Annotated in this window: 102 protein-coding genes and 3 tRNA genes (2 of these 105 cut by a window edge); 63 read left to right on the top strand and 42 right to left on the bottom strand. The window is 34.1% G+C overall.

The window, feature by feature from the left end; all coding sequences use genetic code 11:
* A protein-coding gene (gene rlmN / locus FLAVO9AF_RS14805) for a 23S rRNA (adenine(2503)-C(2))-methyltransferase RlmN (RefSeq protein ID WP_159690587.1) crosses the window boundary here: on the bottom strand, window positions 1-648 show its 5' portion. It extends 396 nt beyond the left edge of the window; the window shows 648 of its 1044 coding nt (coding positions 1-648); its start codon is at window positions 646-648; its stop codon lies off the left edge, out of view.
* A gap of 444 nt (window positions 649-1092) precedes the next feature.
* On the opposite strand from rlmN, the gene FLAVO9AF_RS14800 reads away from it, so the two are divergent.
* From FLAVO9AF_RS14800 to FLAVO9AF_RS14770, 7 genes are all read left to right on the top strand, one after another.
* Entirely contained in the window at window positions 1093-1659 is a 567-nt protein-coding gene (locus FLAVO9AF_RS14800; protein WP_159690584.1) for a YceI family protein, read from the top strand.
* 12 nt (window positions 1660-1671) lie between these two features.
* Window positions 1672-3036 (top strand): hypothetical protein, encoded by a 1365-nt coding sequence (locus tag FLAVO9AF_RS14795; protein ID WP_159690581.1) that lies wholly within the window; start codon window positions 1672-1674, stop codon window positions 3034-3036.
* A gap of 6 nt (window positions 3037-3042) precedes the next feature.
* A complete protein-coding gene (locus tag FLAVO9AF_RS14790) occupies window positions 3043-3594 on the top strand; it encodes a hypothetical protein (RefSeq protein ID WP_159690578.1) in 552 nt (183 codons plus the stop codon).
* 174 nt (window positions 3595-3768) lie between these two features.
* Window positions 3769-4521: a LamG domain-containing protein gene (locus FLAVO9AF_RS14785; protein WP_159690575.1), complete on the top strand. Its 753-nt coding sequence runs from the start codon at window positions 3769-3771 to the stop codon at window positions 4519-4521.
* 164 nt (window positions 4522-4685) lie between these two features.
* On the top strand, window positions 4686-5078 hold the full coding sequence (locus FLAVO9AF_RS14780; protein WP_236552331.1) for a hypothetical protein: 393 nt from the start codon (window positions 4686-4688) through the stop codon (window positions 5076-5078).
* Between the two features lie 3 nt (window positions 5079-5081).
* A complete protein-coding gene (locus FLAVO9AF_RS14775; protein WP_159690572.1) occupies window positions 5082-5642 on the top strand; it encodes a YceI family protein in 561 nt (186 codons plus the stop codon).
* 58 nt (window positions 5643-5700) lie between these two features.
* Window positions 5701-6342, top strand: a complete 642-nt coding sequence (locus FLAVO9AF_RS14770) for an O-methyltransferase (RefSeq protein ID WP_159690570.1) — start codon at window positions 5701-5703, stop codon at window positions 6340-6342.
* 173 nt (window positions 6343-6515) lie between these two features.
* On the opposite strand, the gene FLAVO9AF_RS14765 is transcribed toward FLAVO9AF_RS14770, so the two are convergent.
* The 3 genes from FLAVO9AF_RS14765 to FLAVO9AF_RS14755 form a co-directional block, all read right to left on the bottom strand.
* Window positions 6516-7085 (bottom strand): phosphatase PAP2 family protein, encoded by a 570-nt coding sequence (locus FLAVO9AF_RS14765; RefSeq protein ID WP_159690567.1) that lies wholly within the window; start codon window positions 7083-7085, stop codon window positions 6516-6518.
* Window positions 7085-7489 carry a twin-arginine translocase TatA/TatE family subunit gene (locus tag FLAVO9AF_RS14760; RefSeq protein ID WP_159690564.1) on the bottom strand — a complete coding sequence of 135 codons (405 nt, stop codon included), beginning with the start codon at window positions 7487-7489 and terminating at the stop codon, window positions 7085-7087. The genes FLAVO9AF_RS14765 and FLAVO9AF_RS14760 overlap by 1 nt, the downstream gene beginning before the upstream one ends.
* A 143-nt stretch (window positions 7490-7632) precedes the next feature.
* On the bottom strand, window positions 7633-8916 hold the full coding sequence (locus tag FLAVO9AF_RS14755; protein ID WP_159690562.1) for an acetyl-CoA hydrolase/transferase family protein: 1284 nt from the start codon (window positions 8914-8916) through the stop codon (window positions 7633-7635).
* A 198-nt stretch (window positions 8917-9114) separates the two neighbouring features.
* On the opposite strand from FLAVO9AF_RS14755, the gene FLAVO9AF_RS14750 reads away from it, so the two are divergent.
* The 9 genes from FLAVO9AF_RS14750 (at window position 9115) to FLAVO9AF_RS14710 (ending at window position 21131) form a co-directional block, all read left to right on the top strand.
* The gene (locus FLAVO9AF_RS14750) at window positions 9115-9759 is read left to right on the top strand and encodes a leucine-rich repeat domain-containing protein (protein WP_159690559.1); all 645 of its coding nucleotides are present in this window, start codon (window positions 9115-9117) and stop codon (window positions 9757-9759) included.
* 14 nt (window positions 9760-9773) lie between these two features.
* Entirely contained in the window at window positions 9774-10562 is a 789-nt protein-coding gene (locus FLAVO9AF_RS14745; protein ID WP_159690557.1) for a DUF2490 domain-containing protein, read from the top strand.
* Window positions 10563-10568: 6 nt separating this feature from the next.
* Window positions 10569-11246: a TetR/AcrR family transcriptional regulator gene (locus FLAVO9AF_RS14740; RefSeq protein WP_159690554.1), complete on the top strand. Its 678-nt coding sequence runs from the start codon at window positions 10569-10571 to the stop codon at window positions 11244-11246.
* Window positions 11246-12904: a peptidase domain-containing ABC transporter gene (locus FLAVO9AF_RS14735; protein ID WP_159690551.1), complete on the top strand. Its 1659-nt coding sequence runs from the start codon at window positions 11246-11248 to the stop codon at window positions 12902-12904. Before FLAVO9AF_RS14740 ends, FLAVO9AF_RS14735 begins: the two co-directional genes overlap by 1 nt.
* A 4-nt stretch (window positions 12905-12908) precedes the next feature.
* Complete coding sequence (locus FLAVO9AF_RS14730; protein ID WP_159690548.1) at window positions 12909-14267, top strand: HlyD family secretion protein; 1359 nt, start codon at window positions 12909-12911, stop codon at window positions 14265-14267.
* Window positions 14267-15667 carry a TolC family protein gene (locus tag FLAVO9AF_RS14725; RefSeq protein ID WP_159690545.1) on the top strand — a complete coding sequence of 467 codons (1401 nt, stop codon included), beginning with the start codon at window positions 14267-14269 and terminating at the stop codon, window positions 15665-15667. The genes FLAVO9AF_RS14730 and FLAVO9AF_RS14725 overlap by 1 nt, the downstream gene beginning before the upstream one ends.
* Window positions 15668-16334: 667 nt before the next feature.
* A complete protein-coding gene (gene map / locus FLAVO9AF_RS14720; RefSeq protein WP_159691153.1) occupies window positions 16335-17153 on the top strand; it encodes a type I methionyl aminopeptidase in 819 nt (272 codons plus the stop codon).
* Window positions 17154-17298: 145 nt separating this feature from the next.
* Window positions 17299-18132 carry a class I SAM-dependent methyltransferase gene (locus FLAVO9AF_RS14715; RefSeq protein WP_159690542.1) on the top strand — a complete coding sequence of 278 codons (834 nt, stop codon included), beginning with the start codon at window positions 17299-17301 and terminating at the stop codon, window positions 18130-18132.
* Window positions 18133-18224: 92 nt separating this feature from the next.
* Complete coding sequence (locus FLAVO9AF_RS14710; protein WP_159690539.1) at window positions 18225-21131, top strand: DEAD/DEAH box helicase; 2907 nt, start codon at window positions 18225-18227, stop codon at window positions 21129-21131.
* A 58-nt stretch (window positions 21132-21189) separates the two neighbouring features.
* Here FLAVO9AF_RS14710 and FLAVO9AF_RS14705 read toward each other — a convergent pair whose 3' ends face one another.
* Window positions 21190-24003: a pitrilysin family protein gene (locus tag FLAVO9AF_RS14705; protein ID WP_159690536.1), complete on the bottom strand. Its 2814-nt coding sequence runs from the start codon at window positions 24001-24003 to the stop codon at window positions 21190-21192.
* Window positions 24004-24173: 170 nt separating this feature from the next.
* Here FLAVO9AF_RS14705 and FLAVO9AF_RS14700 point away from each other — a divergent pair, with 170 nt between their 5' ends.
* From FLAVO9AF_RS14700 to pruA, 3 genes are all read left to right on the top strand, one after another.
* Complete coding sequence (locus FLAVO9AF_RS14700; protein WP_159690533.1) at window positions 24174-25436, top strand: DUF5103 domain-containing protein; 1263 nt, start codon at window positions 24174-24176, stop codon at window positions 25434-25436.
* A 67-nt stretch (window positions 25437-25503) separates the two neighbouring features.
* Window positions 25504-25890: a Co2+/Mg2+ efflux protein ApaG gene (apaG, locus tag FLAVO9AF_RS14695; protein ID WP_159690530.1), complete on the top strand. Its 387-nt coding sequence runs from the start codon at window positions 25504-25506 to the stop codon at window positions 25888-25890.
* Window positions 25891-26010: 120 nt separating this feature from the next.
* Window positions 26011-27639, top strand: coding sequence for an L-glutamate gamma-semialdehyde dehydrogenase (gene pruA, locus FLAVO9AF_RS14690; RefSeq protein WP_159690527.1), 1629 nt, complete (start codon window positions 26011-26013; stop codon window positions 27637-27639).
* A gap of 65 nt (window positions 27640-27704) precedes the next feature.
* Here the strand turns inward: pruA and FLAVO9AF_RS14685 are convergent, their stop codons facing one another.
* Entirely contained in the window at window positions 27705-28826 is a 1122-nt protein-coding gene (locus tag FLAVO9AF_RS14685; RefSeq protein WP_159690524.1) for a Gfo/Idh/MocA family protein, read from the bottom strand.
* A gap of 267 nt (window positions 28827-29093) precedes the next feature.
* Window positions 29094-29723 carry a 16S rRNA (guanine(527)-N(7))-methyltransferase RsmG gene (rsmG, locus tag FLAVO9AF_RS14680; RefSeq protein WP_159690521.1) on the bottom strand — a complete coding sequence of 210 codons (630 nt, stop codon included), beginning with the start codon at window positions 29721-29723 and terminating at the stop codon, window positions 29094-29096.
* Window positions 29724-29832: 109 nt separating this feature from the next.
* Here rsmG and FLAVO9AF_RS14675 point away from each other — a divergent pair, with 109 nt between their 5' ends.
* The 3 genes from FLAVO9AF_RS14675 (at window position 29833) to FLAVO9AF_RS14665 (ending at window position 34226) form a co-directional block, all read left to right on the top strand.
* On the top strand, window positions 29833-30927 hold the full coding sequence (locus tag FLAVO9AF_RS14675) for an acyl-CoA desaturase (RefSeq protein ID WP_159690519.1): 1095 nt from the start codon (window positions 29833-29835) through the stop codon (window positions 30925-30927).
* 50 nt (window positions 30928-30977) lie between these two features.
* Window positions 30978-32165, top strand: a complete 1188-nt coding sequence (locus FLAVO9AF_RS14670; protein WP_159690516.1) for a pyridoxal phosphate-dependent aminotransferase — start codon at window positions 30978-30980, stop codon at window positions 32163-32165.
* A gap of 186 nt (window positions 32166-32351) precedes the next feature.
* Window positions 32352-34226: a U32 family peptidase gene (locus FLAVO9AF_RS14665; protein WP_159690514.1), complete on the top strand. Its 1875-nt coding sequence runs from the start codon at window positions 32352-32354 to the stop codon at window positions 34224-34226.
* A 131-nt stretch (window positions 34227-34357) separates the two neighbouring features.
* On the opposite strand, the gene FLAVO9AF_RS14660 is transcribed toward FLAVO9AF_RS14665, so the two are convergent.
* Window positions 34358-35221 (bottom strand): AraC family transcriptional regulator, encoded by an 864-nt coding sequence (locus FLAVO9AF_RS14660; RefSeq protein ID WP_159690511.1) that lies wholly within the window; start codon window positions 35219-35221, stop codon window positions 34358-34360.
* Between the two features lie 88 nt (window positions 35222-35309).
* Between FLAVO9AF_RS14660 and FLAVO9AF_RS14655 the strand changes: the two genes are divergently transcribed.
* The 10 genes from FLAVO9AF_RS14655 to FLAVO9AF_RS14610 all read left to right on the top strand — a co-directional run bounded on the left by FLAVO9AF_RS14655 (window position 35310) and on the right by FLAVO9AF_RS14610 (window position 39955).
* Window positions 35310-35672, top strand: a complete 363-nt coding sequence (locus FLAVO9AF_RS14655; RefSeq protein ID WP_159690509.1) for a DUF983 domain-containing protein — start codon at window positions 35310-35312, stop codon at window positions 35670-35672.
* A gap of 55 nt (window positions 35673-35727) precedes the next feature.
* Complete coding sequence (locus FLAVO9AF_RS14650; RefSeq protein ID WP_159690506.1) at window positions 35728-36048, top strand: DUF6370 family protein; 321 nt, start codon at window positions 35728-35730, stop codon at window positions 36046-36048.
* Window positions 36049-36624, top strand: coding sequence for a Crp/Fnr family transcriptional regulator (locus tag FLAVO9AF_RS14645; protein WP_064716405.1), 576 nt, complete (start codon window positions 36049-36051; stop codon window positions 36622-36624).
* 137 nt (window positions 36625-36761) lie between these two features.
* Window positions 36762-37478, top strand: coding sequence for a pirin family protein (locus tag FLAVO9AF_RS14640; protein ID WP_159690504.1), 717 nt, complete (start codon window positions 36762-36764; stop codon window positions 37476-37478).
* A gap of 49 nt (window positions 37479-37527) precedes the next feature.
* Entirely contained in the window at window positions 37528-37809 is a 282-nt protein-coding gene (locus FLAVO9AF_RS14635) for a GNAT family N-acetyltransferase (RefSeq protein WP_159690501.1), read from the top strand.
* Complete coding sequence (locus FLAVO9AF_RS14630; protein WP_159690499.1) at window positions 37810-38217, top strand: OsmC family protein; 408 nt, start codon at window positions 37810-37812, stop codon at window positions 38215-38217.
* 5 nt (window positions 38218-38222) lie between these two features.
* Complete coding sequence (locus FLAVO9AF_RS14625; protein ID WP_159690496.1) at window positions 38223-38450, top strand: (4Fe-4S)-binding protein; 228 nt, start codon at window positions 38223-38225, stop codon at window positions 38448-38450.
* A 225-nt stretch (window positions 38451-38675) separates the two neighbouring features.
* The gene (locus tag FLAVO9AF_RS14620) at window positions 38676-39200 is read left to right on the top strand and encodes an NADPH-dependent FMN reductase (protein WP_159690493.1); all 525 of its coding nucleotides are present in this window, start codon (window positions 38676-38678) and stop codon (window positions 39198-39200) included.
* Between the two features lie 100 nt (window positions 39201-39300).
* On the top strand, window positions 39301-39639 hold the full coding sequence (locus FLAVO9AF_RS14615) for a type II toxin-antitoxin system RelE/ParE family toxin (protein WP_159690490.1): 339 nt from the start codon (window positions 39301-39303) through the stop codon (window positions 39637-39639).
* 4 nt (window positions 39640-39643) lie between these two features.
* Complete coding sequence (locus FLAVO9AF_RS14610; RefSeq protein WP_159690487.1) at window positions 39644-39955, top strand: helix-turn-helix domain-containing protein; 312 nt, start codon at window positions 39644-39646, stop codon at window positions 39953-39955.
* Window positions 39956-39964: 9 nt separating this feature from the next.
* Here the strand turns inward: FLAVO9AF_RS14610 and FLAVO9AF_RS14605 are convergent, their stop codons facing one another.
* The 3 genes from FLAVO9AF_RS14605 to FLAVO9AF_RS14595 form a co-directional block, all read right to left on the bottom strand.
* Entirely contained in the window at window positions 39965-40522 is a 558-nt protein-coding gene (locus tag FLAVO9AF_RS14605) for a hypothetical protein (protein ID WP_236552330.1), read from the bottom strand.
* A gap of 170 nt (window positions 40523-40692) precedes the next feature.
* Window positions 40693-41244 (bottom strand): sugar O-acetyltransferase, encoded by a 552-nt coding sequence (locus FLAVO9AF_RS14600; RefSeq protein WP_159690484.1) that lies wholly within the window; start codon window positions 41242-41244, stop codon window positions 40693-40695.
* Between the two features lie 41 nt (window positions 41245-41285).
* Complete coding sequence (locus tag FLAVO9AF_RS14595; protein ID WP_159690481.1) at window positions 41286-42917, bottom strand: hypothetical protein; 1632 nt, start codon at window positions 42915-42917, stop codon at window positions 41286-41288.
* Between the two features lie 145 nt (window positions 42918-43062).
* Here FLAVO9AF_RS14595 and fabD point away from each other — a divergent pair, with 145 nt between their 5' ends.
* Window positions 43063-43935, top strand: coding sequence for an ACP S-malonyltransferase (gene fabD, locus FLAVO9AF_RS14590; RefSeq protein WP_159690478.1), 873 nt, complete (start codon window positions 43063-43065; stop codon window positions 43933-43935).
* Between the two features lie 134 nt (window positions 43936-44069).
* The gene (locus FLAVO9AF_RS14585) at window positions 44070-44321 is read left to right on the top strand and encodes a hypothetical protein (RefSeq protein WP_159690475.1); all 252 of its coding nucleotides are present in this window, start codon (window positions 44070-44072) and stop codon (window positions 44319-44321) included.
* A 101-nt stretch (window positions 44322-44422) separates the two neighbouring features.
* On the opposite strand, the gene galE is transcribed toward FLAVO9AF_RS14585, so the two are convergent.
* Together galE and FLAVO9AF_RS14575 are read right to left on the bottom strand one after the other, a co-directional pair.
* The gene (gene galE, locus FLAVO9AF_RS14580) at window positions 44423-45436 is read right to left on the bottom strand and encodes a UDP-glucose 4-epimerase GalE (protein WP_159690472.1); all 1014 of its coding nucleotides are present in this window, start codon (window positions 45434-45436) and stop codon (window positions 44423-44425) included.
* 99 nt (window positions 45437-45535) lie between these two features.
* Window positions 45536-46666 (bottom strand): DegT/DnrJ/EryC1/StrS aminotransferase family protein, encoded by a 1131-nt coding sequence (locus tag FLAVO9AF_RS14575; RefSeq protein WP_159690469.1) that lies wholly within the window; start codon window positions 46664-46666, stop codon window positions 45536-45538.
* Window positions 46667-46808: 142 nt separating this feature from the next.
* Here FLAVO9AF_RS14575 and FLAVO9AF_RS14570 point away from each other — a divergent pair, with 142 nt between their 5' ends.
* The 4 genes from FLAVO9AF_RS14570 (at window position 46809) to FLAVO9AF_RS14555 (ending at window position 51048) form a co-directional block, all read left to right on the top strand.
* Window positions 46809-48041, top strand: coding sequence for a 3-deoxy-D-manno-octulosonic acid transferase (locus FLAVO9AF_RS14570; RefSeq protein ID WP_159690466.1), 1233 nt, complete (start codon window positions 46809-46811; stop codon window positions 48039-48041).
* On the top strand, window positions 48038-48481 hold the full coding sequence (locus FLAVO9AF_RS14565) for an N-acetyltransferase (protein WP_159690463.1): 444 nt from the start codon (window positions 48038-48040) through the stop codon (window positions 48479-48481). The genes FLAVO9AF_RS14570 and FLAVO9AF_RS14565 overlap by 4 nt, the downstream gene beginning before the upstream one ends.
* A gap of 30 nt (window positions 48482-48511) precedes the next feature.
* Window positions 48512-50668 carry a S46 family peptidase gene (locus FLAVO9AF_RS14560; RefSeq protein WP_159690460.1) on the top strand — a complete coding sequence of 719 codons (2157 nt, stop codon included), beginning with the start codon at window positions 48512-48514 and terminating at the stop codon, window positions 50666-50668.
* Window positions 50669-50838: 170 nt separating this feature from the next.
* A complete protein-coding gene (locus FLAVO9AF_RS14555; RefSeq protein WP_159690457.1) occupies window positions 50839-51048 on the top strand; it encodes a hypothetical protein in 210 nt (69 codons plus the stop codon).
* Between the two features lie 112 nt (window positions 51049-51160).
* On the opposite strand, the gene FLAVO9AF_RS14550 is transcribed toward FLAVO9AF_RS14555, so the two are convergent.
* The 4 genes from FLAVO9AF_RS14550 to mutS form a co-directional block, all read right to left on the bottom strand.
* Window positions 51161-51508, bottom strand: a complete 348-nt coding sequence (locus FLAVO9AF_RS14550) for a YegP family protein (protein ID WP_159690454.1) — start codon at window positions 51506-51508, stop codon at window positions 51161-51163.
* Between the two features lie 113 nt (window positions 51509-51621).
* Window positions 51622-51707, bottom strand: a tRNA-Leu gene (locus FLAVO9AF_RS14545).
* A 14-nt stretch (window positions 51708-51721) separates the two neighbouring features.
* Window positions 51722-51794, bottom strand: a tRNA-Gly gene (locus FLAVO9AF_RS14540).
* A gap of 143 nt (window positions 51795-51937) precedes the next feature.
* A complete protein-coding gene (mutS, locus tag FLAVO9AF_RS14535) occupies window positions 51938-54544 on the bottom strand; it encodes a DNA mismatch repair protein MutS (protein ID WP_201296300.1) in 2607 nt (868 codons plus the stop codon).
* A gap of 149 nt (window positions 54545-54693) precedes the next feature.
* Between mutS and FLAVO9AF_RS14530 the strand changes: the two genes are divergently transcribed.
* The 3 genes from FLAVO9AF_RS14530 (at window position 54694) to FLAVO9AF_RS14520 (ending at window position 57989) form a co-directional block, all read left to right on the top strand.
* Window positions 54694-55134: a DUF1573 domain-containing protein gene (locus tag FLAVO9AF_RS14530; RefSeq protein ID WP_159690451.1), complete on the top strand. Its 441-nt coding sequence runs from the start codon at window positions 54694-54696 to the stop codon at window positions 55132-55134.
* 67 nt (window positions 55135-55201) lie between these two features.
* Window positions 55202-55732 (top strand): RNA methyltransferase, encoded by a 531-nt coding sequence (locus FLAVO9AF_RS14525; protein WP_159690448.1) that lies wholly within the window; start codon window positions 55202-55204, stop codon window positions 55730-55732.
* 97 nt (window positions 55733-55829) lie between these two features.
* Window positions 55830-57989: a T9SS type B sorting domain-containing protein gene (locus FLAVO9AF_RS14520; protein ID WP_159690445.1), complete on the top strand. Its 2160-nt coding sequence runs from the start codon at window positions 55830-55832 to the stop codon at window positions 57987-57989.
* A gap of 152 nt (window positions 57990-58141) precedes the next feature.
* Here FLAVO9AF_RS14520 and folK read toward each other — a convergent pair whose 3' ends face one another.
* A complete protein-coding gene (folK, locus tag FLAVO9AF_RS14515; RefSeq protein ID WP_159690442.1) occupies window positions 58142-59284 on the bottom strand; it encodes a 2-amino-4-hydroxy-6-hydroxymethyldihydropteridine diphosphokinase in 1143 nt (380 codons plus the stop codon).
* Window positions 59285-59420: 136 nt separating this feature from the next.
* On the opposite strand from folK, the gene sppA reads away from it, so the two are divergent.
* The gene (sppA, locus tag FLAVO9AF_RS14510) at window positions 59421-61181 is read left to right on the top strand and encodes a signal peptide peptidase SppA (RefSeq protein WP_159690439.1); all 1761 of its coding nucleotides are present in this window, start codon (window positions 59421-59423) and stop codon (window positions 61179-61181) included.
* A 238-nt stretch (window positions 61182-61419) separates the two neighbouring features.
* On the opposite strand, the gene FLAVO9AF_RS14505 is transcribed toward sppA, so the two are convergent.
* Window positions 61420-62217: a DUF2797 domain-containing protein gene (locus tag FLAVO9AF_RS14505; protein WP_159690436.1), complete on the bottom strand. Its 798-nt coding sequence runs from the start codon at window positions 62215-62217 to the stop codon at window positions 61420-61422.
* 175 nt (window positions 62218-62392) lie between these two features.
* Here FLAVO9AF_RS14505 and FLAVO9AF_RS14500 point away from each other — a divergent pair, with 175 nt between their 5' ends.
* Together FLAVO9AF_RS14500 and FLAVO9AF_RS14495 are read left to right on the top strand one after the other, a co-directional pair.
* Entirely contained in the window at window positions 62393-63907 is a 1515-nt protein-coding gene (locus FLAVO9AF_RS14500) for a GH3 auxin-responsive promoter family protein (RefSeq protein WP_159690433.1), read from the top strand.
* Window positions 63908-64278: 371 nt separating this feature from the next.
* A complete protein-coding gene (locus FLAVO9AF_RS14495) occupies window positions 64279-66501 on the top strand; it encodes a TonB-dependent receptor domain-containing protein (RefSeq protein ID WP_159690413.1) in 2223 nt (740 codons plus the stop codon).
* Window positions 66502-66586: 85 nt separating this feature from the next.
* Here the strand turns inward: FLAVO9AF_RS14495 and FLAVO9AF_RS14490 are convergent, their stop codons facing one another.
* Entirely contained in the window at window positions 66587-67024 is a 438-nt protein-coding gene (locus FLAVO9AF_RS14490) for a VOC family protein (protein WP_159690411.1), read from the bottom strand.
* Window positions 67025-67032: 8 nt separating this feature from the next.
* A complete protein-coding gene (locus tag FLAVO9AF_RS14485; protein WP_159690408.1) occupies window positions 67033-67473 on the bottom strand; it encodes an SRPBCC domain-containing protein in 441 nt (146 codons plus the stop codon).
* A 123-nt stretch (window positions 67474-67596) separates the two neighbouring features.
* Between FLAVO9AF_RS14485 and FLAVO9AF_RS14480 the strand changes: the two genes are divergently transcribed.
* Window positions 67597-67670, top strand: a tRNA-Pro gene (locus FLAVO9AF_RS14480).
* A gap of 198 nt (window positions 67671-67868) precedes the next feature.
* Here FLAVO9AF_RS14480 and FLAVO9AF_RS14475 read toward each other — a convergent pair.
* Window positions 67869-69272, bottom strand: coding sequence for a hypothetical protein (locus FLAVO9AF_RS14475; RefSeq protein ID WP_159690406.1), 1404 nt, complete (start codon window positions 69270-69272; stop codon window positions 67869-67871).
* A gap of 367 nt (window positions 69273-69639) precedes the next feature.
* Window positions 69640-69903: a helix-turn-helix domain-containing protein gene (locus tag FLAVO9AF_RS14470; RefSeq protein ID WP_236552329.1), complete on the bottom strand. Its 264-nt coding sequence runs from the start codon at window positions 69901-69903 to the stop codon at window positions 69640-69642.
* A gap of 179 nt (window positions 69904-70082) precedes the next feature.
* On the opposite strand from FLAVO9AF_RS14470, the gene FLAVO9AF_RS14465 reads away from it, so the two are divergent.
* The 8 genes from FLAVO9AF_RS14465 (at window position 70083) to FLAVO9AF_RS14430 (ending at window position 83309) form a co-directional block, all read left to right on the top strand.
* A complete protein-coding gene (locus FLAVO9AF_RS14465; protein WP_159690401.1) occupies window positions 70083-73253 on the top strand; it encodes a DEAD/DEAH box helicase in 3171 nt (1056 codons plus the stop codon).
* 3 nt (window positions 73254-73256) lie between these two features.
* Window positions 73257-74024, top strand: coding sequence for a DUF4391 domain-containing protein (locus tag FLAVO9AF_RS14460; RefSeq protein WP_159690398.1), 768 nt, complete (start codon window positions 73257-73259; stop codon window positions 74022-74024).
* Window positions 74021-75886: a site-specific DNA-methyltransferase gene (locus FLAVO9AF_RS14455; protein ID WP_159690394.1), complete on the top strand. Its 1866-nt coding sequence runs from the start codon at window positions 74021-74023 to the stop codon at window positions 75884-75886. The genes FLAVO9AF_RS14460 and FLAVO9AF_RS14455 overlap by 4 nt, the downstream gene beginning before the upstream one ends.
* Window positions 75887-75995: 109 nt before the next feature.
* On the top strand, window positions 75996-77456 hold the full coding sequence (locus FLAVO9AF_RS14450) for an ATP-binding protein (RefSeq protein WP_159690391.1): 1461 nt from the start codon (window positions 75996-75998) through the stop codon (window positions 77454-77456).
* 164 nt (window positions 77457-77620) lie between these two features.
* On the top strand, window positions 77621-80650 hold the full coding sequence (locus FLAVO9AF_RS14445) for a type III restriction-modification system endonuclease (RefSeq protein WP_159690387.1): 3030 nt from the start codon (window positions 77621-77623) through the stop codon (window positions 80648-80650).
* 3 nt (window positions 80651-80653) lie between these two features.
* Window positions 80654-81535: an SIR2 family protein gene (locus FLAVO9AF_RS14440; RefSeq protein ID WP_159690382.1), complete on the top strand. Its 882-nt coding sequence runs from the start codon at window positions 80654-80656 to the stop codon at window positions 81533-81535.
* A gap of 52 nt (window positions 81536-81587) precedes the next feature.
* Window positions 81588-82850 carry a DUF2130 domain-containing protein gene (locus FLAVO9AF_RS14435; RefSeq protein ID WP_159690378.1) on the top strand — a complete coding sequence of 421 codons (1263 nt, stop codon included), beginning with the start codon at window positions 81588-81590 and terminating at the stop codon, window positions 82848-82850.
* A gap of 27 nt (window positions 82851-82877) precedes the next feature.
* Window positions 82878-83309: a hypothetical protein gene (locus FLAVO9AF_RS14430; RefSeq protein ID WP_159690373.1), complete on the top strand. Its 432-nt coding sequence runs from the start codon at window positions 82878-82880 to the stop codon at window positions 83307-83309.
* Between the two features lie 42 nt (window positions 83310-83351).
* Here the strand turns inward: FLAVO9AF_RS14430 and FLAVO9AF_RS14425 are convergent, their stop codons facing one another.
* Both FLAVO9AF_RS14425 and FLAVO9AF_RS14420 read right to left on the bottom strand, forming a co-directional pair.
* Window positions 83352-83744: a hypothetical protein gene (locus FLAVO9AF_RS14425; RefSeq protein ID WP_159690370.1), complete on the bottom strand. Its 393-nt coding sequence runs from the start codon at window positions 83742-83744 to the stop codon at window positions 83352-83354.
* Window positions 83745-83783: 39 nt separating this feature from the next.
* The gene (locus FLAVO9AF_RS14420; protein WP_159690367.1) at window positions 83784-84062 is read right to left on the bottom strand and encodes a helix-turn-helix domain-containing protein; all 279 of its coding nucleotides are present in this window, start codon (window positions 84060-84062) and stop codon (window positions 83784-83786) included.
* 143 nt (window positions 84063-84205) lie between these two features.
* Here FLAVO9AF_RS14420 and FLAVO9AF_RS14415 point away from each other — a divergent pair, with 143 nt between their 5' ends.
* Window positions 84206-84496, top strand: coding sequence for a hypothetical protein (locus FLAVO9AF_RS14415; protein WP_159690363.1), 291 nt, complete (start codon window positions 84206-84208; stop codon window positions 84494-84496).
* A 148-nt stretch (window positions 84497-84644) separates the two neighbouring features.
* Window positions 84645-85280: a recombinase family protein gene (locus FLAVO9AF_RS14410; RefSeq protein WP_159690359.1), complete on the top strand. Its 636-nt coding sequence runs from the start codon at window positions 84645-84647 to the stop codon at window positions 85278-85280.
* A gap of 358 nt (window positions 85281-85638) precedes the next feature.
* On the opposite strand, the gene FLAVO9AF_RS14405 is transcribed toward FLAVO9AF_RS14410, so the two are convergent.
* The 16 genes from FLAVO9AF_RS14405 to FLAVO9AF_RS14325 all read right to left on the bottom strand — a co-directional run bounded on the left by FLAVO9AF_RS14405 (window position 85639) and on the right by FLAVO9AF_RS14325 (window position 105698).
* Entirely contained in the window at window positions 85639-87465 is a 1827-nt protein-coding gene (locus FLAVO9AF_RS14405; RefSeq protein WP_159690355.1) for a hypothetical protein, read from the bottom strand.
* A 529-nt stretch (window positions 87466-87994) separates the two neighbouring features.
* Window positions 87995-89086 carry an SPFH domain-containing protein gene (locus tag FLAVO9AF_RS14400; protein ID WP_159690352.1) on the bottom strand — a complete coding sequence of 364 codons (1092 nt, stop codon included), beginning with the start codon at window positions 89084-89086 and terminating at the stop codon, window positions 87995-87997.
* A 709-nt stretch (window positions 89087-89795) separates the two neighbouring features.
* On the bottom strand, window positions 89796-90374 hold the full coding sequence (locus tag FLAVO9AF_RS14390) for a hypothetical protein (protein ID WP_159690349.1): 579 nt from the start codon (window positions 90372-90374) through the stop codon (window positions 89796-89798).
* A 103-nt stretch (window positions 90375-90477) separates the two neighbouring features.
* On the bottom strand, window positions 90478-93489 hold the full coding sequence (locus tag FLAVO9AF_RS14385) for a histidine kinase (RefSeq protein ID WP_159690347.1): 3012 nt from the start codon (window positions 93487-93489) through the stop codon (window positions 90478-90480).
* The gene (locus FLAVO9AF_RS14380; RefSeq protein ID WP_159690343.1) at window positions 93467-94222 is read right to left on the bottom strand and encodes a LytTR family DNA-binding domain-containing protein; all 756 of its coding nucleotides are present in this window, start codon (window positions 94220-94222) and stop codon (window positions 93467-93469) included. The genes FLAVO9AF_RS14385 and FLAVO9AF_RS14380 overlap by 23 nt, the downstream gene beginning before the upstream one ends.
* Before the next feature lie 292 nt (window positions 94223-94514).
* On the bottom strand, window positions 94515-94964 hold the full coding sequence (locus FLAVO9AF_RS14375; protein ID WP_159690338.1) for a MerR family transcriptional regulator: 450 nt from the start codon (window positions 94962-94964) through the stop codon (window positions 94515-94517).
* A 1-nt stretch (window position 94965) separates the two neighbouring features.
* Entirely contained in the window at window positions 94966-96225 is a 1260-nt protein-coding gene (locus FLAVO9AF_RS14370; protein WP_159690335.1) for a tyrosine-type recombinase/integrase, read from the bottom strand.
* 341 nt (window positions 96226-96566) lie between these two features.
* Window positions 96567-97802 carry a phosphoserine phosphatase SerB gene (gene serB / locus FLAVO9AF_RS14365; protein WP_159690333.1) on the bottom strand — a complete coding sequence of 412 codons (1236 nt, stop codon included), beginning with the start codon at window positions 97800-97802 and terminating at the stop codon, window positions 96567-96569.
* Window positions 97803-98020: 218 nt separating this feature from the next.
* Window positions 98021-99253 carry an ATP-dependent Clp protease ATP-binding subunit ClpX gene (gene clpX, locus FLAVO9AF_RS14360; RefSeq protein ID WP_159690330.1) on the bottom strand — a complete coding sequence of 411 codons (1233 nt, stop codon included), beginning with the start codon at window positions 99251-99253 and terminating at the stop codon, window positions 98021-98023.
* A gap of 87 nt (window positions 99254-99340) precedes the next feature.
* Window positions 99341-100012 (bottom strand): ATP-dependent Clp endopeptidase proteolytic subunit ClpP, encoded by a 672-nt coding sequence (clpP, locus tag FLAVO9AF_RS14355; RefSeq protein WP_159690328.1) that lies wholly within the window; start codon window positions 100010-100012, stop codon window positions 99341-99343.
* Window positions 100013-100221: 209 nt separating this feature from the next.
* The gene (locus FLAVO9AF_RS14350; RefSeq protein ID WP_159690326.1) at window positions 100222-101547 is read right to left on the bottom strand and encodes a trigger factor; all 1326 of its coding nucleotides are present in this window, start codon (window positions 101545-101547) and stop codon (window positions 100222-100224) included.
* Window positions 101548-101764: 217 nt separating this feature from the next.
* Complete coding sequence (locus FLAVO9AF_RS14345) at window positions 101765-102481, bottom strand: hypothetical protein (protein WP_159690324.1); 717 nt, start codon at window positions 102479-102481, stop codon at window positions 101765-101767.
* A 172-nt stretch (window positions 102482-102653) separates the two neighbouring features.
* Window positions 102654-103466: an MOSC domain-containing protein gene (locus FLAVO9AF_RS14340; protein ID WP_159690321.1), complete on the bottom strand. Its 813-nt coding sequence runs from the start codon at window positions 103464-103466 to the stop codon at window positions 102654-102656.
* Between the two features lie 235 nt (window positions 103467-103701).
* Window positions 103702-104043, bottom strand: a complete 342-nt coding sequence (locus FLAVO9AF_RS14335) for a phage holin family protein (RefSeq protein WP_159690319.1) — start codon at window positions 104041-104043, stop codon at window positions 103702-103704.
* A 165-nt stretch (window positions 104044-104208) separates the two neighbouring features.
* Window positions 104209-104973: an alpha/beta fold hydrolase gene (locus tag FLAVO9AF_RS14330; protein WP_159690317.1), complete on the bottom strand. Its 765-nt coding sequence runs from the start codon at window positions 104971-104973 to the stop codon at window positions 104209-104211.
* A gap of 11 nt (window positions 104974-104984) precedes the next feature.
* Window positions 104985-105698: a pyridoxine 5'-phosphate synthase gene (locus tag FLAVO9AF_RS14325; protein WP_159690314.1), complete on the bottom strand. Its 714-nt coding sequence runs from the start codon at window positions 105696-105698 to the stop codon at window positions 104985-104987.
* 114 nt (window positions 105699-105812) lie between these two features.
* Between FLAVO9AF_RS14325 and FLAVO9AF_RS14320 the strand changes: the two genes are divergently transcribed.
* The 8 genes from FLAVO9AF_RS14320 to murI all read left to right on the top strand — a co-directional run bounded on the left by FLAVO9AF_RS14320 (window position 105813) and on the right by murI (window position 114141).
* Window positions 105813-106472 carry a CBS domain-containing protein gene (locus tag FLAVO9AF_RS14320; protein ID WP_159690312.1) on the top strand — a complete coding sequence of 220 codons (660 nt, stop codon included), beginning with the start codon at window positions 105813-105815 and terminating at the stop codon, window positions 106470-106472.
* A gap of 34 nt (window positions 106473-106506) precedes the next feature.
* Window positions 106507-107391 carry an NAD kinase gene (locus FLAVO9AF_RS14315; RefSeq protein WP_159690309.1) on the top strand — a complete coding sequence of 295 codons (885 nt, stop codon included), beginning with the start codon at window positions 106507-106509 and terminating at the stop codon, window positions 107389-107391.
* Between the two features lie 168 nt (window positions 107392-107559).
* Window positions 107560-108246, top strand: coding sequence for a DUF6089 family protein (locus tag FLAVO9AF_RS14310; protein WP_159690307.1), 687 nt, complete (start codon window positions 107560-107562; stop codon window positions 108244-108246).
* 1 nt (window position 108247) lies between these two features.
* On the top strand, window positions 108248-108988 hold the full coding sequence (locus FLAVO9AF_RS14305) for an isoprenyl transferase (RefSeq protein WP_159690302.1): 741 nt from the start codon (window positions 108248-108250) through the stop codon (window positions 108986-108988).
* On the top strand, window positions 108921-111677 hold the full coding sequence (locus FLAVO9AF_RS14300; RefSeq protein ID WP_159690299.1) for an outer membrane protein assembly factor: 2757 nt from the start codon (window positions 108921-108923) through the stop codon (window positions 111675-111677). The genes FLAVO9AF_RS14305 and FLAVO9AF_RS14300 overlap by 68 nt, the downstream gene beginning before the upstream one ends.
* Before the next feature lie 37 nt (window positions 111678-111714).
* Window positions 111715-112755 carry an OmpH family outer membrane protein gene (locus FLAVO9AF_RS14295; protein WP_159690297.1) on the top strand — a complete coding sequence of 347 codons (1041 nt, stop codon included), beginning with the start codon at window positions 111715-111717 and terminating at the stop codon, window positions 112753-112755.
* 20 nt (window positions 112756-112775) lie between these two features.
* Entirely contained in the window at window positions 112776-113273 is a 498-nt protein-coding gene (locus tag FLAVO9AF_RS14290; protein ID WP_159690294.1) for an OmpH family outer membrane protein, read from the top strand.
* A 91-nt stretch (window positions 113274-113364) separates the two neighbouring features.
* The gene (murI, locus tag FLAVO9AF_RS14285; RefSeq protein WP_159690291.1) at window positions 113365-114141 is read left to right on the top strand and encodes a glutamate racemase; all 777 of its coding nucleotides are present in this window, start codon (window positions 113365-113367) and stop codon (window positions 114139-114141) included.
* Here murI and FLAVO9AF_RS14280 read toward each other — a convergent pair.
* Window positions 114138-115343, bottom strand: the 3' portion of a protein-coding gene (locus tag FLAVO9AF_RS14280; RefSeq protein ID WP_159690289.1) for an aromatic hydrocarbon degradation protein. It continues 30 nt past the right edge of the window; 1206 of the gene's 1236 nt are visible here — the last part of the coding sequence; the start codon falls outside the window, past its right edge — the gene reads right to left on this strand; its stop codon occupies window positions 114138-114140. The genes murI and FLAVO9AF_RS14280 overlap by 4 nt on opposite strands.

Genomic DNA, 115343 nt, shown 5'->3' with positions numbered 1-115343 from the left:
TTTGAATTTCACCTCATCATCGGCTAATTTCTTAATCATTTTTGGAATACCAGAAGTAGAAACCATTATTCGCTTTGGAGACATTCCTAAACCTTCTGGAGAAGTAATCATTTCTATTGCTTTCAACACATTGTTATAATTCATCAACGGCTCGCCCATTCCCATAAAAACAATATTAGACAAGGGATGATTATAATAGAGTCTACTCTCTTTATCAATAGCAATTACTTGGTCGTAAATTTCTGCTGGTTCTAAATTACGCATTCTTTTTAATCGTGCTGTCGCACAAAAATTACAATCCAAACTACAGCCTACTTGACTTGAAACACAAGCGGTAGTTCTAGTTTCGGTAGGAATTAAAACCGATTCGACGACCAATCCATCATGTAAACGAACGGCGTTTTTGACTGTGCCATCTTCACTGCGTTGCATAGTATCAACTTTGATATGATTAATGACAAAGTGTGCTTCTAAAATAGCTCTCGTAGCTTTAGACACATTTGTCATGTCCTCGAAACTATGCGCTCCTTTGGTCCATAACCATTCATATACTTGATTACCACGAAAAGCTTTGTCGCCATTATTTACAAAAAAGGTGCGCAATTCCTCTTTAGACAAAGCTCTAATATCTTTTTTCTCGATTTCCATGCTGCAAATTTATTCAATTTTTAATGTTTTGAATTCAATTTCACTTATTAATAGAATTTATTCTAGCAAAAGCAAGAAAATGAATTTCAAAAGAAATCGAATGAAAACAACTTTTTTTTGAGAATACAATTAAAATCATAAAAAAAACGACTGATTTTTTGAATAAAAAAAGAAAAAAATGAAACAAACAAAATACGGTAATTCTGATTAATTTAAAGAGTTTTTAGTTCTTATTGAAACTACTTCTAAATAAAAAACCAACGAAATCGATGTAAAAATGTTAAAAAAATCTTAAAATTTATAAGTATGACTTTTATCATATTCCAGTAAGCACATTGTAGCGAAATTTGCTATATAAATAATACAAAAAGGATATCGCTGTAAAAAAACACAATAAATCCTAGTATTATTAAGAATACATCAATAATCTTTAAATATAGAACAATGAAACCAACTACAATTAAAGTCATTTTTTTAACATTTGCTTTAGCTTTGATTAATATCACTGCCTTTGCACAAAAGAGTTACACACTAGATAACAAGACTAATTTTTCAGTTCTTGGGACTTCAACATTACATGACTGGGAAATGACTTCGTCTTCCAAAACAGGTAATGCAAATCTTACCGTAACAGATTCAAAAGTTGTTGAAATCAATTCCATCACTATTGATTTAGCAGTAGAAACTATTAAAAGTGGAAAAAGTGGAATGGATAAAATAGCTTACGAAACACTAAATGTTAAAAAATTCAAAACCATTAAATATGTTTTAAAAACTGCTACAAAAGTTAACGAAACTACATGGAACTTAACAGGAACCTACACCATTGCAGGAGTTAGCAAAGACTTAAAAACTCAAATAAAAGTAGCCGTAGTAAATGGAGTAGTTAACATTCAGGGTTCAAACAAAATCACTTTTGACGAATTTGGAATGAAAGCACCAACTGCCTTATTAGGTACTATCAAAACAGGAAAAGAACTAACAATAAAATTCAATCTTAATTACAAATAAAACTAACAACAAATGAGAGTAATTTATTTTTTAGCAGCCGCTTTATTAAGCTTAACTGCTGCGCAAGCACAAGACCGATTTGGACAAATACAAAACTTAATTCCAAGAGACAAAACAGGTATCAATCAATTTGATGTTAAAAAAGATACTGTTGAATTCAAAGGTTTAAGTATCGATTTAGGAGCTGCATTTGCTTTGCAATTTCAAGGGGTAAAATCGTTCAACGACCATAATTATGCACCAGGTCAATACCGATTGAATAACCTAGAGAACAACTTTAACTTACCAACAGCTAATATGACTATTGGTGCTCAATTGTATGATGGGGTACGTGTAAACTTAGATTTGTACTTAGCTGCAAGACACCACAACGAAACTTGGGTAAAAGGAGGTTATTTACAAATTGACAAATTAGACTTTATCCAAAAAGACTTCTTGAAAGATTTCATGAAATATGCAACTATCAAAATTGGTCAAATGGAAAACAATTATGGTGATGCTCACTTTAGAAGATCTGATAATGGAAATGCTTTAATGAATCCATTTGTAGGAAATAATATTATGGATGCATTTACGACTGAAATGGGTGCTGAACTCTACTATAACAGAAATGGTTGGGTAAGTATGATTGGAGTTACCAACTCTAAGTTGAACCAAAATGTTAAAGAAATTGTCCCAGCTGCACCTGGCAGAAACACTACTATTAGCCCAACTATAATAGCTAAATTAGGTTATGACAAACAATTGAACGACGATTTGAGAGTACGTTTAACAGGGTCTGTTTCACATGTAGCGAACTCAAGTGGTAACTTATACTCTTCTGACAGAGCTGGAAGCCGTTTTTATGGTGTGATGACACATGCAACTAGTAATTTTCCAGTAAACGGAAATAACGTTGCAATTGCTGACAACTTCGACCCAACTTCAAACTACACAACAGGCCGTTTCAATCCTGCATTTGGAAACTGGGCTACTTCGTATATGATTAACCCTTTTGTAAAATATAAAGGTCTTGAAGTATTTGGTACTATTGAAATTGCATCTGGTGGAAATAAACAAGGTGACGAAACAAAACGTACTGTAAATCAATATGTAGGTGATGTTGTATACCGTTTTGGTACTAACGAAAAATTCTATGTAGGAGCTAAATACAACTTAGTATCAGGTAAATTAGCTAACGCTGATATTGAAAAAATTAACATCAACCGTTTTGAAGCAGCAGCAGGTTGGTTTATGACTAAAAACATTCTAGCAAAAGTAGAATACGTAAATCAAAACTACAAAAACTTCTCTGAATTCAATGCAAACGGAACTCCTAATGACTTTTATGGTGGAAAATTCAACGGTGTAATGTTTGAGGCTGTTATCACTTTCTAATACAAAATGAATAACAAGATAATATTAGGATTATTGGGTGTAGTACTTCTCTTTACATTGGGAAGTGCTGCACCCAATTTTCATTCTTATGATTCTTCTATTATCATAAATAAAATTGAAATCAATATAACTGGAATGTCCACGGTAGGCAAATACAATTGTAGTACGACTTTTTTCAAAAAGGACACTATTGTACTTAATGTTGCCAACAAAAATTGTATAAAAGCCGAAATTCCAATGGTCAAATTTGATTGTGGAAACAGAATTATGACCAAAGATTTACAATCTACTGTAAAAACTACACAATTCCCTTCTAGCCTCGTAACCATTACCGACATAAAGCCCTATGGTAATTATTACAAATGCAACCTCACTTTTTTGATTACCAACAAAACATTGAGATACAAAGATATTGTTATGACAAAAGACAATAACAAAATTCAAGGAGTGATTGCACTAAACTTCTCTGATGTTGGGCTTATTCCACCAGTTAAAATGGGGGGACTTATAAAAGTAAAAGACCAAATTGCTGTCAATTTTAGTCTCTATAAATTTTAGCAAAACAAAAAACAAATAGTAATAGCAAGTAACCACTTATTAAAGGTGGTTTTTTCATTTTATAAAAAGAAACTAGTCGTTGAACGAGTTTTAAAACCGTTTAACGTAAAAGTTTTAAATCTGAAAAAAAAGAGTTTAGTTTTGGTTAACTACTTTTCATTTAAGACTTTAGCTATGAAAAAGACAATACTATATACTTTACTCTTATCCTCCACGCTTAATTTCTCCCAAACTCCCATTCACGACTTTAGTTTTGACGGCACTTTAGTAAATGCTGAAAAAACAACTACATTTATGGGTAATGCAAAATTCACCAAAGATCGTTCAGGAGTAGACAAGAAAGCAATTCGACTTACCAACGAAGGTTTGGCAGCAAACATTGGTAATTTACCACAAACCAATTCACCTAGAACAATTACCATTTGGATAAAATTCAATGATATTACGAACTCAAATTACATTTGGGGTTATGGTTCGGGTACAAATAATCAATTTTGTGGACTTATTCATCAAGGAACTACTACCGACGAATCATTGTTGAACATAGCTGCATGGGGTTATAAAAATGATTTTATAACAACTATTCCTTTATTCAAAGATGTTTGGTACAACTATACCTATGTTTATGATGGAAAATATGCCAGCATATATCGAAATGGTGTTTTGATTGAAAGTTTCAGTGCTCCAAACAGAAACACTTTAGGATCTGTTTTTAAACTTGGGAACATAAATTCTTTAGTTAGTATCAATGCAGATATTGATGAATTAAAGATTTTCAATGTAGCTCTTACTCCAGACGAGATTGTGAACCAATACCATATTGGTGCATCTTTAATAATAGTCGAAGCTGCTCCAGTAATCAAAAAAGGGAAAGGAACATCAAAAAGCAAACCTTCCAATACAAAAGCTCTTGCTTTGAACAAGTAATTCATTACTAAACCACTCTGTACTGAAAGTGCAGAGGTTTGTTTTACGAGGGACTGAAAGTCCCTCACTTATTGGTCTCATTTTAAGGTTTTAAACCCTAAACTGCGGCCAATAAAGACACAGGACGTTTCAACCCAGGATTTGGTAACTGGGCAACATCTTATATGTTTAACCCTTTCATCAAGTATAAAGGATTTGAGTTCTTTGGAACATTAGAATTTGCTTCTGGTGGAGATGGTAGAGGTGTTGACACAAAAAGAACGGTTAATCAGTATGTGGGAGATATAGTGTATCGTTTTGGAAGTGAAGAAAAATTCTATGTTGGCGCCCGTTACAATGTGGTTGATGGAAAACTAAAAAATGCTGATGCCAACAATATTTCAATAAATCGATTCGAAACTGCAGCTGGATGGTTTATGACTAAAAATATTTTAGCTAAATTTGTATATGTAAGTCAAAATTATAAAGATTTCTCTCAATTTGTGGGTGGCAATCCGAATGACTTATATGGTGGAAAATTTAACGGAATATTGTTCGAAGCAGTAATCACCTTCTAATAAATGCAACAAAAAATATCTTTATTTTTAATTGGTTTGGCACTTATCTTATTAACGGTAAGTGCCAAACCTTTTTATTTTTATCAAAAACTACCAAAAGTAATTCATAAGATAGAGATTAAAATTAAAGGAAATTCTACCGTTGGAAAATATACTTGTGCGACTATTTTATACAAAAAAGATACCCTAAACACAGAAGCCTTAGAAAAAAACATCATTAAAGCTTCCATCCCAATGACCAGCATTGATTGTGGCCATAGAATAATGACCAAAGATTTACAAAGCACCGTAAAAGTCAAAACGTTCCCGAATAGTTATGTAACCATTAGCAATCTAAAATTTACAACCAATAACACTTACAAATGCACTTTGGTTTTTACTTTAACCAATAAAACACTGACTTACAAAGATTTTGTTTTGACCTATTCCAAATCAACTCAGCAAGCAACTGGTATATTGCCACTTACATTCTCTGATTTAGGTTTAAGTCCGCCTGTAAAAATGGGTGGAATCATAAAAGTTAAAAATGAGATTGAAGTAAACTTTGATTTGTTTTTTAAATAACGAATCAAATTAGCTGGTGAATTAATACCTTTGCAGCTAGAAACAAAAACCACTTCGAATGCATTTTTTATCTCAAGATTTAGAGGACTACATTGAGCAACATTCAGAAAAAGAGCCTGCACATCTAGCGGCCTTGAACAAAGAAACCTACCAAAAAATTTTATTGCCTAGAATGCTAAGCGGTCATTTTCAGGGAAGAGTTTTGAGTATGCTTTCTAAACTGATTCGTCCAAAGAATATTCTTGAAATTGGAACTTACACTGGCTACTCGGCTTTGTGTTTGTGCGAAGGAATGCAAGAAAATGGACAACTACACACGATAGACATCAAAGAAGAATTGGTTGATTTTCAGCGAAAACATTTTGACAAATCGGCTTGGGGCCATCAAATTGTACAGCATTTAGGAGAAGGAACTGATATTATCCCAACAATTGATTTGACATTTGACTTGGTTTTTATTGATGCCGACAAAGAAAACTACTTGAACTATTTTGAACTTATTGTTCCGAAAATGAACAAAGGCGGCATTATATTATCAGACAATGTTTTGTGGAGCGGTAAAGTTGTAGAGCCTTTGCAAAAAAATGATTTGAGTACCAAAGTCTTATTAGAATACAATCAACTCTTAGCCAACGACCCAAGAGTGGAAACCGTTTTGCTTCCTATTCGAGATGGATTGACGGTGAGCAGAGTGCTTTAAATCCCTATACGTCTTATCAAAATACGGTTCCTAGCCCAGATGGGAATGAAAATCCTTTTGGGTTGAACGGTATTTTTTCTTGACTAAAAAAAGCGACTGGAAGAAGCTCTTTTTTGGTCTTAGAAAAAACGGTTTCAAGCCAAAAGATTGTAATGTACAGCTGGATGATGCTCCTAATTAGTAATTGGAAAATACTTTTTTTGAAGAATTTGATACCCTTTATAGGTTAGAAAACCAAAGGTGAAACCACAAAAATATCCTGTAAGAATGTCTATTGGATAGTGCAAGCCTAGGTAAATTCGGCTATAGGCAAAAATCAAAGGCCATAAGAAGAGCAGCCCGAAATACTGAAACTTTTTTCGCAACACCAAAAACAAGAAGCTAGCCACCGCCATAGAATTGGCCGCGTGACCTGAGAAAAAACTAAAAGAATTTCTGGATTGCACGACGCGAATTATGGTATTGATGTCGGTATTATTGCAAGGACGCAAGCGTTGAAACGTATTTTTGACCAAATTGGTTGTCTGGTCTGTAAATGCGATTAAAGCTGCAACAAAGAGTAATAAAAAGAGTGTTTGCTTGGCTCCTACTTTTTTGTAAATGATGTATAAAAGCAACAAAAATAAGGGAGTCCAATTGACTTGTTTGGTGATAAACAACCACAAACCATCGAAGGTCTCAGAACCTAAACCATTTAAAAAAACAAACAACTGAATGTCTAATGCTTCTAGCTTTTCTAACATTACATTTGTCGTTTTATTGGTCCTTCAGCTTCCTTGCTTTCTTCAGTAGTAGGCGTTTCGGTTGCAGAAGGTTTTCCTTCTACGGCATTTGATGCATTGGTAATTTCGGAAGTAAAATTAGTAGCAAAACTAGTAATCGAATTGGCAGAATCGCCTAATAGATTTTGTTTGGCTTTATCTATTTCGGAATTGATTCCTCCCGTTAAATCGGTTAATGTTTTTTGGTCCAATCCGTTGGCCTCTGCTCCTTTTTGAATTTCGTTTTTAATATCGTTTGTAGCGTGTTTTAGCTGTGCCATCGCTTTGCCCATAGTACGAGCAATTTCTGGCACTTTATCAGAACCAAACAACATCAAAACGATGAACATAATAAAAATTAATTCTCCTCCTCCTATTCCAAACATAAGGTTGATTTTTTTGTTGCGACAAATATATTAATTTTAATACAGTTGCTTTTTAAATATTTCATAAAAAAGAGGCGTTCTGACAATTGACACAACACCACTTTCTGTAATACAACTTAATTGTTGTTCATTTTATGCAACTACTAAAATCGTCTTCCTGTATTTAGCAAATCAAAATAGGCTTTATCAATCCATTCTTGATGATTGGGATGTGCAATTTTTATCATTTCCATTGCTCTATCTTTAAGTGTTTTGCCATACAAATCTGCGATTCCGTTTTCGGTGATGATGTATTGCACGTGCGAACGGGTTGAAACAACTCCAGCTCCTTGTTTCAAAAAAGGCACTATCCTACTCGCTCCATTTTTGGTTACCGAAGGCAAAGCGATAATTGCTTTTCCGCCTTCGCTTAAAGAGGCGCCACGAACAAAATCCATTTGACCACCTACGCCAGAATACATACTTCCGCCAATTGAATCTGCACAAACTTGTCCAGTAATGTCTACTTCTATAGCCGAATTAATAGCGACCATTCTTGGATTTCGTCTGATTTTGGCTGTATCATTTACATAGGATGATTCTCTTAACTCAATAAATGGGTTATCATTTACAAAATCATACAATCGCTTTGAACCCAACATAAAGGTTGAAAGCACACGTCCGCGAGTCACTCCTTTATAATTGCAATTGATGACATCTTTTAAGATTAAATCAATTACACCATCGGAAAACATTTCGGTGTGGAGTCCCAAATCTTTATGATTCATCAAATTAGCCAAAGCCGCATTTGGAATCGAACCAATTCCTAGTTGTAGCGTACTTTTATCGTCGATTAATGAGGCAATATGTGCGCCTATTTTGGCTTCGAGAGGCGTTATTGCTTCTTCTTCTTTTTCGTGTATTGGACAATCTACATCGACTAAAAAATCTATTTCGGATACGTGCAGGATTCCGTCACCAAAAGTTCTTGGCATATTTGGATTTACTTGTGCAATAACCGTTTTGGCACTTTCTATAGCTGCGACTGTTGCCTCTACAGAAACCCCTAAGGAACAATAGCCGTGATTGTCTGGTGGTGAAACGTGTATAAAAACGACATCCAACGGAACTACTTTTTTTCGGAACAAACGCGGCAATTCACTTAAAAAAACTGGTGTGTAAGAACCATTTCCTGCTGTTAGTGTGTGTCGAACATTTTTTGCAATAAAAAAAGAATTCACGTGAAAGCTTTCTGCCAATTCTGGATTGGCGTATGGTGCAGGACCTTCGGTATGTAAATGACAAATTTCTACATTTCTCAATTCAGAAGCTCTATCCGTCAACGCTTTTGTAAGTACATTGGGTGTAGCTCCAGCGGCGTGAATGTAGACTCTTTCATTTGATTGCACCACTTTTACTGCTTCGGGTGCGGTAACGTATTTACCCATAATTATTGTGATTTATGCTCATAAAGATAGCTTTTATATCTTTTAATTGAAAAAAATCAAAGGAAAACAATTGCTTTTTTAGAATTAATCAAAACACAATAAAAAGTTAAAACTTTTATCAATTAAAAGTAATACTATTACTTTTGTAATCAAAATAACTTTTTTGTAATACAGTTACTCATTAAAAAAATAATTACTATGAAAACATTGGTTGGTTATGTATTGGTTTTGGTATTTGGATTACAACTGAGTTGGGGGCAACAATTAGACACCCTACAAACAAAAAAAACATATACCAATTGGGAACAGGCTGTTAAAGACCCTGAAAAAGTATATCGCTTGAATTTAAGCAATCAGTCTTTGCAGCTAGACTCTCCATTGTGGTCTAAATTCAAAAACTTAGAATATTTAAATTTAAGTAATGACCATCTCAAAACATTGCCAAAGGGGATTACAAATTTAAAGAAATTAAAAGTTTTAGAAATTAGCGGTAATGATTTTACTAAAGTTCCTGAAGAAATTAGCAAAATAGAAAGCCTTGAAGAAGTTTATCTGAATGAATTCAAAAACATCAATTTACCTAAGTCTATCGAAGCCTTGGCAAAACTTCCTAAACTTACGATGCTTCACTTAGAAAACAATAATTTGGAACGCTTACCTAGTGAAATCGCTTTGTTGAAAAACTTAGCACAATTGTATTTAAATCAAAATCGTTTTAAAGAATTTCCAAAAGAAGTAAGAGGACTAAAGCATTTAGAACAATTGGATATCAAAAATAACGCTGTTCCAATTCCTATGAATCCACAGGAAAATATGAATTTTGGATTTAGAATTAATTTTTAATGAAAACCATTTGGATGAAAAATAAATTATTCCTGCTTTTTTTAGCCATAAGCCAGCTAACTTTTGCTCAAAGTACTCGAATTACAGATAACAATTCGATTGGATGGCTAAACTATATGGGAACTTTCAAACTAGATTCAAAAATAAGTCTTCACACAGAATTCCAATGGCGAAGAGACGAATGGATTAAAGACAAACAACAAAACTTGCTTCGTCTTGGTATTAATTATCAAATAGACCCCAAAGTACAATTGCGCGTTGGCTATGCATTAGCAGAAACCTATCCGTATGGCGATATTCCAATCAACGGATTTGGGAAAGATTTTACGGAACACCGAATGTATGAAATGGTAACACTTACCGACAAAATAAAAATGGTAGAACTGTCACATCGCTTTATGCTAGAACAGCGTTGGGTAGGAAGATATTCTACTGCCAATCTTACCAAAGAAGACGATTACTTATTCTCAAACCGCTTCCGTTATATGTTCCGAGCACAAGTTCCATTAAAAGGAGAAACCATTGGTAATCAAACGCCTTATCTGGCGATTTACGATGAAATTCTGATTGGATTTGGTAATAATGTTAACGAAAACATCTTCGACCAAAATCGTTTTGGATTGCTTTTGGGATACAAATTCAACAATACTTTTAGGCTAGAAGCGGGATACATCAATCAAATTTTACAATTGGGTCGCGAGGTAAACGGACGAAACGTAATACAACACAATAACGGATTTATCATTAACACCATATTTAACTTTGATTTACAAAACAAATCTAAAATAATATCGAAATCATAATTGCAAATGGATAGTATTTTAAACAACCTAAAAATCCAAGTAAACAGCAAAATCTATGTAAAAGACCCTGAAACTTCTACTTTGGGAAAAAAAATCATTGAGCATAGCATTTTATTAATCAACGAAATTGGTTTTGAAGAGTTTACCTTCAAAAAACTGGGCGAGTTAATTGGTTCAAACGAAAGTTCTATTTACCGCTATTTCGAGAACAAACACAAATTATTAGTATATTTATCTTCCTGGTATTGGAGTTGGATGGAGTACCGGTTGGTCTTTTCGACCAATAACATTACCAACCCTCTTGAAAAGCTAGTTAAAGCCATACAAATTGTAACTGAAAAAGTTGAAGACGACCAAGCAACAACTCACATCAATGAGAGCATTTTAAACAAAATCATTATCCAAGAGTTTACAAAAACCCTGCATACAAAGGATGTAGATGAAGAAAACAGAGATGGTTTCTTTTTGATTTATAAGCGAGTGATTAATAGAATTGTACAAATGGTTCACGAAGTCAATCCTGAATATCCTTTTGCCAAAAGCTTGATTTCATCGATTATGGAAGGAGCTTCACATCAACATTTTTTAATGAATCATCTAAAAACCATCACCAATTGTAACGATGAGGTCAGCCCATCTGATTTTTATACGCATTTAATAACGACTCTTTTAAAACAAAAATAATGACACCATTACAACGCTATTTCAAATTATTGTTACTAGACAAAAAAGATGTCTATCAAATTATATTTTACGCCATTTTTGCTGGTTTGGTGAGTTTATCACTTCCTTTAGGCATACAAGCTATTATCAATTTTATTCAATCAGGGCGCGTTACGGTTTCTTGGGTTGTTTTGGTAATTTTTGTGGTTATCGGAGTGGCTTTAGTTGGAATTTTATCATTAATGCAACTTCGAATCACCGAAAATTTACAGCAAAAAATCTTTGTTCGTTCTTCTTTTGAATTTGCTGCACGTTTACCTAGAATCAAATTTGAAGAATTATACGATTCTTATCCTCCTGAATTAGCCAATCGTTTCTTTGATACAATGACTATTCAAAAAGGGACTTCAAAATTATTGATTGATTTTTCGGCTGCCTTACTACAAATTTTATTTGGTATCATCTTGCTGTCATTCTATCATCCTTACTTTATTATGCTGGGCTTTTTATTGCTGGTATTACTGTATTTAATCTTTAAATATTCGTATTTCATAGGATTAGAAAACAGTTTAAAAGTTTCTAAATACAAGTATAAAGTAGCGGGCTGGTTGCAAGAAATGGCGCGCAATAATTATAGTTTTAGAAAAGAACGCAACTATGATTTTGCCTTGCAAAAAAATGACAAATTCGCCAGTGAATACCTCAATTACAGAGAATCCCTTTTTAATGTTTTAAAAAGACAATTCAGTCATTTGATTGTTTTTAAAATCATTATCACCGCTAGTTTACTTTCAATTGGAGGGTATTTGGTAATTTCTCAGGAAATGAATATTGGTCAGTTTGTGGCTGCCGAAATCATTATTTTATTAGTAATCAATTCTGTAGAAAAAATCATTCTAGGATTAGAAACGCTTTATGATGTATTGACTGCTGTTGAAAAAATAGGACTAGTAACAGACTTGACAATGGAGGAAGACACCAACTATGAAGCCAACAAATGTTTTCACGCCATAACACTTACTACAGAAAGTTTAAGCATTCAATTTCCTGGTTCTGCTAAGAAAATTTTAGACAATATCAATCTAAAAATAAACCAAGGAGAACGCGTTTTTATAGAAGGAAAAAATGGCTCTGGAAAAACGACGCTGATTCGCATTCTGTCTGGTTTGCTGCAATCTTCAGAAGGTGCTTTCTATATTAATGACGATACGTTCAGAAAAATTAATCTTAAGCAATACCGCTCTCAAATTGGCAATATTATTCATAGTGAAACTCCTTTTGAAGGGACTATCTTGGATAACATTATCTTCAACAACCCAGATTGTTCCGATGAAGATTTGAAATGGGCTTTGGATGGAGTACAACTTACCCCTTACATCAAATCATTACCAAAAGGACTAGAAACACAGATTTTCCCTGAAGGACAACAACTATCATCATCGAATGCACAAAAGATTCTGTTAGCAAGAAGTATTATTAACAAACCAAAAGTGCTGTTTTATGAAGACCCAACGGATGCTATGGATGAAAAAGTAGCCAATGAAATCATTGATTTCATTACATCAGATATAAATAAATGGACGATAATAGTTTCATCTAAAAATCCGTATTGGAAGACAAAATGCAACAGATTCCTCACTATGGAAAAAGGTCAAATCATTTCAGATATAAAAAAATAACATTATGTTGAATATTTCAGAAGGCAACAAAACCAGCTTAGAATCCTTACAACGCTATAAAACCGTTAAGAATTTAAGTAACAGACCGCATTATAAAATATTAAACCGAATCATTTGGACAGTTTCGATTTTGGCGGTTATCGCACTATTTTTACCTTGGACACAAAACATTTCGGGCTCTGGAGCCGTAACTACATTAAAACCCAACCAAAGACCACAATCTATTCAGAGTGTGATTTCTGGACGAATTGAGAAATGGTATGTACAAGAAGGAGATTATGTAGAGAAAGGTGACACTATTATGTTCATTTCAGAGATTAAAGAAGATTATATGGACCCGAATTTGGTAGCCAATACCAAAAATCAAGTCAATGCCAAGAAACAGGCTTTGCAATCTTATGGTTCAAAAGTAACCACACTTTCTTCTCAAATACAAAACATAGAAAACGAAAGAAAACTCAAATTAGAACAAGCCCAAAACAAAATCAAACAAGGTTTGTTGAAAATAAAAAGCGATTCGACAGATTTAGAAGCGGTAAAAACCCAACTCAAAATCGCCAACACACAATTTAATCGTGCATTACAATTAAACAAAGAAGGTTTAAAACCCCTAACTGACGTGGAGGAAAAAAGGCTAAAACAACAAGAAGTTGAGGCTAAAATCATTACCCAAGAAAACAAACTTTTGACCAGTAAAAATGAGTTTATAAATGCAAAGGTTGAATTAGGAAGAATTAATGCAGAATATGGCGAAAAGGTTTCTAAGGCACAAAGCGACCAATTTACCGCATTGAGCAATCAGTTTGACACTGAGGCGCAAGTAAACAAATTAGAAAACCAATATGCCAATTACAGCATCCGAAACGGAATGTATTACATCAAAGCGGTGCAAAGTGGTTACATCAACCGTGCGATTCAAGCGGGAATTGGAGAAACCATCAAAGAAGGAACACCAATTGTTACCATTATGCCTGCAAAATATGACATTGCGGTTGAAACTTTTGTAAATCCTGTTGATTTGCCTTTAATCAAAAAAGGAGAAAAAATCAGAGTTTGGTTTGATGGATGGCCAACTATTGTCTTCTCTGGATGGCCTGATATGTCTTATGGAACGTTTGGAGGTCAAATTGTTGCCATCGAAAATTTCATTAGTGAAAACGGAAAATTCAGAGTATTGATTGCTCCTGACCCCAACGAATCTCCTTGGCCTAAACAACTGAGAGTGGGCTCTGGCGCTGAGACTATTGCGTTGTTAAACACCGTTCCTGTTTGGTTTGAAATCTGGAGAACCTTAAACGGATTCCCTCCTGATTACTATAAGACAACAAAAAATGACAAACAACCCATTAACGCAAAAAAATAATGAAACAGTTCCTGATTGTTTTCTTACTATACGGTACTTTTTTACAAGCACAAAACACTACTGCTGTTAGCCCAAATAACGAATTCAGCTATAATGAGTTTTTGGGCTATGTAAAAAAATACCATCCTTTAGTAAAAAATGCCGATTTAGAAATCACGCGTGCACAAGCCAATTTGATGATGGCCAGAGGTGGATTTGACCCAAAGATAGAAGTCGATTTTGACAAAAAGCAGTTCAAGGATAAAGAGTATTACTCTATTTTGAATAGCAGTTTTAAAATTCCTACTTGGTATGGAATAGAGGTTAAAGCGGGTTTTGATAACAACGAAGGAATTTACTTGAACCCTCAAAATACGGTTCCAAATCAAGGGTTAACCTCTTTCGGGATTAGTGTGCCGTTGGGTCAAGGTCTTTTGATTAACCAACGAATGGCAGATGTTCGCAAGGCTAAAATGCAAGTACAATTGAGTCAAGCCGAAAGAAAACTTGAAGCCATTGCGGTTTTGTATGATGCCTCGATTGCTTACTTCAATTGGAAAAGAAACTATGATGAAGTTCAGTTATACAAAGTCTATCAAAAAAATGCTCAAATACGTTTTAAAGGTATCGAAAGCTTAATCCAACAAGGAGACAAACCTGCAATTGATAGCGTGGAAGCTGGAATTATTGTAAAAAACAGAACGCTAAGTTTGGAGGATTCTGAATTGAAATTAGCCAAAGCCAAATTGGAGCTTTCCAACTATTTGTGGTTGGACAACAGTATTCCGCTAGAACTTTCGGATGCGTTGATTCCAGAAAGTAAATTGGCCACTACGATTCAGGAAACCTTACGCACGAATGATTTACAAAATCAAGATTTTTCGATAACAAACCATCCAAAAATCAATGCGTTGGAACGCAAAATAGATATGCTCAATGTAGACCGAAAACTCAAAGCGAATGCCTTATTACCTAAAATCGATTTGAGTTATTCGTATTTATCGGAACCCAGTTATATCGACAATTATCAATTTAATGATTATAAGATTGGAGTGAATTTTGCCTTTCCTTTATTTTTAAGAAAAGAACGAGGAGGCTTGAAATTGGCACAATTTAAAGTACAAGAAACGCAATATGCTTTGAGCTTAGAAAGAGTACAATTGACCAACAAAATTACGGCTCAAAAAACAGAAATCACTTCGCTTACTAAACAACGCAGTTTGATTGAGGGCTTGGTTAAAAATAATGAAACAATGCTGCAATCTGAGGAACGATTGTTCTCGTTTGGAGAAAGTTCTTTGTTCTTGATTAACACCCGTGAGAACAATTTGGTTTCGGCTCAACTGGCGTCGATTGCTTTGGAAAATCGGTTTTTGATTTCGAACTCGGAGTTGTTTAAGATTATGGCAAATCCTGATTGATTTTTTGGGGGTTAAAAAACATATAAGTCATAGAAGTTTTGGAGTAAAACTATGGTTGTTTTTTGAACCATATAAGAAATTGAAGAACATATAAGGTTGATTAAAATCCGTTAAATCTGTGTAATCTGTGGCTAAATTTAACCGCAAAGGTCGCAAGGGTTTACGCAAGGGACGCAAAGACTAAAGCAACTTACTTTTAAACATTTAAGCCATAGAAGTTTTGGTTAAAATTATGGGTGTTTTTTGAACCATATAAGAAATTGAAGGGCATATAAGATTTAGCAAAAATCCGTTAAATCTGTGTAATCCGTGGCTAAATTTAACCGAAAAGTATTCACAAAGAAAAACTTCAATGACCTTATATGCCTTATATGGTTGAAAAAAGTAACGCAAAGACTAAACAATTAATTGATTAAATAGTTAAACGATTAAACATAAAAAACACTAATGCTGGCTCTTTAGCCCCGATTGAAGTGGAAATCCTTTTTTTCTACCTGCTCTTTAGGTAGAAAAAAAGATTGTAGCGGAAAGCGGGAACCTTGCTGCCTGAAAATGCCTATTGTTTCGCTCCTAATTTTTCTGATGGAATTTGTTGTGCTTCTGTAAAAAAAGAAGCGATACAATTATTTTAAAAGTCGTACTTTTGCCCACTGAAAATTTAGCTGCTATGATTATTGTAAAATCAAGAGAAGAAATTGAATTGATGCGCGAAAGTGCTTTGATTGTTTCCAAAACTTTAGGAATGATTGCCTCCGAAATCAAAGAAGGAGTGACTACTTTATATTTAGACAAATTGGCCGAAGCATTTATTCGCGATCACGGTGCAGTACCGAGTTTCTTGGGATTGTACGGTTTTCCGAATTCATTGTGTATGAGCCCAAACTCTCAGGTCGTACACGGTATCCCGAACAACAAACCGCTAGAGAGTGGGGATGTGATTTCGGTGGATTGTGGGGCTTTCAAAAATGGATTTCACGGTGATCACGCGTACTCTTTTGAGATTGGCGAAGTGGCACCTGAAACGAAAAAATTATTACAGGTTACGAAGGAATCGTTGTATGTTGGAATTCGCGAATTCAAATTAGGAAATCGCGTGGAAGACGTAGGAAATGCGATTCAAAAATATACTGAAGCCCACGGTTATGGTGTGGTTCGTGAATTAGTAGGTCACGGTTTAGGACAAAAAATGCACGAAGACCCAGAAATGCCAAACTACGGCAAAAGAGGTCGAGGTAAACTTTTTGTTGAAGGGATGGTTGTAGCCATCGAACCGATGATTAATATGGGAACCAAAAACATCAAACAACACAAAGACGGCTGGACCATCACTACTGCCGATGGAAAACCAAGTGCTCACTTTGAACACGATGTAGCCATCATTGACGGAAAACCGGAAATTTTATCGACTTTCAAATACATTTACAAAGCACTTGGCATTGAAAGCGATGAAGAAGAAGAGTTTAGAAAAATGCCTTTGGTGGTTTAAACACGAATTGCACGAATTTGAATTAAGACAATATCTACTGGGATTGCTAATCAATTATAATTCAAAAATTTCAAAAAATAATATAAAACGATTCATAAACACCGCTAGAGAATTCTAAATCTTTGTGAATCTTAGTGTAACAACTATGAAAAGACTTTTCAAAACCGTACTCAATACCATTCCGCGTCCCTTATTAATTCGTTTGAGTTATGTGGCGCGACCAATCATTGCTTTTACCTTAAAAGGTGACAAATTTACGGACCCAATTGATGGCAAAAGCTTTAAATCGATGTTGCCTTACGGATACGAAACGCAACGCAACAACGTGCTTTCTCCAAGTACGCTTTCGCTAGAAAGACACCGCTTGTTGTGGTTGTACCTCAACGAGCAAACGGACTTTTTTAAATCTGAACTTGATTCAGATTCTTTAGTTACAAACACTAAAAGAATTAAATTGAGAGATGCTGAAACAAATTCAGCATTAAAAGTCTTGCATTTTGCTCCTGAACAAGCTTTTTATAAATTGTTTCGCAAACAAAAAAACTTGGACTACACTACTACCGATTTGTTTTCGCCATTGGCAGATGTAAAAGCAGACATTTGTAATTTGCCTTTTGAAGACAATCAGTACGATGTGATTTTGTGCAACCACGTTTTGGAGCACATCCCAGACGATACCAAAGCGATGCAGGAATTGTACCGCGTGTTGAAACCTGGCGGAATGGCCATTTTACAGATTCCGCAGGACTTAAATCGTGACGTGACGTTTGCCGATGACTCAATTACCGACCAAAAAGAACGCGCGAAAATATTTGGACAATACGACCACGTGCGCATTTACGGCCGTGATTATTTTGACAAATTAAGAAGCATTGGTTTTACCGTAATCGAAGAGGATTATACCCGCAAAATTGCACCTGAATTGGTAGAAAAATACTGTTTGGCCAAAGGCGAAATAATCCCGGTTTGTTTTAAATAAACTTTGACAATCAATACGAATGTCACGAATTAGCAGGAATTGTTTTCGTATAATTTGAATTAGTTTACCATCAATCATTCATTAATTACCTTTTGGAACCCGAAAATTATTTCCAGTTTTGCTTTGATGTTAGTTTCGAAGCGAGACTCAATTACTATATTCCCACTGCCTATGTAGTTGGGCATACGGATACCATTACCTATTTAGAAAAAAAAGCTAGTCCTGAAGTCCTTCAAAGTATGGGGATAACGCTTGAGAACTTAAATACTGCTACACAAAAAATAGTGTCGATTTGTGAAGTACTCCAACCTGAAGCCCTGTTTAAGAAATACCGAACTAAAAGCAAATCGGCCAAAAATATTGAAGATTTACTTAAAGATGAAAAGTTAAAATTCGGCATTGAGCAGTTTATAAAAATAAGCTTAGCGCAATTTTATTCTTTAGTAAAAGAGAACGATTTCCCGCTCTCATTAAACTTGGGAAAAGAAAAAGATTTTCGCATCAGCCGTATCGCTACTCAAAATCCAGCCTTAGCGACCGAACTGCATTTTGACAAACACGACAACGGAATTTCGTACACCCTTTTGCTAAAAGACGAGACTACCTCATTTTATCCCTCCAATACCAAGGTCACCTTGCTTTTGGATGAACCGGGATGGTTGGTTGCCTATCATAAATTGTATCAACTAAAAGACATTAATTCGAAAAAAATCACCCCTTTTTTGACCAAAAAAGTGGTGGAAATCCCCTCGAAATTAGTGCCTGATTATTTTGAAAAATTCATCAAAGACATTGCCAAAAAAGTAGACATATCGGCCAGTGGATTTAAAGTGGTTACCCGAAGCGCCATAGTTTCTTGTAACCTTCAATTGGTGTATGACTTTTTCAAAAACAGCTATTATATTGGGCTTTTATTTGATTACGATGGCTTTGTATTTGATGCCACTAAACCCAAAAACACCCATTCAGAAATTGACCTAAAGGATTTGAACAACATCCAATTGATGCAATTCAAACGAACGGATGCCGAACTCACCTATAATGAGGCGTTATTGGATTTGGGACTAAGTAAAAACGAGAATAATCTGTTTTGGTTGAACCAAAACACATCAAATCAAGACGCTTTCGGAACCATTCAATGGGCAATCGAAAATAAAGAGAAACTAGCATCCTTAGGTTTTTCTTTAGAAAATTTAAAAATAGACGGGAAGAAAATCGATAGCAATACCGTAACGATTGCTTTCTCCAACACCATTCAAAACGACTGGTTTGACATCAAAATGACTGTGGTTTGTGATGATTTTGAATTTAATTTCAGCGAGTTAATTCCGAATATAAAAAACAAAAATCGTCTGTTTTCCTTGCCTAACGGAAATTACTTTTTGATTCCATCAGAATGGATGACGCGCTACAGTGCGATGGCAAAATTGGCTAAAATCAAAAATGGAAATCTTGCGGTTCTCAAAAGTAATTTTGCTGTTTTTGAAGACATTCCGCAGTTGAAACAGGCCTTGCACGTGAAGGAATCTGTTCAATACCAACCTTCGCCTTTGGTTAAAGCCACCTTGCGACCGTATCAAATAGAAGGTGTGCAATGGCTCTTGGAACATTACAACAACGGTTTAGGCGCTTGCTTGGCCGATGATATGGGATTGGGAAAAACATTGCAAACCTTATCCACGCTGGTTGCCGTACAAGAAAAACTAGAATTTGAAAAAGCCGAAAATACCCAACTCGATTTGTTTGGCAACGAAATCCCCGTAGCCAAAGAATACTTAAAAGCCTTAATTGTGCTTCCCTCCTCTTTGGTGTTCAACTGGTATAACGAAGCTAGAAAATTTACGCCTCACTTTCGAAGAATTCAATATGTAGGACAAGACCGAAAACTATTGTCTAAAAAATTAGCAAAGTACGACTTGATTTTCACCAGTTATGCGGTGGTAGCGAGAGACCTTTCGATTTTAGAAAAATACCAATTTCATTATTTGATTTTGGATGAAAGCCAATACATCAAAAACAAAAATTCGAAAATCTTTAAAGCCATTAATCAACTGCAAACCACTCATAAAATCTCGTTGAGCGGCACGCCGATTGAAAATTCTTTAGACGATTTGTGGTCGCAAATGCAATTTATCAATCCGAATATTTTGGGGAGTTATGCTTTTTTTACTGAGCATTACAAATTCCCGATTGAGAAAAAACAAGACGAAAACAGTCTCGCAGAACTCAAAACCTTAGTCAGTCCTTTTATTTTAAGACGTACCAAAGAGCAAGTTTTAAAAGACTTACCAGAACTCTCCGAGCAAGTCTTCTATTGCGAGATGGAACCCGAACAAGAGAAATTATACGAAGAAGAAAAGTCGAAAGCGAGAAACGCACTTTTAAAAACCGATGGTTATGGCATTGACAAAATCAATATTATCAATACGTTGATGCGTTTGAGACAATTGAGCAATCACCCAAAAATGGTCGATGCCAAGTCCGAAATGGATTCTGGAAAATATATGGCGGTGACGCGTTATTTGGAAACCTTGGTGCAGTCCAATCAAAAAACGATAGTATTCAGTTCGTTTGTATCGAATTTGGAATTTTATAAAAAATGGAGCCTCGAGAACAAGATTGATTTTTGCGAACTCACTGGCGCTACCCCACAAAAAGAGCGCGCCTATCAAGTCCAGATATTCCAAGAGCAAGAGCGCTCAAAATTGTTTTTTATTTCCTTAAAAGCGGGTGGCGTGGGACTCAATATTACCAAAGCGTCTTATGTTTTGTTTTTGGACCCTTGGTGGAATCCTTTTGCCGAAAAGCAAGGTATTGGTCGTGCCCATCGTATTGGACAGCTGAACAAAGTGAATGTAATTCGATTCATCACTAAAAATACGGTGGAGGAAAAAATCATTCGTTTGCAGGAAAACAAAAAACTGCTTTCGGATGCGTTGCTTGATGAACAGCACATCAGCCCAGAACTTGAAGAAAATTTAGATTTTATTTTAACCTAAAAAAAACCTGCTACTTCATTGAAATAGCAGGTTTTGGTTTTGTGTTCTCTTTTGTGATTTATGATTTGCTTTCAGGCATCAACATCCCAATTACTTTGTCTTTGGTTAAATACTTTTTAGCCACTTCTTGAATGTCTTTTGCGGTTATAGCATTCACTTCGGCTTCGTATTTCAAGGTGTTTTCAGGATTGCTTCCATTTAAGAAAGATCTAGTGAAATTAGTCAACCAAAAACGGTTTTCTTTACTGTCTTTTCTATAATCAGCTAATTCTCCTTCTTTGTATTTGGCTACATCTTTTTCCTCTGGACCATTGGTAATAATCTTTTGTAACTCGTTCAATGCCGATGCCGTAAGCTTCTCTGCATTATCCGGACCACAAGGGAAATTAATAGTAAAATTATATGCCCCATAAGGCACTTTGTTCATACTACCACGAGCTGAAACCCCATATACCCCACTTTCAGATTCACGCAACTGCTCAATCAATTTGATACTCAACACTTCACCTAAAGCTTCCAAAGCCAAGGCTTCTTTTGGAGAATATTTGGCCTCACCATAAAACATGATATTCACATTACTTTTAGGATCGGTTCCTTTGTTTACCACTTTCTTCAAATCACCTTTTAGCATTCGGTAACCTAAGTCTACTGTTTTTTCCTTGGTTGCTGTTGCAGGTAAAGATGCCAAATATTTAGTAGCCAAAGCTTCAATGGTTTTATCATCTACATTTCCTACGAAGAAAAATTCAAAATCGGCTGCATTGGCAAAACGCTCTTTATATTTGTCATACGCTAGTTTGTAATCTGTTTCGTCCCATGATTTATCTGTTGGTAAAATTCCGTTAAATCTTGGATTTTCTTTATTCAAATAGGCATAAAACTCTTGTTGGAAGTAATATTGTGGTTGCGAAGCCATATTTTTGAAGAAACTTGATTGTTTTTGTTTAAAGCCTTCAAATGCCTCTTGATCAAAATTCAAATCAGTGAAATAAGCGTTCACCATTTGAAACAAATATTCTAAATCTTTTGGTGTGGCATTCCCTCTTAATCCTTCTGTTGTTTGACCAATGTATGGATTGACACGCGCAATTTTCCCTGTCATGAATTTGTTGATATCATTCAATTTCAATCCAGAAAAACCTGCTTCTGCAAGAGCGCCATTTGCGAATTGCACTTTTTTCATTTCTTCATTAGAATACAAATTACTTCCTCCTAAACTTACAGCTTCAAAAAGCACTTCGTCATTTTTAAAATCGGTCGTTTTGTATACAACTTTTACTCCATTAGACAATACTAACGTTTTGGTGCCTAAAGCAGCATTAGCTTCTCTTTTTACTACAGTTCCTGCTCTTACCTCTTTTCTAAGTAAACTTGCCGCTACTGCCTTATCTTCATATGGTTTCAAATCCGCTTCATTGACTTTTAGAGTTTCTAACACCTCTTGTTCCGTAACTTTTTTCAAGTTGTCTTTTTGAGGTCCCATAAAAACAACCACACGATTATCTTCTTTGATGTAATTTTTAATAAAACCATTCACATCTGCTAAAGTAATAGAAGGCATTAATTTTTTCATCGTTTCGAAAGTCCATTCTATACCGGGTAATGGCTCTTTTTCAAGGAAATTCAATTGCATTTCTTCAACAAAATTCTCAGAATCTGTTTTAGCTCTGTCGTTATAATTCTTTTCAATTTGTGCTAAGAAATCGGCTTTGGCTCTATCCAATTCTCCAGAAGTAAAACCAAATTTTTTGGTTCTTTCATTCTCTGTAACCAACACTTTCAAAGCGCTTAATTGCTTATCTTCAGCCATCATAGCAACAGATTGATACGCTTTTTTATTTCTAGCATAGGTTCCTCCATAATAGGAATATCCAAAAGTAAATGGTGGTGTTGCAGAGTTAGTCAATTCCTCCAAACGATTGTTCAACGAGGTATTAAACAAGCCTTCTACTATGTAATTTCTAAAATCTCCAACTGTTGTAATTGTTTTTGGCGCATCATAATCTTTATAGACCAACTGCACTTGTGTATTTGAAGCTTCTTTGTCACTTTCTACAGCAACAAAAGTTTCTTTATGATTAGGCACTTCAAAAACGTTTCTCACTTTTTCGTTGGCTGGGTTTTTATAGACTGAGAAATGTTCTTTAATTTTCTTTTCCATTTCGGCCACATCAATATCTCCTACCACAATAACACTCATCAAATTAGGACGGTACCAATCTTTGTAAAAACGCGTTAAGGTTTCATATTTGAATTTTTCCAAAATCTCTTTTTTACCAATAGGTAAACGAGACGCATATTTAGAATTGTGCATCATTTTCGGAAGATAACGACTCATCATTCTTTTTTGAGCGCCTAATCCTAAACGATATTCTTCTAGAACTACGCCGCGTTCTTTATCAATTTCTTCGGGTGTCAATACGGTATTGAATGCCCAATCTTCTAAAATTTGAAATCCTTTTTCTAATTTTTCTGGATTATCAGAAGGAATCGGAAGAAAATAAACAGTTTCATCAAAGCTAGTGTAAGCGTTTAAATGCTGTCCGAACTTAACTCCAATACTTTGCAAATAATCTACTAATTGATTCTTAGGAAAGCGTTTGGTTCCGTTAAAACACATGTGCTCCATAAAGTGAGCCAAGCCTTGTTGGTCATCGTCTTCCAGAATTGAACCTGCGTTTACGACCAACCTAAGATCTACTTTCTTTTCTGGTTTGGCATTCTTTTTAATGTAGTAGGTCAACCCATTATCGAGTTTACCAGTTTTGACATTCGGATCAAATGGAATAGCTTGTCCATAATCCATAGTTTGGGCTAATATTGTTACAGGAAACAATAATACCCCCAATGCGAATTGGTTGAATTTTTTCATAAAAAATGTTTTGTTGATAGAGTAAAACTATAGATTTAACGTCAAATCAAAATCTTTATTATAATAAAATTAACAGAAATTACTTCCAAAAAAAACATATCAACGATTTAACTACAAAAAAACGGGATAAATAAAGGGGTTTAGTATATTTACATTACAAAATAATCAAAATGCGGAACCTTTTTTTAAAAATCATCTTTGGATTATTAAGCTTTTTACACTTCAATAGCCTTGAAGCTCAGTCACTCCAAGAAATAATCCCTCCTTACAACATTAAGACCATTTCCTTTATGAATAATGGTCAAAATGTAATTCCGGTCTTTAAATTAGGAGAATCTTTTGAGCTTAACTTTGATGATTTATTTGGGAATGAAGCCAATTATTACTACGAAATTATTCATTGTGACTACAACTGGGTGCCTTCAGATATTCCCAAGCAAGAATACCTAAAAGGTCTTGATAATCAAAGAATTATTGATTATTCGAATTCTTTCAACTGTCTTCAATTGTATTCACATTACCAGCTTAACATTCCCAACCAATTTACTCAATTGGCTTTGAGCGGTAACTATATAATCAAAATTTTAAATGAAGACAGAGACGTTGTTTTTTCAAGAAAGTTCATCATTTATGAAGACATTGCTAACGTACGATTACAAGTTAAAAGAGGAAGAAATATAAGCACTATTGAAAGCAAACAAAACCTAGATTTTTCTATAACGTCAAAGAGCCTTACATTTCAAAATCCATTGCAAAATGTCAAAATTTTGCTATTACAAAATCGCCAATTTACTACTGGAATTAAAAATATCGCACCGCAATACACCATCGGTAATGAACTCGTTTACAAGTATGATTCAGAAACACAATTTTGGGGAGGTAATGAATTTCGTTTTTTTGATAATAAAGAAATTAGAAACGCCGCGAATAATGTCGCAAAAATAAGTTCTAATGGTGCCATTTATAACAGTTTTCTTTTTACCGACGAAGCAAGAGCCAACCTACCTTATAGCTTTACACTAGACGCTAATGGAAATTTTGTTGTTCGGAATTTAAACGCTGCCAATAATAAAATTGAAGCCGATTATGCTTGGGTCTATTTCAGTTTATCTGCTCCTAGCTTTCGATTGGACAAAGACATCTACATTAATGGAATGTTCAACAATTATGCACTGACTCCAGAAAATAAAATGGAGTACAACGAGAAAAAAAACCTTTATGAAAAAGCATTGCTAATCAAACAAGGTTTTACAAATTATCAATATGTAGTTGCGGACACTAAAGGTAAAATTGACCAAGAAAACAGTATTGATGGAAACTTTTTTCAAACAGAAAATGAATATGAAATAATCGTTTACTACAGAGAAAACACTCAAAGATACGATCGCGTAATCGGGTTTGTAGCAATAAATTCTGTTAGTATAACCAACTAAATAAAAAAATATTTTTCAATAGATTTTTTTGTAATTTTGTCATTATTAAGCAGCTACTTTCCACAATATGGTTTCACAAATAACAAGAGGCATAAAAATATCGGTTTTGACTAGTTTTGAAGGGACTTACTTCAAAAACTACAAAATACACTTTGCCTTTAGTTACCAAATAACAATTGAGAATCACAGCAAAGATTCTGTTCAACTTACCTCTCGCCACTGGGAAATCTACGATTCACTCAACTACAATGAAGTGGTAGATGGTGAAGGAGTAATAGGTAAAAAACCGGTTTTGAAACCAGGAGAACAACATACCTATAGTTCTGGTTGCTTATTATCCTCGCCTTATGGCGCTATGAAAGGATATTTCAATATGATTAATTTTACTACTACTAAAAATTTCAAAGTATTTGTGCCTAATTTTAGATTATGCGCTTCATTTGCTTTGAATTAATTTGACTTTTATTCTGTGATTTAGAATAAAAATTTCATTTTAACTTTGTACTTTTGCATCAAATTATTGGCAATAGCCAAATCATCATTATTTTCTGTTCAATTATTTAATATAAAAAATATGCTAAAAGGATTTTTTAACGTACCCAAAGCGGTTAACGAACCTGTAAAAGGTTACGCCCCTAACTCCCCAGAAAAAGCAGCAGTTCTTGCAGCATACAAAGCCATGTGGAATTCAAAAATTGATGTTCCTTTATACATTGGTAGCGAAGAAATCAAAACGGGTAATACTAGAAATATGACCGCGCCACACGATCATCAACATGTGGTAGGAACGTATCATTTAGCCGAAAAAGCACATATTGAAAAAGCCATTGCGAGTGCTCTTGAAGCCAGAACAGCATGGGCAAATATGGCATGGGAACAACGTGCAGCTATCTTCTTAAAAGCTGCCGAGTTGATTGCTGGACCATACAGAGCTAAAATCAATGCTGCAACGATGATTGCGCAATCTAAAAATATTCACCAAGCCGAAATTGATGCATCATGTGAGTTGATTGACTTTTTACGTTTTAACGTAGAGTTCATGACTCAAATCTATGCTGACCAACCTAAATCGACTTCTGATATGTGGAACCGATTAGAATACCGTCCGTTAGAAGGATTCGTATACGCAATCACTCCATTCAACTTTACTGCTATCGCTGCCAATCTTCCTGCAAGTGCTGCTATGATGGGTAACGTAGTAATTTGGAAACCAAGTGACAGCCAAGTATTCTCTGCAAAAATTATCATCGATGTATTCAAAGAAGCGGGAGTTCCAGATGGCGTAATCAATGTGGTTTTTGGAGATGCTTTAATGGTTACCGATACGGTTCTAGCAAGTCGTGATTTCGCAGGAGTTCACTTTACAGGTTCAACACATGTATTCAAAGACATTTGGGCAAAAATTGGAACCAACATTCACCATTACAAAACCTACCCAAGAATTGTAGGAGAAACCGGTGGTAAAGATTTCGTGGTAGCTCATCCAAGTGCTAATGTAAAACAAGTAGCTACTGGAATTGTTCGTGGCGCTTTCGAATTTCAAGGACAAAAATGTTCTGCCGCTTCAAGAGCTTATGTTCCTCAAAGTATGTGGCCAGCCTTGAAAGAACAATTGATTACAGATACTAAATCAATGAAAATGGGGTCTCCAGAAGATTTTGGAAACTTCATTACTGCAGTAATTCACGAAGGATCATTTGACAAATTAGCTAGCTATATTGATCAAGCGAAAAAAGATGCTGATGCAGAAATTATTGTTGGTGGAAATTATGATAAATCCGTTGGGTATTTTATCGAACCTACCATTATTGTAACAAGCAATCCAAAGTACACGACTATGGAAACCGAATTATTCGGTCCTGTAATCACAATCTATGTTTACGAAGATGCGAATTGGGCAGAAACATTAAAATTGGTAGACACCACTTCTGAGTACGCTTTAACAGGAGCTATCTTCAGTCAAGACCGTTACGCCATCGAAGAAGCGACAGTTGCTCTTCAAAATGCAGCTGGTAATTTCTACATCAATGACAAACCAACAGGTGCTGTAGTAGGTATGCAACCATTTGGTGGAGCGAGAGCTTCAGGAACCAACGACAAAGCTGGGTCTGCGTTGAACTTATTGCGTTGGGTTTCTCCAAGAACTATCAAAGAAACTTTTGTAACGCCAGAAGATTACAGATATCCATTTTTAGGAGAATAATTTTCTAAACACAACTATTTAAAAACCCCACATAAATCAACATTGATTTTTGTGGGGTTTGTTTTTTAAACCAAAGAAACTTTTTTACCCGTTTTTGCCGCCTCATAAATAGCCTCCAAAATCTTTACATCCTTCAGTCCTTCGGCTCCGGTAATATGACTTGGTAATTTTTTATTTTCTAGTAAAATTTTACCTATGGCATCCATTTGGGTTTGTTGCTGATTGATTTCAGGAAAATTCATTTCTCCGTTGCTTGTCCTACCTCTAAACGGTCCATAACTGATGGCTGGACTTAACTCAAAAAATCCTTCATCCGCTGACGCAAATAATCTATCTACCCCACAACTATAGGAAGTAGAAGAATTACTAACCGCTCCACTTGGAAAATTCAACTGCCATGTAATGGATTCTTCTACTTCTGCAAATTTAACTTTATTGGTTATTGGACCAAATTGAGCCGTTACTGAAATAGGTTCTTCACCTAACAAATAGCGACTAGCCTGTACACAATAAATTCCCAAATTAACCAATGGGCCACCACCAGATAAACTACGCTTTAAATGCCAATCGATGGTATCACCTGTATTATAGCCTAAAGAAGTTTCGACTAAACGAACTTGGCCAAAAACTTTTTCTTGCCCTAAACGCATCATTTCTAAATTATAGGGCTCAAAATGCAATCTATAACCAACTGCAAGTTGCACTCCCGCTTTTTCACAAGCAGCAATCATTTCTTCACAATCACTTGCCGTTACAGCCATCGGTTTCTCAACAATCACATGCTTTCCTGCTTTTGCAGCTCTTATTACAAACTCTTTATGCATGGCATTGGGCAAAACCACATAAACTAAATCAATATCTTTATTATGAATAATTTCATCAAAATTCTGATAATTGTACCTGTTTTTTTCAGGGATGCTATACTTTTTACCCCAATCTAAGGCTTTTGATGGCGTACCTGTTACAATTCCAGCTAACCTACAGTATTTTGAAACTTCTAAACCTTTAGCTAAGTAATCTGCATAACGACCTAAACCGCAAAGAGCAATATTTAATTTTACCCCATCATAGGTTTCACTCGGATTTTCTGGTAAGGCTATAAATGATGGAAGCGATGCCATTACCGAGGTTGCCCCAACTCCAACACCAAAATTGTGGATAAAAGTACGTCTAGAAATTTTTCTCATTTTAGTTAAGTTTTAGAATCCATAAATGAATAAGACATTATAATAATTCAAAAGTTACAAAAATGCTATAAAAAGAAACCCCAACAAAAAACTAGGCTCTTTGTTGGGGCATATTTATTTCTATCTTTTAGCAACAGCATCAAAAGGCATTTTAGCCAGCAAAGTCCCGCTGTCCGTATATCTTGCTTGCCGAACCCCGTCAAGCAAGGATGCCGCTACCATCGGGGTTAAAAGGATAAATGGGTGTGTTTTTGTGAGCAATAGAAGCTACACTACAAACTTCAACGGCAAGTGCACCACTTTTTTGGTTTCGAAAAATTCGTCTTCAAAAATGTCGGACAAATTATATTCTGTAGCCTTCGGAAAATCCTTTAACTCTTCGGTCAAATCGCCTCCTTTTAAATACAAAATACCATTTTTCAATTCGTGTTTGTGTTGCTTTTTGATTTTAGTTTTCACCCAAGAAACAAAGTCTGGCATATTAGTGACCGCACGACTAACAATAAAATCAAAATCGCCTTTTACATTTTCAGCACGAATTTGCTCTGCTTTTACGTTTTTTAATTCTAAAGCTTCCGCAACCGCTTTGACCACTTTTATTTTTTTGGCGATTACATCAATCAAATAAAAACGCGTTTCGGGAAACAAAATCGCCAAAGGTATTCCAGGGAAACCACCGCCAGTACCCACATCCAAAACATAAGTTCCAGGTTCGAATTTATTTATTTTGGCAATTCCTAGCGAATGCAAAACGTGTTTAGTGTACAAAGCATCAATATCTTTTCTCGAAATAACATTTATTTTTTCATTCCAATCGTGGTATAAAAAATCCAACTTTGCAAACTGCTCTTTCTGCACATCCGTTAGATTAGGAAAATACTTTAGAATTTCATCCATGGCATTAAATTTTTAACAAAAGTACTTATTTTACAGCGGAAATTTTTAACTCAATAATGTATATTCGAAAATTTATAATAGTTACATTTGCAATTATTTAAAAATTCCTATGAATACTACTGCACCTACTTTTTCAAAGCAAGACAATTTAAAATTTTTTAGAACACTTAACTCACGGGTTAACAGTTACTTTAAAGAAAACAACATACAAAAAACAGGAAACTGGAAATTGCATTTAAAAACAATCATCTTATTTACTGTTTTTTTAGCTCCTTATTTTATTATTCTAACGCTTGACCTTCCGTTTTGGGCTTATTTATTGCTCACAATCGTTATCGGAATTGGAATGGCTGGAGTAGGAATGAACGTAATGCACGATGGAAATCACGGTTCGTATTCCACAAAAAGTTGGGTCAACAAATTTATGGGAGGTTCTATTTACATCCTAGCCGGAAATGTATACAACTGGCAAGTGCAACACAATGTTTTACACCACACTTACACGAATATCCCTGGTCACGATGAAGACTTAGACGCGGGAAGAATTATTCGTTTTACGAAAGAAGCCAAATGGCAAAAATTCCACCGTTTTCAACACTACTACTCTATCTTTTTGTACGGTTTATTGACCTTCAATTGGGCCATCACTACCGATTTCAAACAAATGAAAAGTTATTTGAAACGTAAATTATCGTATGGTGAACCTAAAAGCCCAAAAATCCTTTGGACAACTTTAATCATCACAAAAATGATTTATGTATCAATTTGGATTGTTTTACCAATAGTTATTGGTATCACTTGGTGGAAAGTTTTGATTGGCTTTTTTGTAATGCATTATACTGCAGGACTTATCCTAAGTGTTGTTTTCCAACTAGCTCACGTGGTAGAAGAAACAACCAATCCGTTACCAAATGAAAACGGAGAAATCGAAAACACTTGGGCCATTCACCAATTATTTACTACAACCAATTTTGCTCCAAAAAACGCCATTGTTAATTGGTATACTGGAGGATTAAATCACCAAATCGAACACCACATTTTCCCAAATATCAGTCATATTCACTACGGAAAAATTGCAAAAATTGTGAAAGAAACCGCTCAAGAATGCAACCTTCCTTACTACGAATACAAAACGATGCGTAGTGCTGTAATTGCACATTTCAAACACTTGAAAGAATTGGGAATGAAACCAGAATTAGCCTAAACTTACTACTGCTAAATTCAACACGAACTAATTACTATTTACTATATAAAATGAATCCACTTTCAGACAGAATTAACAACCTTGCCACTTCGCAAACTTTAGCGATGGCAGCATTAGCAAGAGAATTAAAAGCACAAGGAAAAGATATTATCAGCTTGAGTTTGGGAGAACCTGACTTTAATACGCCTGACTTTATTAAAGAAGCCGCTAAAAAAGCAATCGACGACAACTACAGTACCTATTCTCCAGTTGACGGATACCAAGATTTAAAAGAAGCCATTTGCAGAAAATTCAAAAGAGATAATGATTTAGATTATAAACCTTCTCAAATTGTAGTTTCTACAGGTGCAAAACAATCGTTGTACAACATTGCTCAAGTAATGTTAAACGATGGTGACGAAGTTATTTTACCAGCACCTTACTGGGTTTCTTATTACGAGATTGTAAAATTATCAGGTGGTGTTCCTGTAGAAGTTCCTACTTCTGTAGAAACCGATTTCAAAATCACACCAGAACAATTAGAAGCAGCCATCACTCCTAAAACAAAAATGATGTGGTTCTCTTCTCCTTGTAACCCATCAGGTTCAGTGTACAACAGAGAAGAATTGACTGCTTTAGCTAAAGTATTAGAAAAGTATCCAAATATTTATGTGGTAGCTGACGAAATCTACGAGCACATCAATTTTTCAGGAACTTTTTGCAGTATTGGGTCTATTCCAGGTATGTTAGAAAAAACCATTACAGTAAACGGTGTTGCAAAAGCATTTGCAATGACAGGTTACCGAATTGGATATATTGGAGCGCCTGAATTTATCGCAAAAGCGTGTACAAAAATTCAAGGGCAAGTAACTTCGGGAGCTAACTCTGTAGCACAAAGAGCTACTATTACCGCTGTTGATGCAGACCCAAGCGTATTGAATCATATGGTTCAGGCTTTCCACAGCCGTAGAGATTTAGTAGTAGGATTATTAAAAGAAATCCCTGGTATCAAAATCAACGTTCCAGAAGGTGCTTTCTACGTTTTTCCAGACGTTTCTTCTTTCTTCGGAAAAACATTAAAAGGAACCGAAATTAAAGATGCTAACGACGTTTCTATGTATCTTTTGGCAGAAGCTTGTGTGGCTACTGTTACAGGTGATGCTTTTGGAAATCCAAATTGCATTCGTTTCTCTTACGCTACTAGCGAAGCTTTATTAACCGAAGCTTTAAAAAGAATCAAAGACGCTTTGGCAGGATAAACCAAAGTTTTATTGTTATAGCAAGCCTCAAGGATTATTTCTTGAGGCTTTTTTTTATTTCATATAAATTGAATTGTCCTTGTATTAGTTTTTAAAAAAAATCCTCTTGAATTAGAAATCTTAAATATTTTATCAGACCTTTGCAGACTTTTTTTCGCGAACACTGGAAAAGCTAAAGTTGTAATAATGAAGAAGAAAATAGAAATACTAGCGCCCGCCAAAGATTTAATTCACGGTATGGCAGCTATCAATGCAGGTGCCGATGCGGTTTATATTGGTGCTCCTCAGTTTGGTGCCCGTTCTAATGCTCATAATTCTCTTGAAGATGTGGCTGCTTTGGTGCAATATGCCCATTTGTATTATGCCCAAGTTTTTGTGGTTATCAATACGATTTTGTACGACAACGAATTGGAAACCTGTCGTCAAATGATTTGGGAATTGTATGAAATTGGCGTTGATGCCTTAATCGTACAAGATATGGCCATTATGGAAATGGACTTACCTCCTATCGTTTTACACGCAAGTACACAAGCGAATAATCGCGACCCACACAAAATTAAATTCTTAAAAGATGCGGGAATGAAACGCGTGGTTTTGGCTCGTGAATTGAATTTACACCAAATCAAAGAAATCGCCGAAACATCAGATGTTGAACTAGAATTTTTCGTGACTGGAGCACTTTGTGTGTCTTTCAGCGGAAACTGTTATATGAGTGTGGCCAATGGAGAACGTTCTGCCAATCGTGGTTCGTGTGCTCAAAACTGCCGTTTACCCTACAACCTCATCGATGGTAATGGCGAGACTTTAATCAAAAATAGTCACTTACTTTCGATTAAGGATTTTGACGTTTCGGACCAAATACCAAATTTAGTGGAAGCTGGAATTTGTTCTTTCAAAATCGAAGGACGATTGAAAGATATTGTTTATGTAAAAAATAACGTTTCTTATTTACGTCAAAAATTAGACGCTTTCTTAGAAGGAGATGGCTATGAAAAATACACCAAAGCTTCTTCTGGAACCTGTACTTATACTTTTGATTCCGCTTTGAACAAAACCTTCAACCGTGGATATACCGATTATTTTGTCAACGAAAGACATCAATCCATTGGTTCTTGGGAAAGTCCAAAATCGAAAGGACAATACATTGGCAAACTCGTTAAAACCATTGGAAATGCCTACGAAATCGAAAACGGCGAATTCCTAAACAACGGAGATGGACTTTGCTTCATCAACGAAAACAACGAAGCCGACGGAATCTATGTCAACAAAGTTGAAAATGGCTTGGCTTATCCAAATGTGTTGAAAGACATCAAACCAGGAACCTTCATTTATCGTAATAATGATGCCGCTTTCATCAAAGTTGTGGAACGAGAAGACAGTGCCGTTCGAAAAATCAGCACTACTTTATTGCTGACCGAAAACGAAAACGGATTCGAATTAATCGCTACAGACGAAGATGGAAATGTGAGTACAGTTCAATTGGCACATCCAAAAGAAAGAACCAAAAACAACGAATCCATCGAGGCCACTTTCAAAACGAATTTAGCCAAAACAGGATTCACACCTTACAAAGCAGACGAAATCACTATCTTATTTTCAGAAAATTGGTTCTTACCTATTTCCAAAATCAACGAGATGAGAAGAACCGTTTACGAACAACTGTCTGAAATTCGATTGAAAAATTACCATCGCGAAGAGCATCAATTGGTTAAAACAGACCATCCTTTCCCTGAAACCAAGCTAGATTTTATGTACAATGTTTCGAACAAACTAGCCCGTAAATTCTACGGACGTCACGGCGTTACCGAAATTGAAAAAGCCTTTGAATTGCAATGGGACCCTGGAAAATCACGTGTAATGACCACCAAATATTGCATCAAATATGAGTTAGAACGCTGTCCAAAATACCATCGAGAAAATATGGACAAAAAGGTAAAAGAACCTTTGGTACTGAAACAAGGCGAATTAGAATACAAACTCAAATTCAATTGTAAACCCTGCGAAATGGAGATTTGGGAAAAAGACGCCGAATTCGAAATCGAAGAAGATTATTTTCATTAGAATTTAACCGCAAAATGCGCAAAAGATAACGTAAGGTTCGCAAAGAGTTTATTATAAAACCTTTGCGAGCCTTTTTTATTGCAATTACATCTTTTTTTTTATCCGGAAAACAATAGAATTATTGAAGCAAATTATATTCTCGAAAGCCTAAAATTTGTAGGACTTTTGCCAACTTGCTTTTTAAACAATCTGGAAAAATAAGAATAATCATCGTAGCCTAGAGCAACTGCAATCTCATTTACAGTTAAGCGTTTATCTGTTAACATACGCTTAGCTTCTAAAATCACTCTTTGAATAATAACACTTGTGGTGGTCATTTGAAGAATTTCTTGACAAATTCGATTCAAATGTTTTAGACTAATATGCAATTCAGACGCATAAAAAGAAGGAGCCTTTTGAGTTCTAAAGTGCCTTTCAATGAGTGCTTCCAAATCTTTAATCTTTCTATTATAAAGATGTGTCTCAACAATGTGAATAGCATTGTATTTCCTTGCTATCTGAATATGAATGATATCCAATACATTTAAAATTACATCTTGTCGCCACTCTTTATCGTCTTTTACTTCTTCGACAATTGCCTCAAAATAAGGGATGAGTTTTTTAGATTCAGTAGCATCAAAAAGTAGTTCAGGTCGACTATTTAAGGAAGTGTAAAAAGCATAATCCTTGATTTGCTTTTGTCTAAAATACAGATTAAACATTTCCTCAGAATAAAAGATGACAAAACCGTCTATATCTTCGCTCAAACTCCAATGATGGATTTGTCCTGGCTTCAAAAAAAAGACGCTCCCATTTTGAATAGTAAATGTAGAGAAATCAATTTCGTGTGTCCCTGAACCTTGAGTAAAAAAAACCAACACATACGAATTATGTCTATGTGGTTCTTCTACAAAACGGTGTTTTTTTAGGTGGTCTTTAAACGTATTTACATATAAATCCTTATCGATTTGAGACGATAAAAATTTTCGTATTGGATAAATAGGATATTTTCCCATATGCTAAAAATGTCTTTTTTGTGCTATAAGTTGCGAATATAAAGAAAAGTAACAACGGAAGTAAAAATTACCTTTGAAAAAAAAATCCATGCCACATTCTATTTATCACATCCTAAATAACGATTGCCCTCAATGCCGAAAAGGCAAAATATTTGACGAAAGAAACATTTTTTTCAACTTGCATTTTCCTAAAATGCATACCCATTGTTCGAATTGTAATTATAAATTTGAGAAAGAACCTGGATATTTCTTTGGAGCAATGTATGTGAATTATGGAATAAGTGTTGCGCAAGGCATTCTAACTTATCTCATAGCCCATTTGTTTTTCACTGAAAGATTTGACTTAAGAATGATTCCTATAATCGCAGTTGTTCTTATATCTTTATCGCCTTTCAACATTCGTTTGTCAAGAATATTATGGATTTATCTATTTAAAAATTATGCCACCTAAGCCGTAATCCTTCAAAAAACTACTAACTTGCACTTATAATTTTTTTAAATCAAAAATGAGAAAAATAATATTTGCTCTGTTATTAGTCATTTCTGCAAGTAGTAATGCCCAAGAAAAAAAAGAAACGCCTAAGAAACAAATTGTAGAAGCTTCTTGCGGGCAATGCCAATTTGGTATGGAAGGAAAAGAGTGCGATTTAGCCGTTCGCATCAACGGAAAATCTTATTTCGTAGACGGTACACATATCGACCAACATGGAGATGCGCACGCCAAAGACGGTTTTTGTGCAGCCGTTAGAAAAGCTGAAGTAATTGGCGAAATCGTAGACAATCGCTTTAAAGTGACGTACTTCAAATTGTTACCTGAAAAAAAGTAAATGGCTTTAATTCTTCAAAATATTGCCAAACATGTGGCCTTAACCCCTGAGGAAGAGGCCTTATTTTTATCCAAAACAACGACACAAAAACACAAAGCCAAATCAGTTTTGTTGCACGCTGGTAAAGTGGCCGATAGTACTTATTTTGTCAACTCAGGGATTTTGAGAAGCTTCAATATCAACGACAACATTATCGAACACGTGTTGCATTTTGCCTGTGAAGGCTGGTGGATGGGCGATATGTACAGTTACATTTCTGGAAAACCCGGCAATCTTTTTATCGAAGTCCTAGAAGATGCTGAAATAGTTACCATTACCAAAGAAAACCATCAAGAACTCTATAAAGCCATTCCAAAATTGGAACGCTTTTTCAGAATACTCGCAGAGAATTCTTTAGTAACTCACCAAGAACGCTTAATGGATAATTTGAGCTTGACCGCCGAAGAACGCTATGAAAAGTTCTGCAAAAAATACCCCACTTTAATTCATAAACTCCCCCAAAAACACATTGCTTCTTATATTGGCGTAACACCTGAATTCTTTAGCAAAATGAAGAGTAGGTTATTGAAGAAGTAATGGCTATCCATTTCAAGCAAGAACTGGCTCACTATTTCACGCTTGTGTTAAAACACTCTTTCTTAATCTAGGTTAAGTGACTTTTGCTCACAACGAGCATACCTTTGTATCCTAGTAATCACTAAATTTATACGAAGATGAAAAAATCAGTTTTACATACCGCAGATTCAAGAGGACACGCTAACCACGGATGGTTGAATGCTTATCACAGTTTTAGCTTTGCTAGTTGGTACAACCCCGATAGAGTGCAGTTTGGTATGCTACGCGTTTTGAACGATGATACTGTTGCTGCAGGAATGGGCTTTGGTACGCATCCACACGACAATATGGAAATCATCACCATTCCGCTAGAAGGCGATTTGGCGCACAAAGACAGTATGGGCAATGCCGCAACTATCAAAACGGGTGATGTACAAGTAATGAGTGCGGGAACGGGTATTCAGCACAGTGAATTCAATCCGAATGCGGACCAACAAACCAAGCTATTCCAAATTTGGTTGTTCCCAAAATACCGCAATGTAGAACCTCGCTACCAACAAATCACTTTGGACGTTACCGAACAAAAAAACAATTTTGCTCAAATTCTATCTCCAAATCCTGACGATGCTGGGGTGTGGATTCATCAAGATGCTTGGTTTTATTTGTCTGATTTTGATGCCGATTTCTCTAAAAAATTAGCCTTACAAAAAGAAGGTAACGGTTTTTACATTATGACTATTGAGGGCGAAATAGAAGTCAACGGAGAACAACTAAGCAAAAGAGATGCACTTGGAATTTGGGATACTCCAGAAATTGACATCAAAGCAACAACAGCTGCTAAATTTTTGGTGATGGAAATCCCGATGGAACAATAAAAAAAGTAGTCAGTCGTCAGCAGATAGTATTCAATAAAAAAGGTAAGCTATGAACGAAGTACAAGTAAAAATGAACGATAAAAAAGGGAGTTTTTTTATTGAAATTGAAGGCAAACAAGAAGCAGAAATGACGTTTGTTTTTGCTGGGGAAGACAAAATCATTATTGACCACACGGGTGTAAATCCAGGCAATGAAGGAAAAGGTTTGGGCAAACAAATGGTCGCTCAAGCGGTAACTTATGCACGAGAAAACAACATAAAAATCATTCCGCTTTGTCCGTTTGCCAAAAAAATATTCGACAAAACTCCAGAATTTAGAGACGTACTGTAAATGGAAAACTTACTAGAAAAAGACGTTCAAGGAAGTATTGGTGCACAAAAATACTTGTGCACCATTTCTTGGCGTAACGGCGAATTACTAATGGATGAACCCGAAACTATTGGAGGGCAAGATTTGGGTCATGACCCCTACTCTACTTTATTGGCTTCGCTGGCGGGTTGCACACTTTCTACCTTGCGAATGTACATCGACCGCAAAGGTTGGAACATTCCCGAAATTCAGATTGCGTTGAATCTATCACAAAATAACGAATCCGAATTAGAGACCACCATTTCGAGAACCATCACTTTTTCTGAAATCATTACCGAAGCACAAAAAGAACGCTTACTTTTGATAGCCGAAAAATGTCCCGTTTCGAAACTATTAAAAAACAAAGTCAGTATTAACACTCAACTATAAATACTATGGATGCCAAAGATTTAACCAAAGAGTACAGCAATGGCGAGGTAACCATTGTTTGGAAAAACAGCTTATGCAAACACGCTGCCGAATGTGTAAAGAACAATCCCGACGTATTTAAACCCAAAGAAAAACCGTGGATAGTTCCCGAAAATTCGACTACCGAAGCCATTATCAGTACAGTAAAAAAATGTCCTTCGGGAGCATTGACGTACTATATAAATAAAGAATAAGAATAAAAACAACACGTTGGGAGTAGTTCAGTTTAAATAAAAAACAAACCACATAGATTCATAGATAAAAAGAAATTAGAAAAGGAATCAATAGAAATAGCACTATTTTTCACATAGATTGACTATGTGAAAAGTGAAACATCTGTAAAATTCTTTTCAAACAACATAAATTCTATGATTCTATGTGGTAAAAAATAATTACACCAGCGGTTAAAAACATCTATAATGAAAAAAATACTAGCCTTTGGCGCATCCTCTAGCGCGACTTCTATCAACAAACAGTTGGCAACCTATGCCGCACATCAATTCGCCAACGCAACAGTTGAAGTTTTGGATTTGAACGACTACGAAATGCCTATTTTCTCAATAGACAAAGAAACCAAAACCGGAATTCCGCAATTAGCGCACGATTTTTTTGCCAAACTAGGCAGTACAGACCTTATTGTCATTTCTTTTGCAGAACACAATGGCGCCTATTCAACTGCTTTCAAAAATATTTTGGATTGGGCTTCCCGCATCAACGGTAAAACCTTTCAAGAAAAACCAACGCTTTTGCTCGCTACGTCACCCGGACCACGAGGAGGTGCTTCGGTTTTGGAAATGGCCAAAAACAGATTCCCTTTCCAAGGGGCCGATGTTAAAGGTGCTTTTTCGTTACCGAGTTTTGCCACCAATTTTGATGCAGAAAAAGGAATCACCAACGAAGAATTAAAAGCACAATTGCTAGAAATTATTGAGGCGATAGAATAAGGTAATAGATTGGTGGTCAAAAAACAAAACGATGAGCTTGAAAAAATTGTTTCTTAAAAAGGAAACTTATATCTTTACAAAAAATTATGCTTAGTAAACAATGGATTATAAATTTAAAGTTGAATTTCTTGAACCAGTCATAACATTTTTGGAAAGTCTAGAGCCGAAATCTAGAGAAAAAATACTTTATAATATCTGGAAATCAAGAAGCGTAAACGATAATGAATTATTCAAAAAACTTGATGGCGAAATTTGGGAGTTTAGAACTTTATATAACAAACAATATTTTAGATTGTTTGCCTTTTGGGATAAATCAGACAAAAAGGACACAATTGTAATTTCTACCCACGGCATAATAAAGAAAACCGATAAAACTCCCAAACTAGAAATTGAGAGAGCAGAATCACTAAGAGTAAAATATTTTAACGAAAAGAAATAAGAGTATGAAAACGTACAGTTTAGATGAAGTAACAGATAAATTCGTTGGAAAAAAAGGCACTCCAAATAGAGATAATTTTGAAAACGAATTGAAAATTGATTTGATTGGACAAACCATTAAACAAATTCGCAAAGAAAGAAACTTGACTCAAGAACAATTAGGTGCATTAGTCGGTGTAAAAAAAGCTCAAATTTCTAAAATTGAAAACAGCGTAACTGATGCAAGATTCGATACAATAATTAAAGTTTTTCGAGCTTTGAATGCAAAAGTCAATTTTAATGTAGAATTATTACATCAAGAAATAGCTGCACATTAAATCTTCCACCTACAAAACCCTCTCAATAGCGTCAATGGCTTTGTAAAAATCAATGGGTTTTACTTCTTCAAAAAAGTCGATTTCGTGGGTATGAGGCAAGAAATCCGAAATAATACGGACGATAAAATCCTGTGGTTGCTTGAGATACATAAAAGTATAATCTTCCATATTCACCACGGTGCGTTCGGCCAAATTAGTTGTTTTGACAAATTTATCCGAAGTTAACGAAGACAAACAAAGCAGGTTGGTTTTGGGTTCCGTCAATATCGGTTTGCCGTTTTCGAACAATTGCCCTTCGTAACCATAAAGTGAAGCGTTAGTGATTTCAATAGGCATTCCTAATTGTAATTCGGCTGGAAGATTTTCAGGTTTTCCTACGATGGCAGCAAAGCCAATTAATACACACAAATCGTGCGTAGGCAAATGCATCATCGCTTTGGCGGTGGTTTCTCTCCCCACTCCAGAGATAACGATTTGGTAGTCATTTTGTAAAGACGGAAAGCGTTGCAAGGCATTTTGCACTTTCTCGGCTTCGATTTCCATTGGGGTAAGTAGGATAACTTTCATTTTTTGTGTTTTATTTTCGGGATGTTGGCTAATCAAGCCCTTTCTTGTCTGCTAGCCCCGGTAGTAGCCGCATCCTTTGTGGTCTCGTTTTTGAAACGAGATAGCAAAGATACAGCGGATGACGGGATTTTGCCTATAAATAAGCCGCTTCTTTCTGCTCCTAAAAAGGATTACTGCAATTTTCGAATAACGCGCGCGGGATTGCCTACAGCCAGTGAATGCGGCGGAATCATTTTGGTCACCACCGAGCCAGCGCCAATGGTGCAACCGTCGCCAATGGTCACTCCGGGGCAAATCACGGTATTGCCGCCAATCCAGCAATCATCGCCTATTGTGACGGGTTTAGATACCTCGAAAGTGCGTCGCTCTAAAATATTTAAGGGATGCGAGGCGGTGTAAATATGTACGCCTGGGCCAAAAAACACGTTGTTGCCAATGGTGATTTTCATCGTATCGAGCACCACACAATTGAGGTTAAAATAGACATTCTCGCCCGTGTGAATGTTGTACCCATAATCACAATGAAACGGCGGTTCTATATACAAACGCTTGTGGGCATTGGGCAGTAATTGCTTGAAAAGTCCGCGTGTTTTGCCGTTTACGATATACTCGGCATTGATTTGTTGGAGCATTTTCTTGGCCCATAATCGCTCTTGCACCAACTGTTTGTCGTTGCTGAGATAGGATTCGCCAGCGAGCATTTTTTCTTTTTCAGAAGGCATTGTCTTTATGTTTTAGCTACAAAAATAAATAAAACGATGCTTTACTTCTTGCTTAATGTTAGATTTTGAAAGCTAGAAATATCTACTACTTTTTCAAGGTCTAAATCATAGGTGATTTTGATAGAATCTCCCACAACCGTAACCGGTAATTCACTCGAAATTTGTGAAGAACCTACATAAATAGTGGGTGACTTTCGCAGGGTGAAGTAATAAAAACTATTGCCGTTTTTGACGTCGTTTTGAATTCTTGTCACTACCGATTGAATGATTTTTTTATTGGCTACCGAATTGGGATTAATCTTATTGTCGGCCATATTATACACATTTTTGTATGCCGTAAGGGTCTCACGCATCGTATTGCCTACACCCACAATCGTATAGTCAGAAATGGCAACCATAGCAAACATTTTGACCAATCCCCCCTTGTCTTTTAAAGTCATTACGTAGGTAGGAATGGAATTGATGTTATATGGAATTGGCATAGAAGCAGTATATTCTTTTTCTTGAACTTTACCTTGGGCTGAACTTTGAGCCGCAAATTCGGTAGCGCCGCCTTGTTTGTAAAAAGTGGTTTCTTTGGTACGAGTATCAACCAATACAAAGCCCACGGCAGATTCGTCTTTGCCGGTTGAAGTGATGCCTGTATACCAATACGATTTATTGTCTTTTCCATACACCAGCGTCATCCCTTCGGTGATTTGCAATTTGTCTTCATTTGAAAAATTAAAATACCCGTGAATTAGCGTTCCCCAATCGTCTAATTGGTCTTCGACAAAATCTATAGGTTGTATGCGGTCTACCCATTTTGGAGTGTTGGCAATCGAATACTCTTGAATGGCTCCATTTTGTGCATCGACTACCAAAACTCCGGTAGCATTATTTCCAGAGAAGCCAATGGTTTTGTCATAGGTTGTAATCACCCAAAACGGTTTTCCTTCGTCGTTGATTTCAAAAGTAAAGTCGGTTAAGCCAATGGTTGAGTATCCGTTAAGATACGCGTGGCGATGAATTTCGGACTGAAAATAAGCAGACGGTTGGTATTTTATTTTTAGAGGTTTCCCGTCAATTTGTTGCACCAATTTTACATCACGTTCATTGGTAGCCGAAACCATAACATAACCCGCCGTTCCTTCGGAATTATTAATCCATTTGAAAAACCCAGAATGCAACAATGGAGCTACCCAGTACAATTCGTTTTGTACTTTTTGAATGCAAAAATGTCCCAACTCTACTTGACTTCCCAAAGCTGGTTGCGAGCCTAATATTTTTTCGCCTAATAAATAAGCTAATTCTTCATCAACTACTCGGATTTTGTCTATGGCGATAGGTGCAATATGTTGGGTGATTTTTTCGCCTTTATGCACTTTGCCAAGCAATTGTTGGTACGCTTCGCTTCTGAACATTTTTACCGTAGTAAATAATGGGACAATGGTTACATAAAAAAGTAAGACCAATATACTATAATAAAATACCTTGTGAGGTGCCTTCAAAACTGTTGTTTTGTGAGTTTTTGGGTCTACTTTTAGTTTAATAAAAAATAAACTCACTACTCCAATTAACAATAATAGAAAGAAAGGCAATTTGAAAAAGCCATAATTAAGTACCGGCAAACCAAAATAAATCAAAAGGAATGCGATAAAAACTGTAAAAAATACTAAGATTACTTTTTTCATAATATGAAGATATTTCCCTATTAGTCTTTTAATTTTTTAAACGTTACAACCAACAAAAAGAAAAGGTAGGAGCGTTTTTTTTTACATTCCATAAAAATAGTACTTTTGCGACTACTAAAATTATTTACGACATAAACATACTATTATGAAAGCATACGTTTTTCCAGGTCAAGGCGCACAGTTCACAGGAATGGGCAAAGACTTATATGAGAACTCTCCATTAGCCAAAGAATTATTCGAAAAAGCCAACGAAATTTTAGGTTTCCGCATTACCGATATTATGTTTGAAGGTACTGCAGAACAACTAAAAGAAACCAAAGTAACACAACCTGCGGTATTTTTGCACTCGGTTATTTTGGCTAAAACTTTAGAAGATTTCAAACCTGAAATGGTGGCTGGACATTCTTTGGGTGAATTTTCTGCCTTGGTAGCCAATGGTGCTTTGTCTTTTGAAGACGGATTAAAATTAGTTTCTCAAAGAGCTTTGGCAATGCAAAAAGCTTGCGAAATCACCCCTTCGACGATGGCAGCCGTTTTGAACCTAGACGACAAAATAGTAGAAGACATTTGCGCTTCTATTGATGGTGTTGTAGTTGCCGCAAATTACAACTGTCCTGGTCAATTGGTGATTTCTGGGGAATACAAAGCCGTAGAGTTGGCTTGCGAAAAAATGAAAGAAGCAGGCGCCAAAAGAGCCTTGATTTTGCCTGTTGGTGGTGCGTTTCACTCTCCAATGATGGAGCCAGCTAGAGAAGAATTAGCCGCAGCTATCGAAGCGACTACTTTTGCAACTCCGATTTGTCCTGTGTACCAAAATGTAACAGCAAGCGCGGTTTCTGACCCTAACGAAATCAAGAAAAACTTAATCATTCAGTTAACTGCTCCTGTAAAATGGACACAATCCGTACAACAAATGATTGCCGATGGAGCCACATTATTTACCGAAGTAGGTCCAGGAAAAGTATTAACCGGATTAATTGGAAAAATCAATAAAGAAGCGGCTACGGCAAATGCTTAAAAACTTAAGATTGCAGATTGCAGCATTTAAATAGCTATTCTTATCAACAGAATCCTCATAAACGTAAAGTTTGTGGGGATTTTTTATTTATCTTTAGTTTTCAAAAAAATAACAACCCATAAAACCCATTAACTATGAGAAAAATAATTTTAGGATTGGCATTTTTAGCTTTAGTAACCGTTTCTTGCAAGGAAGAAACCAAAGAAAAATTGGATGAAGCCAAAGAGGCAGTAACCTCAGAAGTAGAAGAAAAAATAGATACCGCCACCGTAAAAGTAGAAAAAGCCGTAGATACTTTACAGGCCAAAACGAGTAAAGTACTCGAAAAAGGCGCTGAAAAACTAGACAAAGCCGCTGATAAAATGAAAGAAGCTGCTAAAAAGTAACAAAAAAGCCTAAGTTGACAATTAACAACTTAGGCTTTCAGTAAATTTTTTTTATATAGAATACCGAACAGTAATCCCTAAAATTTGGGACTGAGCACTGATTACTTTCTAATCTTTTGTTCCCATTTCCAAGCACTTGCCATTGCTTCGTCAAGTGTTGACTCGGCTTTCCAACCCAAAACGGTGTTGGCTTTGTGCGTATTAGCATAGGCTTCGGTAACGTCGCCTTCTCTTCGAGGTACGATTTTATAAGGTAGTTTTTGGCCACTTACTCGCTCAAAACTCTGTATCACTTCGAGTACTGAACTTCCTGTTCCTGTTCCTAAGTTAAAAGTCTCAACTTTGTCGCTGTTTTTCTTTTCTAACAATCGTTCTAGCGCAATAACGTGTGCTTTGGCTAAATCCACCACGTGAATATAATCACGAACCGCTGTACCATCTTGCGTTGGATAATCATCTCCAAAAACCGATAATTCTTGGCGCAATCCAATTGCGGTTTGAGTGATAAAAGGCACTAAATTTTGTGGCACACCAATAGGCAATTCTCCAATTGCGGCACTTGGATGTGCTCCAATAGGATTGAAATAACGTAATAAAATCGCATTGATAGACGATGCTTTTGCGGTATCTCTGATGATTTCTTCCCCTACTTTTTTGGTATTCCCGTAAGGCGACATCGGTTGTTGTACCGGAGCATCTTCGGTAATGGGCATTTTTTCGGCCTGACCGTAAACCGTACAAGAGGAACTAAATATAAAGGAAGCCGCATCTTTTTGCTGCAATTCTTGCAAAAGATACACTAAGGCAGCAATGTTATTTTCGTAATACAATAAGGGATTCTGAACACTTTCCCCCACAGCTTTGGAGGCTGCAAAATGAATGACTCCAGCAATATCGGAATATTCTTTGAAGAGTGCTTGTACCGATGTTTTGTCGCGCATATCAATATTTTTGAAATGCGGCGCAATTCCTGAAATGCTTTCGATTCCTTTTAGAACATCGATAGACGAATTGTACAAGTTATCGACGATTAGGACTTCGAATCCTTTGTTTTGTAATTCCACTACGGTGTGAGAACCGATGAAGCCTAAGCCTCCTGTAACCAATATTTTCATAATTGTGTGGTTTGGGTTAGCCCTGATGGAAGCGGCATCCTTGCTTGGAGGGGTTCGCCAAGCAAGATATAGCGTACAGCAGGAAATAGCTCCTAAAAACTATCCTAAAAATTCTAAAACACTATCGGTAATAAATTTAATTTGCTCGTCATCAAGCTCAGTGTGCATAGGTAAAGATAACACTTCTTGTACCAACTGATTCGTAACTGGAAAATCTTCTTCTTTATATCTTGTATCCAAATAGGCTTTTTGTGCGTGCAATGGAATTGGATAATAAATAGCACATGGAATACCTTTATCTAACAAATGCTGCATTAATCCATTGCGATCCGCATTGATGATCCGCAAGGTATATTGATGAAAAACATGACAATCGCAGATATTGCAAATACTTGGCGCAATGATATTGGCGTGATCTTGAAAAGCCAAGGTATATTTGCGAGCAGCATCTTGACGCGCTTTATTGTATTGATCTAACAAGGGTAATTTTGCATTCAGAACTGCTGCTTGAATACTATCCAACCGCGAATTTACACCCACCACATCGTGATGGTATCTTTCGTACATTCCGTGGTTTACAATACCGCGAAGGGTGTGTGCCAAAGCATCGTCGTTAGTAAAAATAGCACCACCATCGCCATAACATCCTAAGTTCTTAGAAGGGAAAAAGGAAGTCGCTCCTACATGACCGATAGTTCCAGCTTTCTTTTTGGTACCATCTGAAAATTTGCAATTGGCACCAATAGCCTGTGCATTATCTTCGATTACATATAAATTATGCTCATTAGCCAAAGCCATAATCGCTTCCATATTAGCAGCACGACCAAACAAGTGTACGGGTACAATCGCTTTGGTTTTTGGAGTAATGGCTTTTTTGATAGCTTCTAGAGAAATGTTCATGTTGTACATATCAACATCTACCAAAACGGGAGTCAGTTGCAATAATGCAATCACTTCTACGGTTGCTGCAAACGTAAAATCGGCAGTGATTACTTCGTCTCCGGGCTGTAAACCCAATCCCATCATCGCAATTTGTAGCGCATCGGTACCATTGGCACAAGGAATGACGTGTTTTACGTCCAAATAGGTTTCTAATTCTTTCTGGAAAGTATGTACTTCTGGACCGTTGATGTAAGTATTCGTATCTAAAACGTTTTGAATTGAGGTATTTACAACGTCTTTTATTTTATCATATTGACTTTTTAAGTCAACCATTTGGATTTTTTTCATTGAAAAATAATTTAAAGTTTGAAAACAAAGTAGGTCAACCCAAAATGTTTTCGCAAAAAAGAACAACAAAAATAGTTATTTAATCCCTCTTAGACAATGAAAAAACCATAAAGAAACTGTATTTTAGCCAAAATTTATACTCATGTTTTTTCTGTATAATCAAATCGTTTTTACAGCAGGTTTTTTATTGAAAATCGCTGCCCTTTTTAGCCCAAAAATGGCTCTTTTTGTAAAGGGTCGAAAGGATGTTTTTAAGACTTTAGAAGAAAAAATTCAACCCAACGACAAATCCATCTGGTTTCACGCCGCATCCTTAGGCGAATACGAACAAGGACTTCCTGTAATTGAAAAAATAAAAGAAAAATTCCCTTCCCATAAAATTATAGTCACCTTTTTTTCTCCTTCAGGTTACGAGGTGCGAAAGAACAATACAGTGGCTGATTGCACGGTTTATTTACCATTGGATACTCAAAAAAATGCCAAACAATTCATCGAGTTAGCCAAGCCCGAACTGGTTTTCTTTATCAAATACGAGTATTGGCCGAATTACTTAAACGAACTCAAAAAACGAAACATCAAAACCTATTTGATTTCTGGAATTCTGAGAGAAAATCAAGCCTTTTTTCAATGGTACGGCGGTTTTTACAGAAAAGCCCTGAACGCTTTTGATTTCTTTTTTGTGCAAAACGAATCTTCGAAACAACTCTTGCAAAGCCTTGGCTACCAAAATGTTTTGGTTTCTGGAGATACGCGTTTTGACCGTGTAAGTACCATTTTAGAGAAAGACAACACTCTTGATTTCATAGCCGAATTCAAGAATAACAAAATTACTATTGTTGTAGGCAGTTCTTGGCCAAAAGACGAAGAAATTATCGCTCAATACATTAATGAATACAGCAATGAAAACGTAAAATTTATTATTGCTCCGCATAATATCAAAGCGGAACAAATCGCAAACTTAAGAGCACTAATTACCAAACCTACGGTCTTATTTTCTGAAAAAGAACATCAATCCCTATCCGACCAACAAGTTTTTATTATTGACACCATTGGGATTTTAACCAAAATCTACAGTTATGCCGACATAGCTTATGTAGGCGGTGGCTATGGAAATCCTGGAGTTCATAATATTTTAGAACCAGCCACTTTTGGAATTCCTATCGTAATTGGACCAAATTATTCGCATTTTGCAGAAGCCACAGCTTTAGTTAAACTTGAAGGATGTGTTAGCATTGAAAACAATAAAGATTTACTCGAAACTTTTGACGATTTGATTTACAAACCAGAAATTAGATTTCAAAAAGGAGCTATTTGCCGCCAATTTGTACAGCAAAATAAAGGCGCTACCGCTATCATTCTAAATCATCTTCAATGATACAATTTCAACCACTCGAAAAAAAGGATATCGATACCGTTACCTCTTTGATGAGCGAATTTTACGCTATTGACAACTACCCTTTTGACACAACAATCGCAAAGAATTTGTTTAAAGAATTTTTAACAAACGATAATCTTGGCAAATGCTGGTTATTAGTCTGGAATCAAGAAATTGTAGGGTATTTGATTCTGACTTTTGTTTTTAGCTTTGAATACCAAGGTAAGATTGCTTTTTTAGATGAATTATACATTCAACCCAAAGCACAAGGCCAAGGAATTGGGAAAAGTGCCGTTGCTTTTGCCAAAACACAAAGCGAAGAACTAAGCTTAAGATTACTTTATTTAGAAGTCGAAGAACACAATCTTTCGGCTCAGCAATTGTATCTCAAAAGCGGCTTTACTATTCACCCGAGAAAATTGATGAAACACAAATTATAATTTTATTACCTTTTAAATACCATTACTCCTATGAAATTCTTAAAACTATTCTTATTGCTTTTTGTGATTCAAACACAAGCCCAACAAGGCGGTATGTGGATACCTTCTCTCTTGGAAGGAATGAACGAAAAAGAAATGAAAAGTCTGGGCATGAAAATGACTGCCAAAGACATTTACGACACCAACAAATCCAGCTTAAAAGACGCTGTGCCTCAATTTAACGGAGGTTGTACTTCGGAAGTTATTTCACCTAAAGGACTTTTGCTAACCAATCACCATTGTGGTTACGGACAAATTCAATCGCATTCTAGCACCGAGCACGACTATTTAGCCAATGGTTTTTGGGCCTACAAAATGGAAGATGAATTACCCAATAAAGATTTGGTCGTGACTTTTATTGTCAAAATAGAAGACGTGACCAAACAAGTCTTGGAAGGAGTGAATACGCTATCAAATGAAGCCGATAAGCAAAAGAAAATTCAAGAAAACATTAGCGCTTTAAGCAATTCATTTCCCAAAGAAGCTTGGCAAGAAAACAAAATCCGAACGTTCTATGACGGCAATCAATACTTACTTTTTGTTACCGAAACCTTCAAAGACGTTCGTTTAGTAGGTGCGCCACCAACTTCGATAGGAAAATTTGGTTCGGATACCGACAATTGGGTTTGGCCTAGACATACTGGAGATTTTTCACTTTTCAGAATTTATGCTGACAAAAACAATCGTCCAGCCGCCTATTCAAAAGACAATGTTCCTTATACTCCAAAACACTTTTTACCAGTTTCTTTAGACGGTATTGCCGAAGATGATTTTACTTTAGTTTTTGGGTATCCAGGAAGAACCAACGAATACTTACCTGCTGTTGCCATCAACCAAATTGCAAACGAACTGAATCCTGCAAAAATCGAAATCAGAGAACAAGCTCTTAAAGTAGCTGATGGTTTTATGAGAAAAGATAATGCTATCAAAATCCAATATGCTTCAAAATATGCAGGAACGGCCAATTATTGGAAAAAATGGCAAGGTGAAACTTTAGGCATCAAGAAATCAAATGCGATTGCCGTAAAAAAAGAAGCCGAAAAGAAGTTTCAAGAAAAGGTTAGCAAAGCCAAAAAAGAAAAAGAATACGGCAGTCTTTTGAGTGATTTCGAAAAAAACTACACTGAAATCGCGCCTTACGCTTTGGCAAGAGATTATTTTAACGAAACCGTACAAAGAAATACGGAACTACTTACTGTTGCTTACAAATTCTATCAATTAGAGCAACTTTACAACTCCAAAGGAGAACAGGCTTTTACTGACAGAAAAAACAACCTGTACAACGGATTGGGCGATTTTTATAAAGATTTCAGCGCTAAAGTTGACGAAAAAGTATTCGAGCAACTTATTGCATTATATGCTACAAAAGTACCAAAGCAATTCTTACCGAACACACTCAACAACATTGACGTTAACCAACTCACAAAGAGCATTTATTCTGACTCCAAACTCACTTCCTATTCTGGCTCAAAAGAACTACTAACTGGCGATACAAAAACGGTATTAGAAAACATCAACCGTGACCCTGCTTTTGTTCTAGTAAAAAGTATGGCCGATATGTATCTAAAAGAAGTGAATCCTACTTACGAGGCTTTAAATTTGAAAATAACGGAATTGCAGCGCAATTATATGAAAGCACAACTGGAACTGAGCGAAAATTCAAGAATTTTTCCAGATGCTAATAGTACTTTGAGGGTGACTTATGGAAAAGTAAAAGGATACGAACCAAAGGACGGCGTATATTACAACCCTATCACTTACCTAAACGGTGTAATGGAAAAATACATTCCTGGTGACTACGAATTTGATGTTTCTCCAAAATTGATTGATTTGTATAAAAACAAAGATTTTGGAAATTATGGCGAAAACGGAAAAATGCCCGTATGCTTTATTGGTACCAATCATACTACAGGCGGAAATTCAGGAAGTCCAGCGCTAGACGCCAAAGGAAATTTAATTGGATTGAACTTTGACCGTGTTTGGGAAGGTACGATGAGCGACATCTATTACGACCCTAGCATCTGCAGAAACATAATGGTCGACATTCGCTATGTACTTTTCATTATGGACAAATACGCAGGAGCAAAAAACTTGATTGAAGAATTACAATTGGTACATCCTAAAAAAAACCAAAAAGGGAAACGTTAGTAACTAACAGCTACTATTTTAGCACACCCCCTACATTGGCATACTATTTGATATTTAAACCCACGTGAACAGAGAATATAATTTAAAAAAAATACAAAAAAATATATTGCGTATTAATTTTTTTATATCTTTGCCACGAATTAATAATTAACCTTTATAATAAAATTAAGATGAAAAAAGTATTTTTAAGTTTAGCTGCTGTTGCTGTATTAACTGTTGTATCTTGTAAAAAAGCTGACGCTGCTGCTGAAGGAGCTGAAGTTGCTGTTGATTCTGCTGCTACTGTAGTTGATTCTGCTGCTGCACCTGCTGTTGATTCTGCTGCTACTGTAGTTGATTCTGCTGCTGCTCCAGCTGCTGAAGCTCCAGCTGCTAAGTAATTTTTAAATTACAGAAAAAATCAAGCCATCCATGTGATGGCTTTTTTTATACCCAAAAAACAAAAGCTCAAGAATCATCTTGAGCTTTTGTTTATCAAACTATATCATAGATTCAATCTGGAAAAACAAAGGTGTTTTCAGAGAAATCTAAAATCTCAGACACCGCAGCAGATTTTTTTATCTCCTCTATTCCTTTGAGCAATCGCAACTCTGTAGTATACTTTCTGCTGGTTGCCAAATGGCGCTCTCCAAGCAACAATCTAAAATAATACTTCCCAGCCGCTGATTTTAATTTAATAAAAACCAACGCATCAATCGACTGCTGTATCAAGACAATATCCTCCTCCCCTTCAAACTTCAATTCATAGCTTTGACTGGTAAAAATCACCTTCCCTTTACGTGATGTAAAAACAAACTTATAAGTATCATTAAACCGTTTACTAATCACAAAAGCACCCATACAATAATTTATACGTTAAAGATTTTAAAATCAAATTACTCCATCCTCATCAGGCCGATGTTAGGATTTGTCATAAATAAAAAAAGCTCCAAACATAGTTTGAAGCTTTCTTGTACTCAGAGCGGGACTTGAACCCGCACGAACATTGCTGTTCACTGGATTTTAAGTCCAGCGTGTCTACCAATTTCACCATCCGAGCATTATGTGGTGTTGAGCGAAAAACGGGGCTCGAACCCGCGACCTCGACCTTGGCAAGGTCGCGCTCTACCAACTGAGCTATTTTCGCGTTTCAAATTCTCAAAAGAACTGCAGTACTTGTTTCGTATTGCGGTGGCAAATTTAGCACAAATATTCAATAAAACAAGCCTTTTTCAGAAAAAAAATTCAATAAAAATATAACCTTCTGATAACCTATTCTTTATACTGCAATTATTTTCGACTGAGCATTCGTTTTATCTCATTCAGCTTCATCAAAGCCTCCATTGGCGTTATCGAATTAATATCTAATTGTAAAATTTCTTCTTTAATTTCCTCCAACAAGGGGTCATCTAAGTTAAAAAAACTCATTTGCATCTCATCTTTTGCTGCTTTGATTCCATTTAAAGCATCTCCTGAATGGTCTTTTTCTAATTTTTTTAATATTTTCTGCGCTTTCAAAATCACTAACTGTGGCATTCCAGCCATTTTGGCTACGTGAATCCCAAAACTATGAGCAGAGCCTCCTTTTATTAGTTTTCGAATAAAAAGCACGTTATCTTTTAATTCTTTTACAGCGACATTATAATTTTGTATGCGAACTAATGATTCACTCATTTCATTCAATTCGTGATAATGCGTAGCAAAAAGGGTTTTAGGTTGCGATGGATGCTCGTGCAAAAACTCAGCAATTGCCCACGCAATAGAAATTCCATCATAAGTACTTGTTCCTCGACCTATCTCATCCAACAGCACCAAACTTCTATCTGAAATATTATTCAAAATAGAAGCCGTCTCGTTCATTTCAACCATAAAAGTAGATTCACCCATCGAAATATTATCTGAAGCTCCTACCCGGGTAAAAATTTTATCCACGATACCCATTCTAACGCTATCTGCTGGAACAAAACTTCCCATTTGAGCCAAGAGTACAATCAGAGCCGTTTGTCTCAAAATAGCCGACTTACCCGACATATTGGGCCCCGTAATCATAATCAACTGTTGTGTGTCTCTATCAAGGAAAACATCATTGGCGATGTAAGACACACCAACAGGCAATTGTTTTTCAATTACTGGATGACGACCGTTTTTGATATCCAATTCAAAGGTTTCATCCAATTCAGGACAAACATATTGGTTTTCGATAGCCAATTGTGTAAACGAACACAAACAATCCAACTGTGCTACCAAATTGGCATTCATTTGAACTGGTTTTATATACGTTGAAATCCATTGAACCAATTGTTCAAAAATCTCTCCTTCGATTTTATGGATTTTTTCCTCGGCTCCTAAAATTTTGGTTTCGTATTCTTTCAACTCTTCAGTAATGTAGCGCTCCGCATTCACTAAGGTTTGCTTGCGAATCCACTCACTTGGCACTTTATCTTTATGCGTATTACGAACTTCGATATAATATCCAAAAACATTATTAAAAGAAATTTTCAAAGAAGAAATCCCTGTACGCTCTGATTCACGTTTCTCGATTCCTTCTAAAAATTCTTTTCCAGAAGTAGAAATCGCACGTAACTCATCCAATTCAGAATGTACCCCAACTGCAATCGCATTTCCTTTGGCGATGGCCACTGGTGCATCTTGATTTAACGTCGTTTTTATTTTCTCTCGAAGCAAATCACAACTATGCAAACTATCACCAATTACTTTTACGGCTTCTTGCGGACTTTGCAAAGCTATCGTTTTGATCGGCAAGATTGCATCTAAAGATTCTTTCAAATACACCACTTCACGAGGTGATACTTTGCCTGCTGCGATTTTTGAAATCAAACGTTCCAAATCAGAAATCTGCTTGATTTGATATTGTATTTGTTTTAAAACTTCTTGATTTTCTTTTAAATAAGCTACTACTTGATGACGACTCTGAATTTTAGCAGCATCCTTCAAAGGCAAAGCCAACCAACGCTTCAATAATCGTCCACCCATAGGCGATAGCGTTCGATCGATTACATCTAGCAACGTCACCGCATTAGGATTATAACTGTGATACAACTCTAGATTACGAATCGTAAAACGATCCATCCAAACATAAGCATCTTCAGCAATACGTTGTATGGCCGTAATATGCTGCACCCTATTATGCTGTGTTTCGGACAAATAATACAAAATAGCGCCTGAAGCCACGATTCCTTCTTTCAATTCTTCAACACCAAAACCTTTTAAAGAAGTGGTTTGAAAATGCTTCGTTAAGCTTTCAAACGCATAATCCTCTTTGTAAATCCAATCTTCGAGATAAAAACTATGGTAATCGTCTCCGAATGTTTCTCGGAACGTATTTTTGTTGTTTTTTGGCACTAAGACCTCACTAGGATTGAAATTTTGCAACAACTTATCGATGTATTCTGCATTTCCTTGTGCGGTTAGAAATTCTCCAGTAGAAACATCTAAAAATGAAATTCCAATATTTTTATTGGTAAAATATACCGAAGCCAAAAAATTATTGGTTTTGGATTGCAACACCTCATCGTTCATAGAAACCCCAGGAGTAACCAATTCGGTAACGCCACGTTTCACAATCGTTTTGGTCATTTTGGGATCTTCTAGCTGATCACAAATGGCTACACGAAGTCCAGCTTTAACTAACTTGGGTAAATATGTATTGATAGAATGATGGGGAAAACCTGCCAATGCAGTCTCCGTCTCAGACCCAGCACCTCTTTTGGTCAAGGTAATACCTAGTATTTTGGATGCGCGAATAGCATCTTCGCCAAACGTTTCATAAAAATCACCTACACGAAACAACAAACAAGCATCAGGATACTTCCTTTTGATTTCATTATATTGTTTCATCAATGGCGTTTCTTTCACGCCTTTTTCTTTTGCTGCCAAATTAGTGGGAATTAAATTCTGTAAATATGACAGCGAATTTATAGATTTTAAAGCAATAATGAAGGGTTCAAAAATTAAAATTTTAAGTCAATTTTAAGCGCTGATTTGTATTTTTTGCATAGATTTGCGTGTACTAAAAATTAAATCTTATGAAAAAAATACTTACTCTACTTTTCGTTTTGAGCTTAGGAATAACTACAGCTACAGCACAAGAAACTTCAAAAAAAGCTAAAAAAGCAAAAGCAACTGTTGCGAAAGTTGAAGGAGCTGGAATGATATTCGTTAATGAAACTATTGATTACGGAACAATCGCTCGTAACTCTGACGGGAAACGTGAATTTGTTTTCACCAACAACGGAAATGCACCATTAATCATTACCAATGCTCAAGGATCTTGTGGTTGCACAGTACCAAGTAGCCCTAAAGAACCAATTATGCCAGGTGCAAAAGGTGTTATTGGTGTAAAATATGCTACAGATAGAGTTGGTCCTTTTACAAAAACAGTTACTATTACTTCAAATGCGGCTGGTCAACCAACAAAAACTTTGACTATAAAAGGAAACGTTTTACCTGACGAAGTAAAAAGCTAAAAAACATAAATATTACATAAAAAGCTTCCTTCCTTTAGGAAGCTTTTTTTATTAAATTGACATTGCAATGAGAAAATTAGAGAATAGCGAACTCGAAAGAAAGTCGGTTGAAGGATTCAAACAATCTAAAAAAACACCTCTAGTTCTGGTTCTTGATGATGTGAGAAGTCTTCATAATATTGGATCTGTATTTAGAACTGCTGATGCTTTTTTGGTAGAAAAAATTATACTCTGTGGAATTACTGCGACACCTCCTAACAAAGAGATACATAAAACTGCTTTGGGCGCAACAGAAACAGTAGCTTGGGAACATTATGAAAATGTTTTGGATGCCATAACTGCTCTAAAAAAAGACAATGTTATTACTTTAGCGATTGAACAAGTTGAAAGCTCTATTTTTTTACAAGATTTCAAAGTTGATGTTTCAAAAAAATATGCATTAGTTTTTGGTAATGAAGTCCACGGGGTAGCACAAGAAGCGGTAGCCCTTTGTGATGGTTGTATCGAAATTCCTCAACTGGGCACCAAACATTCCTTGAATATATCGGTAAGTGCTGGTATCGTTGTTTGGGATTTATTCAAACAATATCACTATTGATTTCTTTATTGTTTATTTTCTCATATTCTACAAAGATTCGACCTTAAATTCTTTCTTTTGATTAGTAAACAATTGAATTTAATCTTATTTTTATAGAATGAAACGCCCCATACTACTACCTATATTTTTTGTCTTTTGCTTTTTTCAATTTGGTTTTGCCCATTCAGAAATTTCACCAACTGAAAAAAAACAAAAAATAGCTATAACAAAAGTAGCTACCACTAAAAAAGCTGTAGCTAATATTGCTCCAACAATTACCGCAACTGGCAATCAATCCTATTGCCCACTTTCCAACATTAATATTGTAACCAATATTAGTATCACCGATCCAGATGACACTAGCACTGAAGCTATTTATATTCAGATCTCCTCTGGCTATAATTTGGGGCAAGATGTTCTTTTTTTAAGTAATGCTTCTTCACATCCAACCATCAAAAGTAGTTGGAATGCCACCGAAGGAAAACTAACATTGAATAGTCCGACAGGAGTCCCTGTAAGTTATACCGATTTTGTTAACGCCATCAAAGATGTGCAATTTTTCAACTCATCTGCAACCGCAACGGGTACAAGAAATTTTTCCATAAGTATCAGTCAAGCCAATTATTTACCAAGAAATGGACATTATTATGAATATGTTCCTAACATTGGAATTACCTGGACAAGTGCTAAAGCCGCGGCTGAGCTTCGAACATATTTCGGACTAAAAGGCTACCTAGCAACACTGACCGCTGCTGACGAAGCACAATTAGCAGGAAAACAAGCCCCAGGAGCAGGATGGATTGGAGGAAGTGATTCCGAAACAGAAGGCGTATGGAAATGGGTAACTGGCCCGGAAGCTGGAACCATCTTCTGGAATGGAAACGCTAATGGAAGCACTCCTAATTATGCTTTTTGGAATAATAACGAACCAAACCAATCAGGTGATGAAGATTATGCACACATTACCGCACCAGGAATAGGAATAGCGGGTTCTTGGAATGATTTGTCCAACACAGGTTCCACTAGTGGTGATTATCAACCTAAAGGATATATTGTGGAATATGGTGGAATGCCGGGCGACCCTATTTTGCAACTCTCTGCCAGTACGTCAATTACCATCCCATCAATCCTAAGCACAACACCTGCTACAAAATGTGACCCTGGTAGTTTGACCTTACAGGCTACTGCTTCTATCGGCACCATCAATTGGTACAACCAAAGCTCAGGCGGAAATTTAGTTGGTAGTGGCACTAGTTTTACCACTCCGATTATAAACGCTACTACCACTTACTATGTAGGGATAACTTCTGGAGGATGTACTACTAATAGAACAGCTGTTGTTGCAACCATCAATTTAATTCCAACCATAACAGCTACCAATTCTCCCGTGAGCAATTGCGGACCATCTGTAGTAACATTAACAGCAACACCCTCTTCGGGAACAGTTAATTGGTATGCAGATGCTACGAGTACAACTACATTAGGAACAGGAACCACTTATGTTACTCCATTTTTGAATGCGAGCACTACCTTCTATGCCGAGGCCGTCAATTCGAATTGCACCAACGGAACTAGAGTTCCTGTAGAAGTGAAGATTTATCCTCTTCCTGCTGTTAGCGACGAAGAAAAAATCATTTGCCAATCGAATCCTGTAACGCTAGATGCCGGCTTGAGTGGTATGTCTTATTTGTGGTCGACAGGAGCAACTACGGCAACAATTCAGGTGAACGATATTGGCAATTTTTATGTTGATATTACTAGCCCAGCACCTGAGAATTGCACGAGCAGAAAAAACTTTACAGTGATTCGTCAAATTGTACCTGAAATAAAAGTAGTAACGGTAAAAGAAACCACCGTAACCATAGAAGTAACGAATACCGCACCTTATTTTGAATACTCTCTTGACAACATTAGTTATCAAAGTTCAAATATCTTTACGAATGCGCCTGCTGGAATTCAGACGGCTTATGTGAGAGATACCAACTTTTGCAACTCGGACCAAGAGCAATTCATCGTAATTACTCCACCTAAATTTTTTACCCCAAATAATGATGGTTATAATGACGTTTGGTATGTGAAAGATTTTGAGGTTTACCCGAAAGCGACCATTTCAATTTTTGACCAATACGGGAAATTAGTAAGCCAATTATCCGCAACCAATGTGTCTTGGGATGGCACTTTAAATAAAAACCCTTTGCCTTCAACCGATTATTGGTATGTATTGAAACTAGATGATTCTGGAGTTGAGAAAAGAGGTCATTTTTCTTTAAAAAGATAGTATTCATTTGATTCTCTTACTTTTAAGCCAAATGCTAGCTTTTAGCCCCGACCGCAGCGGCATCCTTTGTGTATGCGCTAGCTTACACAAAGATATAGCGGAGAGCGGGAAACCATAATCACTGAAAAGCCTTTTTGACGCGCTCCTAAAAATCAGGAAGTGTGATGTATTTTCTTTTTGATTTCATTTAAAACAAAAAGATAATCTGACTGGTTTTTGACAAAGTCAAGGTCTGAAACATCGATGATTAACACGTTCAAATCTTTTTGTGATTTGATATAATCGAGATACCCAATGTTGATTTTTTCTAGGTATTCTTCCTGAATATCTTGTTCGTAACTTCGACCTCTTTTCTTTATGTTTTGCAATAAACGCTGGGTGTTTTGATACAGATAAATGTACAAATCCGGCTTGGGCATTTCTTTATAAATGATAGAAAAAAGAGTATGGTACAAACGGTACTCGTCTTCTGCCAAAGTGATTTTGGCAAAAATTAGGGATTTGAAAATATGATAATCGGCTACGACAAAATCTTTGAACAAGTCGAATTGCGCCAAATCATCGGACAGCTGTTGATATCTGTCGGCAAGAAAAGACATTTCGAGAGGAAAAGCGTAACGGTTTTGGTCTTTGTAAAACTTTGGCAAAAAGGGATTGTCCGCAAAACGTTCCAATACTGTTTTGGCATTAAAATCTTCGGCAATTTTGCTAGTCAAGGTTGTTTTTCCTGCTCCAATATTACCTTCAAAGGCGATGTAATTGAATTTTTCAAGAGGAATGCTGCTCAATGGCGCAGGGATTGCAGCTACGACTTGGCATCTGCTTTTATCGGTTGTTTCGGCAATTAATTCGGTGACAGATTTTTTAAAAATTGCGTGTATCCAATCCAATTGTAAGTCACGAAATGGCAATAAAACAAAATTGCGGTCTTGTAGTAATGGATGAGGCAATTTTAACTTTTCGGTATCCACTACCAATTCATCATAAGCAATGATGTCAATATCGATACTTCTAGCAGCATAGCCAACTGTAGCCGTCCGAACGCGACCTAAACGCTTTTCTATTTTAAGGATTTTGCTTAAAACTTGGGAAGGAGAAGCGGTAGTATGTAAAACTAAGGCGCAGTTGTAAAAAGGTGTACTTTCAAAACCCCAAGCAGGAGATTCGTAAACTGGGGAGATTTTTAAAACCGTACCTACCTCAAGATGCAATACATCAATACATTGGATAATGGTTTCTAACCTTTGCCCCTGATTACTACCTAACGACAATACGACTTGATGCTGTGACTTCATAATAGGTACAAATTAAGGAAAAGAAAATTAAAATCACTACTGATATAGAAGCAGATTATTTTGAAAAAAGAAATTTAAATCTACTTTTGTAACAATACAATTAGGTTATAGACTTATTGATAAAAAATAACTAACTATGAGATTTTTAGGAAATGTTTTGGCTACCGTTATTGGTATTTTTGTTTTTATGATGCTTTCTTTCTTTGGAATTATCCTTATTGGAGTCATTTTTGGAGGCGATTCTGAAACTGTTGAAGTTGAAAACAATTCAGTTATAGAACTAAATTTATCTGATATTTCTGATGACTATGCTGGAAAATACTCAGACCCTTGGGTAACGGCTTTTTCTGAAAGAAAAAAAATTGGATTGACTGATGTTATCAATGCTATAGAAGTAGCAGAAACAGATGATGCCATTAAGGGAATTTCTATCCTAAATACAGATTCTAGTCTAGGAATGGCGCAAAGTAAAGAACTCCGTGACGCTTTGAACCGTTTTAAAAAATCTGGAAAATTTATTTATTCTTATGCTAATAGTTATTCTCAAAAAGAATATTATTTAAACTCTGTTGCCACTTCAATCTACATCAACCCAATTGGAGAATTAGATTTCAAAGGATTGTCGACTGAGGTGATGTTTTTTAAAGATTTTCAAGAAAAGTCTGGCTTAAAGATGGAAGTGATTCGTCACGGAAAATATAAAAGCGCTGTTGAACCTTTTCTAGAAAACAAAATGAGTGATGCAAATAAGGAACAAACTATGGCATTACTAAACGGAATTTGGACAAACATAGTAGAAGACATTTCGAAAAGTAGAAATATTCCAGTAGAAAAATTAAATACAATTGCAAACGGTCTTTTGGCTAGAACCCCAGAAATGGCCAAATCGCAAAATCTTATTGACTACATTGCTTATGAAGATGTCTACCATAACGCCATAAAAAAGGTGTTAAAAGTAGACAAAGACGAAGATTATAATACGGTCTCTATTGCCGATTACACCCAAAAAACAACTACTACTTCTGTGAATATGGATTCCAATGATGCTATTGCTATCGTATATGCACAAGGAGAAATTGGTAGCGGCGAAGGTGATGTTAACGAAATTGGAGAAGGCTCGATGAGAAGGTCACTTCAAGAAGCTAGAAAAGATGACGACATCAAAGCAATTGTTTTGCGTATTAACAGCCCTGGTGGAAGTGCCTTAACCTCTGACTTAATCTGGAGAGAAATAGAATTGACAAAAAGAGTAAAACCTGTTGTAGTGTCTATGGGTAATTATGCCGCTTCAGGTGGATATTACATTGCTTGTAACGCCAATACTATCTTTGCTGAAAAAAATACGATTACAGGCTCAATTGGCGTATTTGGAACGCTACCTAACTTCTCTGTTGCTGCGAACCGCTACGGCATCAATACTGAACAAGTTAGAACTCACGAAAACGCATCGAATTATAGTCCGTTTGTACCAATGGATGAAAAGTTTAAAGCTATAACGCTAGAAGGTGTTGAAAATATCTATGCGACCTTTATTGGCCACGTTGCAGAAGGCCGTAAAATGACTACTGCCCAAGTTGATGCTATTGGTCAAGGTCGTGTTTGGACAGGGTCTGAGGCAGTAAAAATTGGACTAGTAGATAAAATTGGCGGCTTGAGAGAAGCACTAGCCGAAGCAGCAAAGTTGGCCAAAATTAAATCGTATAGCACGGTGAACTACCCAGAATATGAGAAAAGTTTTGAAGATATTTTTGATAATTTCCCGTTTGCAAAATCAAAAACAGCTTTTATAAAAGAAGAAATTGGCGAAGAAAACTATCGTTTACTTGAAGAAGTTAAGCGTATAAAACAACGCAAAGGAATACAGGCTATACTTCCGATGGAATTAAAAATAGATTAAGATTCAACTACTAAAAAAACCGTTTAAGCATTTACTTAAACGGTTTTCTTTTTTTAAACAGTTTGTTTGCTAAACGACACTATGTGTCCTTTTAGCCCCGATGGGAGGGAAAATCCTTTTTTTAAAACATCCCTTCTCAATTAGTATTTATGTTGGGGATGTTTTAAAAAAAGATTGGAAGGACAGCGGGACTTTGCATCCAAAAAACCCCAAATCATTCCGCTTCTAAAATTCAAGATTATTGCACTTCTATTTTTACCACATAGCCTTCGTAACTGCGAACATTAAAAACGGTTCCGTCGGCAAACAACAAATATTGGCCTTTCACTCCAATGAGTTGCCCTTGATAAAAAGGCGTTTTATCTAAATTCAAGCTATTCACTTTGGCAGGATAAGCTGCTACTGGATAATGCATAGCAATAATTTCATTTTTATCTAAACTATAAAATTCGCGAACTTCATCTGGAAGCCAAGCCTGTACTTTTGCCTTTTCTTGAACCAAATCTACGGCGTCATAAGTATTGGTCAACATTTTTCGCCAATTGGTTTTGTCTGCAAAATGATTTTTTAGCGCGACCTCTGTAATTCCTGCTAAATATCGATTGGGAACTTCAACAATCACTATCGCTTCTTCGGCGCCTTGGTCAATCCAGCGCGTGGGCATTTGAGTTTTGCGTGTGACTCCCACTTTGACCTCGCTCGACAAAGCCAAATAAACAATATGTGGTTGTAATTGCACTTTTTGTTCGTAGGCCAAATCTCTATCTTCTATGCCTAAATGTGCGGTACTCAACTCCGGTTTCATAATCCAATCTCCCACTGCGGGGCTTGAATAAAAACAGTCGTAACAAAATCCTTGACGAAATATTTTTTTCTTTTTCCCGCAATTCAAACATTGATATCCTAGAAATTGAATGCTTATTTCTTTATTCAAAAGTTGATTGATATTTAAAAAACTGGATTCAAAAACTAAATAATATTGAATAGGATTGCCTATTTCGGTTGGCATTTTGGAGAGTACACCTTCGTAAGTCATATAAATTGGTTCCCTAACTCCTAAAGACAGAATTAGATTTGCGGAAATATTAAGATTATTAAAAAAAATGTTATTTTTGATAAAATTACAAATTAGAAATTGGAATCCAATTTTTATAAATATTATTTCATCCCCTAATTTGCTTAAAGAATTAGGGAGCTAATCCTACTCTTTCATGCCATTATCTATCATCAACTCTATTGCTTCTTGGTTTTTAAAACAACGCATCCATCAAATTGAATTGTTTTTAAAATACCCTAATGAAGTTCAAGAAGAATTGTTAATGAATTTACTCCGCTCTGCAGAAAACACAACAGTCGGAAAACAATATGATTATGGCTCCATAAAATCGTATGCTCAATTTGTAGAACGCGTTCCTATTTCGAGTTATGAAGACCTAGAACCACTAATAGAACGAACACGTCAAGGAGAACAGAATGTACTTTGGGAAACTCCTATAAAATGGTTTGCAAAATCCAGCGGTACTACCAATGCTAAGAGTAAGTTTATCCCAGTAAGTAATGAAGCCTTAGAAGATTGCCACTACAAAGGCAGTAAAGATTTGCTTTGTTTGTACCTAAACAACAATGAAGATTCAGAAATGTTTTTAGGGAAAAGCCTTCGACTTGGAGGAAGCTCACAAATTTACGAGAACAACAATACCTTCTTTGGTGATTTATCCGCCATATTGATAGAAAATATGCCTATTTGGGCTGAATTTAGTAGCACTCCAAGTAACAAAGTTTCTTTGATGAGTGAATGGGAAACAAAAATGAGTGCCATCATTAACGAAACAATCACTGAGAATGTTACCAGTTTTGCTGGTGTCCCTTCTTGGATGTTAGTGTTAATGAACAAAGTTTTAGAACAAACTGGAAAAAATCACCTAATGGAAGTTTGGCCAGACCTTGAAGTATATTTTCACGGAGGCGTAAGTTTTGACCCTTACCGAGAACAATACCAAAAAATTTTACCGAAGAACAACTTCAAATATTACGAGATATACAATGCTTCTGAGGGATTTTTTGCCATTCAAGATTTGAATTATTCAAGTGATTTATTATTGATGCTCGATTACGGGATTTTTTATGAGTTTATCCCAATGGACACTTTTGGTGCACCGAATCAAAAAGTAGTGCGCTTATCGCAAGTAGAATTATTTAAAAATTATGCGATGGTTATCACTACTAACGGTGGTTTATGGCGCTATTTGATAGGCGATACCGTTCGATTCACCTCACTGAGCCCTTATCGAATCCGAGTTACGGGAAGAACAAAACATCATATCAATGTTTTTGGTGAAGAACTAATGGTCGAAAACACAGACCAAGCTTTGGCGAAAGCCTGCCAAGAGACACAATCTGAAATTGTAGATTATACTGTAGCCCCTATTTTTATGGAAGGCAAGCAAAAAGGGGCTCACGAATGGATGATTGAGTTTAAAACACCGCCAAAAGACCTAACCCTTTTTCATAAAATATTAGACACTACGCTACAATCCTTAAATTCTGATTACGAAGCCAAACGCTACAATAATATGACACTAAATCCTTTAGTCATCAATGTAGCAAGAGAAAATCTGTTTTATGATTGGCTTAAACAAAGAAATAAAGTGGGCGGGCAAAACAAAATCCCACGTCTTTCAAACCAAAGAGACTATTTGGAACAATTGAAAGCGCTACAATCTTAACGCTGCTTAATAAATGAAAAAACTATTACTCTTTGGGCTCATTATTTGCTTCACTTCTTGCGCTACTCCTGGTCGCGTTTGTGGTGGTAGTGGCAGTAAACGCTGTGTACAACTTTTTCAATCCTATCCACAACACTCTTTTTTTTCTAAAATTTTATGTTGAATTGTAACAATTGATAATGATTGCCGTCTTATGTGTAATCAATCATCAATCTAATCACTAATCAATATGAAAACCCGCAGTACCTTCCACAAATTCAAAGCCCTTTTTTAGGCTGAATTTATCTTCCCTTTAATTTTTTTTATGCTATTCAAAATTTCTTTTTGAAGGGAATTGTTGTGACTGTATTTTTTCATCAAATTCAATTATTATGAAAATAATTTTATCTTTTCTGAGTCTATTTGTTGCCTCAGTTGCCTTGGCTCAGGACGTCAAAACCCAACAAGACTCCATCGCTAGCGCAAAAAAAGCAGAAGAATTAAAAGAAGTAACCGTTTTTGGCAACAAAAAGCAATTTCTAAAAGTGGAATCCGACAAGACGATTGTTAGCGTAAAAGATAACGGAATGCTAAATAGCGGTAACAGTCTTGAAGCTATCAAAAGACTGCCCGGTGTGATTACATCTCCAACGGGTGGATTAACGCTTAATGGCAAAGGAGTTACCGTTTACATTGATGGTTCACCCAGTACATTAAATGGAACCGATTTACAAAATTATCTTTCGAGCCTTCCGGCAAATGCCATCGAAAAGGTAGAACTCATCTATAATCCCGGAGCCGCATATGATGCCAATGCTAGTGGCTCTATCATAAACATCATCACAAGTTCCAAAAGGCTTAAAGGTGTCAATGCAAACTTTAACATCAATTATAATTTTAATAAATATCAAAAACCAAGTCCTCAAATTTTATTGAACGGAAAAGAGAAAAATTTCAGTTGGCAGACTATGTTAGGCTACAACTATATTGATAGCGAAAACCGTTCTAAAAACAGCCAAACATTTACCTCTTTCGCTCCTGATAAAAACTTATTTCAAGAGAATTTTACGGTAAACACCAATAGAAACCTGTACTTCAGACTGGGAACAAATTACAAATTGAGTTCAAAATCTAATTTGCTTTTCAATTACAATGGAAACTTTGCCAATGACCGTTCTGTTTTCAACTCTAGTGCTTTTGGTGAAAACATAGATTATAATGACGAAGGCTTTTCTAAAAATAAAAACTATAACAATGAACTGAGTCTTCAATACAAAACGAAGCTCGATACTCTTGGAAGAACCCTTGATGTAACTGCTTTTTTGAACACTTTTGACAAAACACCTATCAATCAATCAAGCGGATTGAATTCGGGCAACATTCCTTCCTACAATAACGGAATCATCGATTTTAATTTGACCAATTACTATTTGAAATACGATTTTGCCATTCCTTTCAACAAACTTGACTTTACAATCAATACTGGTGGAAAATACAATTCCATTAAAGTTAATAACTTTGGACAATACAATATCAACAGTAGCACGAATACTATTTTTGATTCGAATAACTATGCAGAAAGCATCGACTTTAATTACAACGAATCGAATTTAGCGTTCTACGTTGAAGCCAGAAAAAAGATAAAAAAATTCAACTTTACTGTTGGTCTTCGTTTGGAAGATTTTGATGTAAAAAGAGAAGCCAGTACCATTGCAGACAAAATTGAGTACAGAAACACTAACCTTTTTCCAAACATAAGCGCGCTATACGAAATAAGCCCTCAAGTAAATTTTAGCAGTTCATATTCAAGAAAAATTGCGCAACCTAATTACAATACTATTGACCCTAACAATAGTTCCAACTTTAATCAGTACAATACCACAACAGGAAATTTAGGTTTGCAACCTGTGTTTTACGATAATTTTGAAGTGAAGTTAACCGCTTTACAATTTGTTCAATTGGGAGCAAACTACACCATTGCAAAAGACGACAACCGATTTATCTTTAGTGCAAAACCTGGGGAATTAGTCAGCAATCAAACCTTTCAACAATTTGATAAAATCAAAACATTTAGTGCTTTTGCTTCCTTTCCAATTCCTTTAGATTATTTCTTCAAAGGCAAAGCAGAGTTTCAAAAACGTATGAATACTATTGACAAGATGAATTACATCTACCTCAACATCAATTATGTAAAATCTACTATTGATGGCTATAGTTTTCCATTTGATAACAAAGCGATTGTAAACTATGGTGCACAAGCACAAATTATATTGCCTTGGCAAATCACCAATACACTTTCTTATTTTATTTTACCAAAAGGAACCTGGGAGATTTACCAAATCGAAAAGCCTATTCAGCAATTTGATATTTCTTTCAACAAAGATTTTATGAATAAAAAATTAAAAGTAGGATTGCATTGCTTTGATGTTTTCAACAAAAATGAAGTTAACGCTTTGATTGTAGGAGAAAATTTGGACACTCGTTTTTACCAAAAACAAGATTCAAGAACTTTCCGTGTATCGTTGACCTATAATTTTGGAAACCTAAAACTAGAACAAGAAAATATCAATATCGATACGGAGAAAGTAAAACAAGGAGGAGGAATTATAAAATAATTTTTGTTTTGATTTAGTAACAAAGCCCTGAGACTACCTCCTAATCTCAGGGCTTTACTATTTTAACTTAGTGCTGGTTTTTTATCTATTCTTCTTTGACTTCGTCATAATTCACCATCCAATTCACGCCAAATTTATCAGTACACATTCCGAAATACGCTCCCCAAAAAGTATCGGTCATAGGCATCACTATATTTCCGTTTGCTGATAAACCATTGAAAAAACTATCGGCTTCTTCACGGCTTACCGTATTGATAGAAACCGACATATTTTGCCCAAAAGTAACTGCACCCGAAGCACTATTACTATCGCTTCCCATTAAAACCGAATGAGCTCCTATAGGCAAAGAAATGTGCATAATTTTGTTACTATCTTCCTCAGACAACGATGGAATTCCATCTCCTGAAGGCATCTCGCCAAATCTTCCTACATAAGGAAACTCACCACCAAACACGGATTGGTACAACAAAAAGGCTTCTTCACAATTGCCATTAAATATTAAATAAGGATTGATTGCTGTCATATAATATGTTATTTAGTTTCTGAAAGTTGTTTTATAAGGGCTAAACCTTTAGGAAAAGTATCTTCAAAATACTGCTGATATTGGGCTAAACAGTCCATCGTAGTTTCGAGCAAAACTCCATCGGGTGTTGTTGTTAATCGATAGGTTTCCATAGCCCCTGTCCATACTTGCGTTGCTTCATCTATTGGCATTTCTTGAAAGTTTTTCAATTCTCCCAAATGCTTAAAAGCCATATACTCATATTCTAGTTTTGTTTGGATAAGGCTATTCATTCCTTCGCCAGTAGGAGATAAAAAATGAATTTTACTTCCCTCTTTCCAATCACTAACAGCATAAGTCCCTTCACAAAAAGCAGATGTCCATTGTCTATAAGTTGCATCATCCCATAAAACAGCCCAAATTTTTTCTTTTGGAGCCTGTATCAAAATTGAAAAATGTAATGTTTCCATTCTAGTATACTTTACCTTAATCGATTGGCAGAATTAAAGTTACCTTTTTTAATTGACTCTCTTTTAAAAAAACAGAACTTTTCCTTTGTTTTTTTTACAATAGATAGTAATTTCGGCTCCTCTCGGGATGTAGCGCAGCCTGGTAGCGTACTAGCATGGGGTGCTAGGGGTCGCTGGTTCGAATCCAGTCATCCCGACTATAACAAAGCCTGATTGTATAAAAATCAGGCTTTTGCGTTTTCACGGGAACACATTAGGAACACAAATGGAGCTTTTTTCTAATTTTTAAGACCTTCTTGTTCCTATTTTTACAATTAAAGAAAACAGTGAAAATAGTGAAATTGAAAAAAAGCTTTCTTAATTGAAAATTGAAGCAAAGAAAAGTTTCACTTAACTTATTCAACTTTTATAAGTGGAATTACTCCAAGTTTTTCTTTTAGAATTGTTTGCATAATTTCCAATGTTTTTTCCTTGTGTTCCTTAGGAACCAATAAACCATCATGCATTGTATACGGTATAATGCCATGATTAACCAACTCTTTACAAATTTCATCGATAAAAATTTTGCTTTCTATTTTCTGAAGTTCTACCGCAAAATCTTCGTGCTTTTCTTTTTTTATCTCTTCTATGATACCATAAATAAGAGGGAATCCTTTTTTAAATATTTGTTTAACCTCTGGGTTGTGATGATTTTTAGAATAGGCAATTTTCATCCAAATCTCTTTACATTCATTTCTATTTAGACCATAAAGACCTTGTAACCATTCATACCACTTTCCAGATGTGGTGATTATGAAATAATTGTCAATTTCGTTCAATAAGGCTTCTGAAGCATTTTTACGATACGATTGGAGCAGAATATTAAAAAGTACAGGTTGCGAATTAGAAAGGTCTAAATAGCTCATGTTCTCGTAGCCAACAATAAACGGTCTCAAATCTGAAGCCATGTTGGTTAGATTGGTATCCAATCTCTTGTTGGTATCATTACGTTTGAAACGGAGTGTTTTATTTAGACTCCCATTATGAATTGCATTTATGCTTGAAATACGGGAAGAATAGCGTTTGAATGCAGAAACTTCTTCTTTACTGTTTTTAGCTTCAGATAGCTCTTTTAAATAACGATTTTCACTATGTTCAATTGCTTCTTCATATTGTATTTTCAATCCTTTTCGATAATGGCTCCCCATTTTTTTTATATGCTTCGGAGCATTATTTATATAGGTCGAGTCCTGCTCATAATCCTTAGTCAAAAACTTCTTATTTGTTTTCGTAATCGGCACTTTAATTCGGTACCACTTGTTGAAAATCCTATTTTTTTGAATGTAGTTAATCTCTTTAATAGCGTGACTTATCAATGATATTTTGATGCTGTCACGTAAACAATAGGTATCTATAATCTCACCTATAGACTCTACTGGAATCTCATTTTCTTTACATAGAAAATTGATTTTAGACAAATAATTCTCATTAGATTGAAAGTAAAAATATGTTGATTTTCCACCATAATAAAAGTCCTTCCAAATAATATTATGGATAATTAACCATTCTATATATGTATTATAGTAATTCCCATATTTCAATTGTAAATACTTAGAATACATTGGATTAAAATGATATGGATAATCTTCCGAATTATGTTTTTGATTCGACTTTGATAGAATATCATTGATGATTGATAATCCAACAATAATTTCTGATTGTTTATTGTCTTGTAATGGAATGTGGTGGGCAGTTAGAAATAGAACTTCAACAATTTCTTTAGGGAGCAAAAAACTTCTGTACTTGGTGTATTTGGTCATAAAATGATATTCTCTCTTTGTTATTTTTTTCTCTCATTTTTTAGGCTGGGGAGAGAACCAGATATAGCTAATATCTGGAACCCAGCTAACGGTGTTAGTACCATTAAAAATAAATATAATAAACATTAAAAAATTGTCAATACCAGCCCGAAAAAAAACATTACTTTTTACAATAAATTTGTAATTTTTAACCATTTATTGGGTACCTTATTCCGTCATATTCTCCTGCTAAATAGGATATTCAATAAGCTCATATCGTTGATTAAATGCTTTGAAAGGACATTTTATCAAAAATTCAAGCAATGAAAACGATAATACGTTCAAAATCTTGATATTAAAAAAAATAAGCTAAAAACATCTGAAAAAATTAATTAATTCGAACCAAACTTTCCATTAACTCCGATTTTTTATATAATACCCGATTACCTATACCATAAGCAATTATTTTGCCTTTTTTCGTCCAATTCCATAGGCTTGTCGTACTAATTTTCAACAAATCACAAGCTTCCTCTCTAGTTAATAACTCATCTGGATTATCGGTAGGTACATTTTTTACAAATTCTTGTAATTGGTCTTTTATCACTTTTGTGATTAACTCCTCCAAGTCCTGAGGAGTTATATTGTGTAACATTATTGCATTTTCCATTTGTACATATTTTAATAAAGATACTATTTAACTAAAATACTGAATATTAATAATGTAGTGGATTCTGTCCAAAAAAAAAGACAAAACAATTGTGTAAAAAAGACAAAATCTACTACATTTATGTTCTTACACAACAAAAGTTATTCTCCATTTAAATATTGATAATGAATATTATAGACAACAAAAGTAGATTACTACTTGAAGAACTTCAGACTTTAATCACTCCCAGTTCAAATATTTACATAAGTTGCAACCATTTTACAGCATTTGCTTTATTTGAATTAGTTAGCATATTTTCAATATCTAAACAAATCCATTTGCTATTGAGCTATAATTTTGGACAAGATGATGATTTTCGATTTATTCAAAATGAAAAAGAAAGTAAATTAAATCTTTTATTAGACCGAAAACACCGAATCAACCAAGTAATTGGTCTTATTGATGATAAAATTCAAATCAGAAAAGGTGGAATTGGAAACCAAAATATACTAATTATAGAAAATGATGGAATTTCTAATTGTTTCTTCTTAACACCATTAGACCTTGATTCAGTATGTTTGGGAACAATAAATGATGAGAATTTAATTTTTATAAATAATATTGAAGATACCCAAAATCAATATCTGAATTATTTTAATGGAGCTTGGAACAGTAGCAAGATAGTTTTGAATGATGCAGTCAAAGCATTATTAGAGAAAGGAACCAATACTATTTCAGCTGAAGCAATTTACAAATACAGTATTCGTGAAATATTTCATTATTCAACAGTTAATGAAAGAGCCGATGAGAAGTTAGAAAAAACAGGATTTAAAAACTCTAAAATTTGGAGTTTGCTCTACAATTTCCAAAAAGATGCAGTAATTGGTGCCATTGATAAAATAGAAACTTATGGTGGCTGTATTATTGCAGATTCAGTTGGTTTAGGAAAAACATTTGAAGCTTTAGCAGTAATAAAATATTATCTTTTGAGGAATGACCAAAGGGTATTGCTATTAGCTCCAAAAAAACTAAGAGAAAACTGGACAGTTTATACTTTAAACGATAAAAGGAATATACTTGCTGAAGACCGATTAAATTTTGATGTTTTGAATCATACCGATTTAACCAGAGAAAGAGGTAAATCAGGCGATATTGATTTAGAAACCATACATTGGGGGAATTATGATTTAGTTGTTATAGATGAGTCTCATAATTTCAGAAATAATCCCAACAAGAGAGACGGAATGACTCGTTATAAACGATTGATGAATCACGTTATAAAAGCCAATATCAGAACAAAAGTGTTAATGTTATCGGCAACTCCTGTAAACAACAAAATGAATGATTTGAAAAATCAAGTTGCTTTTATAACAGAAGGAGAAGACAGATATTTTAGTCAATATGGTATAGATAGTATCAGTCAAGTAATGAAAGATGCACAAAGGAAGTTTACTTTATGGTATAAAAACGGTGACCCAAATAATCTTGATGTAAATGGATTAATGGAAAGTTTGGACGGTTCTTATTTTAGAATATTAGATATGTTAACCATTGCGAGGTCTCGTAAACATATTGAGAAATACTATGATATGTCTGATATTGGTAACTTTCCAAATAGATTAACACCAATAACAAGAACACCCGAAATAGATACTAAAAATCAATTTAGCGATATAGGTCAAATCTATGATGAGATTAGCACCCTTACTTTAGCATCTTATACGCCTCTAGCTTATGTAAGAGCAGACAAAAGAGCTGAATACGAAGCTAAGTACGATATGGAAACGGGAACAGGAAGCGTTTTTAAACAAGTCGACCGTGAACAAAGTTTAATTTATTTGATGCGGGTTAACTTATTAAAACGTTTAGAAAGCTCCATCCATTCTTTCAAATTGACGGTTGAAAAATTAATTAGTTTTATCGATGAAAACTTAAAACAAATTGAAAATCATCAGTCTGGAACTTTAGATTTGGATATAGACATCAACGATATAGACATTGACGATACTGAATTAGAAGACTTATTGGTTGGAGGAAAAACCAAAGTATTAATTCAAGATTTAGATAACATTGCTTGGAAACAAGACCTAAAGCAAGATAAAGCGGTACTGGTGAGATTAATGGGAAGCATCAAGTTGATTGATGTGGAACGTGATGCCAAATTATTAGAGCTAAAAAATATCATCGAAGAAAAACTACACAAGCCTATAAATGATGGCAATAAGAAGGTAATTGTATTTACAGCATTTGCTGATACTGCTATCTACTTGTATAACGAATTGCAGGATTGGCTAAAAAAAGAGCATCGTTTAACTTCAGCTTTAGTTACTGGTTCGGGTAATAATAAAACCAACATGCCAAAGTGCAAAACTGATTTGAATACTATTTTAACTAATTTTTCTCCCCTTTCAAAAAAGAGAGCTGAAATTTATCCTGATGAGAAAAATGAAATCGACATTTTATTTTGTACCGATTGTATTTCGGAAGGTCAAAACCTTCAGGATTGTGATTATTTAGTCAATTACGATATACACTGGAATCCCGTACGTATTATTCAACGTTTTGGACGCATTGACCGCATTGGGTCTAAAAATGATAATATCCAATTGGTGAACTTTTTTCCTAGTATGGAGTTGGATAGTTTTATTGATTTGGTAGCACGTGTTCAAGGTAGAATGGTGATGCTAGACGTTTCGGCTACGGGAGAAGATAATATTATTTCTCAAAACAGTCGTGAAATGCAAGACTTGGATTATCGCAGACAACAACTGAAACAATTACAAAATCAGGTTATTGACCTTGAAGACGTTCACGGAAATATATCAATTACCGATTTGACATTCAATGATTTTAAAATTGATTTGGAGAAAAGTACCGACTCTGAATTGGAAGAATTGAAACATATACCCAAAGCTTCTTTCGCAATAGCTAAATCAAATCTTGAGCATGTAAAACAAGGCGTTATTTTTTGTTTAAAAGGCAACAGTGAAGACTATGCATCTAAACTTAAAAACAACATCTTATATCCCTTCTTTTTAGTTTATATTAGTATAGATGGTGCCGAAATCATCAAAGCTTCTCAAACCAAAACGGCTTTAGACTATTTTAGAAAAATAGCTATGGGTAATGATAGAATTGTTCCAGAATTAATTGCTGAATTTGACAAAGAAACCAAAGCAAATAAAAAGATGGAGGAGTATGCTAATTTGCTAAAAACTGCCATTCAAGAAGTAATTGGTGTGCAAGAAGAAGTTGGACTAGATTCATTGGCTACTGCTGGTGGAACTAGCCTATTGAGTTCAATTATCAATCAAGAAGAAAATTTAGAATTAATCAGTTATTTGATTATTAAATAAAGGATGAGTTTTAACTACAACAAAATATTAAACATACCTGAAAGGGCGATTATCAGTAAGAAAATAAGCAAGGCTTTCTTTAGTAGAAACTTTGAATTGAGCACTGCTGACAAAAAAATATTGAATGAAATTGTCGCAATGGATTGGTTAGCGAGTATCAAACCATCCAACACTAACATTGCTTTATTCCAAAATGAAACTCATATTTTTGAAGAAATTCAAGTAATGACTTGTACACTATCAGGCAATCTTATAAAAGGTACAATTGATAAAGTGACTAATTTATTCCAGAAACACATTCCGTACCCCATTGTTTTGGTGATTGAAAATGCTGATGAGTTTGTGGTAAACGTTTGTGACAAAAAAATCAATCAAAACGATAAATCAAAACGAACCATTGAAGCTTTTATCAACTCACCCAATGTGTCAAAATTATATAAAAGCGAATTAGTAGGTGCTTTCTTTGAAGGCTTGGATTTTGCCGTTTTAGACAAAACCAACTTAGAAACAACCTATAAAAGTTACACCAGTGCTATAGTACAATTTCAAACAGCAATGGTAACGGGAAACTTCAATAAACGGAGTACTATAAGAACCGAAGAAGACCTAAAACATTTGGAAACGATACAAAAAATAGAAAAAGAAATCCTTACTTTGTCAAACCAAATAAAGAAAGAATCTCAACTCAACACTAAAGTTTCTTTGAACATTGAAATACAGAAGAAAAAAAACGAAATTGAGCATCTTAAAACATTATTAAACACACTATGAGCTTAGATAAAATTACAAAAGGAGACGAACTTACTCAAAGTTTAGATATAGTAAATGATAATATTGCACGATTGAAAGAACTTTTTCCTGAAGTGCTGACTGAAGGTAAAATTGATTTTAAAGTTTTACAGGATATTTTAGGGAAAGAAATTGAAGAGGAAGAGGAATATTACCGTTTTACATGGGCTGGTAAAGCGCAGGCTCGTAGAGAAGCACACAAACCAAGCACAGGAACGCTAAGACCTGCAAAAGACGAAAGTGTAAACTGGGATACTACCGAAAACTTATACATTGAGGGTGATAATCTTGAGGTTCTTAAGTTGTTGCAAAAAAGCTATGCCAACAAGGTAAAGATGATTTACATTGACCCACCTTATAACACAGGAAAAGATTTTGTTTACAAAGATAATTATAAAGATAATCTAAAAAATTATCAACAAATTTCTGGACAGATTGACGATGAGGGTAATAGATTGACCACTAATTCAGAAAGTGATGGGCGTTTTCATTCCAATTGGCTAAACCTGATGTATCCTCGTTTAAAACTAGCGAGAAACTTATTAAAAGAAGATGGTGTTATTTTTATGAGTATTGATGATAATGAAGTAGTGAATTTAAAAAAGATTTGTGATGAAATTTTCGGAGAATCATGTGTAGAACAATATATATGGGACGTAAGAGAGGATGGTTCTATGCCTAAAACTGCTAAAAATACAGTTAGAAAAGAACATGAATATATTTTAGTTGCTTTTAAAAACATTAATAACAAAAGATTTACTAAATATAATTCTTTTAAATACAGAGACTTAAAAGGCTGGACGAATTCAGACAATGACCCAAGAGGCAATTGGATGTCTGCCAATATATCTAGAGGAAGTGGAGAAGGAAGTGGAGGAAGTAAATCTTTCACAATCATAAATCCAGAAGGTATTGAATTTTATAGAGACTGGTCAGTAAGTGAAGAAGAATTCAAAATACTACTTGAAGACAATAGAATATATTTTGCTGATAATGGAAAAGGTGTTCCTAGAAAAAAAATTTTTCAAAATGAATCTGTTGATTCAATTCAATCCTCACTTTTTGAAAATCTTCAAAGTTCACAATCTGCCTCGAAAATCATTAAAGATTTAATAGGTGATGTTGAGTTCGATTATCCAAAACCAACAGCTTTAATCGAAAGATTAATTCAAATTAGTTGTAATGATAACGATTTGATATTAGATTTTTTTAGTGGTTCTTCAACAACCGCTCATGCTGTGATTTTGAGAAATCTTGAAGATTCAGGAACTCGTAAATTTATCATGGTTCAATTACCTGAACCGACTGATATTAAAAGTAATGCATTTAGCAAGGGTTTTAAAAATATTGCAGATATAGCAAAAGAGCGAATTCGTCAGGCTTCAAAAAAATTAGCAAATGACAATCCAGAAAAAGCAAAAGAATTAGACTTAGGTTTTAAAGTTTTCAAATTAGACAGTTCTAACATAAAAGGTTGGGATGGCAATCCAGATAATTTAGTAGATAATTTGTTTGATTCTCAAGATAATATTAAAGAAGGTCGTACAGAAGAAGATGTATTGTTTGAAATATTATTAAAATACGGTTTAGACTTAACCTTACCAATTGAGGAAAAAATCATTGAAGGTAAAAAAGTATTTAGTGTTGGTTTTGGAGCATTATTCGTTTGCCTTGCAGATGGAATTACTAATAAAGTTGCTGAAGGGATTGGTGCTTGGAAAGAGGCTTTAAACCCAGAAGTATGTAGAGTTATCTTCAAAGATTCAGGATTTGGCGATGTGGAGAAAACAAACTCAGTGCAAACTTTGAAGCGTTTTGGTATTAATGAAATTAAGAGTATTTAAAACTAAGCAAGTTTCTACACAGATTAAGCAAGCAGAGAACACTACACATAAAACCAACAACAACAATAGATAGTATTGTTTAAGTAAGGTATTATAATAAATAAGCAAGATGAGTACTATGATAATTTCAACTATTAACCCTTTAATTACAGACGTGTATTTGCGTACACAAAAAGAGAACCAATATTTTGAGAGAAAAGGATTGGGAGAAAAAGATATAAAACCAACTAAAATTGCAGAGGAATTAATAGGAATGCTTAATGCTGATGGCGGAGTTTTAGCATTTGGTGTTGCTGATAATGGAGAAGTACAAGATGTTAGAGCTTTTGGAGACAAACTAAACGCATACAGAACTTTAGTATTTGATTTTATTCATCCTGCTTGTAATGTAGAACTAGAGGAAATGGAGATAGAGGGCAATTTGATATTCTTATATCATGTTGAACAAGACCTTGAGCGCATTTTTTCAAGAAAAGACAATGATAATGTTTATTTGAGAGTATTAGATACCAATAGACAATTAGACCGAGACAGAATAAAAAAACTAGAATACGATAAAGGAATAAGACGTTTTGAAGAAGAAATAGTCAAAGATTTTGATTTTGAAGATTTAGACCAAGATTTACTTAATGAATATAAAGAAAAGCTAAATTATAAAGGCGAAGTACTCGATTTATTAGTAAAACGACATTTAGCCAAAAAGAAAGATGGAGTTTATGAATTAAAAAATGCTTCAGTACTCCTTTTTGCACAAGACCCTGAGAAATATATTTCTTCTGCTTCAGTACGTTATATAAGATACGAAGGAACTGAAGCATTGACAGGAACGAACCACAACGTTGTAAAAGACGAAAGATTTGAAACCAACATTCCACAATTAATAGATATACTAAAAGCTTTTTTAAGAGCTTCTTTCAAAGATTACTACTTTTTAGATATTGAAACTGGAAAATTTAAAAAGGTTCCTGAATATCCCGAAGAAGCTTGGTTAGAAGGAATTGTAAATGCACTTTGTCATCGTTCTTACAACGTACAAGGAAATTCGATATATATTAAGCACTTTGATAATCGTTTAGAAATCAGTAATAGCGGTCCTCTACCAGCGCAAGTAACTATAGAAAATATCAAAAATGAAAGATTTGCTAGAAACCCTCGTGTAGCAAGAGTACTAGAAGATATGGGATATGTAAGACAACTCAATGAAGGAGTCTCAAGGATTTACGAATCGATGGAAAAATCAATGTTATCTACTCCTGAATACAAAGAAGAAAACGGTACAGTGTATTTGATTTTGAGAAATAAAATCAGTGGTCATTCAAAAACTATTCATGATGAAGTAATGGAAAAAATCGAGAAAAACTGGCCTGAATGTAATGAGACTCAGAAAAAAATATTTGTATATCTATTTACTCATCATAAAGCAACATTAAGCGAAATAGTCAATTATGTAGCAATAAATGAGAATACTGTTAGGGGGTATCTAAATAAGTTTATTGATGACGGATTACTAGACAAATTAAGTACTAAACAAAGAGACATAAATGCTCTTTATATGTTTAAAAAACAGTAATAGAATTATGAGCTTAGACTATATTGGTAATCAATTTAAGCAAGTAAACAATCCAGAAACAAAGTACTCATAAATAATAGTTTAGCTTATTTAAGTTAGATTTCAATAAAATTAAGCAAGAAAATAAAATATTAAGGTTTCTTGTTTTTGAAATAAAGTTAGTCATGAAAATACAATTTGATAGTACGTTAAATTACCAGCAAGAAGCCATTGAAGCCATTGTAAATATTTTTAGTGGTCAAGAGAAATGTGACTCTAATTTTACAGTTTATTCGCCAGAATTTCTAGCAAAACAACAAAATCTAGAATTTACAGAAAGTGGTTATGGTAATAGGTTGTTATTGACTGACGGACAATTACTTGAAAACACGCAAAAAATTCAATTATCAAATGGATTAAAACCTTCAACAAGAGGCGAAATAGAAAGAAAACATCTTGATTTTACTGTTGAAATGGAAACGGGTACAGGGAAAACTTATGTTTACTTAAGAACCATTGTTGAACTGTATAAAAAGTATGGTTTTTCAAAACACATTATTGTAGTGCCCTCTATCCCTATAAAAGAAGGAGTTTATAAATCACTACAAATTACTAAGGAACATTTAAGAGAATTGTATGATAACATCAACTACAATTTCTTTGTTTATGATTCTAGCAAGTTAAATGAAGTTAGAGATTTTGCCACTAATGACCGATTGGAAATAATGGTAATAAACATTGATGCATTTGCAAAAAGTTTTGATAATCCAGATGATGAAAAGAAAACAGCTAATATTATCCACAGATATAATGATTCATTAGGATACAAACCATTAGATTTAATTCAGAAAACAAATCCAGTAGTTTTTATTGATGAACCTCAAACAACGATAAGTACACCAATCCGAAAGAAAGCCATACAGAGCTTAAATCCTCTGGCAATAGTCAAATACTCGGCAACTCACCGAAAGGATGAGAAAATAAATATGATGTACAAGCTGGATGCGGTTGATGCTTATGAAAAGAAGTTGGTGAAACAAATTGAAGTGGGTTCTGTTCAAACAGAAGGAATCAACAACAATGCTTATATTAGATTGGTCGAGGTAAAAGTCTCAAAAGGTTTTCCTGTAGCAAAATTGGAACTGGATATTTTCAAAAACGGAAGTATATCAAGAAAAACGATTCTTGTAAAGCAAAATGAAGATTTAGAACAAATTACTGATAGAGCTGAATATGAAGGTTACATCATAAAAGATATTTATGCAGTGGCTGGAAATGAATACATCGATTTTACCAGTAAAGATGAAATAATTAAGCTTGGAGAAGCGATTGGAAATATAGATGATACCCAAATTAAAACTGCTTTAATTCGCAAAACTATTGAAGAGCATTTAAATAAAGAATTAGTATTGAATCCTCAAGGAATTAAAGTTCTTTCATTGTTCTTTATCGACACGGTTAGTAAATACCGCCAATATGATGAAGATGGTAATATAGCTAATGGTGAGTACGCTGAAATCTTCGAAAAAGAATATTTAAAGCTAATAGCTAAACCAAAATATGTTAGTTTATTTGGAGAATTAAATGGTGCAGAAGTTGAAGTAAATCAAGTTCACAACGGTTATTTCTCCATTGATAAAAAAGCTAAAAAAAGCAATTCTAAGGATAAATACGAATACTTCAAGGATACCAAAGGAAACACCAATGCAGATGAGGACACCTATAATCTAATCATGCGTGACAAAGAAATGCTTTTAAGTTTCGATTCAAAATTACGCTTCATATTTTCTCACTCCGCTTTAAAAGAAGGATGGGATAATCCAAATGTATTTCAGATTTGCACTCTAAAAGATGCTGGTGGTTCCGAAATTAGAAGAAGACAAGAAATAGGACGTGGATTACGTTTATGCGTAAATCAAGCAGGAGAACGTATTTATGGACATGAAGTGAATACTTTAACGGTCATGGCTACAGAAACCTATGCTGAATTTGTGGAAAATTTCCAGAAAGAGATTGAAAAAGAAACAGGAATCAAATTTGGTATTCTTGAGAAACATAGTTTTGGAAATATTGTAGTTGAAATCAATGACGAGGACACAGTTTATCTAGGTCAAGAAAAATCAGAAGAACTCTTCAAACATCTTATAAGCCAAGGTTATATTGATGCAAAAGGAAAAGTACAAGACAAGCTGAAAATTGATTTAAAGGATGAAACGGTTGTTATTCCTGAAGAGTTTAAAGAACAGGAACACGTACTAAATCAAATCATCAACACATTAAAAGAAACAGCTGGAAGGCTCGAAATAAAAAACCAAGCAGACAAAAAATTAGTCACTGTAAATAAAAGAATTTTAGACAGTCCAGAGTTTAGAGAACTATGGGAAAAAGTAAAATTCAAAACAACTTTCTCAGTCAACTTTGATTCGGATTCACTGGTTAAAGAATGTATCAATGCAATCAATGACCGATTAAAAATCACTAGAGGAAAACTTATTTATACAAAAGCTTCTATCTCAATTAATGCTGGAGGAGTTGATGCTACAATAAGTCCTAATAGTGAAACAACAAGTATCAAAGATGAAGTAGAAAGATTGCCAGATATTGTAAGCTATCTTCAAAATGAGACCCAGCTGACCAGAAAATCTATTGTAAAAATTTTAACTGGAATCAACAAACTAGATTACTTCAAAATCAATCCTCAAAAATTCATTGAGGGTTGTATTGATATTATCAATGAGCAAATGAATTTACACATTATCGATGGAATCAGTTATAAGAAAATTGGTGATGCAGAATATTACAGTCAAGAACTTTTTGAAAACAAAGAGTTATTTGGTTATTTGAAAAGCAATTTAAAAGAGAGTTCAAAATCACCTTATAATTATGTGGTTTACGATTCTAATGTAGAATCGAATTTGGCAAAACAATTTGAAAATAGTGAAAACATATCAGTTTATGCTAAGCTACCAGATTGGTTCAAAATCGACACCCCACTTGGTACATACAACCCCGACTGGGCTATTATGTGGAAAGACCAAGATGATGAAAAATTGTATTTTGTAGTAGAATCTAAAGGTAGTACTGGTTTATTTGATTTAAGACCAAAAGAAGCTGGAAAAATTAAATGTGGTAAACGACATTTTAGTGCTATTGGTAGTAAAATGATTGTAGCTACTGAATTGGCTGATGTTGAAGATTATGCTTTAAATAAATAATAAATGAAAAAAGTACTTTTAATTGGAAATGGAATAAACAATATCAATGAAAAAGATTCTCACAGTTGGGAAAATATTTTATCAAAAATTGCAAATTTGAGCAATGAAAAAATAATCATAACTAATAAGAAACCATTTCCCTTACTTTATGAAGAAATCTATCTTAAAACTCTCAATGCAATAGGTTTAAAAGAAAGTGAGCTTAAAAAGAGAATTGCAACTTTAATCAAAGGAATTGAACCTAATATAATTCACGAAGAATTAATCAAGTTAGATTGTGAAAATTATATAACTACTAATTATGACTATTCACTTGAGCAAGTAATTTTAAGAAGTAAAACTATTGAATCAATACAAAACCACGGAATTATACAAGAATTAAAGTACAGTATATTTAGACATAATGTCACTGAAAATAAAAAATTTTGGCATATTCATGGTGAAATAAACTATCCAAATTCTATTACTTTAGGCTATGAACATTATGGTGGTCAACTGCAACAAATAAGAAATTATGTTGTTTCTGGAACAAACTATAAAAACGATGAAATAAGTAAAACTACATTACATAAACAACTAAAAAAAAGCCCTTCTACAAGATATTATTCATGGATAGATTATTTATTTACACATGATGTTCACATAATTGGATTGTCGCTTGATTACATTGAAACTGATTTATGGTATCTATTAACAAATAGAGCAAGATTTCAAATGGAAAATTCAGGTTTAATTAAAAATAAAATATTTTACTACTCTCCAGAAATATATAAAAACGAATTTAAAGAGCAGCTTATGCAAGCTAATAACATTGAAACTATTTATCTAAAAGGAGAAAAACTTGAATATTATCAAAATGTAATAAATAAATTAAAGAATAACTAAATTTGTTTCACTTCAAAAGGAATAGTATTAAATCAAGTAACATTTAAATAATATGAACGAAATTATTTGCCCAAATTGCCATAAAGCATTTAAAGTTGATGAAGCTGGTTTTGCTGATATTTTGAAACAAGTTCGTGACCACCAATTTGAAGAAGAATTGGAAAAACGACTTACTCTTGCAGAAAAAGAGAAAGATAGTGCAATTAAACTAGCCGAGGCAAATATTAAAAATTCTCTTCAAGAAGATTTAACCAAAAAAGATAAAGAAATATTAGAATTAAAAGCGAAAAGCGAAAGAGAACTTTCGGAAAAGCTAGCTACCAAGGAAAGTGAGATTTCGCAAATTAAAGCCAAATTAGACAATGCCGAATTGGAGAAAAAACTTTCTGTTACTGAAGCTATCCATAAGATAGAAAAGGAACGTGATGATTTGGTAAACAGCTTGAGTAATAAAGAAACTGAAAAGCAACTACTTGAAAAATCATTAAAAGAGAAGTTTGATGCTGAACTCAAAACCAAAGATGAAATCATCAAAATGAAAGATGAGGAAATTGCTTTGAGAAAAGATATGAAGCTGAAACTATCTACCAAGATGGTTGGTGAAACTCTAGAACAACATTGTGAAACCGAGTTTAATAAACTAAGAGCCACCGCTTTTCAAAATGCATATTTTGAGAAAGACAACGATTCACGTTCAGGTAGCAAAGGTGATTTCATTTACAGAGAAAATGATGACCAAGGAAATGAAATCATATCCATAATGTTTGAGATGAAAAATGAATCAGACCAAACAGCAACAAAAAAAAGGAATGAAGATTTTTTTAAAGAACTAGACAAAGACCGAACCGAGAAAAAATGTGAATTTGCAGTTTTAGTAACATTGTTAGAATCCGAAAGTGAATATTATAATACAGGTATTGTTGATGTATCTCATAAATACAACAAAATGTATGTCGTTCGTCCACAGTTTTTTATTCCAATTATTACGCTTCTTCGAAATGCATCTATGAATTCTATGCAATATAAAGCAGAACTTAATTTGATTCGAAATCAGAATATTGACATCACAAATTTTGAGGATAATATCAATAAATTTAAAGAAGGTTTTGCCAAAAATTATGATTTAGCCAGTCGAAAATTCAAAACAGCTATAGATGAAATAGACAAAACAATTGACCATTTGTATAAAACCAAAGAAGCACTTTTATCTTCTGAAAATAACCTCCGCTTAGCCAATAACAAGGCAGAAGATTTAACCATAAAAAAATTAACGCACGGCAATCCTACAATGAAAGCAAAGTTTGATGAGCTGTAAATTAACTCATTAAAAATAGTTAGTTTTATGAAAATTAAAAAATTTGAATTTAGTATAGGTGCTTACTTTGGGTCAAGTTACTCTTTACAATATAAAAAAGGACTGTTCCTCTATCGAGCAAAAACAGGAGATATTGCAACTATTTCAAATATAAACCCTTTATTCATAAATGATTATCAATATGAACATATTGCGATTTTCCAATCCGATTCTATTGATTACGATTTAGTAATTTCAGAGGAAAGAAAACTAAACTTTTTCAAGTACATTTCTCGTTACTGCAAATCATGGGAAAAGGAATATCAAAATAATTTTATTTGTGATGGCACTTCTTGGGAATGCGATATTTGGATAGATGATTTTCGATTAAAATCAAATGGACTAGAAGAATATCCACCTAATTTCAAATCATTCCTTAATAAACTTTCAGTATTAACCAGTGGTAAAATTTTTGAATAGAAAACGTTGTTATCACGGACACAACTGTGTACATTTATTTCTTTAAAAGGTGAAATTTTCAGCGAGTTTGTCATATTTTAAACCTGCTAACCCTTTAGTGATAATTTCTGAAATTGACTTCTCAATTTGTTCATCTCCAAACCAACTTACAACTAGCCAGCTACCATCATATTGATTTTCGATGTCATTAATTGGTTCCGATTCCAAAAAAGCAGAATAAATGACTGGTTTTAATGTGTCTTTTGAAACATAGTCATTATTAGTGAAATGAAAAATGGATTTACGATTTCCCTTTTTTAATGAATTTTGGTAATCAGATATGATTTTATCATTAATGACTTGGTTTGGTGACCCAATTATTAGGCCTCTATAGGTGTATTCAAATTGAAATTTTTCAATTGTTATTTCTCTTTTAGCAATTTTAATATTTTTCATAAAGTGCTTTAATTATAAATATCTGATAATTTTCAATAATTAAATATTTCCACTTAAAATACCAAGTCCTTTGGCAATTAATTCCTTAGCTTCATCTACTTCCAATTGAGTTACAGAAGTCCCTTTAGTTGAAACAAATAATTCTCTCACATCCACATCAAGAGCTTCAGCAATCTTCAACAAAAGTTTAATCGTTGGTAAATTATTTTCACTTGAGATATTTGATATTGTGGTTGGTGACACTTCAACTCTTAAAGATAGTTCATCCCTTGATATCCCCTTTAATGTCATTATTTCCTTTAGTCTTAATATAGCCATTCTAATATTTTTTACAAATATAAGAAATAAATCAAGTAAGGCTTAATTTATCTGATTAAAAATTAAACATCATTTGCTTTATAATCAAATATAACTTAACTTTGTGGCATATTAATCAAGTATCACTTTACAACTGCAATATTATGGAAATCGCTAAAACAATCATTGAACAAATTATATATACTGACAAGTGGGCTTTAATGGCTTATGGTTCTAAAAACTTTATGGCATTACCAGAATCAAAAGAATACCAAGGAGGGCTACAATTCCAATGTTCAGGTTTCAGACACAAAGGAACTGTTAGAATCCAATTAAAATGGATTGACACTTACACAATATCATTCATCAGTAAAAAAGGAGAAACGATAAAAGAAGTAAATGATGTGTATTGCGATATGCTTGTAGATATTCTGGACTGGATTGAAGGTAAGTAACCTTCAGTCCTGTGCAAAATTAGGTTATAGCCATACAGTTCACATTATAAAAAATCATTACTCAACAATATCAACCAATTAAAAGTGTGCAAAATACACCATCCTAAAAATGCACACTTTTTCCAAGTTTCACCTAAATAATCTAGTTATGAAAAAAGCGAGATACATTCGCCAAAGTACGGCTCAACAATCTAACCTGCGCCAACTGGCAAAATCCCATCCAGATGAAATATTATTTATTGATACAATCAGCGGTTCAATTCCTTTTGCCGAAAGACCTGCTGGAAAAAAACTAACTGAAGCCGTTGAAGCTGGAGAAGTGAATTATGTTTCATTCCATGCCATAGATAGAGCTGGAAGGTCTACCATAAACGTATTACAGTCACTAAAATATTTTTTCGATAAAGGAGTGATTGTTAAGATAGATAATTTGGGTCTTGAATCGATGATAAATGGAAAAGCCAATCCAGTATTTAATCTTATAACTACCATTCTAAGTGAACTGAGTTCGCTCGAAAAAGCCTCCCTTCTTGAAAGACAAGCTGAAGGAATAATTCAAGCACGCTTACGTGGAGCCTATAAAGGGCGAATGAAAGCAACAAAAGACTCTCCAGAAGAAATTCTGGCAAAACACAATAGAGCGGTTAAGGTAATAAAATCAAATCCTACTATGTCGCTTAGGGATTTGGCAAAACTGGCAAGCGATAAAAGCAAAGGTTACGACATCTCGCCAAATACTGTAAAAAAGGTAAAAGATTTGATGTTGAAACTTTCAATCATTTGAGTACCCCCTCCCTCTCGTTACCTCCCCTCCCTACAGGGGAGCGTATCTTGGATAGATTGGTGCTCGATTGCGTTCGCAAAATTTTTTCCAGATTTTTTTTAAACAAAAAAAAGCAAAAAGAGTTTACTAATAACAGAGAAGGAGATACAGGTCATACAATTGGTGTCTTTACTAAAAAAAACAATTTGGAAGAGAAGCTCTAACGGCCTTCAATCTAGTCTATCTTGAACAAAGCCATATTCAATATCACAATCAAAAGATTCAGCTTAAATGAATGAATGTTACCTAATTACAGAGATAATGAAAAAGATAAATTATGTCCTGAACTATTTAGGTTAATCTAGAATAGTTACAAATATTAAAAATCTTTTACAAAGACCAAAGCAGATGACTCCCAGTTCTTTCTTGAAAAGCCAAATGAATTGTTAAAAGATTCATATACCAATCCAAGGTCAGAATTCTCATTACTAGTCCAAAATGTTTCGCCTTTTAAATCGATAATGTTTTTTTGTTTTGCAATTAATTTAAAATCAGATTCTGAAGGTAACCTCCAATTTCCATTATTTTCATTTGAGTATTCCATACTTTTTTGTTTCGATATTTCAAGTGTATTAACTCTATCAGTAATAATAACTTCGGAACATATTATTCCATGTTCATTCGTATCATCTAGATAGATAATTGTCCCACCATCATAATTTTTTCCCAATACAAAATTAGGATTTGTATTCGATTCAATGTTTTCTTCAGAAACGGTATCATAGTTATTATATGTTGAATCGTTACTTTCTGATGCTGTTTGATAAGTATTTATATTTGAGTTATTTTCTTTACTGTATTTTGGCGCAACTGTTGTTATAACATCATCTTCTTTATTATTACTGTAATCTGAATTCTTACTTATTGAAAATCCGTAAATAATCAACACTATAAGCGTTACTAAATGCAGTATCGAAATATTCGCTTTAGCATCACCCATCCGTTCCCCACGCAGAGTTTTATACTCATCGAACTTACCGTATTTAGATATAAAAGATTTTCCTGTTTTAACATCACGTTCCGAATGAGGAATTGCACAAATTATAAAAACAAAAAAGAGGCAGACTCCTAATCCTTTCAAAAAAGTCTCACCAGTATAATTGCAATATATTATTGCAAAAAGATAAGGCGCCGTTAAATGAACCCAATTCCAAAAACTAAGTTTCATTGTGGCATTTGCAATGAACCCCCCTATATTATCTTTTTTTTCTGTGTTTGTTTTTAATCTACTTTTGTTGGTAAAGCAATAAGTCATACCTTCTTTATTGGTATTTTCATCCTCCAAAAGTTCAAAACCTTTAGCCATTAATTCACCACTTAGTTGTGTTTTTTTATCTAATATTAAAAAAAATCTAATATATTCGTTTACTTTCAATGAATTTAAACAATTTTGGTCAAATTCTAAACAACCGATTAAGTTAATGGTTAATGAATCTATTCTGTTAACATTTGCACTTAAACTTGTAACTACATCTTGACTAAATTTCTTTAGTTTTGTATTGTTTGAAAGAGAAATTGAATTGATTTTTTTAAAAAAAAAGTTTGGTCTAAATTGAGGAATATCATCTAAAACAACTATTTCATTTTCTGATATATCTAATTCTATTGTACTAAATTTTGATAAATACTTAGTGCTACATAATTTGTTATTCTTTAAGTCGAGACTTCCTAATAGATGCCCGTTATTGATTTTAGCAAAATCTTCTAAATTTGTTAATTTATTGTTAGATATATACAAATTTTCCAATTTCGTATACCTTTCAATTCCACTAAGGGAATTAATATTATTATCATTTAAGCAAAGTGATACTATTTCTACTAATTCATTATCTGAGAACCAAGAAGTAATTTCTTCCAAAGATTCTATCCCTCTATTTACCAAAGAAAGTTCTCCTCCATAATCAATTATATTTTCTTCTTTTTTATATTTAAACTTACCTGACTTCGTAAGATGAAGTACATCTTTCTTTTCTGTTTTTTGTGTTGATATTTGAGGTTTTGTTTTAATACTACTTTCCTTAATTCTAGTGTCAGCTTTTGTCATTTTTTGTATTAAGTTCCCACAAAAAGCACAAAACATAGTGTTTTTTCCCTCAGGCAATTGATTTGAAGCCCCACAGGAAGGGCAGTTAATTATTTCACTCATAATTTTAGAAATATGTATTTAACGATTAAACTCTTTCATTCTTCTTATTAACTCTTTATGTTCTTCATTCCATTTTGCCGTTATAATTTTAGAGTCACATTCTTGAATTATATTAATTCATTGATTTTTATTTAGTTTAATAAACTTTCTTGAATTCTTTCTAATACTGCTTTCATGATTTTTTTTGATTAATTGTGGATGTATTTTTCGATATCATTAAAAATGCTATTTCAATAAAAAGGATTAAAATAAAACCGATAAAATATAGGTTATCTTCTATTTCAAGTGGACTTAAAACGGCTAAAACATAAGATGCAAAACCTAAAACGGGAAAAATAATAGATAAGCTTACCTTGAATCCACTACTTAGTTGACTATTTGCTAGATTGTAAATCAGCAATGTATTAATCAGTATTACAACATCAGAAGACATACAATTTAAAAGAGGATAATATGATAAAACAAAACCAACCAATGAGTTAACGACAATTAGAAGAAATCCGAAATAGAGTATTAGTTTATTCATAATTTATAAGATGGGTGGAGGTGTTTGACTAAAAAGAATTTTTAATTCATCAAAATCAGTTATTAATTTCCAATTGTCGATACCTTGCCTCCAAACCATAGTTTGTCTAGTGATTTCACCATGACTAATCATAGTTTTTATTAGATTAATATCATTTATTGGAGTTGACTGATTATCAATTAAAAAATGAAATTGAATTGGAGGTGGAGGTGGAGAGGAATTAGTATTTAAGTTACTAGATATGGAGTTCATCTGGCTTCCTAGTCCTGAACCAAGCCCTAGTCCTAATCCAGCACCGATTAAATTTCCAGCAACTCCACCTTCATTTTGAGCTACTTTATCTAAAACATCAAAACTTCTATCCATTTGATAAAGGTCTTTTCCTGCAATTTTAATCTTTGCAACAAGGTCTTTAGCTTCTTTTAGTTTTTCAATGCTCTTGTCATTTTCGGGGACATTGATAGATAGAAAATAAAAATTTACTAATTCTAACCCAAATCGCTTAAATTCTTCTGAAATTTTGTCTTGGCAGTATAATGACAACTCTTCCAAGTAAACATTAATTTCTAAAATCGAGATACTGTCCAGAACTAATTTTTTTGAAATTAAACTAGTGAGAGATGAAATGATTTTACCTTTAAAATACTCTTGAATTTTATCTGCTGAATATGAAGTTAAATTTCCTGCTAAATTTTCTAAAAACATCCTTGGATTACCAATTTTAAAGCCATATTGTCCAAAAGCCCGTACAGGAATAATGATTGCATATTTAGGGTCTTCCAATAATATAGGTGATGTTGTTCCCCATTTATTATCCAATTTTGTTAGTAAATTAACAAACCAAACTTCTGCTTGAAAAGGAGATTTTTCGCCAAATGGGAGATTAATTATTTTATTGAGTAGAGGTATATTCTCTGTTTTAATGGTGTGTGTACCATTTGTAAATTCATCAAATATTACCCCTCCTTTAATGAAAAAAGCATATTGTGCTGGGTTAACAACTATTTGTGTACCTATTCGTAAATCATCAGAAGGGAATTTCCATATAAATTGATTATCTTCTGCTTGATAATTTACTACATCTATTATTGCCATATTCAAAAATTTCAAATCAAACCTACATTAAAAAAACTACTCAAGAATTTACAGTTAGTTACCGTACAAATTCTGTGATTTAACGTTTACTTTTTAAGTTTCACGAGCATATTTTAAAATTTCAATTAACATATTATAACCTGTTGAGTGATATTTAAATAAAATAAAAACTAAACCACATAGAATCATAGATTAATAGCAAATCAACATAGAAAAACAGAAATAGAACTATTTCTAGTATAGATGAGCTATGTGAATAGTAGAACGTCAATTTATTTCTATAAAAAAACTACAAATTCTATGATTCTAGCATGCACTGAGGTATAGACTTGTGGTAAAAAATTTCACCCAACGAGTATATGATAGTATAAAATGTAAAGAAAATTAAGCATTATACCCAAATTGGCGTGAAATAGAAGTTATGGATAATACTAGTGAATTGAAGCGTTTGGGATTGCTTATTAAGCAATTGAGGACAACTCGTGGATTGTTGCAAGCAAAACTAGGTTTGAGTATTTTAAAAGACTAACAATCTATATATAAAGTTGAAGCAGGGAAATTAAACCCTGCCTATCTTTATCTTCTTGCAATATCTAAAGCACTGAAGTAACTGTAAGTAAATTACAAGGTATTTAATAACACCTGGACTTTAGTTGTTGATTAAGTTCATAGCAAAAAACTATTCATTTTGAATAGTTTTTGCATCCTCTCAAAGTTTATATTCTTCTATTTTTGAAAAAGTCCCCGTTATTTTAGAATCACCACGGTAATATTGTATTTTATCAAAGCTAAACTCACCACTCATAGTTACTCCATCAAAAAACGTTATTTTTAATTGTCCGACAGTAGATTCTTGTAGACGATATTCAACACTTGAAAGCCCACCAAAAATAATGTCAAATTGAAAAAAAGAAGTTTTTACATCATAAATCTGTCCTTGTTTTATACTACCATTTATATCAAAATCAACTCTTCCTATTCCTTGCAAAGAAATTTCTGTAGGTGAAGATGGGATATATTCTATATCACCACTAATTGAAAAACGATTTGTGCCATCACTATTTTTCAACCTCATCCAAGTAAATGTATTAATTTTTTTATTATTAGTATATTCAAAATGTTCTTGATAATTAGAATCATTTATTTTTAAAGAAACCCTTGAGTCTTTATCAATGCCATCAGCATTAATAGTGTCGTTCCATTCCTCAATCTCTTTACTACAACTGGTAAAAGATGACACTGTTATAATTACGAGACAAACACTTTTTAAAAATTTAAATCTATCCATTTTATTATTGTTATTTGATTAATACAATCAAAATTATAATAAGGGAAATTAGAAAAGGATTGGAATTAGTTTCCGTTATGGTTTAGTAATTAAACGTTGAAGATTACTCAATTTGTAGTTTCAAAACTACTGTAGTCCCTTCATTAGGTTTTGAGGAAATGTCAATTGAATGTTCATTATTTTCTTGAAATAACGCTATACGTTCTTTTACCAAAGTTATCCCTTTTGAGGTGTGAAGTTTACTTAGATTTCCCGATAGCATTCCTTTTCCATTATCGATTATCTTACATAATAGATAATTATCCTTTTGCTTAAATGATAATGTTAATTTTGGGTGTACGGATTTATTATCAAAAGCATGGACAAATACATTTTCTATGAAAGGTTGAAGTAACATTGGAGGGATTTCAATCTCAAACAAATCCAGTTCTTCGTCAACTAAAAGTTCAAAAACAACTTGATTTTTAAAACGCATATTCTCTAGCGTTATGTAGGATTTTAAATATTCAATTTCGTCTGCTAATGCAATTCGTTGCACTGATGAATTATTAAGTGTTTGACGAATTATTTTTGAAAATTCCCCCATATACATTAGAGCATCATCTGTGTTGTTATCGATGATATAATTCTGTATAGAATTCATAGCGTTGAAAATAAAGTGAGGGTTCATTTGGCTTTGTAGGGCTTCCATTTTGGTTTCCGCTAAACGCTTTTGAATTTCATATTTCGCTTTTTCTTCTTTTTTGATTAATCGAACTCTATTTAAATAAATTAGATAAGCAAAAATTAAGAGAAGGATAAAACAACTTAATAAAAACCACCATGTTTTCCAGAATGGGGGAGTTACAGTTATATGGAGTATCTTCGTTTGAAAGAAATCACCTGTTCCTGTATTTTTACCTTCTATAACTAATTTATATTTTCCATTCGGGATTCCAAGCAATTGAATTTTATTATTCGATTCAAAATTGTTCCAATTATTTGATAAGCCAATAACTTTATAACGGTAAACATTTTTATCAGCATTGAAAATAGTATTTGCGGAAAAGACAATCTCTACATCATTGTGATTGTAATCGAGTTTTAATTCATTATGATTATAAGTATTCCAAGTAATATTGCTATTTGTAAATAATTTTCCATTTACTTTGATTGTGGAAATATTGATTGGTTTTTTGTTGCTTTCGTTGCTTTTTAGAACTTCTGTAACATTCAGTTGAATTAATCCATCATTAGTTGCAATTAGTAAATTACCTTTTTTGTCTTTTATACAATCGTTAAATTGAATATCTGTTAAACCTTCAGATTTATTAATGAGCTTGATAAATTTATTGTTTTGGACAATATTGATTCCTTTATTTGTTCCAATAAAATAAGTGTTTTTTGAATGCTCTACAAACGAAATAGAAGTTCCATAAAGCTCTCTATAAGGTTTGTAAATGTGTAAAATATCGAGTGCAGTTCCGTTCCATCTTGCGATGTAAACCTTTCCGCTGTTTGTTCCAATTACTAATTGACCATATTCGTTAATTATTAAATCTTTGATGAAATTTTCTTTGAATTTTAAAGAATGAAATTTATTATTTTGAAGTAAATACATTCCTTTTTGATGAGATGCAATCCAAATCCTATTCCCTTCTTTTACTATTTTTGTTATATCTTTTGGAACGGATGAGTCTTTAACTGAAAATTCTCTAAAATAATTCCAATCATATTTATTAGACATAAAATAAATATTAAAATACATAAGTCCATAATAGGCATGGTCTTTTTCATCAAAAACTAAATGACCACCATCAAGAAATTTATGAAATAGGATTTTATAATTTTTATCAAAACAAAATGTTCCTATAGTTGTATTTACCCAAATGTTACCTTCGTTATCTGGCATAATATTGAAAGAAGTAAAATTATTTCTTGTGTAGAACTTTTTATAATCCTTATCAGTTTTAGTATTTACACCTTTTTGTTGGAGATAATTTAAAATCTTTTTCCAAATAGATGCTTTGTCGAATAGAGTATATTTTAAATCTTTGTGAAGAAGTAAAATATTGTCTTTTGCTCCAATCCAAGTAGTATTGTTGGCATCATTATACAATTCTTGAATTTCCAGTTCTTTTAATCCAAAAAAAGAAGGTTTCAGAAAATTAATCTGCTTACTTAAATCAACTCGATAAATTCCTTTATCACCAGAACCGACCCAAAGTTGTTTGGTTTCTTTGTCATAAAGCAAGCACCATAGCATAGTGGATGTAATATTTGCTTGTTTTGTAATATCTGTTAACTTACCGTTATGGTATTTGAATAATCCTCCTTTTGGGTCAGTCACATTCCATGACGCACAATAAATATTGTTATCATCATCTTTTGCAAAATCCCAAATAATTGGAGTTGGAATTGTATTTTCTTTATTGGTTTTTAGATTTCTCACAAACAAAAATCTGTTGGCTCCACCGCTTAAGTAGGTATTGTCGCTAACAAAAGAAGAATAAGATATTATTGGTGTAAATACTTTTTCTAGCCTAGAATTATGAATATCTTTATCAATGATTAGATTAAATACGTTACTATAAGAAGCCGTAATATAAATTTTCTCACTAGTTTCTTCTATTCCTACAACTTGAAAACTTCCCCAAGAGGTATTTTGAAAGAGTGATTTAAAATGCTTACCATCAAATAATCCAAGTCCTTTTTCAGTAGCAAGAATCAAACATCTATATTTTTTTGAATAATGAATTTTGCGAATAGCATTATTTACCAATCCGTCTTTTTCGTTATAATATACAAACTTTTTACCATCGTATTTTGCCAATCCATGTCCATATAATGACAACCACAGATTTTTCTTTTCATCTTCTACAATAGACCAAACACTGTCGTATTTCAATCCACTTGTTTCGTTAAATATTTTTAAAACTGAACCGTCATAACAACATAATCCAGCTTCAGTGCCAATCCAAAGTAACCCTCTACTGTCTTTATAAAAACATTTGATATCATTACTAGGTAAACCATCATTGATTGTGATATTTACACTGGGACTAATTTGAGCAACAACTATTTCAATAAAAAAAAATAGTATAAATATGAGTTTATTTTTTTTGGATGATAGCATTGATGAAATTTTCTTTTTGTCTAACAGAAACGGGAAGTGTTTCTCCATTTGCTAATTCTACCACTAATTCGTTAGCCTTACTGAAACGGTTAACATAGTTTAGATTTACTAAATAGGATTTATGAATTCTTTGAAAAATGGAACTTGGAAGTAGTTCTTCAATATATTTTAAAGTCTTGGATAAGATAATATTTTTGCCATCTAAGCAAACAATTTTACAGTAATTACTATCAGCTTCACAATACAAGATTGCATTCGTTTTAAGCAATTCAAATCCATTTTCAGTTGGTAGTGCAATTCTGTTAAACTCTGAGCCACCAGTATCAACATTCTCTAGTAGTAATCTTAATTTTTCTTCTTGTGATGCTTTATTTTGCTTACTATCATATTTCTTGATGGTTTCCAACAAATCGATATAATTTATCGGTTTTAGCAAATAATCCAAAGCACTACACTTTATGGCATCAATAGCAAATTCTGAATGTGCCGTTGTGAAAATAACTTCAAATTTCACTTTGTCCAACTCTTTAAAAAGCTGAAAACCATTTTTATTAGGCATTTGTATATCCAGAAAAACTAATTCTGGATTATATTTTTCTATTGATAAAATTGCTTGGTCGACACTTTCACATTTGTCAAGAATTAAAAATTTATCAGGAAAATAGCGTGTCAAAAGTTTTTCTAAAAACTCCCTAGCGTTGTATTCGTCATCTATTATAATGGTCTTAATCATTTTATAAATGTAAAAATATTTAAGTTAATTCCTAAGATTGAATTAGTAAACGTAGGTTTAATTGAGGTTATCGCAAAGGTGTAAAGTTAGAATCCTTCAAAAATCCCTAATCTTAAATAAGGTAAAGTTGAATAGACAAGGATACGTCAAAAAAATAATCGCATAGAATTATATCTACTTATGAAGGGGGATTAATCTTGAATTGGTTTTAGTAATCTAAATTTTCAGAATAACCTTTCAGCTTAAGCAGTTAGTGAGAAACTACCTCAAAAAATTGAATTGACGGTCATTATTATTTGTACTTACCTGTTCTCAAAAGTTCTACTGTTGATTCAGATAAATATCTTTTCCTTGCAGATTCTTCTCTCACTGGCAAATTATGTATTCTGACAAGATGGTTTATATTTTGTGACGTAAGACCTAATTTTTCACAAACTTCTTTTATTAAATACTCTCTCTCATTACTAGCCACTATTGGTTTATTTTTTTGCTCTTTCAAACTATTATTTCTTAACTCCCTTAATTTAGATTTCATAGCAAATTGAAAAGCCCTTATAAAATTAGATGATTTTCTTTCAAATTCCCACTCAATATCCCTTAAACTTTTATTTGGATTATGCATTATATAATCTGCAACAAATGTATTCACTGCGGACTGAATAACACTATTACACCCTACAACTCCTGTCAATTCTAATTTATTAATTTCATTAACTATTTGATTTGCTTCTTGTTTAGTCATATTACAATTCGTTAAATATTTTTACGTTTTCTGAGATTAATTCATAATCAGGATTAATATACTTTTGTAAAGTAGATATTTTTCTGTGCCCAGTCATTTTCATTATAGCATTTACACTCACATTGTTATTTATTAAATGGGTGATAAACACCCTCCTTGCTGTATGAAAAGTAATTAAATCAAATTTAGGTTTAGTATCACCATCTACTCCATATTCATATTCTTCTTTAAAAACATCAATAGTTGCTAAAGCTTCATGCAAATATTTATTTGCATTTTGGTCAGTCATTAAACCTATATTAAAATCATACTTCTCAAGTATTTCAATGCATTTTTTTGTTAAGGGTACTTCAATATTAACTTTTGTTTTTTGATTATTAAGTTTTAGGATTTGCACACCGTTTTTATCTTTAATCTTTGATTTTTTTACAAATCCAATATCACCATAACGCAAACCTGTATGACAAGCAAAAATCCACATATCAATCGCTTTTTGCTGAGGCACAATTTTAAAATCATTTTCCTGTATTAACTTAATTTCACTAAGTAGTGGTGTATAATAATCCTTTTCTTCAATTGTAACTTTGTATTTTAGTATTGCTTCGATATCATGAAGAAAAGCATTCTCTTTGAGCCAAGTACAAAAATTTTTCAGTACACCAAATCGTTTATTTCTGGTTTTGTCATTTTGCTTTTTCGTTAGAAATTCATAACCTTTAACTTGAGGTCTTGGAGAAGCCAGAAACGTATTAAATTTATCTAACCAAATTTTAGTAGTCAAGTCAGTTGGATAAATGGTGTTATTTAAAACTTTACTATAATCTTTCAGTGCATTATACGTGGATTTATAATCCTTTAGAGATTGAATACTTTTTTCAGGAGAATTAAATTCAATGCTCTTGTAAAGTAAAAAATCAGAAAAACATTCTAATAGATTAGCTTCAACTTTTGACCTTTTGAGTTGAATACCTGAATCAAGTTGTTGACTCACTATTGAACTATTTGGTTTTATACCATTTACATTGATAAAATCTTCAATAATTTGTTCTACGAGCTTATGTGCTTTTTTAACAATTTCGTTCTTGCTTGAAGACTCACAATCTGATGATTTTACAGTTGAAGATTTTTTGTCAAAATCTTTTGGCTTAACCACAACACCAGTCCGATACCTAACAGGATTTCCATTATGTCTATAGTAAATTACAATAAATTTTTCTTTTTCAGAATTTTGTCTATACAAGGTCACATTTGAAAATGCCATATTTTTATCAGGAACACATTAGGAACACAAATATATGAAAATAGTGAAAATACAGAAAATCAATAGAGAAAATTTAATTGATATTTTTATCAAAATCCCTTTAAAATCAATACTTTTTAAACAAAACTAAATTTTAGAGAAAATTATGATAGAGGACAGTCATCCCGACTTCTTTAAATCAAAAATCCCACTTACCAAGTGTAAATGGGATTTTGTTTTTCTACAAATAACTTAAAACTTACTGTAACCTAGTTTTATCATTTTTGTCAAATCGAGCGTAGTTGAGATTGATTGTCCTCGACTGCGCTCGAACTGACAAAAATAAGATTGTTTTGCAAACACTACTCTTGCATCATATCGATGTGTCGGTCATGATAACCTAATAAATATAATACTCCATCTAATCCTAAACTCGAAATGGAAGTCGAAGCACTTTCTTTTACTTTTGGTTTAGCGTGAAAAGCTATTCCTAGTCCGGCTAAATTCAACATAGGCAAATCATTGGCACCATCTCCTACAGCTATGGTTTGGTTAATATGAATGCCTTCTTTTTCAGCAATAGCCTTTAAGTATTCGGCTTTCTTTTGACCGTCTACGATTTCTCCTAAATAATTACCCGTTAACTTACCATCTTTAATTTCTAACTGATTGGCATACACATAATCGATACCCAATTCTTTTTGCAAATATTCTCCAAAATAAGTAAAGCCTCCAGAAAGAATAGCTGTTTTATAGCCATAATACTTCAAGGCCTTCATCAAGCGATGAGCCCCTTTGGTTATTGGAAGATTGATGGCTACATTTTGCAATACTTCTTCGCTCAAGCCTTCTAGAAGCGCCATACGTTTTTTGAAACTTTCACTAAAATCAATTTCTCCATTCATAGCCGACTCAGTAATCGCTCTTACTTCATCTCCTACTCCGGCCAACTCAGCCAATTCATCAATTACTTCGGTTTGGATTAATGTCGAGTCCATATCAAAACAAACCAAACGACGATTACGACGGTACATATTATCTTCTTGAAAAGAAATATCTACATTCAAATCACGAGATACATCCATAAAACTTGAGGTCATTGCGATTTTGTCCAATAAACTTCCTGTTACGGATAATTGAATACAAGAACGAGGATATTCTTCTTTTTCGACTACAGAAGCTCTTCCTGTCAATCGTATAATTGAATCGATATTTAATTTATTATTCGATAAAATTTGAGTCACTGCGGATAACTGAACCGCAGTTAATTCTTCACCCAATACATTGATGATATAGCGCTGTTTGCGTTGGGCTTTCACCCAATTTTCATAGTCTTCGATTGTTACTGGAGTAAACTTTACTTTAATCCCCAATTCATAGGCTTTAAACAATAAATCTTTTAAAACAGGACCAGAATTTGAGCCTTTTTCAATTTCGAATAAAATACCTAAAGATAAAGTATCGTGTATATCGGCTTGGCCTATATCCAAAATAGTGGCACCATAAGTCGCCAAAATAGAAGTTAAACCAGCGGTTACTCCTAATTTATCCTGCCCAGAAACTTTTAACAAAATTATTTCTTTATCTTCTATTGCCATTTTGCGAACGATTTAATGAGTGCCAAAAATCGGGATTCTATTGATTAAAAAAAAGGACTTTGATGTTTTTATCGAAAGTGAAAATAATGTTTTAAACCATCTCATTTTATGAGTAAATTCGAAACAAATGACCTTATTTAAGGTCAAATCATTAACGAAGAAAGCTCAAAAACATTCGTTTTTGAGCTTTCTTTTGCTTTTATTGTACTAGAAATTACTTAAGAAGCAATCTCCAAACGTTTCAATAAGTTTTTATTTAAGGTTTCTTGAGCGTAATCTTTATCGATTGCTAATACTTTATCGTCTGAACTTGGTAATTCATACATAGCATCGGTTAAGACGGCTTCGCATAAAGAACGTAAACCACGGGCTCCTAATTTGTATTCTAAAGCTTTATCTACAATAAAATCTAATGCTTCATCCGTAATACTAAACACAACGTCATCCATCAAGAATAACTTTTCATATTGTTTGATTAAAGCATTCTTAGGCTGCGTCAAAATTGCTCTCAAAGTAGCTCTATCTAGAGGGTCCATATGCGTTAAAACAGGCAAACGACCAATGATTTCAGGAATCAGACCAAAATCCTTAATGTCTTTTGGAATAATGTACTGCAATAAATTGTCTTTGTCGATATTATCCTCATTTTTAGAAGTTGAATAACCAACCGCTTGGCGATTCAAACGTTTAGAAATAATACGTTCAACACCGTCAAAGGCACCACCAGCAATAAACAAAATATTTTGAGTATTCACTTCAACAAACTTTTGGTCCGGGTGTTTACGTCCACCTTTTGGCGGAACATTTACCACGGTTCCTTCTAACAATTTCAATAACGCTTGTTGCACTCCTTCTCCAGAAACGTCACGAGTAATAGAAGGATTATCGCTTTTACGAGCAATTTTATCAATCTCATCTATAAATACAATTCCTCGCTCTGCTTTGGCTACATCATAATCTGCCGCTTGCAACAAACGAGTCAAGATACTCTCCACATCTTCTCCAACATAACCAGCTTCTGTCAAAACCGTAGCATCAACAATCGCTAAAGGAACATCCAGCATTTTAGCAATACTTTTGGCTACCAATGTTTTCCCAGTACCTGTTTGCCCCACCATAATGATGTTGCTTTTCTCGATTTCTACATCGTCATCTAATTGTTGTTGCATCAAACGCTTGTAGTGGTTGTACACCGCTACAGACATCACTTTTTTGGTTTGCTCTTGACCAATAACGTATTGGTCCAAAAATGCTCTAATTTCTTTTGGTTTTTTCAAAATCAAATCACCCACTAACTTAGAGTTACCGTTTGATTTTAATTCTTCGAGAACAATTCCGTGTGCTTGCTCGATACATTTGTCACAAATATGTGCATCTATACCCGCAATCAATAAATTGGTCTCTGATTTTTTCCTTCCACAGAAAGAACATTGTAACTGTTGTTTTGCCATCTTTTGAGGTTAGAAGTCAGAGGTTAGAAGTTAGAAGTTGTTGGGTATTCCACCTCTAACTTCTAATTTCTAATTTCTAACTTTATTTTATCTTCTTAAAACTTCATCTATCATTCCGTATTCCTTTGCTTCATCAGAAATCATCCAATAATCGCGCTCGCTATCCGCATATACTTTATCAAAAGATTGACCTGAATGATGAGAAATGATTCTATACAATTCGTCTTTCAATTTCAACATCTCGCGTAAGTTGATTTCCATATCCGAAGCTACACCTTGTGCTCCTCCTGATGGCTGGTGAATCATTACACGTGAATGAGGCAAAGCCGAGCGTTTTCCTGCTGCACCAGCACATAATAAAACAGCTCCCATAGAAGCGGCCATACCAGTACAAATAGTCGCTACATCAGGTTTGATGTATTGCATCGTATCATAAATTCCTAAACCTGCATATACGCTTCCGCCTGGTGAATTCAAGTAAATCTGGATATCTTTGGATGCATCGGCACTTTCTAAGAATAACAACTGTGCTTGAACAATATTGGCAATTTGGTCATCGATTCCTGTTCCTAAGAAAATGATTCTATCCATCATTAATCTTGAAAAAACATCCAATTGAGATACGTTCAATTGACGTTCTTCAATAATGTATGGAGTCATATTCGTTGGATTCATTGCTGCAACGATTTTATCGTAATACATAGCATTTACTCCTTGGTGCTTTGTAGCAAATTTTTTAAATTCTTTACCGTAGTTCATTTTTTTTAAAGTTTAAAAGTTTAAAGTTTAAAAGTTTAAGGTGTAATCTATAAATCCTTACTATTTAAACAAAAGAGCGTCAAAAAAAATCTTTTGACGCTCAAATATAACTATTTTTTACGGTTTCAGTTTTCTAATGAAATCATAAAGTTTAGCTCTCATTTTCTGAAATCAAACTTTCAACTTCAATCCTCTACCTCTACTATAATTTATTCTCCGTAAGAAGCGGCAATAAATTCTTCGTAAGTAACTTCTTTAGTCGTTGGATTCGCTTTTTCTTTAAACAATTCCAATAATTTAGCAGCAACTACTTGGTCAGAAAGTCTTCTTACTTCTTCTTGATTAGACAATACTCTAGCAACAATTCCTTGTACTTCCTCATCCGATGGATTTGTTTGTCCGAATTGTGCCATTTGTTGTTTGATGGCATTGGTAGTAAAGGTTTTCAAATCCTCAAAAGTGATTTGAATGTTACTTTGTGCCATTGCTCTTCCTTCGATTAATTGAAAACGCAATCCTTTTTCTGAACGTGCATATTCAACTTCAGCTTCAGCAGGAGATAATTTTTTCTCACCAACAGTTTGCAACCATTTTTTCAAGAATTCAGCTGGCAAATCAAATTTAGTGTTGTCAATCAAAAAGTTTTGAACATCAGCCAATAATTTTTGATCTGCTTGTTGAGCGAATTGCGCCTCAGCATCTTCTTTGATTTTTGCTTTCAATTCTTCTAATGTAGCTACATTTCCTTCACCAAATAATTTATCAAACAATTCTTGGTTCAATTCTGCTGGCTCAGAAGCATTGATTGCTTCGATAGTAAAATCAACATCAACTGCTAAGTCGTGTACATTATCGTGTCCTACTTTTAGGTAGTCCATCAATTGGTGATCGTCTTCAAATAAACCTTTAGTGTTTACCGTTACAACATCACCTACTTTTTTACCAATAAATAAATCTTGAGTCGCTTTGTCTTTGAAAGTATCTAATGCAATTGTTGTTGGATTGTTGATTCCATTTGCTTCGCTAGAGAAAATTCCAGTTAAATCACATCCTTCAGCAACCACTTCTTGAGGAATTGCTTTTCCAAATTGTTTTTGAATACGCGCTACTTGCCCGTCAATTAATTTATCATCAGCAGTAACGATGTATTTTACGATGTCGTTTTTAGCTTCTAAATCCAATTCAAAGTTAGGCACTAAACCAATTTCGAACTCAAAAGTCAATTCTTCTGCTGACCAATCTCTATTTTCATCTTCTTTTGCAAGAGGAGTACCTAAAAGATTCAATCTTTCAGACTGAATGTAACGCTCCAAAGCTAAATCAATTACTTTTTTAACTTCTTCTATTTTGATTGCTTTTCCGTATTGTTTTTCAACCAAATCTTTTGGCACAGCACCTTTTCTAAAACCTTTAACTTGCGCCAATGGCATTTTTTCATTGATTCTTTTGGCTACTTGACCTTTGTAATCCATGTGTACCACATTCATCACAATTGTTTCAGTCACAGCATCTATAGCTACTCTTTTAATATCCATCTTCTTCTTTTATTTACATTATAAAATTGGGTGGCAAAATTATAAAATTTTCAACTGGCAAACAAGCTTTTTATTTCCAACCTTTTGAATTGAAAAACAAGTAATTATTTAATTGATAATTGACCCATTTTGAGATGCAATTATAAAGCTTAACTGACCTCCACTAAAGTTGGCTTTTCAAAAAGAATATCAAATCAATACCCAAAATTCTGCCAGTTTAATTATTGAAGTATACTCGATTCCAAATGACTTCATTAAAATTTTTCCCTTTCATAAAAAACGCATACATACCAACCGCAAAAACGGATTTAAACATAAATAAATAGATAATGATTGGCGCCATTGCAACTGTTTTACTCAAATTGCTTTCTGGAACAAAAGCGCTAAAAAGCAAACTAAGTAAGGCTGTGAAAATCACAAAATTTAGGATGTTTTTAAAAGGAGTCACCAACAACTTTCGGGCAGGATGCAAATCCTCACCCCATTTATGAATTAAATAGTAATACCCATTTCCCAATGGAGCAAACAAAAGCGGATCATCATAGCTAAGCAACTGAAAGGTTTTGGAAGTAGCCATTATTTTAAATCCTTGCAAGGTGGTTTGATGCAAATTTTCGAGTCTTCGAATCTCAGAAATAGCTTCAACAGGAAGATTATCTTTAAAATAATGGCTGTCTAAAAAACGTAAACGATACGCTATGCAAATTGCTTTGATTTGGTCAATATGAAAAATCTTATCCGTTTCGAGTAAATCGATTATAAATTCATTTTGGTTTGTTGAACTTTTCTCCCGAATGGTAGACTCAATCCTATTTCTTTCTTGCGTATTCTGAGATAAAATTTGCTCCACTTGATGTAATAAAGTGTCGACATCGATTACTTTTTGACGGTCTTGTAGTAACTTCTCCTGCACGTTTGTCTTATCTAGTAACATCTTGTTTTTGTTTTTGGTATTTATACTCTCTTCATTTCTATTCTAATTGAAGATAAAGCATTCGCCAAAAACAAACAACTACCAAGCTGACTTTAAGCCAGTTGAACGAAAGTTAAAATTGAAAACAAAAAACAGTTTTGATTTTGGAATGTTAAAAATTTCAGCAACAGTTTTAAACCCGTTTTTTAATTGACAAAACATCACCTACCGCTACTAGACCTATAGTTGGTCCAATCAAGTTTTGACCAAAGAGCACATTATTCCCTTTCATTCGATATTTAGCCAAAGTTTTAAGTGGCTCTTTGCCAGCAATAACGCCTCTTTCTTGATCGATTGTAGTCATTACGCAACGCCCGCAAGGTTTTACTCCATAAAAAAGCAAGGTACCAATATTGAATTCCCTCCAAGTGTCTTCTTCATAGGGCTCCCCACCAGTAAACACGAAATTGGGTCGAAAACGACTCATATTGATTGGGCTTTTTAATCGATTATTCAAATCGTCCAATGAGGACTGACCGATTATTAAAAAAGGATAGGCATCGGAAAAAGAAGTAACATCCGAGGACGAAATTGCATAGTCCGTATCTACTTTTCTGTGACTATCATCGGGCATATAAACCAAACGAGCAGAGAATCCTAAAATAGCAGAAAACCACGCTGAAATTGCTGCATCAACTTCGAAAGCTTCTATAGCATCCTCCCAAACTGTTACTGTAAACAAAGCTTGGTCTTTGGTATAACAAAGAGGCACTTCGATAAAAGAACCCGTTTTCCGATAGGTTATAACCATTCCGCTTGTACGCATTTCAGGCTGAAAAAGTGCCAAAACTGCGTGCTCTCGCTGTGATAAAAACATTCCGTTTTCGTCTACTAACAACCAGCGCCTGTCGTGCTCCAAACCACGATCTGTTAGCCGTGCTTGCGACAAAGAAATCCCGCCAAGAGATTTCACTGGATAAATCCAAATTTCTGATAATAGCAACATAATTCTGCTTATTGTAACAACTATACTCTTTCCTTTTTCTATCTTTTATTTGTAATCGGAATCACAAATAATCATCCTTTTACAATTCTCTTTTGGGTTGATAAAGAAGAATTTTATTCACTAGCCCCGGTAGGAGCGGCATCCTTTGTCTTTTTTTTTCAAAAAGACAAAGATATAGCGGATGACGGGACAAATCGTTCTTATATAAACAATAGTGGTGCTCCTAAAAAGCTTCCTACTCTTTTATAAAAATCTTATAGGATATCGATTGTAATATTGAAAGTACAACACTAAAAACTAAAGCTGTCCAAAAAGAATCTACTGTAAATCCTCCTACAATTTTGGTACACATAATAATTACGATTGCATTGATTACGAGTAGAAACAATCCTAAAGTAAAAATAGTAAACGGCAAAGTGAATAAAATCATTATGGGTTTGATAAAAATATTAATTATCCCCAAAACGAAAGCGACAATAAGAGAGGTGACAAAACTAGCCACATGAACTCCAGACATAAAGTTGGCGATGAGTAAAACCAATACAGCAGTGATTACAAGACGGAGTATTATTTTCATATATGTAAAAGTTATTTGTTAGTGATTATATAGGGTATGCTTCGCCAATTCGCTTCCCTCGGGTCGCCTTTTCTTTATCGATGTTTGTTTGCAACAAACCTGTTTAATGGCGATTTCATAATTATTTGATTTTGAATAAAAATATTAAAAAGAAATGATGTGTGCTTACTTTTTGAAAAAATCCATACAGAATTCAAAAAACAAAGCTGGGTTCTCTGCATGAAGCCAATGTCCAGCACCTAAAATAGTTTTTATCTCTGAATTAGGAAATTGACGTTTTATTTCTGGGATATCATTGTCTTCGATATACTTTGAATTACCTCCTCGAATAAAAAGTGTCGGCAAATCAACATAACTATCTTCTGGAAGTGGTCTGCCAATTTGCTCAATTTTTTGATTAAAGACATTTAAATTGAATCGAAAAGCCAATTGTCCAGGTTCCTTCCAATACAAACTTTTCAATAAAAATTGTCGCGTTCCAAAGTCAGGAATAGCAACTGAAAGTAAAGCATCTACTTCATTCCGACTTGGCTTTATTGAAAAATCAACTGAATTTAAGCCACTAAGAATATCTTGATGATGCGGTGCATAATACTTAGGACCAATATCGGCAACGACTAGCTTACAAATCAATTCTGGATAAGTCGCAGCCAAAAGCATTGCCACTTTACCTCCCATAGAATGTCCAATGATATCGATGTTTGCTAAACTATTCGCTTTACAATAGTCGTACACATCTTGCACCATCAACTCATAACTAAAATCATCCGAGTGAAAACTGCGTCCGTGATTTCGCAAATCCAAAAGATGTACTTCAAACCCTTCTGCCGCGAATTGAACCCCTAGGGTTTTCCAATTATCTGACATTCCAAGAAAGCCGTGCATAATAACTAAAGGCTGACCCGAACCTTCTATTTTTGAGTATAGCATATAGACTTTGTTTACTTCAACTTTTGCAAATACATATTAACTACATTATCCAATCCTAGATAAATAGCCTCAGAAATTAGCGCGTGACCAATAGAAACCTCTAACAAACCAGGAATATTTTGTTTGAAAAACTGAATATTATCCAAACTCAAATCGTGTCCAGCATTAATACCTAGTCCCAACTCGTTAGCCAACTGTGCTGCTTGGACATAAGAATCAATTCCTTTAACATTTCCAAGTCCGTACTCGTGAGCAAAAGCTTCTGTATACAATTCAATTCTGTCTGTTCCTGTTTTTTTTGCACCTTCAATCATATCGAGCAAAGGGTCAACAAAAATTGAAGTTCGAATACCATTGCGTTGAAATTCTTGAATCACCTCTGTCAAATAAGATTCATTGGCAATCGTATCCCAACCAGCAGAAGAAGTAATGGCTCCAATGGCGTCTGGAACCAAAGTCACTTGAGTCGGTTTGCATTCTAACACCAAATCGATAAAATTGTGTTGTGGATTGCCTTCGATGTTGTATTCTGTATACACAATTGATTTTAAATCGCGAGCATCTTGATAGCGAATATGACGTTCATCTGGACGTGGATGTATTGTAATTCCTTGAGCTCCAAATTTCTGAATATCAGTGGCCACTTGCAGTAAATTTGGGACATTCCCTCCTCTGGCATTACGCAACGTAGCTATTTTATTGATGTTTACGCTTAACTTTGTCATATTAAATTAAATAATTGATACAAATATCTTGTTGAGAGAACAAAAATACAAAGTAAAACCTAGGACTTTTTGCCTTTTTTTGATTATTTTGCATAAAATATTTCGGATAGAAAGATGACAGAAATTTTAAACTACATAACCAACGACTACAAAGCCCTTGACAGCCAAGAAACTATTTTTGATGCACAAGACCGCTTAGATGAAATTTCTTTTTCTCATTTCCCTGTCGTAGAGGAAGGCGTTTATATTGGATGCATTATCAAGGATGACCTTGAGACCTTTGATGGAGACAAAAAAGTAGCTGATTACCGCTTTACTTTAGAACCTTTTTATGCAAGAACAACGATGATTTGGTTGGATGTTTTGGAGGTTTTTGCAAAAAATCATACCAATTTAGTTCCTGTTTTGGATGAAAACAACCATTATAAGGGCTATTATGAAATTGAAGACATCATCAAATTTTTTCACGAAACCCCTTTTTTAAAAGAACAAGGCGGAATCATTATAGTCCAAAAAGGTGTTTTGGATTATTCGATGAGCCAAGTGGCTCAAATCGTAGAGAGCAATAATGGGAAACTTTTAGGTTTGTTTGTTTCTGAAGCAACTACAGAAAACGTCCAGATTACAATAAAAATTAGTTTAGGTGGAATGAATGATATCATACAAACATTTAGACGTTATAATTATGAAATCATTTCTGAACATCAAGAAGACAATTATATCAATAATCTAAAAGAACGTTCCGATTATTTAGACAAGTACCTTAATATATAGGTAATCAAATACCGACAATCCTCCAAAAACAATTATGAAAGTAGCCATATACGGACAATATTATTTAGTTAGTACAGAGCCCATTATTAAAGATATTTTTGTTTTTTTCAATGAAAACAACATCGAAATGGCCATTGAAGCTACTTTCTTAGAAATGTTATACGAAAAGAAAATTGTACGCAAAGAATATAAAACTTTTAGTTCTCACGCAGAACTAGACAGTAGTTTTGATATGCTCATAAGTATAGGTGGTGACGGTACTATGTTAAGAGCGGTAACCTTGGTTCGCAATTCTGGTGTTCCTTTACTTGGAATTAATGCTGGAAGATTGGGATTTTTAGCCAATGTCCAAAAAGAGAATATTGCTGCGTTTATGCAATTAGTTTTGGATAAAAAATACACTTTATCAAAAAGAACATTACTCAGCTTAACTTGTTCGCCAGAAAACGAGTCTATTCTTGAATTAGACTTTGCATTGAATGAAGTTACAGTTAGTCGCAAAGACTCAACTTCAATGATTACTATAGAAACTTATTTGAACGGGGAGTTTTTAAATTCGTATTGGGCCGACGGATTGATTATCGCAACACCAACTGGAACAACTGGATACTCATTAAGCTGTGGCGGACCTATTTTAACCCCTGATGTAAAAAGCTTAGTAATAACCCCAATAGCTCCTCATAATCTTAATGCTAGACCACTTGTAATCTCAGATGATACAGAAATTGTACTTCGAGTAACAGGTAGAGAGGATCAATATTTGGTTTCACTCGATTCGAGAATTACTTCCATACAAAATGAATCCGTTTTGACCATCAAAAAAACACCGTTCCAAATTAATATGATTGAAATTCAGGATGAAACTTTTTTAAAGACATTACGCAATAAACTACTTTGGGGAGAAGATAGGAGAAACTAATTTTTTTTATTTAAACACCTCTATACGATATCAATAGAATTTGCCGTTTTGATTATCCAAGAATGATAGCAAATAAAATAATGTTTATTCTTCAAAAAAATAGACATTTATTGTATTGAGCATTGATTAGTATTGAATATTGTTATATTTGCACGCAATTTTATAAGTATGAATAAATATTTTTATTTACTTCTAGTACTATTTTCCAGCGGATTTTCTTATTCTCAAATTCACGAGATAGGTGTTTTTACTGGAGGAAGTAACTTTATAGGTGATGTTGGCCCAACCACTTACATTGCTCCAAATAAACTTGCCTTTGGAGTTTTATATAAATGGAACAAAAGTCCACGTCATGCTTATCGTTTTTCATACACCCAATCACTAATAAGTGCAAACGACATAAACTCAAAAGAACCTAGTAGATTACAAAGAGGTTTCCGCTTTAGAAACAATATCAAAGAATTTTCTGCTGGACTTGAATTTAACTTTTTTGATTTCAACTTGCATGAATCAAAACTTAAAATTACACCATACGTGTTTTCTGGAATTAATTATTTTTTCCACGATGAATTATACATAAACAACGCTGGAGACACTTTTAAAGAAAAAAATGGCAACTCATTGGCAATACCAATGACCGTTGGTATAAAATCAAATATTTCAAGAAGTTTTGTAATTGGGCTAGAAGTAGGCGCCCGCTATACTTTTACAGATAACCTTGATGGAAGTAATCCATCAAGTGCTAATCTGCAACAATTTCGATTTGGAAACATTAACAACACCGACTGGTATGTTTTTTCTGGGGTTACATTAACGTATACCTTTGGAGAAAAACCATGCTATTGTGCATACTAATATGGACTTACTAGAACAAATAAATAAAGAAAGACTCCCCAAGCACGTTGCAATAATTATGGACGGCAACGGACGTTGGGCAAAAAAACAAGGCTTTCTAAGAGCCTTTGGTCACGAAAGTGGTACAAAATCAGTAAAAGAAATCATCAAAGCAAGTGTAGAAATAGGTATTGAAAATTTAACTCTCTATGCCTTTTCAACTGAAAATTGGAATCGCCCTAAACTAGAAGTAGACACCTTGATGAAAGTACTCATCAATGCCCTAAAAAAAGAGGTCGATACACTTCAAAAGCACAACATCAAACTGAACGCTATTGGCAACCTAGAGATGCTACCAAAGACTGCGCAAAACCAACTTTTGGAAGTTATTAATTTAACCAAAAACAATAACACAATGACGCTAACCCTAGCCTTAAGTTACGGATCTAGGGAAGAATTAACAAATGCAGTAAGAATAATTAGCGAGAAAGTTAAAAATAATATAATTTCAATTGACACTATTGACGATTCAATTATAAATGAGCATCTTTACACGCACAATTTACCGGATGTTGATTTAGTAATACGTACAAGTGGAGAACATAGAATTAGCAATTTTCTGCTCTGGCAAATTGCTTATGCTGAACTTTACTTTACGGATATTTTATGGCCGGACTTTAAAGAAGAAGATTTATATGAGGCTATCCTTAGTTATCAAAAGAGAGAACGTAGATTTGGAAAAACAAGTGAACAAATTAAATAAAATTTTAGTGTTGCAAAAAAGTATAAAAATAGCCCTTACCTTAATCCTTTTTGGAAGTTTTTCACAAATAAAAGCACAAGACCGTGTCCCTTTTGATCAAGGCAAAAAATATATCCTCGCTAACGTAGACGTTACAGGAAAAATAAGCTTCAACAAACAAACAGTCGTAACTTTCTCAGGCCTTGAAAAAGGACAACAAATCACTGTACCAGGAGAAGAAATCAGTAGTGCTATTAAAAAACTAGGCAAACTAGGCTTATTTGATGAGATTTCATTTTATGTAAATAAAATAGAAAACGATAGCATTTTCCTTGAATTGAACATCCAAGAATTACCTAAATTAAAAGAGGTAAAATTTGTAGGTGTAAAGAAAAGCAAAACAGAAGCACTAATCAAAGACAACAACTTGACAAAAGGTAAGATTGTCAACGAAAATTTGATCACTACCACTAAAAACTACATCGAGAATAAATATAAAAAAGATGGATTTTACAATACCAAAGTAGTGATTGTAAACACTCCTGCTGACTCTGCAACCAGCAACCAAGTCAATATGTTAATCAATGTTGACACTGGAACTAAAATCAAAATAGCAAGCATTGATTTTGTTGGAAACGAAAAGCTATCCGACAAGACTTTAAGAGCTGCAATGAAAGAAACGAAGCAAAAAAAGTTAACTCGTATCTTAAAGAAATCTAAATTCATCAAAGCAAAATATAAGGAAGATTTAGAGAAGGTAATTGCCGTTTATAAAGAAAAAGGATATAGAGACGCCAGAATTGTTTCGGACTCTGTAGCCTTCGACAAAGAGCTAAACGCTATCAAAATTAAAGTCAATGTTGAAGAAGGAAACAAATATTACTTTGGAAACATAAAATTCCTAGGAAATACTGTATACTCAGACCAAGGACTATCTCAAGTTTTAGGGATTAAAAAAGGAGAAACATATAATGGAGTACTCCTAGAAAAACGTATAGCTGACAAAACAAAACCAGATGGTGAGGACATTACCAATTTATACCAAAACAATGGTTATTTATTCTCCAACATCAATGCTGTGGAGGTAAAAACAGTTAATGACACCATCGATTTTGAAATTCGAGTTACTGAAGGTCCAATTGCTTATTTTAATAAAATTTCGGTAGTTGGAAATGACAAAACTAATGATCGTGTTATTTATCGTGAATTAAGAACTAAACCAGGTGAAAAATACAGCAAAGAAGAATTGGTTCGTACTATTCGTGAGATTGGGCAATTAGGCTTTTTCGACCCTGAAGCCATTGATCCTAAATTCAAAAATGTTGATGCTGGTGCAGGAACCGTTGATATTGAATACCATTTAGTAGAAAAAGGAGCTAGCCAAATCGAATTGCAAGGAGGTTATGGTGGTGGTGGTTTCATAGGAACCTTAGGGCTTTCATTCAACAACTTCTCGGCAAGAAATATGTTCAAAAAAGAAGCCTATAAACCATTACCCATGGGAGATGGTCAAAAAGTATCTCTTCGTTTGCAAGCCAGTACTTTTTTCCAAACCTATAGTGTATCGTTTTCAGAACCTTGGTTTGGAGGTAAAAAACCTGTTTCTTTTAGCTCTTCATTATCTTACAGTAAGCAATTTTTACAAAACTTCTCAAGTGGAAACGCTAGAGTTGACAAAAGTAAAAGCTTTAATATTTTATCTCTTTCTGTTGGAATCTCAAAACGACTTAGTGAACCGGATGATTTCACCTATTTATCGCACGCTGTTAGTTTTCAAAACTATGACTTGAATAATTATTTTACAGGATTATTTAGTTTTGGAAATGGTTATTCTAACAACCTTGCCTATACAATAGGGATTACTCACACTAATAAAGGTTTTAACCCAATTTTCCCAACTTATGGATCTGAATTTAGTTTTTCAGCAAAATTCACACCACCTTACTCATTATTCAATGGGGTTGATTACAAAAACCTTGGCGAATTAAAGGAAAACAAATACATCTATGATGGTAGTATTGGTGATTCTTATGTGGGTGAAAACGGAATTATAGTAAACAAAGGAGATTACGTTGAGGCAATTCCAACGCAAAACACTAGACCAAATTCGGTTACCGATTACAAAGATGCTGTTGCTGACCCTGCAAAAGTAGATCAAAAGAAATTCAACTGGTTAGAATATTACAAAATCAAATTCAAAGCCGACTGGTATACTAAACTATATGGTAAATTCGTTTTAAGAACTTTAGGTGAATTTGGATTTATGGGTGCATACAACCAAAATAGAGGTTTAGTACCATTTGAACGTTTTTTCTTGGGAGGTGACGGAATGCAAAACTTTGCAATGGATGGTAGAGAAACCATTCAATTAAGAGGGTATCCAAACAATTCATTAACTCCATTAGTAAATGGAACACAAGATGGTGCAACAGTATACAATAAATTCTCAATGGAATTACGCTATCCAATTACCCTAAAAGCATCAGCATCTATTTATGCTTTAGCCTTTATGGAAGCAGGTTCGTCCTATGTTAATTTCAAAAACTACAACCCTTTCGACTTGAGTCGTTCAGCTGGTTTTGGTTTACGTGTTTTCATGCCAGCATTTGGTCTTTTAGGAATCGATTTTGGTCATGGATTTGATCCAATTCCTGGACAAACTAAAGCTAATGGATGGGAAACCCACTTCATTATTGGTCAGCAATTCTAAACTAATTGAAACTAACCATATTCAACGCTATAAAGTTATGAGAAAACATATTTTATTTATATTTTTATCCCTTTTTGGAGTTGTAATTGGTAATGCCCAATCTAAAGGCCCAAAAATTGGTTACATAGATATGGAGTACATTTTACAAAATGTAAATGGCTATATTGACGCAACCAATCAACTTGAAGCTAAAGCTCAAACTTGGAAACAAGAAATTGAAGTTAAAAAAAATGAAATAAAAAAATTAAAAGACGCTCTTACCATTGAAAAAGCATTGCTTACAAGAGAATTAATCGAGGAAAGAGAAACCGAAATTAAATTTCTTGACACTGAATTATTAGAATATCAACAAAAAAGGTTTGGAGCTAATGGGGATTATATATATCAAAAAAGTTCCTTGTCAAAACCGGTACAAGATCAGGTTTTCACTATTGTTCAAGATATTGCAGAACGTTTAAAATTTGATTTTATTTTTGATAAGACTTCGGATATGACAATGCTTTTTGCAGCAAAAAGATTCGACATTAGTGATCAGGTATTGCGAAAATTAAACAATACTGAAAAGCGAGAGCAACTCAGTAAAAAACAACTAGAAGCTGAACAGGTTAAAGAAAAAATTCAAGAAGCTCTAGATGAAAATCCAGAGTTAAATGAACGTCAATTACAAATAGAAGCCAAAAAAGCTGCTAGAGAAAAAGCGCTAACAGAACGTATTCAGTTACAAGAGCAGAAAAGAAAAGAATTCGAAGAAAATAGACGTAAATTAAAAGAAGAAAGAGAAGCTAAAAAAAATGGCACAGTTTCTGCACCCACTGAAAAAGTAGCCACAGAAAAGGCCAATACAGAAAAAACAGCTGTAACAGCAAAAGACGGCACTGCACCAGCAACAAAGAGTGATGCTGAAATTGAAAGAGAAAGAGTTGCTGCTGAAAGAGCCAAATCAGCTGAAGCTAAAAAACAAGAAATAGCCGATCGTAAAAAAGCATTAGAGGAAAAAAGAAAAAAGATATTAGAAGAAAGAGAAGCTCAGAGAAAAGCTAAAGAAGAAGAATTAAAACAAAAAACAAACGGAAATTAATTACTAAATTTTTTAAAACAATGAAACAAATCAAAACTTTATTAATTGCAGCAATGGTAGTATTGGGAGCAAATACAATGAATGCTCAAGCAAAGGTTGCACATGTAAATGTTGCTGAAATTATGACTAAAATGCCAGCTATGCTAGATGCTCAAAAACAACTAGAAAAATTGAGCACTACTTATGATGCAGAATATAAAAAAATGGTAACTGAGTATCAAGATTTATTAAAAAAATACGATGCTGAAGCAAAAACTGTTACTGATGCCGTGAATGAAACTCGTGGTAAAGAAGTACAAGACATGCAACAACGTATAGTAGCTTACAGAGATAATGCTCAAAAAGAGTTACAACAAAAAGAATCTGATATTACTAAACCATTATACGAAAAAGTAAGAACATCTATCCAAAAAATTGGTAAAGCAAAAGGAATGCAATACATTTTGGATGCTGCTTCACTTTTATTAGCAGACGGTCCAGACTTGACTGCTGATGTAAAAAAAGATTTAGGATTCTAAGAAATAACTACCTATACTTTAACTGCTCCTTTCTTTTGATTGGAGCAGTTTTTTTTTTGAACCATTTATATAAATAAGTAACTTTGTTGCTATGAATAATAACCAACCCATTGGCGTTTTTGATTCTGGTATCGGTGGCACTTCTATTTGGAAAGCCATCCATCAATTGCTTCCTAACGAACAAACTATTTATTTGGCCGATAGTAAGAATGCTCCTTACGGACAAAAGTCCAAACAGGAAATCATAGCATTGAGCATAAAAAACACAGAACTTTTACTAGAAATGGGATGTAAACTGATAGTAGTGGCTTGTAATACTGCCACTACCAATGCCATTAGAGAATTAAGAGCCAAATACGACATTCCTTTTATCGGGATTGAACCAGCTATCAAACCTGCGGCAACACATTCTAAGACTCAAACGATTGGGATTCTTGCCACTCAAGGCACTTTAAACAGTGAATTATTCAACAAAACAGTCGAGATGTATCAAAACACCAAAATCATTGAACAAATTGGTCACGGATTGGTTCAACTAATTGAAAGCGGTAACATCGACTCTACAGAAATGAATCAATTGCTTACTGAATATCTTACACCAATGATCGAGGCAAATATTGATTATCTTGTTTTAGGATGTAGTCATTATCCTTACCTTATACCTCAAATAAAAAAAATACTGCCTCCCCATATTCAAATAATTGATTCTGGAGAAGCAGTTGCGAAACAGACACAGAATGTTTTGAAAGAAAAAGTAGGACTCTCTAATTTGACTGAAAGTCACCCCATTTTTTATACCAATACAGATTCGAAAGTCCTTTCGGATATACTAGAAAACAACTATGAAGTTCTTTATAAAGACTTTTAATTTATTTTTCTTTTTACAAACCAAATGCCATCAAGTGACAAATTCAACGATAGTTTATGGTAATTTTCCTTGATTAAACCTCCACTAATTTTTGCTCTTTGTCCGTACGAATAAGATATATTCAAAGCGCTAGAAGTATAATCTATTGGTAATGACAAACCAATAGAGATTGATTTATCTTCAATTTTTTTATTATTCACCTCAAGCGAACCAGTATCAAAATTAAATCCTCCCGAATACTGTACGCGGTCAAAATAACTGAGTCGTTCTTTAGGTTTTTTATATAAAAATCCCACAGCAAATCGATTACTATCAACAAAACTTCCATACAAATCAGATTGATTTGTAGAGCTCCAAAAACTACGTTCATAATCTAAAGTAAGTTGTAAGTTGTTTTTGAATTTAGCACTCACCCCTACTCCCAACTCAAGAGGAATATAAAAATCATCTTGATTGGAAGCAACATCGGTTTGCAAAGGAGTTGTAACTTCGTTATCGACAGTACTTACTGTTTGTACTTTAGAAGCATTTACTTGAGCCGGAAATTTAACCACTCCACCAAAACTAAGAAGTGCTTCTGACTGGTATTGCAGTCCTAAAACAGGCCGAATTCCGTTGTAATGGATGTCTTTGTCAATTGTAGTAATTGTAGTTCCTACATAGTAATTTCTTGTATCATTAGTATTCCCAAATAAAAACGAAGTCGTAAGACCCAAAGCCCATTTTTTGGACAATTGATAGCCATAAGAAACATCAAAATTATTGAGTCCACCGCTACCTAAAACACTCAAATAATAGCTTTCTATACTATTCTCAATGGGTAATTTTAAACCAGTAATCTTATAAGAAGAACTAGTATACGGCTTTAATACAATATTCAATCCTGATTTTGAAGTTACTGGAAAAGCGAACCCAATATGTGAAAATTGAACATTATTTCTACTCTCAGAAGTTTCATTGTTCTTATACTCCGCTTGAATAGCTTTCCCTCCCACATCAAACAAAAAGTGATTCGCCGTTAGAAAACCAAATGAAGCTGGGTTCAAGTTATTAATAAATTTGGATGACGGCAATGCCAATCCTGAAGAGCCTAAGGAAGGAATGGGACCAAAATCGGATTGATAAAGATTTCCAATTCCGTAGATAGAATAAGGGGAAGTGGATACACTTTGTGAAAAAGACATAGAGCTAATCAATAGCAA

This window comes from Flavobacterium sp. 9R (assembly GCF_902506345.1).
GTDB lineage: Bacteria > Bacteroidota > Bacteroidia > Flavobacteriales > Flavobacteriaceae > Flavobacterium.
This window is presented reverse-complemented; position numbering and strand designations above follow the sequence as displayed.

Bases quoted from the DNA above. Each gene is read 5' to 3' on its own strand.
- FLAVO9AF_RS14655 (WP_159690509.1), top strand. From the start codon at position 35,310: ATGCCACATTCTATTTATCACATCCTAAATAACGATTGCCCTCAATGC.
- clpP (WP_159690328.1), bottom strand. From the start codon at position 100,012: ATGAACTACGGTAAAGAATTTAAAAAATTTGCTACAAAGCACCAAGGA.
- FLAVO9AF_RS14560 (WP_159690460.1), top strand. From the start codon at position 48,512: ATGAAATTCTTAAAACTATTCTTATTGCTTTTTGTGATTCAAACACAA.
- FLAVO9AF_RS14445 (WP_159690387.1), top strand. From the start codon at position 77,621: ATGAAAATACAATTTGATAGTACGTTAAATTACCAGCAAGAAGCCATT.
- FLAVO9AF_RS14400 (WP_159690352.1), bottom strand. From the start codon at position 89,086: ATGGCAATAATAGATGTAGTAAATTATCAAGCAGAAGATAATCAATTT.
- FLAVO9AF_RS14780 (WP_236552331.1), top strand. From the start codon at position 4,686: ATGTTTAACCCTTTCATCAAGTATAAAGGATTTGAGTTCTTTGGAACA.
- FLAVO9AF_RS14315 (WP_159690309.1), top strand. From the start codon at position 106,507: ATGAAAGTAGCCATATACGGACAATATTATTTAGTTAGTACAGAGCCC.
- FLAVO9AF_RS14310 (WP_159690307.1), top strand. From the start codon at position 107,560: ATGAATAAATATTTTTATTTACTTCTAGTACTATTTTCCAGCGGATTT.
- FLAVO9AF_RS14705 (WP_159690536.1), bottom strand. From the start codon at position 24,003: ATGAAAAAATTCAACCAATTCGCATTGGGGGTATTATTGTTTCCTGTA.
- FLAVO9AF_RS14430 (WP_159690373.1), top strand. From the start codon at position 82,878: ATGAAAATTAAAAAATTTGAATTTAGTATAGGTGCTTACTTTGGGTCA.
- FLAVO9AF_RS14470 (WP_236552329.1), bottom strand. From the start codon at position 69,903: ATGTTACACAATATAACTCCTCAGGACTTGGAGGAGTTAATCACAAAA.
- FLAVO9AF_RS14495 (WP_159690413.1), top strand. From the start codon at position 64,279: ATGAAAATAATTTTATCTTTTCTGAGTCTATTTGTTGCCTCAGTTGCC.
- FLAVO9AF_RS14500 (WP_159690433.1), top strand. From the start codon at position 62,393: ATGCCATTATCTATCATCAACTCTATTGCTTCTTGGTTTTTAAAACAA.
- FLAVO9AF_RS14305 (WP_159690302.1), top strand. From the start codon at position 108,248: ATGGACTTACTAGAACAAATAAATAAAGAAAGACTCCCCAAGCACGTT.
- FLAVO9AF_RS14530 (WP_159690451.1), top strand. From the start codon at position 54,694: ATGAAAAAAATACTTACTCTACTTTTCGTTTTGAGCTTAGGAATAACT.
- FLAVO9AF_RS14600 (WP_159690484.1), bottom strand. From the start codon at position 41,244: ATGCCTTCTGAAAAAGAAAAAATGCTCGCTGGCGAATCCTATCTCAGC.
- FLAVO9AF_RS14370 (WP_159690335.1), bottom strand. From the start codon at position 96,225: ATGGCATTTTCAAATGTGACCTTGTATAGACAAAATTCTGAAAAAGAA.
- FLAVO9AF_RS14505 (WP_159690436.1), bottom strand. From the start codon at position 62,217: ATGACTTACGAAGGTGTACTCTCCAAAATGCCAACCGAAATAGGCAAT.
- FLAVO9AF_RS14425 (WP_159690370.1), bottom strand. From the start codon at position 83,744: ATGAAAAATATTAAAATTGCTAAAAGAGAAATAACAATTGAAAAATTT.
- FLAVO9AF_RS14465 (WP_159690401.1), top strand. From the start codon at position 70,083: ATGAATATTATAGACAACAAAAGTAGATTACTACTTGAAGAACTTCAG.
- FLAVO9AF_RS14420 (WP_159690367.1), bottom strand. From the start codon at position 84,062: ATGGCTATATTAAGACTAAAGGAAATAATGACATTAAAGGGGATATCA.
- clpX (WP_159690330.1), bottom strand. From the start codon at position 99,253: ATGGCAAAACAACAGTTACAATGTTCTTTCTGTGGAAGGAAAAAATCA.
- FLAVO9AF_RS14650 (WP_159690506.1), top strand. From the start codon at position 35,728: ATGAGAAAAATAATATTTGCTCTGTTATTAGTCATTTCTGCAAGTAGT.
- FLAVO9AF_RS14665 (WP_159690514.1), top strand. From the start codon at position 32,352: ATGAAGAAGAAAATAGAAATACTAGCGCCCGCCAAAGATTTAATTCAC.
- FLAVO9AF_RS14700 (WP_159690533.1), top strand. From the start codon at position 24,174: ATGCGGAACCTTTTTTTAAAAATCATCTTTGGATTATTAAGCTTTTTA.
- FLAVO9AF_RS14685 (WP_159690524.1), bottom strand. From the start codon at position 28,826: ATGAGAAAAATTTCTAGACGTACTTTTATCCACAATTTTGGTGTTGGA.
- FLAVO9AF_RS14350 (WP_159690326.1), bottom strand. From the start codon at position 101,547: ATGGATATTAAAAGAGTAGCTATAGATGCTGTGACTGAAACAATTGTG.
- FLAVO9AF_RS14640 (WP_159690504.1), top strand. From the start codon at position 36,762: ATGAAAAAATCAGTTTTACATACCGCAGATTCAAGAGGACACGCTAAC.
- FLAVO9AF_RS14405 (WP_159690355.1), bottom strand. From the start codon at position 87,465: ATGAGTGAAATAATTAACTGCCCTTCCTGTGGGGCTTCAAATCAATTG.
- FLAVO9AF_RS14620 (WP_159690493.1), top strand. From the start codon at position 38,676: ATGAAAAAAATACTAGCCTTTGGCGCATCCTCTAGCGCGACTTCTATC.
- FLAVO9AF_RS14575 (WP_159690469.1), bottom strand. From the start codon at position 46,666: ATGAAAAAAATCCAAATGGTTGACTTAAAAAGTCAATATGATAAAATA.
- FLAVO9AF_RS14660 (WP_159690511.1), bottom strand. From the start codon at position 35,221: ATGGGAAAATATCCTATTTATCCAATACGAAAATTTTTATCGTCTCAA.
- FLAVO9AF_RS14630 (WP_159690499.1), top strand. From the start codon at position 37,810: ATGGAAAACTTACTAGAAAAAGACGTTCAAGGAAGTATTGGTGCACAA.
- FLAVO9AF_RS14755 (WP_159690562.1), bottom strand. From the start codon at position 8,916: ATGGGTAAATACGTTACCGCACCCGAAGCAGTAAAAGTGGTGCAATCA.
- FLAVO9AF_RS14595 (WP_159690481.1), bottom strand. From the start codon at position 42,917: ATGAAAAAAGTAATCTTAGTATTTTTTACAGTTTTTATCGCATTCCTT.
- FLAVO9AF_RS14335 (WP_159690319.1), bottom strand. From the start codon at position 104,043: ATGAAAATAATACTCCGTCTTGTAATCACTGCTGTATTGGTTTTACTC.
- FLAVO9AF_RS14415 (WP_159690363.1), top strand. From the start codon at position 84,206: ATGGAAATCGCTAAAACAATCATTGAACAAATTATATATACTGACAAG.
- FLAVO9AF_RS14490 (WP_159690411.1), bottom strand. From the start codon at position 67,024: ATGACAGCAATCAATCCTTATTTAATATTTAATGGCAATTGTGAAGAA.
- FLAVO9AF_RS14715 (WP_159690542.1), top strand. From the start codon at position 17,299: ATGAAAAGACTTTTCAAAACCGTACTCAATACCATTCCGCGTCCCTTA.
- FLAVO9AF_RS14675 (WP_159690519.1), top strand. From the start codon at position 29,833: ATGAATACTACTGCACCTACTTTTTCAAAGCAAGACAATTTAAAATTT.
- FLAVO9AF_RS14290 (WP_159690294.1), top strand. From the start codon at position 112,776: ATGAAACAAATCAAAACTTTATTAATTGCAGCAATGGTAGTATTGGGA.
- apaG (WP_159690530.1), top strand. From the start codon at position 25,504: ATGGTTTCACAAATAACAAGAGGCATAAAAATATCGGTTTTGACTAGT.
- FLAVO9AF_RS14380 (WP_159690343.1), bottom strand. From the start codon at position 94,222: ATGATTAAGACCATTATAATAGATGACGAATACAACGCTAGGGAGTTT.
- FLAVO9AF_RS14435 (WP_159690378.1), top strand. From the start codon at position 81,588: ATGAACGAAATTATTTGCCCAAATTGCCATAAAGCATTTAAAGTTGAT.
- FLAVO9AF_RS14645 (WP_064716405.1), top strand. From the start codon at position 36,049: ATGGCTTTAATTCTTCAAAATATTGCCAAACATGTGGCCTTAACCCCT.
- FLAVO9AF_RS14725 (WP_159690545.1), top strand. From the start codon at position 14,267: ATGAAACAGTTCCTGATTGTTTTCTTACTATACGGTACTTTTTTACAA.
- FLAVO9AF_RS14295 (WP_159690297.1), top strand. From the start codon at position 111,715: ATGAGAAAACATATTTTATTTATATTTTTATCCCTTTTTGGAGTTGTA.
- FLAVO9AF_RS14610 (WP_159690487.1), top strand. From the start codon at position 39,644: ATGAAAACGTACAGTTTAGATGAAGTAACAGATAAATTCGTTGGAAAA.
- FLAVO9AF_RS14475 (WP_159690406.1), bottom strand. From the start codon at position 69,272: ATGACCAAATACACCAAGTACAGAAGTTTTTTGCTCCCTAAAGAAATT.
- FLAVO9AF_RS14635 (WP_159690501.1), top strand. From the start codon at position 37,528: ATGAACGAAGTACAAGTAAAAATGAACGATAAAAAAGGGAGTTTTTTT.
- FLAVO9AF_RS14390 (WP_159690349.1), bottom strand. From the start codon at position 90,374: ATGGATAGATTTAAATTTTTAAAAAGTGTTTGTCTCGTAATTATAACA.
- FLAVO9AF_RS14760 (WP_159690564.1), bottom strand. From the start codon at position 7,489: ATGTTTGGAATAGGAGGAGGAGAATTAATTTTTATTATGTTCATCGTT.
- folK (WP_159690442.1), bottom strand. From the start codon at position 59,284: ATGAAGTCACAGCATCAAGTCGTATTGTCGTTAGGTAGTAATCAGGGG.
- FLAVO9AF_RS14375 (WP_159690338.1), bottom strand. From the start codon at position 94,964: ATGACTAAACAAGAAGCAAATCAAATAGTTAATGAAATTAATAAATTA.
- murI (WP_159690291.1), top strand. From the start codon at position 113,365: ATGAATAATAACCAACCCATTGGCGTTTTTGATTCTGGTATCGGTGGC.
- serB (WP_159690333.1), bottom strand. From the start codon at position 97,802: ATGGCAATAGAAGATAAAGAAATAATTTTGTTAAAAGTTTCTGGGCAG.
- FLAVO9AF_RS14570 (WP_159690466.1), top strand. From the start codon at position 46,809: ATGTTTTTTCTGTATAATCAAATCGTTTTTACAGCAGGTTTTTTATTG.
- map (WP_159691153.1), top strand. From the start codon at position 16,335: ATGATTATTGTAAAATCAAGAGAAGAAATTGAATTGATGCGCGAAAGT.
- FLAVO9AF_RS14520 (WP_159690445.1), top strand. From the start codon at position 55,830: ATGAAACGCCCCATACTACTACCTATATTTTTTGTCTTTTGCTTTTTT.
- FLAVO9AF_RS14460 (WP_159690398.1), top strand. From the start codon at position 73,257: ATGAGTTTTAACTACAACAAAATATTAAACATACCTGAAAGGGCGATT.
- FLAVO9AF_RS14765 (WP_159690567.1), bottom strand. From the start codon at position 7,085: ATGTTAGAAAAGCTAGAAGCATTAGACATTCAGTTGTTTGTTTTTTTA.
- FLAVO9AF_RS14585 (WP_159690475.1), top strand. From the start codon at position 44,070: ATGAGAAAAATAATTTTAGGATTGGCATTTTTAGCTTTAGTAACCGTT.
- FLAVO9AF_RS14330 (WP_159690317.1), bottom strand. From the start codon at position 104,973: ATGCTATACTCAAAAATAGAAGGTTCGGGTCAGCCTTTAGTTATTATG.
- FLAVO9AF_RS14440 (WP_159690382.1), top strand. From the start codon at position 80,654: ATGAAAAAAGTACTTTTAATTGGAAATGGAATAAACAATATCAATGAA.
- FLAVO9AF_RS14325 (WP_159690314.1), bottom strand. From the start codon at position 105,698: ATGACAAAGTTAAGCGTAAACATCAATAAAATAGCTACGTTGCGTAAT.
- FLAVO9AF_RS14615 (WP_159690490.1), top strand. From the start codon at position 39,301: ATGGATTATAAATTTAAAGTTGAATTTCTTGAACCAGTCATAACATTT.
- sppA (WP_159690439.1), top strand. From the start codon at position 59,421: ATGAGATTTTTAGGAAATGTTTTGGCTACCGTTATTGGTATTTTTGTT.
- FLAVO9AF_RS14745 (WP_159690557.1), top strand. From the start codon at position 9,774: ATGAAAAATAAATTATTCCTGCTTTTTTTAGCCATAAGCCAGCTAACT.
- FLAVO9AF_RS14385 (WP_159690347.1), bottom strand. From the start codon at position 93,489: ATGCTATCATCCAAAAAAAATAAACTCATATTTATACTATTTTTTTTT.
- FLAVO9AF_RS14410 (WP_159690359.1), top strand. From the start codon at position 84,645: ATGAAAAAAGCGAGATACATTCGCCAAAGTACGGCTCAACAATCTAAC.
- FLAVO9AF_RS14455 (WP_159690394.1), top strand. From the start codon at position 74,021: ATGAGCTTAGATAAAATTACAAAAGGAGACGAACTTACTCAAAGTTTA.
- galE (WP_159690472.1), bottom strand. From the start codon at position 45,436: ATGAAAATATTGGTTACAGGAGGCTTAGGCTTCATCGGTTCTCACACC.
- FLAVO9AF_RS14525 (WP_159690448.1), top strand. From the start codon at position 55,202: ATGAGAAAATTAGAGAATAGCGAACTCGAAAGAAAGTCGGTTGAAGGA.
- fabD (WP_159690478.1), top strand. From the start codon at position 43,063: ATGAAAGCATACGTTTTTCCAGGTCAAGGCGCACAGTTCACAGGAATG.
- FLAVO9AF_RS14625 (WP_159690496.1), top strand. From the start codon at position 38,223: ATGGATGCCAAAGATTTAACCAAAGAGTACAGCAATGGCGAGGTAACC.
- FLAVO9AF_RS14735 (WP_159690551.1), top strand. From the start codon at position 11,246: ATGACACCATTACAACGCTATTTCAAATTATTGTTACTAGACAAAAAA.
- FLAVO9AF_RS14565 (WP_159690463.1), top strand. From the start codon at position 48,038: ATGATACAATTTCAACCACTCGAAAAAAAGGATATCGATACCGTTACC.
- rsmG (WP_159690521.1), bottom strand. From the start codon at position 29,723: ATGGATGAAATTCTAAAGTATTTTCCTAATCTAACGGATGTGCAGAAA.
- FLAVO9AF_RS14605 (WP_236552330.1), bottom strand. From the start codon at position 40,522: ATGAAAGTTATCCTACTTACCCCAATGGAAATCGAAGCCGAGAAAGTG.
- FLAVO9AF_RS14300 (WP_159690299.1), top strand. From the start codon at position 108,921: ATGAGGCTATCCTTAGTTATCAAAAGAGAGAACGTAGATTTGGAAAAA.
- FLAVO9AF_RS14345 (WP_159690324.1), bottom strand. From the start codon at position 102,481: ATGTTACTAGATAAGACAAACGTGCAGGAGAAGTTACTACAAGACCGT.
- FLAVO9AF_RS14670 (WP_159690516.1), top strand. From the start codon at position 30,978: ATGAATCCACTTTCAGACAGAATTAACAACCTTGCCACTTCGCAAACT.
- FLAVO9AF_RS14340 (WP_159690321.1), bottom strand. From the start codon at position 103,466: ATGTTGCTATTATCAGAAATTTGGATTTATCCAGTGAAATCTCTTGGC.
- pruA (WP_159690527.1), top strand. From the start codon at position 26,011: ATGCTAAAAGGATTTTTTAACGTACCCAAAGCGGTTAACGAACCTGTA.
- FLAVO9AF_RS14320 (WP_159690312.1), top strand. From the start codon at position 105,813: ATGACAGAAATTTTAAACTACATAACCAACGACTACAAAGCCCTTGAC.
- FLAVO9AF_RS14770 (WP_159690570.1), top strand. From the start codon at position 5,701: ATGCATTTTTTATCTCAAGATTTAGAGGACTACATTGAGCAACATTCA.
- FLAVO9AF_RS14785 (WP_159690575.1), top strand. From the start codon at position 3,769: ATGAAAAAGACAATACTATATACTTTACTCTTATCCTCCACGCTTAAT.
- FLAVO9AF_RS14740 (WP_159690554.1), top strand. From the start codon at position 10,569: ATGGATAGTATTTTAAACAACCTAAAAATCCAAGTAAACAGCAAAATC.
- FLAVO9AF_RS14795 (WP_159690581.1), top strand. From the start codon at position 1,672: ATGAGAGTAATTTATTTTTTAGCAGCCGCTTTATTAAGCTTAACTGCT.
- FLAVO9AF_RS14790 (WP_159690578.1), top strand. From the start codon at position 3,043: ATGAATAACAAGATAATATTAGGATTATTGGGTGTAGTACTTCTCTTT.
- FLAVO9AF_RS14800 (WP_159690584.1), top strand. From the start codon at position 1,093: ATGAAACCAACTACAATTAAAGTCATTTTTTTAACATTTGCTTTAGCT.
- FLAVO9AF_RS14550 (WP_159690454.1), bottom strand. From the start codon at position 51,508: ATGGGTGCTTTTGTGATTAGTAAACGGTTTAATGATACTTATAAGTTT.
- FLAVO9AF_RS14485 (WP_159690408.1), bottom strand. From the start codon at position 67,473: ATGGAAACATTACATTTTTCAATTTTGATACAGGCTCCAAAAGAAAAA.
- FLAVO9AF_RS14555 (WP_159690457.1), top strand. From the start codon at position 50,839: ATGAAAAAAGTATTTTTAAGTTTAGCTGCTGTTGCTGTATTAACTGTT.
- FLAVO9AF_RS14750 (WP_159690559.1), top strand. From the start codon at position 9,115: ATGAAAACATTGGTTGGTTATGTATTGGTTTTGGTATTTGGATTACAA.
- FLAVO9AF_RS14775 (WP_159690572.1), top strand. From the start codon at position 5,082: ATGCAACAAAAAATATCTTTATTTTTAATTGGTTTGGCACTTATCTTA.
- FLAVO9AF_RS14450 (WP_159690391.1), top strand. From the start codon at position 75,996: ATGAGTACTATGATAATTTCAACTATTAACCCTTTAATTACAGACGTG.
- FLAVO9AF_RS14730 (WP_159690548.1), top strand. From the start codon at position 12,909: ATGTTGAATATTTCAGAAGGCAACAAAACCAGCTTAGAATCCTTACAA.